Genomic DNA, 115,343 nt, shown 5'->3' with positions numbered 1-115,343 from the left:
GATCGATGGCGCGAACCTGACGCTTTCGCTCACCGTCACCAACCACTCAGCAGGTGCGCTCCCCTACGGCCTGGGCCTCCACCCCTATTTCCCGCGCACGCCGGACACACGCCTTTTTGCCCATGCCAGCCGCTACTGGACCGAGCGGGAGAACCACCTGCCGGGTGCGGAACAATCGGTACCGCGCGGTAGGGACTTCACCTCCGGCGCCCCTCTGCCGCCGGGCTGGCTGAACAATGCCTTCGACGGCTGGGATGGAAAGATGCGCATCGAGTGGCCCGAAGCCGGCCTCGCGCTTTCGCTGGATGCGGACGAGAGCTTCGGTGTCTTCGTCCTCTACTCTCCCTCCTCCGAAGCCGAATTCTTCTGCTTCGAGCCGATGAGCCACCGGCCGAACGCCCACCGGCGGCCCGCGGGCGGCGGTCTCGTCAGGCTGGCTCAGGGCGAAACTCTGGAAGGCACCGTCACGCTGCGGATCCATGCACCGGGGCCGTGAACGACGTTGATACAGCTCTCTCCGCCATTCCCAAAGAAAAAGGCGGCGCCCCATACGGAGCGCCGCCTTTTTTATCTTTGTATCCGCCGAAGCAACGTTACGCGGGCTGCTGCTCTTCGCGCGTCTTCACGAGGCTCCAGACCACGCCCATGGCAATGATCGCGAAGGTGACGCCGAGCGACAGCGCGGCCGGGAACTTCTCGAGCCCAAGGAGATCTGCGACGAAGATCTTCGAGCCGATGAAGATCAGGACCACGGCCAGTGCCGGCTTCAGGTAGCGGAAGCGATGGATCATCGCAGCGAGCGCGAAGTAGAGAGCGCGCAGGCCGAGGATAGCGAAGATGTTCGACGTGTAGACGATGAACGGATCCGTGGTGATCGCGAAGATCGCGGGAACCGAGTCGACGGCGAAGATCACGTCCGCCACCTCGACCATGACCAGCGCCATGAAGAGGGGCGTGATAAACCAGGTCATCTTGCCGGTCTTGGGGTTTACGAGCTTCACGAAGAAGCGCTCGCCATGATGCTCTTCGGTGACGTTGAAGCGGCTACGCATGAAGCGGACGAGCGCGTTGTCCGAAACATCAGGCTCGGCCTCCTTCATGACCAGCATCTTGATACCGGTGAAGACGAGGAACGCCGCGAAGATATAGAGAACCCAGGAGAATTCTGCGACCAGCGTCGCGCCGACGCCGATCATGATCGCGCGCAGCACGATGACGCCGAGGATACCCCAGAACAGCACTCGGTGCTGGTATATGCGCGGGACGGCGAAGAAGGAGAAGATCAGGGCGATGACGAAGACGTTGTCGAGCGCCAGGGTCTTTTCGACCACGAAGCCGGTCATATAGGCAAGGCCGGACTCGGCACCGAGATACCACCACACGAAGCCGCCGAAGCTCAGGCCAAGGGCGATATAGAAGGCGGAAAGCTTGACGCTTTCGGCAACGTTGATCTCCTTGTTCTCCTTATGGAGAATACCAAGGTCGAACGACAGAATAGCGATCACGAGGGCGAAAAAGCTCGCCCACAGCCACAGTGGCGTTCCCAGCCACACTACAGACATGAAGGAAAAGTCCACAGACGGGTCCCCAATCGGCACATGTTGTCGGAATAAGGTCCGACATCGCAAGAGTGCCGAAGCTCTCGCCAGAGGGGCCCGGACCAGCGGGTTGGGCGAGAGATGGGTTAGCGAGTTTAACGGTTCAAGAGCGCGACCACATTTTTTTGAAGAATTTCGAGAAGCGCAGTCGGCTCCCCGATCCGGCTCACAAACCTGGCCCTGTTTGCTCGGAACAAGACGGGGTGTAGCGGCCGCCATGCCTCGCGCTCCCGCTTCGCCGCACCGCCAGCAGGCTCACCACCACCGCCACGCCGGCCACCATGGCTGCGACCGACGGCAGGGCCTGCGGCGACAGGGACTCCAGAGTGAGCCCGCCGACGGCCGTGCCGAGCGCGACGCCTACATGCATGGCCGACAGATTGAGGCCGACCCCCGCCTCCGCGGTATCGGGGCCGGTCGTCATCAGGAAACTCTGCACCACCGGCGAGATCATCCAGCTGATGCAGCCCCACACCATCATGACGGCAGTGAAGGCCCAGGGGGTCGGTGAGGCGAGCGGGATGACGAGCAGGGCCAGCAGATAGGCAAAAGGCGTAATGACGATTGCGCGGCGTGGCGTTGCGGCATCCGCGAGCCAGCCGCCGAGATAACCGCCGCTGACGCCCGCCACGCCGAAGGCGACGAAGGCCAGCACGAGTCCCGCCTGGCCGAGACCGACACGGCCGGTGATGTAGGGAGCGAGATAAGCGAAGAGGACAAAATGACCGCCGATCATCAGTATTGAAACGAGCTGCCCGGCCAGAAGCGGCAGGGATCTGAGATGCTGCCAATAGCCAGACGCACCTTGCGGCCGCCTGCCTGAAGGCTTGAGGCTGATGTAGCAGACGATGAGGATCAGCAGGGCAAACAGGGCGAGCGCCACGAATACGCTGCGCCAACCAAAGAGACCGGAAACGACCATGCCGACCGGAACGCCCAGCACCATCGAGCCGCTGATACCCATGAAGATGACGCCGATGGCGCGGCCACGCATGTCAGGCACCGCCAGTTCCGTCGCGAGCATGGTCGCGACCAGACAGACGGTCGCGCTGGCCATCGCCATGGCAATGCGGGCGATAAACAGCACCTCGAAATTCAGGCTCAGCGCTGCCGCAATGTTGCTTGCGACGAACAGCGCAAGCGCGGACAAAAAGATCGTCCTGCGCTCCAGACGCACCGTCAGCAATTGCGCCGCCGGGGCGCTCAGCGCAAACACGACTGAAAAGACCGCCGTCAACTGACCGGCAAGGCCGACCGAGACGGAAAGTCCTTTGGAGACATCGGGGAGGATGCCGATGACGATGTTTTCGGCGGTCCCGGTTGCGAAGGTCGCCAGAGCCAGAAGAAATAGACGCGGGTTCATGCCACCATCCCCATGCATTGCCGCGTTGCGCGGAAGGACGGTCATCCTTCGCGGTCTTGCGGCCAGTTGCGTTATGGGGTTTCGGGGCGCGAGCTTCGGTTATCCCTCACCGGATTGGTATCACGTCACTCGGCGGTCGAAAAGATGGATCGGGATCGGGGATTGAGTGCGGTCTTCGGCCCCAGAAGTCGGTTGCCATCCGCCCACCTCCTGACGGGCGCCGCCGCCTTTTCTGCAAACGCCGGGAATAGGTTCCTCTCTTTGCCGTTCTTCCTGCATCTGTAATGAGGAGAAAAGCGATGGCACTCGCCCTTCTGAAGAAACAGCAGCCCCGGCTTACCTTTCTCTGCCGCAGGCAAGATGAAGGTGTGATCCCGGCGCCTGTCCGCGCCAAGACTGCACTACCCGATTGGTTCCGAAAGCTGCCGGCCATCGATGAAAACCATGTCTCGCCGACGAGCAGCGGCATCACGGTCAAGCGCTGCATGCCCTTCCTCGATGCCATGGCAACCGGCTGGGTCATCGGGCTTGCGGCAACCGTACGCATGGAGATTTCAGAGAGTGGCCGGCAGGTCGATTGCGGATGGGATTTCGACCGGACGATGGTGAGCAACCACGCGAGCCATCAGGTCGCGGGCAATCCGCGCGCGCCGTTGCCGCCCTGCAAGTTCCACAATTACTGGACCATCCGTACGCCGCGCGGCTGGAGTTGCCTCTTCGTGCCGCCGCTCAACCGGCCGAACGGCGTGTTCGAGATCGTCGCTGGGGTCGTCGATACGGACACCTACCAATCGGAAATCCACTTCCCGTTCTTCGCCACCGGTGCGGACGGATTGCATGTGCTGGAGCGCGGCACACCGATTGTCCAGATCATCCCGTTCCGCCGAGAAACATCCGATCTCGACGCGGACATTCGCGGCGAAAGTGAAACGGAAGGGACGACCCGCCAGACGATCCTCCGCAAGACGCTTGCTTCCGATGGCTGGTACAGAAAGTTCGCCCGCGCCCAGCGCTAAAGCGAGCCTGCCGAAGACGTTTCAGCGCCGCCGCATCCCGCAGCGACGGCGGGGCTTCCATGCCGAACATCCACCACCTATATCATTGAAAAAATTTCGTTTTCCTGGGGAATAAGCATGTTCGACCGACGTTCCCCCCTTGCAGTCAACGAGGCTGTCCCCACAAAGGAGAAACGTGATGAAAAAGGTCCTCGCAATTCTGAGTGCATTCCTGGTGGTTGGCGCGGCAGCACCCGCACCTGCCGTCGCCGACGACGACCCGGTTACACGCTTTCTGCAAAAGGCGACCGGCAACGGCAAGAGCCATGCGCGCTCCAGCCGGGACGATGGCGGAAGCTGGAGCTCCAATCGCAGTTCCAACAGTTCGTCGAACTCTTCGCGGAACTCAAGCTCGAATAGCAGCTCCAATTCGTCGAACAATTCCAGCTCGAACAGCTCGAGCAACTCTTCGTCGAACTCGTCCTCCAATTCGTCGTCGAACTCCTCGTCCGACGACGATTGAGACGCCGCTTCGAGAAACGGAAAAACAGGCCGCAGTGCGGTGAATACTGTCCCTCGCGTCGATTGGCGTGGGGGACAATTCGTTGCGGCGACCACCGATCCAGCAGGGCAATGTGCCCTTAGCATACGCTCCGCCTGAGCTCGGCAAGCAGCGCGTCTGCCGCCCACGTCTTGCGCCCCGTGGTGGCCGCTTCCTTGACCAGCGCGCAAAGCCGTTCATTGACCGGCGCCCGGCGGCCGAGCTTGACGGCGAGCGTGGCGACCGCGCCGTTGATCCAATCCACTTCGGGAAAGCGGCCGGCGGCAAGGTCGTCGGCCATCGAAGAGCGCGCCGTGGCGTCGATCTTCAGCATGCGGCCGGCAATCGCACGGAATGGGGCATCAGGCAGGCGCAGGATCAAGGGCAACCAGTTCGGCGGGAGCGGCGTCAATCGCGCTGGCTGGATGCGTCCCTCCGTGGCCAGCAGCCCCAATGCCTCACGCTGGGCGAGCGCCAGACACTGGCGAAAGCCCCGCGTCTGCAGCTGCTCGCGCAGGGGCAGACCGGAGAGCGCATTGATTGCGTTGTTGAGGTTCATCAGCAGCTTTGCCCACTGAACCGCCTCCATGTCGCGACGCAGGTCGAGATCCAGCCCCGCCGCCTTGAAGAGCGCCGCCGCCGCTGCCATCAGCGGGTCGTCTTCGGCGGCAATATTGCCTTCCGTCGCACGATGCAGATGTGCCGGCCCGGGCGTGGTCACATTGAAGGGAACGATGCCGCGCAGGATCTTTGCGGACGGCAACAAGGCCTGCAGCGTGGCGCTGTTGCCGACACCGTTCTGCAGGCTGAGGACCGGAACACCGGTGCGCAGCACCGGGGAGAGTTCCGCCGCCGCTTCGACCGTCTGCCCCGATTTGACCGTCAGGAGGATGAGGTCGCAACCCGCTAGGGAGGAAGCTGCATCGGAGTAGGCGATCCGCTCAGGCGCGACGAAATCGTCACGCCCATCCAGATCAGTCAGGCGCAATCCTTCCCTTTGCCAGGCGGCACCGCGCACCGTCCGGCCGACGAAAGTCACCTCTGCCCCGCCAGCAAGAAGGCACCCGCCGACAAAGCCGCCGACCGCACCGGCACCGAACACCCCGATTTTCACGACACCGCCCCCTCCACACGCCTAGGAGTATAGGCCGGCATCGCCGCTTTCCAACTCGGTGTCTACGATCGCGCAGGAGCGCGTTGGCTAAGCCAGATGCTGCCGACGACCACAAGGACGCCGACACTCTGAGGCGCACTCAGGGACTGGCCCAGGAACAACCATCCGAGCAGGACAGCCGTCAGCGGGCTGAGGAAGAGAAGCGCTGACACTGCTGCGGACTCCAGTCGCCCGATGCCGCGAAACCAGAGAACGTAGGTGAGCGCCGCGCCGATCAGGCTCAACCAGGCGAGAGCCAGCAGGTTGGGAACGGTCAGGAACGGCACCGGCGGCTCGAAGGCAAGGGCGATGGGGATGAGGAGCAAGCCACCGGCGGTCAGCTGCCACGCCGTCGATGTAAGCAGCGATTCCGTCGACTTCCACTTTCGCGCCAGGACATTGCCGAAGGCCATGGATAGCGCGCCGGCAAGGCCCGCGGCAATGCCGATCTCGTCCAGCGCAGCTTGCGGCGTCAGTACCAGCAGCGCGACGCCGACAATGCCGACAATGGCCGCAACGAGGGACACCGGACGGATCGGCGCCTTAAGAAGGAGCGCTGCAAAGAAAACGACGATCAGTGGCTGGACCGCCGCGACGGTTGCCGCGACGCCGCCCGGCAGGCGGTAGGCCGCGACGAACAGCATGCTCAGGAAAATCGAGATGTTGAGAGCACCGAGCGCGAAGGCGCGGAACCACCAGACGCCGCGCGGCAGCCGTCGGACGATCAGGAGGAGCAGCAAACCCGCCGGCAAGGCCCGCAACAGCGCGACCGTCAACGGCGAAAAGCCCTGCAGGAACTGGGTGGCAACGATATAGGTGCTGCCCCAGATGACGGGGGCAATTGCCGTGATCGCAATATCGGAAACGTCGGTTTTCATGAGAAGTGAAGAACCTCGCCAAGCGGCCTGCGGGGCTTTTGCGGCCAGTTTCCAGGAACGGCGCGGCCGACCGCGAGAAGCATTGTGGGCAATTCGCAGGGCGTCAGGTTGAACTCGCGGATGACGCCCTCGGCATTGAACCCACCCATTGGGCCGCTAGACAATCCCAACGCTTCGGCGGCAAAGATCAGGGTCGCGGCACCGAGACTGGCCGAACGCATGGCCTCATCGCGGGCGACCTTTGCGTCGGCATATTGGGCGCGAACAGCCTCCTTCCAACCGGAAGCCATTTCGGTCGGCATGTAACCGGTGTCGACGAAGGGGCGCAGTCGTGCGGGCAGCGTCTCGTGGTCGGGCAGCAGGCCGCAGATGATGAAGGTCACGGCAGCGTCCGAGACCTTGGCTTGCCCGTGCGCCACATTGCGCAGCCTGGCTTTTCCTTCCGGCGTGCGCACGGCGATGAACCGCCAGTTCTGCAGATTGTAGGCCGTTGGCGCGCGGGTTGCGAGACGGACCAGTTGCTCGATTTCCGCGTCCGCCAATGCATGGGTTGCATCGAACCGATTGGCGGAGACGCGCTGTTCGATGAGGGCGATCATGGGATGTGTCATTCTTTCAGTCCGATCGAATTCTGTCGGACTGACCGTATTGAATTCACCATTCATTGATAATATTGCCATTTAGCAAGAAATAATTCACCAATGGAAAATTATCGTGGATCGCTACACCGCCCTCCAGGTCTTCCGCCATGTGGCCGAACTCAGCAGTTTCGCGGAGGCCGGGCGCAAGCTCGGCCTGTCGCCGGCCGCGATCAGCAAGAACGTTGCCGAGCTCGAAGCCAGCGTCGGCACACGGCTCATCAACCGGACCACACGGCGCATGGCGCTGACGGACGAGGGGAAGCTCTATCTCGAACACGTCGTGCGCGGACTGGATGCGCTGAAGGATGCCGACGCCGCACTCTCGCCCGTCCGCCAGGCGCCGGGCGGGACACTGCGCGTCGCGGCTCCGATGACGGTAACGCTCATGCGCCTTTCCTCCGTCATCCCAGAGTTCATGTCCCGCTACCCGGACCTCAGGCTCGACCTGCACCTTGACGACAGGCGCGTCGACATCGTGCAGGAGGGGTTCGATCTGGCCATTCGCGGCAGCGACAAGTTGGAGGATTCGAGCCTGATCGCCCGGAAACTCGCGGTCATGCCGCATGTCGTCTGTGCGGCGCCCGCCTACTTCCAGGCCCATGGCGAACCACTGGAGCCCGCCGACCTGAAATCGCACAATTGCATCCGCTTCAGTCTCTCGGGGCATGCGGATCTATGGGAATTCCGCAAGGGCAGTCGTGCAGAAAAGGTGACCGTGAAGGCTCGCTATTCGGTGACGTCGAGCCTGGCCGTGCGCGATGCCCTGCGCGCCGGCTTCGGGCTGAGCCTGATACCCTATCCTTATGTGGAGGACGATCTGAAGAGCGGCCGACTGCAGCGCGTGCTTCCCGACTGGGAGACGGTTGAAACCACGCTCTACGCCATCTATCCCTCGCGGCAGCACGTCGCGCCGAAGATCCGGGCGTTTCTCGATTTTCTCGCCGAAACATTCAACCGCCCGTAATCGCGCACCCGGCCGATGGTGCATCGCACGGCGCGTATAGGATCCAGCCTGGTCCCAGTCGACAGAACTTGCACTGTTCCCTGGGGAACATCGGCAAGGCGATGCATCGGTAGGTTACCGGCGCACCTCAACCAGAGCCCGAAGGATCGACCGAATGCGCCTGATTGCCGCCACCCTCTTCGCCTTCAGCCTCGCCGGCTCGGCCACTGCGGCCGATCTCATGACCTTCTGGGACAAGCCCCAGCACGGCGGCAACAGCTTCAATCGCCTCCCACCGGGCGAGGCCTATTTCAAGGCACTGGCGGGTTATGGCGCCACTTGGGTGCGCCTCTCCTACGACAAATGGAAACCGGCAAAGCGCGACTACCTGATCGGCGACGCGGACCAATATGCGGGCATTCCGGCTGCCGATCTCGAAACGCTCAAGGAGACGCTCGACCGCGCAGACAAGGCCGGCCTCAAGGTGGTCATCGCGCCGCTGTCACTGCCAGGCATGCGCTGGGCCCAAAACAACGGCAACAAGTTCGACGGCCGGCTCTGGCGAGACAAGATCTGGTGGGACCAGGCGGCGAACTTCTGGCGGGACCTGGCGCGCGAACTGAAGGATCACCCGGCCGTCGCCGCCTACAATATCGTCAACGAGCCGGCGCCGGAAAAGAACAATGGCCTTGCAGAGCATGCCGATCCGCAAGCGATGCAGGCCTGGTACGACGGAAAGCAAGGCAGCGCCGCGGATCTCAAGGCCTTCTATGAGACTGTCATCGCCGCAATCCGCGAAGTCGATCCGGCAACTCCGGTGATGGCAGATGCCGGCTGGTATGCCGCAGCCGACGCATTTTCCTATTGGCCTTCCGGGCTCGCCGACCTGAAGGTGCTCTACAGCTTTCACATGTACGAACCCTACGCGGCGACGAGCGCGCCCAACATCAAGCGCGACAAGCCCTATGCCTATCCGGGCTCAGTGCCCTTTGGCGAAGGTGAAGAGACCTGGGACAAGGCGCGACTGGCCGGCTATCTGGCAAAGCCCGTGCAATGGGCCAAGGACAAGGACGTGCCGCTCAACCGTCTCGTCGCCGGCGAGTTTGGCTGCATGCGCCGCTGGGCTGGCTGCAAGACTTATCTCGAGGATGTGTTGGCCGTGCTCGACAAGGACGATCTGCACTGGGCCTTCTACAGTTTCCGCGAGGATGCCTGGGATGGCATGGACTACGAGCTCGGCTCGAAGACCGTCGGCTGGAAATACTGGCAGCAGATGGAAGCCAACGAGCGCGACACGACGCCGCGCAAGGCGACGCCGGAGTTCGCGCCGATCAGCCAGCGGCTCGCCGAGGATCGCTGATCGCGTTCCGCCGAAACGCCTTTGAACCAGGGCGTGGCGGGCGGTCGACCCTCGCCGCAATCCGGGTCGACGTCACAAAAGCGCTCTATTGCGATGCACATCACGTCGCAACCTTCGCCCTTCCGACCAGACGCCGGTCTGCTTGGAAAAAGGGCAAGAATCGTTAGAACAACTTTATCCCTGCGAGCACCACGCCAGCCGTGGTGCCGTTTGCAACTTGAGGCATGTCTGTGGACACGACCGGAGCGGCCGTCGCCGACACACGAAAGCGAACCATCTCCCTGTCGCGCACGCTGGCGATCGTGATGGCGGCGCTGGTGGCCCTGACCGCCGCCGTCATTCTCTCGGTCGTCTGGTACATGTCAGCCGGCGCGACGCGGGAGTTGCTCGCCCAATCGGCCCATCTCGGCCTCGACGCCGTCCAGACGAAGATCGGCAGCCGGTTCGCGCCGGTTGAAGACCAACTGGCCTTCCTGGCAAGGGAGGTCGCCGCCGGACGCCTCGATCCCGCCGATCCGCTGGCGCTGGAGCGGGTGATGACCGGCGCGCTTGCGGCAACCCCGCAAGTTCGCGTGCTCTCCTTCGTCAAACCGAATGGCGAAATCTTTGGCGTGACCCAGGGCTCCAAGGGCGTCTTTTCCTTCGCCGACACGATCAGGACCGATAACGAGCGTGCGGAGGTGGACGAGGCGCGCCGCAGCGGCAAGGCCCAATGGGGCCCGGTCTACTTCGTTCCGGATCCGGCGATACGCACCTCGGTCACGAACCGGCAGCAACCGGCAAGCGTCGGGGATCAGTTTGCCGGCGTCTTCCGCGCAACGATCACGGTTGATGCGATTTCGGACTTTCTGCGTCAGATCGCCGTCTCGAACCCCGGGACGACGCCCTTCGTCCTTTATGGCCGCGATCAAGTGCTCGCCCATCCGATGATGGCAGCGGGCCATCCGCTCCTGTCGGCGGAGCACCGGCTGCCGAAGCTTGGCGAACTCGGCGATCCGTTCCTTGCCACACTGTGGGCGGAGGAGCCTCAGACCTTCCATGATTCCGCGCTGGAAGCGCGCTTCGTGGAGGTCGGCGACAAGGATCGCGTCATTCTCACCCGCGAGATCAAAGGTTATGCACCGGCCCCTCTCGTCGTCGGCGTCGAGATACCGATCGAATCCCTGGAGAAGCCGATATGGGACCTCCTGCGCGCCGGCGTAGCCGGTCTCGTGGTTATGCTCGCGGCGATCATCATCGCATGGGTCGTCAGCCGCCTCATCGTTCGCCCGGTCACCAGCATGGCGCATGAAGTCCGCGCCGTCGGCATGCTCGACTTCGCAGCGCTTCATCCTCTGCCGGGAAGCCTCTTCACCGAACTGAACGAGCAGGCGCGGGCCTACAATACAATGCTGACCGGACTGCGCTGGCTGGAAACCTACGTTCCAAAGAAACTGGTGCGCCATCTGCTGGGAAGCGGAAACCTCGCCTCGACGCAGCGAACGGTGACCATCATGTTTACCGACGTGGTCGATTTCACCGCCACCGCAGAAAAGACCAGCGCTGCCGAAGTCGCCGCACTGCTGAACAGGCATTTCGACCTGCTCGGCCAGTGCATCGAGGATGAAGGCGGCACAATCGACAAGTTCATCGGCGATTGCGTGATGGCGTTCTGGGGTGCCCCCGACGATCAGCAGGATCATGCCGATCGCGCCATTCGCGCCGCGCGCGCCATTGCCCTCGCCGTCGCGGCCGATAATGCTGACCGGCTCAAGAAAGGCCTGTCGCCGCTCCGCGTGCGCATCGGCGTCCATTCCGGTCCGGTCGTCTCGGGCAATATCGGCATGAGCGGACGCTTGGCCTACACCATCGTCGGCGACGCGGTAAACGTCAGCAACCGCCTGGAGCAGCTCGGCAAGTCGGTGGCGCCGAACGAAGAGATCGTCGTGCTTCTGAGCGGACAGACATTCGAGTTCCTCACCGAAGACCGTTCGGATCTCACGCCGCTTGGCAAACACTGCCTTTCCGGGCGGACGGAACAGACCGAGATCTACCGGTTGCCGACCAAAGGGGAATAGGCGACAGGATGCGGGCCGGCCGCTTTTCCAACGATGCCTTCGTATCAAAACACCGGCCTCAAAGCCATCTCCATGCCCAGAAGGAACAGGCAGGCCAGGAAGCCGCGACGGAAGCCCTGAGCGCTCACCCGGCTGCGGAGCCGTTGGCCGGCCCACATTCCAGCAAGGGCCGGAACAACGGCGACCCCGGAAAGCGCAAGGGTTTCGGCCCGGAAGGTGCCCTGGGCGCCAAGCCCGACCGCCAGTGCGATGGTCGAAACCGTGAAGGAAAGCCCCAAAACCTGCACGAGGTCATCCTTCGCAAGGCCGAGGGCTTGCAGATAGGGCACGGCCGGAATGACGAAGACCCCGGTGCAGCCGGTCACCAGGCCGGTCAGCGTTCCGACAATCGGCGCCAGCCACCGTTCCTGCCGTCCAGAGATGCGGAACGGTGGAGCGAGCAGCGCGCAGCCGGAATAGATGACGAGTGTTGCCCCGAGCGCCGCGGTGGTCAGCCGCGTGTCGCCGCCGGCCAGCCATGCGGAGCCGAAGAGTGTGCCCGCAACGATCGCCAGCATCATCGGCCAGAACCGGCGCACGAGCGGCAGGATGGCGGATCCTGCCAGAAGCTGCCAGACATTGGTCACGAAGGACGGAACGACCAGCAGGCTTGCCGCCGCGGCCGGAGAAATCAGGGCGCCCAGAGCGCCCATCGCCACCGTCGGCAGACCCATTCCGGTTACGCCCTTGACGAGGCCGGCGACGAAAAACGTCGCGGCAACGGCCAGCAGGAAAGAAAACGACACGTCGAACATGAGACCGGCATATCCGGTTCGCCGGCATAGACAATGCGGAAGTGCCGATGCCAGACTTCGGCTGGTCCGAAGTCTGATTGTCGATTATCCTTGCCGCATGCCCTTCGACCTCAACGATCTTCGCCTGTTTCTCGCCGTCGTGGACGTCGGCAGTATCACCCATGGGGCGCAGGAGGTCGGGCTTTCCCTACCGGCGGCAAGCGAGCGGCTGCGCACCATGGAGGCAGCGGGCGACGTAACCCTGCTGACGAGAGGGCGACGCGGTGTCAGTCCGACGGAGGCGGGCGAGGCGCTCGTCCACCATGCGCGCATGATCATCCGCCAGACGGTGCAGATGCGCAGCGAACTGGGAGCCTATGCCAGGGGCGTGCGCGCCACCGTTCGTGTTCTTGCCAATACGGCCGCGATGACCGAGTACATTCCCGAAAGGCTTGCGGCCTGGATGGCAGCCAACCCGCAGATCGACATCGAGCTGAAAGAACGGCAAAGCGTCGAAATCGCCAGGAGCGTCGCTGCCGGCTTCGCCGAGATCGGCATTCTATCGGATGCGGTGGAGGCGAGCGGCCTGACGCTGGGCCCCTTCGCTACTGACCGGTTGGTCGTGGTGGCCCGGCGCGACCATCCGATCATCGAGAGAACGCAGGTCCGCTTTGCCGATCTGCTCGATGAGCGCTTCATCGGACTGGCGGGCGGCGCATTGCAGGATCACATCGACGGTCAGGCGGTCAAGCTCGGAGCCAAGCTCAAGATGCGCGTGAAGCTCCGCACCTTCGATGACATCTGCCGGATGGCGGGCGCAGGCGTAGGGGTCGGCATCGTGCCGGAAAAAGCCGCCCGCCGATGCCGTCGAGCGGCCGGGATCGCTGTCATTCGCCTGCAGGAAAAATGGGCCGTGCGCAGGCTGTCAGTCTGCATCCGCAGTGACGGGCAACTGACGCCGCCGGCATTCAGCCTGTTCGGCCATCTCACAGGCGATAGACAATCCTGAAGCGCATTTTCTGACACGGAACGCGCGCCGCGCGCAGGTTTGCGCAAAGTTTTAGATCGCCGCTGATAAAAATGCTGCTTTTCGCCGCCTGGAAAGCAAAATTTAACCATACTTCTCCATCTTTTGTCCATCAGTCGTCAAGAAGGGGACAATCCGGAAGTCGCGCAGCGGTGGTCGCTCGCCGGCCTGAGGGCCTTTTGCGTGAATTTCTGGCTTGATTTGCGTTGTTGAGTAAGATCATTCGCCCACAGTCTTTGAATCGTCTGTTGCGTCCATTGCTGATCACTTGCTGCGGCACCGCTCTTGTCGGCGCGGCTGCGTGGTCGCTTGTCAGCATGGCCACGATGGGCAACTCCTTCGCGCATGGTTCGGGCCGCCTGTTGCCCAAGCCGCAGCTCCATTTGGCCGAGAAGACCAAAGAGCGCGCATGGGACAAACATGCCAGGATCAACCAGGCGACGCGGCTCGTCGCGGCGGCCGCGGCACAGCCGGTCGTGGTCGCCAGCCTGGTCCCCAGCGAAGCGCGGTTTGCGCGTGATCCTGAATTCCCGAGAGATGCCGAAATGCTCGGAAAGAGCGCGCGCATCGCGGCGGCCGTGAAGCAGGCGGTCCTGGCATCCGAAAAGCTCGCCAGCAATTCCGCCCCTGCCGCTTCCGCACAATCGCGCCACCAGGGCCCGACGGTGAGCCTACCCGCACCGGAACGCTTCGCTCCGATGACCGCCGGTTCCGCCGACAAGCCGGCAGTGCAGCTTGCCTATGCCACCCCCTCTCAGAGCCACGTGGACGACAACGCGTTTTCCGCCGTGCTGACCGCGCCTGTCGAGGACGATGTCGCAGAGCAGCCGGAACCGGACACGTCTGATGACACGGCCGCGCTGCCGAGCCATGAGGACACGCCATCTATCGGGCCCATGCCGCAATTCCGCCCGCGCAACGAACAGGCTCAGAAGCCGGCGCCCGAACCCGAGAAGCCCGCAGGCAAACAGGCCGAAGTCGAGGCGGCGATCAAGGCCGAGGAGACCGGGAAGCCTGACGAACGCGAAATGCCGGCAAAGCCGAAGGTCGCCTATGCCCGACCGGAAGACCCGACGGAGAACACTTCCGGCACCGGCTTCGGCCAGGCGCTGCGCAACATCTTCGGCAGCAGCGCGAAGGCCGGAAACGGCGTCGCCGTCTACGACATCACCGCCGCCAAGGTTTACATGCCCGACGGCAGCGTGCTCGAGGCCCATTCCGGCATCGGCAAGATGGCCGACAATCCGCGCTACGTCGACGTCAAGATGACCGGGCCGACCCCGCCGCACACCTATAATCTCAAGATGCGCGAGACGCGCTTCCATGGGGTCGAGGCGATCCGCATGCTGCCGATCGACGGAAAGAACAAGCACGGCCGCGACGGATTCCTGACCCACAGCTACCTGCTGCGCGGCAAGCGCGCCGAATCCCATGGCTGCGTCGCCTTCGCCGACTATCAGCGTTTCCTGACGGCCTTCAAACAGGGCAAGGTCAAGCAGATCGTCGTGGTGCCGAGCGGCGGACGCGCGGCCGGCATGCGCCTGGCACAGAACGGCAGGAGTTCCTGACAGGAAGCGTCCGACAGCCGGAGAAGGGCGCCAAAGGACTTCCGCCAATGAGGAACGGACATTAAGATCCGGACCTCACCAGGAGCGAGAACGAAGAGGACCGGGAGCCTGTCATGTGCCGAAACATCAAACCCCTGTTCAATTTTGAGCCGCCGGCCACGGACGCAGAGATCCATGACGCCGCGTTGCAGTTCGTGCGCAAACTGAGCGGAACGACCAAGCCGGCCAAGCGCAACGAGGCGGCCTTCGAGCACGCGGTCAACGCAATCGCCGCCTGCGCCCAGGAATTGCTCAGTTCGCTCGAAACAGCGCAGCCGCCGCGCAACCGCGAGGAAGAAGCAGCCAAGGCACGCGCCAGAAACGCGGTCCGGTTCGCCTGAGAGAGTCGGCGTCCGCAGCTGCTGGCGCCAGTTCACCGCAACCGCTTGGAAGCGCGCCTCATGCCTTGGCGGCGAGCGCGCTCAGTTCTTCAAGGTCGAGGTCGCGCTCCAATTCATGCAATGTCTCGTCGTCGATCTCGCCGGTGCGATGGAGCCGGATGAGTTCGCGCCGCCCGGTTGCGACCGCTTCGAGCACGACATCGAAATGGGCATGCAGGATGGGCGTGTAGTGCTCCGTGCGCGCAGCATAATCGACGATCGACACCGCCCGGCGCTGGTACCGGTCGAGCAGTTGCGGGTGGATGAGATTGCCGCCGTCGTCATAGGCCCGGCTCTGAATGGTCACGAGTTGCGCCTTCGCCATGGCCGCCTCGGCCTGGCTCATACTGAGGCGCGCCTTTTCCGATGGCGGCTCGACGAGCCCCGCCCATGCGATCACCTGCCCGAGGGTCATGCCCTGGACGAGCACCGTCCCCAGGATGACGGCAAAGGACGTGACCAGGATGAAATCGCGGCCGGGAAACCCCTCGGGAATGCTGAGTGCGAGAGCCAGCGTGACGACGCCGCGGACACCGGCCCAGGAGACCACCGTTGCGGCGCGCGCGCCGAGCGGCCGATAGCGCTCAATGCCCAGGGCATTGCCGAGGCGGATGAAGAGGTCCGAGCCAAACACCCAGGCAAAGCGCGCGACGGAGAGCGCCACGAGAATGGCGAGGATCGGCCACCACATGGTGGCGGCGACGATATCGAAGCCGCCTCCCCGCTCGACGACACCGCGCAGCGACAGGCCGATCAGGATGAAGACGGCCGCCTCCATCAGGAAGACGATGACGGTCCAGAACGATGTGCCGCGCATGCGTGTTGCCGCCGAGAGCACGGTATGCTGATGCCAGCTTGCGATCAGTCCGGTGGTGACCGTGGCGATGACGCCTGAGACATGCAGGTACTCGCCGAGCAGGTAGGACGTCCAGGAAAGCAAGGCCGTGGCAGCGATGATCAGATATTCGTCGCCGAGGCGGCGCACCACCAGGACCCAGGCCGTGCCGATGGCGGTACCGATGAGGGCGCCGCCGATCGCCAGCACGAAGAAGCTGCCGACCGCCTCGCTCGCGCTGAAGGCGCCGGTGACGCCGGCGGCAATCGCGAAGCGGAAGAGCACCAGGCCGCTCGCGTCGTTGAGCAGGCTTTCCCCTTCCAGCAGGATTTGCAGCCGCCGCGGCAGCCGCACCCGCTGCAGCACGGCGCGCGCCGAGACCGCGTCGGGTGGCGACACGATCGCCCCGAGTGCTGCGCAGGCGGCCCACGGGAGCGAGGGGAAAAGCAGGTGCGTGACCATGGCGACGACGGCGCAGGTGAAAAACACCGCCCCGATCGCCAGCGAGGCGATGCCGATCAGATGCCGGCGCAGCCGGCCGACGGCGATCGTCCATGCGCCGTCGAGCAGCAGCGGCGGCAGGAAGATGACGAGCACCAGTTCGGGATCGACTTCGATCGCCGGCAGGCCCGGCACGAAGGCGAGCAGCGCGCCGCCGGCAAGCAGCGCCACGGACGGCGGCAAACCGAACCTGTGGGCGACATAGTGCAGCGCGATGATCGCCACGAACATGCCAATCACCAGTTCAAACAGATGTGTCGGTTCCACGCGCTCTGCCTCCACCCACCAGGACGAGGGCATTACAGAACGCGTCTTGCGCAAACGCAATTGCCACGGCACATCGGCGGCGCGGTTTGAGCGGAGAAAAGAGGCATGGCCAGAAAAGAAAAAAGGGCCGACGGAAAACCGCGGCCCATAAAGGTGTGAAGGTCAATAAACCTCCAGAGGGGAACAGCTGCTGCGGCGGCATTGGGAGGAGAACCGCCATGTGCATCAGCTATGTGCTTTATGCCTGATTTTTGACCACCTGGAAAACAATTATTGTGCAATGCAGCTATGCGTGCACTGCACATGAGCAGGCCCGCGCCGCGCTCCGTTCACCTGACACGATCAACGCGGTGTTGCAAAACCAGGCGCCGCGGCACCCGCGGCCAAAGAAAGATCTGGATAAAGGATCGGGACCGGCACAGTGCACCGGTCCCGATGATATATAGCTGCTACACTAACGGTCATGGGATCGACCGCACGTCCATGCTAGAGCGGTTTTCTCGATCAGAAAGCCCGGCTTCATAGCCACCCAAGTTATCCGCATTCTATCCACCGGTTGTTCACAGGCCGATCCTGTCGCAAGACCTTGGAACAGCTCTCAATTTCCTTAGGACTGTGATTTGCGCTTCTTTCCGCCGGAGCGTTCGGCGTTTTCCTCCGCAGACCTCACGTCAGCGACGCAAGACGGGTCTCCGCATCGATCAGGCAGGCGGCGATTGCGGCCACCAACAGCAACCCCGCAAAGGTGCCGATCGCAAGAGCGAAGCTCTGGGCCACCAGAATGCCGATCAAGGAGGGTGCGAGCAGACCGCCAAGCCGCGCCATGCCACCGGCCGCCCCCATTCCGGTTGCCCGCGACTCCGTTGGATAGAGTTCCGGCGTATAGGCATAAAGCGCGCCCCAGGTGCCGAGCAGCGCAAAACTCATGATCAGCAGCGACGCTGCGATGACAGCCGCGCCGTTTGCCACGACGAAAAGGAGGCAGCTTAGGGCGGAGAGGAGACAAAAGCCGACCAGCGTTGGCCGGCGTCCCCATGCCTCGACGCCATAGGCGGCAAGCGCATAGCCCGGAATCTGCGCCAAGGCGATAAGGACGAGGAACCCATAGCCACGAACGAAGCCGAAACCTTCCCCCGCAAGCCGCGGCGGCATCCAGGTGAAGACGCCGTAATACGACACCGAGACCAGGAACCACACGGCCAGGATCAGAAGACTGCGCCGGCGCAGATCTCCCGAGAAGATGCCGACACTCGGTGAGGCCGCGGGAAGCGCGATCGATACGCTCGTTTCGAGCTGCGGGTGACGATTGGCGACGAGCATTCGGTTGACGATGGCTTTCGCCTCGACAGCCTTGCCCGCACGAAGCAGGTAGAGCGGCGATTCCGGAACGAGGAAGCGAAGACCGAGGCCGAGCACCGCCGGGAGGGCGGTGACGGCGAAGATATAGCGCCATGCGTCCGTCAGCTCCGACAGCGCAACGAGCCATGCCGTCACCGCCACGATCAGCGTTCCCACAGCCCAGAACCCTTCGAGCATCACGAGCCAGCGTCCGCGACTTCGGGCCGGCAGGAACTCCGACATCATGGCGTAATCGACCGGCAGTGTACCGCCGACCGCAGCCCCCGTGAGAAAACGCAGAAGCAGCAGAACACCGAAGCTGGGTGCGAAAATCGACAGCAAGCCGAAGATCGCATCGCAGGCCACAGTGACGATCAGCACTCTCCGCCGACCGATGCGATCGGCCAGCCGGCCGAATCCGACCGCCCCGATCAGCATGCCGAGAAAGAACAGGGTACCGGTCTGCAGTGCCTGCGGAACCGTCAAGCCGAAGGTCGCGGCTATGGACGCTGCGGTGAACCCAACGGCCAGAACCTGCATGGCATCCGCCGCCCAGACCAAGCCGAAGATGCCCATCAAGCGGTACTGATAGGGGCCCGTACCGGCACGGTCGAGCGCTTCGTTCATCGTGATCGTCGTCATTTCGTCCTGCCCTGCAAATCAACGCGCGGACACTACGTCGGCGGATCGCACTTGAACAGCGTCCCGCGAAGCGATGAGCAGGCTGGCTCTTGCGCAGGAAGAACGGTTTGCAGCGCCTTGCAAAGATTCTTACGGGAAAAATCCGAAGTTGCACAAGCGCGGGCGCCATACACGCAAAGATGGCTTTCAGCGGCCGGTTTTGCGCTCTCAACATCGGATCGAGGGCAGGCGAATGCACGCATCCGGGCGCCTTGCAGAGCGTTGCAAGGATTCTTGCACCCTTCTTATTGACGGCACGGAAGATTGCAGAAACGATAGATCCTGCAAATGAACTTGCGGGGCCGTCATGACGATACTCGATCGCATTAAGACGCATTCCAGGCGACTTACCGATGCGGATCAGAAACTGATCACGACCATGCTGGAAAACCGGGCGGAGGCTGCGTTCCTGTCGGGCCCGCAGCTTTCCCAGCGCGCGTCCGTCCACGAGGCCACAGCCACGCGGCTTGCACAGAAGCTGGGCTACAAGGGCTTTCCCGACCTTCGCGCGCAGTTGCAGCGCGAGGTTCTTGACGATCAGGACGCTGCCAACCGCATGCGCCGGTCGGTCTCGAAGGTCGAGCACGGCGACTACCTGACCGATCTGATCGCGGCTGAAATCACCGCGCTCGAAACGCTCGCCCGCTCGGTCGAACAGGCGGATATCGACAGGGCCGCCGACCTGATCTTTTCCGCTCGTCGCGTCTTCATCTTCGGGCAGGGCCATGCGCAATCGGTGGCCGGCTTCCTGCAGCGCCGCCTCGACCGCTTCGGCATGACCACCATCCAACTGACAGGGCGCGGCCGGGACATAGCCGAGCGCCTCGTCAGCATGGAGGCCGGCGATCTCGCCGTGGCACTCGCCTTCCGCAAGCAGCCGCAAAGCTACGGCCCGCTGATGCGGCATGCGACCCGTGTCGGCGCGCAATCGATCCTCGTTTCCGATCTGGCCGGGCCTCTGATGGAACCCGCGGCCGATCTGATGCTCGCGGCACCGAGAGGGCGTTCGGGCAGCGAGTTCCAGACACCGACGATCCCGTTTGCGATCGTCAACGCCATCGTCCTGACGATCGCCGGCCGCCACCAGCGGCAGGTCCTCGGCAGGCTGGAGAAGCTGTCGGAGTTGTTCAACGACTTCGACTGACGGGAATTAAAAAGGGAGGAGCAAGAAATGTTGAAAAGACTGAGCAATGCCGCACTTGCCGCATGTTTCGTACTGCCGTCTATGGCGATGGCGTCCGATCTCGACGGCCTGACCCCACAGCAGCTGCTGCCGCTCGCGCAGAAGGAGGGAAGCGTTACCGTCTTCTCGCTGTCGAGCCGCATCGCCAAGATTGAGAAGGCCTTCGAAGAGGCTTATCCGGGTATCGACCTGATCGGCCTCGACATGAGCTCGACGAAGCAGATCGCTCGCGTCGAGGCGGAGCAGCAGGCCGGCGTGCACGCCGTCGACGTACTCTACATCGCCGATACACCTGTCGTGTTCACCAAGCTTCTGGAAGGAAAGCGGATCGTCAACTACGTGCCGCCGCGGGTAACGAACGAGCTGGAGGACCGCTACAAGGCGCCGCTCCTGACCCAGCGCCTCTCGACCAAGGTACTGATGTACAACGAAAAAGCTTTTCCGGACGGTTCGCCCGTCACCAATCTCTGGCAGCTGACCCAGCCCGAATGGCAGGGCCGGGTGCTGATGGTCGACCCGAGCCAACGCGGCGAACTGCTCGACCTGTTGACGGAGATCGCGTTGCATCCGGACGAGATGGCAGCCGCCTACAAGGCGCAGTTCGGCAAGGACATCGAAGTGGAAGGCGATCTTCAGGGCGCGGGCGAACAGTTCATCAAGGACCTCTTCGCCAACGACCTCATCCTTCTTCCCAACAGCGACGTCCTCAACAAGTCGATCGGTGACGTCAACGCCAAGAACCCGCCCGTCGGTTTCGGCACCTATTCCGACCGCCGCGACAACGATAAGGAAGGCTGGGCGCTGCAGATCGCCAACAATGTCGAGCCCGCCAACGGCATCCTTTTCCCGGCCGTGCTGACGGTCGCGGACAAGGCGCCCCATCCGGCGGCAGCTCGGTTGCTGATCGACTTCATGTTCGGTGACGACACGCCGACCGGCGGACCGGGCTTCGAGCCCTTCAACGTTCCCGGCGACTACGCAACCCGCAAGTCGATCGCCGATCATCCGGACTCGGTCAAGCTCGGCGAACTGAAAGCCTGGACGATCGATCCGGCAAAGACGGCCGCCGCACGCAGCCGCATCGCCGACCTGATCATCACGCTCCAGTAACGGAAACCGTCGGTCGGCACGCTTTTCACAACGCGTGTCGACAGATGCCGAGGCTCGCACATGACATCCCTATCGATATCCGCACCATCGGGCACCCGGCTGCTCCGATCGGGCTTCCTCTTGCCGGCTCTTCTCGTTGCCATCGTCGCCATTCTGGTCGTCGCTCCGCTCTTGCGCATCCTCGTCACCACGCTGACGCCCGAGGGGCTTGCGGCGTGGAAGGCGGTGCTCGTCAGTCCGCTGTCGGCCAATCTCTGGTGGCGGCCGCTGCTCAACACCATGATCCTCGGCTTCAGCGTCGGCGCCGGCTGCCTGCTCATCGGCGGCTTCCTCGCCTGGCTGGTCGTGCTGACGGACGTGCCGGGGCGCCGCTTCCTCGGCCTGATGGCGACGCTGCCCTACATGATCCCGAGCTTTGCCGCGGCACTCGCCTGGGGTACGCTGTTTCGCAACTCGCGCCTTGGCGGTTCGGCCGGCTTCTTCGAAACCAACGGCCTCCCCATTCCCGACTGGCTGGCCTGGGGCCTGATCCCGACGGCGATCGTATTGATCGCGCATTATTACTCGCTCGCCTATACCATCATCGCCGCGGCGCTGAGTTCGGTTGGTGCCGATCTCGTCGAGGCAGGCCAGATGGCCGGCGCCAAGCGCCCGCGCATCTTCTTCGGCATCATCCTGCCGGTCGTCACACCGGCGCTGATCGCGGCAACCTCGCTGACCTTTGCCGGCGCCGTCGCCAACTTCGCTGCACCGGCCCTGCTCGGTCTGCCCGTGCGCATGCAGACGCTTTCCACCCGCCTCTTCGGCATGATCGAGACGGGGCAGAACGAACGTGGCTTCGTCCTCGCGCTGCTGCTCATTGCGGTTTCGGCGGTGTTCCTCTGGCTGTCCGATCGCATCGTTTCGGGCCGCAAGGCCTTCATCACCGTGACGGGCAAAGGCGGGCGCACCAAGCGCTTCCCGCTCGGCGCCTGGCGCTGGCCGCTCTTCGCCATCGCCGTCGTCATAGGGCTTCTGACCACGGTCCTTCCGGTTCTCGTTCTGGCCGCATCGAGCCTGGCGCCGCAGAGCGGGGCACTCTTTTCCAATTGGACGCTGCATTTCTGGATCGGCGAAGGCGGCGGCGAGATGGCGCAAGGCCAGGCCGGGATCTTCCGCAATCCGGTGCTGATCGACGCGATCTGGAACACGATCCGCCTCGGCCTCGTCGTCGCCTTCACGACGATGCTGCTCGGCCTCGCGCTCGCCTATACCATCGTGCAGCGCAAGGGCAGCCTGCTCGCAACGCTCCTTAGCCAGCTCGCCTTCCTGCCGCTTTTGGTGCCGAGCATCGCCTTTGCCGCCGCCTACATCGCGCTCTTCGGTGCGCCGATCGGGCCGCTGCCCTCGCTCTACGGCACCTTCGCCCTGCTGGTCATCGCAGCATCGGCGCATAACCTGCCCTTTGCCGTGCAGTCTGGCCGCTCCGTGCTTGGCCAGATCTCCGCCGATATCGAGGAAAGCGCCCGGCTGACCGGCGCGGGCCTGATCCGTCGTCTCTTCGCGATCATCTTTCCGCTCGCGATCCGCGGCCTGTTTGCCGGCGCGATCCTCGTCTTCGTCAAGATGGTGCGGGATCTCTCCCTGGTCGTGCTTCTGTTCACCGCCACCTCGCCGGTGCTCAGCATGGTCGCCTACCGCTACGCAGCCGAAGGCTTCATGCAGTTCGCCAACGCCATCACCCTCGTCATCCTCGTCGTCTGCCTGGCAGCCTCGTTCCTGGCCCATGCCCTGCAGAACCGTGTCCAGAAATGGAAACAACCATGAACGCCATCGCAACCGGCGCCGCGGAAGCCATCAAGATCCGCAACCTCGTCAAACGCTTCGGCGCCTTCACTGCCGTCAAGGACGTCAACATCTCCGTACCCGCGGGTTCCTTCCTGGTTCTTGTCGGCCCCTCCGGCTGCGGCAAGTCGACCCTTCTACGCATGCTGGCCGGGCTTGAAAGCCCGAGCGAAGGGGAAATCGCCTTCGTCGGGCAGACCGTTTCCAGTGGTGCGGGCGGCGTCATCGCCGACGCCGGCCGGCGCAATGCGGGCCTCGTTTTCCAGAGCTACGCGCTCTGGCCGCACATGACCGTCGCCGGCAACATCGCCTGGCCGCTGAAGGTCGCCAAATGGCCGCGGGACAAACGTGAAAAGCGCGTCAGGGAAGTGCTTGCGCTACTCGGCATCGACGCGCTTGCCGAACGTTATCCGGCAGAAATCTCCGGCGGCCAGCAGCAGCGCGTGGCGATTGCCCGCACGATCGCGCCGGAGCCGAGCATCCTGCTTTTCGACGAGCCGCTGTCGAACCTCGATGCCAAGCTGCGCATCGAGATGCGCAGCGAGCTGATGCGCATCCACCGGGCGACCGGAGCGACATCGGTCTATGTCACGCATGACCAGGTCGAGGCCATGACCATGGCGACCCATGTGGCCGTGCTCAACAATGGCCGGGTCGAACAGTTCGGCAAGCCGATCGATCTCCTGCGCGACCCGCAAACCACTTTCGTTGCGACCTTCCTCGGCACGCCGCCAGCAAACCTCATACCGGTCCATCGACTGGATGACAGGCTGCACTTCGGCGAACTGGCGCTCGCGCCGGCAAGCCTTGCGGCCGGCCACGACGCGGCGCAACTCCTCTATCGCGCCGAGGATGTCAGCGTCGGCTCGATCGCCGGGGCACCATCTCTCACGGCCCGTTTTGCCGAAGCCGCGCCGATTGCCGGGCGCACCATGGTGACGGCGATGGTCGGCGACCTGCGCGTCACCGCCATGGCCGACGGGTATTTCACCGCCACACCGGGGGAAGCGCTCCCCCTTTCCTTCATTCGCACACCCGATGCGGTTTTTGCCGCGACCGGAGAAAGGATCCATCAATGAGGCTCATCCTCATGCGCCACGGCGAAACCGAGTGGAACGCCGAGCAACGCCTGCAAGGCCAGGACAACTCGCTCCTGTCGGAGCGCGGCGTCGCACAGGTCAGGCGATTTCGTCCCTATGCCAAGGCGCTGAAACCGGTTCGCATCATCGCCTCCGATCTCGGTAGAACCCTGCAGACGGTCGCGCTCATCGGCCATCCAGATGCACCGACGGACGAGCGGTTCCGCGAACTCGACATGGGTGAGTGGACCGGGCGGCGCAAGCCGGATCTGATCGCCGAACGCCCGGAGGAATATGCCGCCTGGCGCGCCGGAACCTTCACGCCGGCCAATGGCGAAACCTGGGGCGCCTTTCGCGGACGCGTGGCCGAAGGCGTGCATGACTGGATGTCGCGCACCGAGGGGGACCTTTTGATCGTCGCCCATGGCGGCGTCGTCCGCGCCGCCTGCCACGAATTCCTGGATCTTCCTCCGTCGCGCGTCGTTCCCGTGACGCCGGGGACAGCCACGATCCTGCATTTCCCGCGGCGCGGCAGCATGGCCGCACAACTCGAAGGCTACAATATCGGCTCAGTCGCCCCCGACGAATCTGTCGCCGACTAACGCTTGCGACGAGGGCAGTGAGATGAACTCCGGAACTTTGGTTATCCTCGAACTCCTTGGCGGCGTGGCGCTGCTTCTGTGGGGCGTGCGTATGGTGCGCACCGGCGTCATGCGTGGCTGGGGCGACCGGCTGCAGCGCTTCGTCGAGGAGCGCCTGTCGAACCGGGTCACTGCCTTCGGCGGCGGGGTCTTCGCGACCGCCGTGCTCGGCAGCGCCACCGCCATGGCGCTGATCGTGGCCGGGCTTGCAGGTGCAGGCGCGATCTCGGCACCGACAGGCCTTGCCGTTCTGCTCGGGGCGGATATCGGCTCGGCGCTGGTCTCGGCCCTCTTTGCCTCCGGCTCCTCGCTTGCGGCACTGCTCGCCCCGCTCTTTCTGTTCGCCGGCTATGTCGCCTTCAGCGCGTCCAGCGAATTTCGCCCGCGAAACGCCGGTCGCATCCTGATGGGACTCGGCCTGATGCTGATGGCATTGAAGGTGATCGTTTCGGCGACGGCGCCGTTGCGCCAGGCGACGCTTTTTCACGACGTGCTCGGAGCCGTCGCGGGAGAGCCGGCGCTCGGCTTCCTCGTCGGCGCGCTGCTTGCATGGCTCTGTCACTCCACACTCGCGGTCATTCTGCTCGTCGCATCGCTTCTGATGAACGGCAGTCTCGAAATTGCCGGAGCCGTGCCCCTGATCCTGGGCGTCAATTTCGGCGGCGGCCTTCCGGCCGTCAGCGCGACGCTCGACCAGCCACCGGTGGCCCGCAAGCTACCGCTTGCCAACCTCTTCTGCCGCGGCCTGCTGGCGCTTGCGCTGCTGCCCTTCGCACGTGAGGTCGTTGAGTTGGCCGGGCGCGTGCCCGCCGAACCGCTCCATATTGCGGTCGGTCTCCACGCTTCATTCAACCTGCTGGTCGCAGCCGCCTTCCTGCCGCTGTCGCCCGTCGTCATCCGCCTGGTGGAGCGGCTTGTCCCGGCACGCCCTGCCGCCGACGACCCGCTGGCATCCCCGCGCTACCTCGACAGAAGGTCGCTCGAGACACCGGCAATCGCGCTCAGCAATGCGACGACGGAAACGATCCGCATGAGCGAGTTGCTTGAACGCATGTTCCTGATGTCGCTGACGGCGCTGCAATCCGGCCGGATGGAAGGCTTGAAGGAACTGCCCTCGATCGATGCGAGGCTTGGAAACTACATGGCCTCCGTCCACGCCTATCTCGGACAATTGACCCAGGACGAGCTTTCAGCCGGCGACACCGGCAGAGCTCATGAAATCATGCTTTTTGCGAGCAATCTTGAGCATGCCGGCGACGTCATCAAGCTCAGCCTCGCCGACCGGATCCGTGCGAAGGTCAAGCAGAACATTGCCTTCAACGCGAGCCAGCGCGAGGCGCTCGATGCCCTCTCAGCCGTGATTGCCGCTTCGCTCCGGCTGCTTCCCGCAGCGCTTTTGTCGCGCGACGTTTCGGCTTCCGCCCGTCTCGCCGCGCAGAAGGATTGTTTTCGCGAACTGGAGGATGAGGTCGTCGGTCGACATCTCGGCCGCGAGCGCATCGAGGCGGCGGCCGACGCGAAAGGCAATGCGCTCTTCATCGACCTCGTGCGTGACCTGCACAGGATCAATTCCGATATTGCCGCCGCTGGCTACCCGCTGGTTCAGGCAGCTGGACTGTTGAGCAGCAGCCGGATCAGAAACGCCTTACCGGTGGCCGCTCCCGGCTGATCGGGCCTGAAGTCGGGTACGAAAACACGACCGGTGTCTGCGCTCTTCAAGCGGTGGCATTCTCTCGAAAGCCTACGGCCCGTCAGTAGGGCGAAACGCAGACCTGCCGCGGACCATAATAGGGCTGGAACGTATCGTCGTAAGCCCTGTAGGACCGGTAGCGCGCATAGCACCAGCTCGTATGCGCATTGCCGCCGCTATAATAGGTCTGACGGTAATAGCGCGGCGCGTAGTAGCGCGGCGCATAGTAGCGCGGACGGTAGTATGACGGGCCGTAGTAGCCTTGGTCATAGTAGCCCTGGTCGTAATAGCCCGAGCCGTAATAGGGCTGCGCCAGCGCTCCACCGATGATCGCACCGGCAGCCAGTCCGCCGAGCGCCCAGGCCCAAGCGTCGCCGCCGCCGTGGTGATGCCCGTGATAGTAACCGCCGCCATAGTAGCCACCGTGGTAGCCGCCATGGTAGCCGCCACCATATCGCCTGTATTGAACCAGTTGCGCCTGCGTCGCCTCGATCGTCGGGGCGTCCGCTGCTATGGGAAATGCCATGGCTGGCGAAACGCTGGTCAGCGCCGGCACCATGGACAAGGCAATGATCGTTAGCCTATTCATTGGCTTACCTCCATTTTCCCCGCTTATCCCCAAGTATACATCGGAAAAGGCACAGAAGCACTGCGTTTTGACGGTGCTGGCTACCGGCTGTAGCGCGTGGCCGGCGGCCCTTCACCCGAACTATGGCACGCAAAAATCCACGGGCGCGCGTGCCACGGAGAAAATCGTCGGGGACCGCAGCTCAGCCGGCGCATTGGCCCGGGGAAACGCACAAGGTAGCGTCCACTTCTATTATTTCATTTTATGAAATTAAATCATAAATATTATTGCCATTAATCTTCGAATTATGCCGCGCTAATCTCTCTTCATCGGCAACAACCGACGGGCCATAATGGCTCGCAGAATTCCATACCCCACCGGCCGGAGGCCGCCCACCGAGGAGAGAGAAATGTCCAGCAAGCTCGAAGTCCTGACCCCTGTAAACAGCCAGCTGATCTTCATCGACCAGCAGCCGCAAATGGCTTTCGGCGTTCAGTCGATCGACCGGCAGGTGCTGAAGAACAACGTCGTCGGCCTGGCCAAGGCCGCCAAGGTCTTCAACATTCCGACGACAATCACGACCGTCGAAACCGGCTCGTTCTCCGGTCACACCTATCCCGAACTGCTCGCCGTCTTCCCGGAAAACGACATCCTCGAGCGTACCTCGATGAACTCGTGGGATGATCAGAACGTCCGCGACGCGCTGGCGAAAAATGCCGCGAACGGCCGAAAGAAGGTGATCGTCTCCGGGCTCTGGACCGAGGTCTGCAACACCACCTTCGCGCTGTCCTGCATGCATGACACGGACTATGAAATCTACATGGTCGCGGATGCGTCCGGCGGCACCTCGGCCGATGCGCACAAATACGCCATGGACCGCATGGTCCAGGCCGGTGTCGTCCCCGTCACCTGGCAGCAGGTCCTCTTGGAATGGCAGCGCGACTGGGCCCACCGGGAAACCTACGACGCGGTCACCGCCATCGTGAAGGAACATTCCGGCGCCTACGGCATGGGCATCGATTATGCCTACACCATGGTCCACAAGGCAGCCGAGCGCGCCGCGCACGGCAAGACGATCGGCCCGAACCCGGCGAAATGATCGCCGGCCGTAGTGGGAATAGCCGACAACCAGCGGCGGCGACTGCAGGCAAGGTCACATCCCCTACCAGAGGGTCGAAGCGCTGCGCGTGAAGCCGCCGGTATTGATCACACTACGAACTGGTATACGGCTAGAGACGCCGGCAAAGTCGAAAGCTTTGCCGACCTCTCTCCGATTTCGGATGGGCCGTCTGACGACCTGCTCATCATAGCCAGCCATCGAGGCGAAGTGTCCTCACACAAACAGGATGTAGAACGCGTCCAGCGCTCCACGGTCGGAGCTCCTCTCCTCATTCTCACGCTTGACCAGGCGCGTGACGAGAGATGGTTGCCATCGGCCCAAGATCGAACCGGCGCTCGAAACCCATCCCCCGCTAACGCCCAGGCCGTACCGCTAAGCCGAACTTCCGACTAGCTGTAGAGGCTGACCGGCGGTATCCGGCCGTTCAAGGCAAAGTCGCCGACCTCGCGCGCCTTGTAGGCTACGGGGTCATGCAGTGTGTGGGTGCGAACATTGCGCCAGTAGCGGTCGAAGCGATAGTTCCCGGCGGTGGCACGTGCGCCCATCAGCTCGAAGACCTTCGTCGTCACGTCGAGCGCGACGTGGGTCGAGTGAACCTTGGCGGCATAGGCCTCGATCGCCGCTTCGCCACGCGCTTCGGCCGTCACCGACCTCCCCTGCGACAATGCCGCCTCGACGGAAGCTGCTGCCGCATCGGCCAAGGCAACCGATGCCTTCAGGCTCGCCTGGAGCTCGCCGATCCGTTCGAGGATATAGGGATCATCGCCGGCGCGGTCGACGCCCGATGTCACCCAGGGGCGCGTCGTAGTGCGCACGTAGTCAAGCGCCGATGCAAGTGCACCTTCGGCCGTGCCGAGGTAAAAGTTGACGAAGACGAGCTGGATCAGCGGCGTGTTGAACGTCGCCTGGACCGACGGTGGATCGGAAGGGTCGGCGAGCGGCAGGATGAAGTCGCGCTCGTAGACCGGGAAGTCACGGAACTCGACGCTGCCGCTGTCGGACAGGCGCTGGCCGATATTGTCCCAGTCGTCGTTGGTGATATAGCCGGGGCGGTCGGTGGGCACGACGAAGTTGGCAATCTTGCCCTCGATCGCAGCGTTGACGTTGATGCGGTCGGAAACATGCGCGCCGGTCGAAAAGGTCTTGCGGCCATTCAGCACATAATGGCCGCCACGCCGTTCCAATGTGAGGCCGGGATCGCGCGGGTTGACCGCAGCACCCCAGTAGAGCTGCCGCTCCACTGTCTCCGCGCCCAGCACCCAGGCCTGTTTCGGATCGGCCGCCGCCCAATAGACATACTGGCTGTTGACGTAGTGGTAGCCGAGCAGTTGCCCGATAGAGCTTTCCCCACGCGCAATGATGCGCACCAGCCGCAGCCCGTCGATCCAGCTTAAGCCCGCACCGCCAATCTCGGGCGAATGCAGCGCCGTCAAAAGGCCAGCCTGGCGGAGGGCCTCGATCTCTTCGCGCGGCGGCGCACCCACCCGGTCGAGTTCGGCGCCACGCCGGGCGAGATCATTTGACAGCGCCTTAGCACGGGCAAACAGGTCCCGCCGTCTTTCGTCATGCTCTGCGTTTTGCGGGGCCGGTTCCCTGAGGAAGTGTACGTTGTTCATCCGCCTCTCCTTGGTTGAGAGGCGATAATGAATTTATTCTATAGACAATAACAGCAAATGAATTGCGAGTTGGGCGAGAGGTCGAGAAAGTCCTACCGCCTCAGTTCACCGCCGCGGATTAGGCGCCCCCTCTTTCGATGACAGGTGCGGAAGCGGGACTGCCCCATGCGCCGGCTTCAGGCCGACTTCGCGAAATACGGTAGACGCTCGCAGGTGGCAGGTTGAGTGGCACCCAGCGCTGGAAGGACGCTTCGAGACCAAGGCCTGCCAGAATCTGCGGCGAGATCGGGCATCGCGGCCCATAGGTGAACTGGAACAGGCTGGCGCCCTCGGCGAGGTGATGAAAAATTGCCGAGAGGATAGCCTGCACGGTCTGGGCGGGCATGGAAAGCAACGGCAAGCCGCTGATCGCGGCGCCGACCGACTTCACCGTCGGCAGGCTCAGGTGCTGCGCGTCGCCCTCGATCAAGGTTGCGCTCGGATACCGTTTGCGCAAAAGCGTCGCGAAGGCCGGGTTGCGCTCCACCAGGATGAGATTGTTCTCGTATACGCCTTTTCGCAGAAGCGCCCGTGTGAAGGCGCCCGTGCCTGGCCCAAGCTCCAGCACGTTGCCGGAGAACGGACCGATCTCGGTGGTCATGGCCATCGCCAGCCGCCTGCTCGACGGGGCAATCGCCGCGACTTCCAGCGGCCTCGCCGCCCAGGATCTGAGGAAGAGCAGGAAATCAGATGCCGTTTTCTGTTTGATCAAGATAAGCCTCCGCTTTTGCAACGGTGGCCGGTATTGCTCTTCGTCGGAAGTCGCGCATTAACCCGGGTTAAGCTTGGTGATGCCTTCCGCACGAACGCGCGTCGCGATGCGGCTGAGGCCGACCGGCGTGATGCCGAGATAGCCGGCAAGATCCTTCTGCGGGACGCGTGCAACCACCTCCGGTTCTTCGACGATCAGCGATCGGTAGCGCTCCTCTGCACTCAGCGTCAGGAACTGGCGTTCGCGGCGTTCCTTGCGCTCCGCCAGCGTCATCAAGGCGTGGCGGATCATGCGCGACCAACCGAGATCGGTGTCTGCCAGGGACTGTAGCGTGGCGAAAGGAATTCTCTCGAGGCGGCCACCCTCGACCGCAACCGCCGAAAAGCTCGCACGCCCGCTCGGCACCAGCGCCGAGAGGCTGGCAAAGAACCGTCCCTCGAAGGCGAAGGATTTGATCCACTCCTCGCCGTCGGCACGAAGATAGGTAAGCTTCACCAGGCCGCTTTCGATGACGTAAACGTAGGGATGCGGTTCGTCCTGATGGAAGACGGTTTCGCCGGCCTTCACGCTGCGGACGTGGATCGCCTCGGCGAGCCGCTCCGCCTGCGCCAGCGAATGCCCGGCGATGCGCTCGAAAAGCGAAATAGCAGCACCCTGTCCGCGCTTAACCTCGGTTAATGCCATTCCCGTCCTCCGGTTGCAGACTCGACTGCGCAACATCGGGAAATAGATCACATGGCACGTTACGTCGTCACCGGGGCAAGTTCCGGAATCGGTCGGGAAATCGCTCTGCAATTGGCATCCAAGGGACACAGCATCATCGCGCTTGGCCGCGACCGGGAGCGGCTTGCGGATCTGGAATTGCGAGACCGGAGGATCCAAACGCGCGCACTGGATCTCCGCGATCGGGCCGCCGTCATCGCCTGCGGCACCGAAATGATGGCAAGAGATACGATAGACGGCCTCATCAACAACGCCGCGATCCAGCACAATGTCCGCTTCGATGACCCGCACTATGATGTCGAGCAGATAGCGGCCGAAGTCGAAACCAATCTGCTTGCGCCGATGCTGCTGTCGCGATTGCTCCTCCCGAACGGGCGCCCCTTCCTCATCGTCAATGTCGGCTCAGCACTCGCCTGCCACCCGAAATCGACATCGGCGGTTTACAGCGCGACGAAGGCAGGGCTGCGCATGTTTTCGGATGCGCTTTCCGTCCAGCGTCAGGCAACGTCGGTCAGAGTGGTCGATGTCGTGCTGCCGCTTGTCGACACACCGATGACCGCCGGACGGGGACGAGGCAAGGTCAGTGCGGCCTACGCAGCGAAAGAAATCCTGCGTGCACTAGAGGGCGGAAGCCGAAGTCATGTCGGCAAGGCACGATTGTTACGGCTGTTAGAGATCATGGCGCCGGTCGCTGCGGCCGCGATCATCAGAAAGCTGTGAGGCCGTGATCGCCAGGCCGCATCTCGCGATCGCAGGCACCCGGTCGAAGAGCACAACGCGGAGGTCAGCCGGCCTCCGCATCCCTCAAGGCCACGATCTCGGTGGCGTTGTCGTTGGCGGCAAACTGCTCCAGCGTCATGTTGTCGAGGATCGAGGCGATTGCGTCGCGTACGTTGCTCATCGACTTGCGCACGTGACAGTTGACCGGATCGGCGCAGTCGTCGCAGGCCTCGAACGCGGTGCGGCTGGCGCAGCGTATTGGCGCCAGGGGGCCATCGAGCGTGCGGATGACCTGGCCGATGCGGATGTCGGAGGCTGGTCGAGACAGGGAATAGCCGCCGCCCGGGCCCTTCTTCGAGCGCAGGATGCCGGCATTGCGCAGTTCGAGCAGGATCGCGTCCAGGAACTTTTTCGGAATATTGTTCCGCGTGGCGATCTCGGTGATGAAGGCGGTCTCTCCGGGCTCCAGTTGAGCCAGGTCGACAAGGGCCTTGAGCCCGTATTTTCCTTTTTTGGTCAACATGTCACTTCACTTTCCTGAACAAGGAAAGCCGCCACAAGTCCGCGTGCCACGGCATTCGCCGGGGGGCAACGGGTTGTGACGGCCGCACTCTTTCGCTTAGGATGTCCTACACCCAAACCGCACCATTCTCAAGAAATTACGTCAGTTACTGCATAGATTTAGTGATTTTAGAAGGCGCTTTTATGGCAGGGGCGGATTTCCGCTCCCTTGGGCGGGCGGCTTGCCTCAAACACCTGCAGTTGCTTCCCTCAAACGACAGAAAAGCAGGGATCGGAGCCGCCGCAGGACGCCCCGGTTCAGGATCGATGCGATCACACCGTGAGATGCCGGCGCGCCTCTGATGTGTCCAGCGTTTCGGGTGCGCCCTCGTGGACCACAGCGCCCCGGTCGAGGATGTAGACGTGGTCGGCGAGCTCGCGGCAGAAATCAAGATATTGCTCGACCAGGAGGATCGCCATGCCGGTGGAATCCCGGAGATAGCGGATCGCCCGGCCGATATCCTTGATGATCGAGGGCTGGATGCCCTCGGTCGGCTCGTCAAGCACCAGGATCTTCGGCCGTGTCACCAGCGCCCGGCCGATTGCCAGTTGCTGTTGCTGGCCGCCGGAGAGGTCGCCACCGCGACGGCCGAGCATCGAGCGCAGAACCGGGAAGAGATTGAAGACGTCCTCCGGTATCGAGCGGTCGCCGCGCTTCAGCGGCGCATAGCCGGTTTCGAGGTTCTCCATCACGGTCAGCAGCGGAAAGATCTCACGCCCCTGGGGCACATAGCCGATGCCTTGTTTGGCCCGCCGATAGGGCGCCAGGCCGGCGAGCGATGCACCGTTGAAGGCGATGGCGCCGGCGCTCACCGGATGCTGGCCGGTGATCGCGCGGAGCAGGCTCGACTTGCCGACACCATTGCGCCCGAGCACGCAGGTAATCTTGCCCATCTCTGCCGTGATCGACACGTTGCGCAGCGCCTGCGCGGCCCCGTAGTGAAGGTTGACGTTTTCGACGCTCAGCATGGCGCGCGCTCCTCGTAGATTTCCTGCATGAGATGTCAGCGGCCGAGATAGTTTTCGATCACCTTGGGATCGCTGCTGACGAAGTCTATCGAGCCTTCCGCCAGCACCGCCCCTTCGGCAAGGCAAGTGACCTTGACGCCGAGCTCGCGGATGAAGCCCATGTCGTGCTCGACCACGACGACGGACCGGGTCTTGGCGATCTCCTTGAGCAGAACCGCCGTCTCGGCAGTCTCCGCATCGGTCATGCCGGCCACCGGTTCGTCGACCAGCAGCAGTTCCGGCTCCTGCGCGAGCAGCATGCCGATCTCCAGCCATTGCTTCTGGCCGTGCGAAAGGTTGGCGGCGAGGTCGTCACGATGAGAGGACATGCGGATGGTCGACAGGATTTCCTCGATACGGCCCCTGTCTTTTGATGTCAGACGGTAGAACAGCGTCGGGAACACGCCGCGCTTGCGGTTCAGGGCGAGTTCGAGATTGTCCCACACGGTGTGGCTTTCGAAGACGGTCGGTTTCTGGAACTTGCGGCCGATGCCGAGCGAGGCGATCTCCGCCTCGTCTCTCTTCGTCAGGTCGATCTCACCCTTGAAAAAGACCTGCCCCTCGTCCGGGCGGGTCTTGCCGGTGATGATGTCCATCATCGTCGTCTTGCCGGCACCGTTCGGGCCGATGACCGCCCGGAGCTCGCCGGGTTCGATGACGAAGGAGAGCGCGTTCAACGCCTTGAAGCCATCGAAGGAGACTGAGACGCCGTCGAGATAGAGAAGGCTGGTCGGTTTGGTCTGGCCGATTGTCTGGTTCATCTTGCCTACTCCGCCGCCATGGGTTCAACGGCCAGATTGTCCTGAGTATCAGCCGCCCGCGTCCGACGCTCCGCACGCCGGCGGGCGAAGTACGCGCCGGCCGTTCCGACGACGCCCTTCGGCAGGAACAGGGTGACCAGTACGAAGAGGCCACCAAGCGCGAAGAGCCAGAACTCCGGAAACGCCGCGGTGAAGATGCTCTTGCCGCCATTGACGAGAATAGCACCGACGATCGGGCCGATCAGCGTGCCGCGCCCGCCGACCGCCGTCCAGATCACCACCTCGATCGAATTGCCCGGCTCGAACTCGCCGGGATTGATGATCCCGACCTGTGGCACATAGAGCGCGCCAGCGATACCCGCCATCATCGCCGAGACGGTAAAGGCGAAGAGCTTGATGTGTTCGACCCGATAGCCGAGGAAGCGCGTCCGGCTCTCGGCATCACGCACCGCCACGAGCACCTTGCCGTATTTGGAGCGCACGATCGCCGACGTCAGGATCAGCCAGAGCGCCAGCATCAGCGCCGAGGTTGCGAACAATGCGGCGCGCGTCCCGTCAGCCTGGATGTTGAAACCGAGGATGTCCTTGAAGTCGGTGAGGCCATTGTTGCCGCCGAAACCCATGTCGTTGCGGAAGAAGGCGAGCAGCAGCGCATAGGTCATCGCCTGGGTAATGATCGAGAGATAGACGCCGTTCACGCGCGAGCGGAAAGCGAACCAGCCGAAAACGAAGGCAAGCAGGCCCGGAACCAGCACCACCATCAGCGCCGCGAACCAGAACATGTCGAAGCCGTGCCAGAACCACGGCAGTTCCTTCCAGTTGAGGAATACCATGAAATCCGGCAGCAGCGGATTGCCGTAGGAGCCGCGCGCGCCGATCTGGCGCATGAGATACATGCCCATGGCGTAGCCACCGAGCGCGAAGAAGGCCGCATGCCCCAGCGAAAGGATGCCGCAAAAGCCCCAGACGAGATCGAGCGCCAGCGCCAGAAGCGCATAGGTGAGATACTTGCCGAAGAGCGAGACCAGATAGGTCGGCACATGCAGCGGATGATCGGGCGCGGTCAAAAGGTTGAGCGCTGGAACGAGGAGCGCCAAGCCAACGAGGATCGCCACGACAAAGAGGATGCTACGGTCGAACGACCGCATCAGAAACGACGTGATCATGCTTCCACCGCCCTTCCCTTGAGCGCGAAGAGCCCGCGCGGTTTCTTCTGGATGAAGAGGATGATCAGCACCAGGACGAGGATCTTGCCGAGCACGGCGCCGGCATAGGGCTCGAGGAACTTGTTGAGGATGCCGAGCGAGAAGGCGCCGACGAGCGTGCCCCAGAGATTGCCGACACCACCGAAGACGACGACCATGAAGCTGTCGATGATGTAGCCCTGTCCGAGATTGGGCGAGACGTTGTCGATCTGCGAGAGCGCGACGCCCGCCATGCCGGCAATGCCGGAGCCGAGCGCGAAGGTCAGGGCATCGACGCGCGGCGTGCGAATACCCATGGAGGACGCCATGCGCCGGTTCTGGGTCACGGCCCGCATCCGAAGCCCCATCGGCGTTTTCTTGAGGAGGAACAGGAGGGCTGCGAACACCGCCAGCGCAAAGACGATGATCCAGAGGCGGTTCCAGGTGATCGTCAGCCCACCGAGATCGAAGGCGCCGGCCATCCAGGAGGGATTGCCGACCTCGCGGTTGGTCGGCCCGAAGAGTGAACGCACCGACTGCTGCAGGATGAGCGAGATGCCCCAGGTGGCAAGCAGCGTCTCGAGCGGGCGGCCATAGAGAAAGCGGATGACGCCGCGCTCGATCGCGAGACCGACCGCGCCGGTCACGAGAAAGGCGAGCGGCAGCGCGATCGCCAGCGACCAGTCGAAGAGGCCGGGATAGGCGTTGCGTATGACCTCCTGCACCAGGAAGGTCGTGTAGGCGCCGAGCATGACCATCTCACCATGGGCCATGTTGATGATTCCCATGACGCCGAAAGTGATGGCCAGTCCGATGGCGGCCAAGAGGAGAACGGAGCCGAGCGACAGGCCGTACCAGATGTTCTGACCGGCGTTCCAGAAGGCCTGGGTCTGTTCGATCCGGGCAATCGCCGCCTCGATGTCGGGCTTGAGGGATGCATTGGCGCTAGCCAGGGCAGAGGTCAGCACCGCAAGACCGTTGCGCCCGTTGCCTTCGGCAAGCAGTGCGATCGCCTGGCGCTTCTGATCGTCGGGGCGATCCGAGACAAGCAGCGTCACCGCGCGAGCCTCGTCGAGAACCTTGCGCACGGTCCCGTCCTTCTCGGCTGCGATCGCCGTTTCGATCGCCTCGAGCGCATCGGCATTCGGCGTCTGCAGCATGGATTGCGCCGCCTTCAGCCGCGCCCCGGCGTCATCGCTGAACAACGTCAGGCCGCCGAGCGCGCTTCGAACCGCGCGACGCACGGCATTGTTGACCTTGACCTTCTGCATCGCCGCCTTCGGCGCCTCTCCGGCATCAGCGGCGGTCACGGGATCGGTGAGCAGCAGGTTTGCGCCCTGCGCCTTGACGAGGAAGACCTTGCCGTCGGACTTGCGCTGGTAAAGCTCGCCTTCGCCCAGTGCCTGAAGCACGGGAATGACCTTGGCGTCGCCGGTGCTGGCGAGTGCCGAGATGCGACCGTCCATGTCCGAGAGCTTTGCCGCGCCGAGTTGGTCAATCAGTGCGCCGAGATCATCGGCGGCGCGAAGCCCGAGAACATGGATCGAGATGACCAGGCACAGGGCAACAAGCAGGATTTGCAGAATTCGGTACATCACCCTCTCGCTCGGGTCTCGCCGTGCCGCGCGGGCAACAGGCTTCGGTCGAGGTTTCGTGGGAACTCCCTCCGCCCGGCCGCATCATCGGGCGGAGGGTGCTTGCCCCCGGATTTCGTCATGCAAGGATTGTCCGGGCGGCTGACCGCCCGGTTATGATTACGTGATGAAATCAGGAGCCCTTGCCGCCGCACTTGCCGGTGGCAACGTTGAAGTTGCCGCAGGACATCGGCGCGCGCCAATCGGAGATCAGGTCCTTGGAGTCCGGCAGGTAATCGGACCATTCGTCGCCGACGACGAGGCCGGGGGTTTCCCAAACCGTCTCGAACTGGCCGTCGCCCTGGATCTCGCCGATCAGCACTGGCTTGGTGATGTGGTGGTTCGGCATCATCGTCGAATAGCCGCCCGAAAGGTTCGGCACGGAAACGCCGATCATCGCGTCGAGGACCTTGTCCGTATCGGTCGTGCCCGCCTTTTCGACCGCCTTCAGCCACATGTTGAAGCCGATGTAATGTGCTTCCATCGGATCGTTGGTCACGCGCTTGTCGTTCTTGGTATAGGCCTTCCAGGTCTTGATGAACTCGGCATTGGCAGGCGTGTCGACCGACTGGAAATAGTTCCAGGCGGCGAGATGGCCGACGAGCGGCGTGGTATCGAGACCGGCGAGTTCCTCTTCGCCCACCGAGAAGGCGACGACCGGAATGTCCTCGGCCTTGACGCCCTGGTTCGCCAGCTCCTTGTAGAAGGGCACGTTGGCGTCGCCGTTGATGGTCGAGACGACGGCGGTCTTCTTGCCGGCCGAGCCGAACTTCTTGATGTCGGACACGATCGTCTGCCAGTCGGAATGACCGAAGGGCGTGTAGTTGATCATGATGTCCTCGGGCTTCACGCCCTTGGAAATCAGATAGGCCTCGAGGATCTTGTTGGTCGTACGCGGATAGACATAGTCTGTGCCGGCCAGCACCCAGCGCTCGACGCTCTCGTTCTCCATCAGGTAGTCGACGGCCGGGATCGCCTGCTGGTTCGGTGCGGCGCCGGTGTAGAAGACGTTGCGCTGGCTTTCCTCGCCCTCGTACTGGACCGGGTAGAAGAGGATCGAATTCAGCTCTTCGAACACCGGCAGAACGGACTTGCGCGACACCGAGGTCCAGCAGCCGAAGACTGCGGATACCTTGTCGACAGAGATCAGCTCACGTGCCTTTTCGGCAAAGAGCGGCCAGTCGGACGCAGGGTCGACGACGACGGCTTCGAGTTTCTTGCCGAGCAGGCCGCCCTTCTTGTTCTGCTCGTCGATCAGCATCAGCATGGCGTCCTTCAGCGTCGTCTCGGAGATCGCCATGGTGCCGGAAAGCGAATGCAGGATGCCGACCTTGATCGTGTCGTCAGCGGCGAAAGCGCCGTTGAACGCCGTCGTCGACAGGATGGCGGCCAGGAATGCGCCGGTGACGCTTGCCTTGATATTCATCTGATGGAACCCCTCTCGTTCTGGAGCAACTGGGCTTTCGGTGCTTTTCAGCCGTTGCTTGAGGGGATCATCGGCCAGCCACGCTGCACTGCACATACGTCATTCTACGTAGGCGCCGGGGGCAAAGAGGAAGCCGGTCGACGATGGACCGCCGAGGCCGGCACAATCGGACCCCTTCATGCTTGACCTTACCACCGTTGGAAGCTCTAGAACCGGGCCCGCGCTGACGGCAGCCGAGCTGGAGACAGAGATCGATGCGCGCGGCCAGGATGCATCAAGCCCCAAGGGCCCCGAAAGACATGACCTCCTCACTTCACCCGCATTGGGATTTTGCCCGCGAGAAGCGCTCGCTTATCCTGCGCTTCGTCGCCTTTGCGATCCTGCTGGCGAGCCTCCTGCTCGGTGGCAACGAGGGCGCGGAACGCATGCACGCGGTCGTCGTCGTCAGCTATCTCGCCATCAGCATCGCTTCGGTGGCGACGGCGCGCTATCTGCCCGGCCGCACCTGGCTGACGACCTTCTTCGTCGTTCTCGATGCGCTCTTGGTCGCGCTGCTGCTCTATGCTCATATTCTTGCCGGGCCGGTGACGGCGAACCACAACCTGACGACGACCAGCCTCGTCGTCGCCTTCATCCTGCTCGTCCATGTCGGCCTCAAGCTGGAGAGGCGGCTCGTTCTCATTTTCTCCGGCATCGTGCTTGCATCCTGGGCGATGATGCTGGCCCTCACGGCTGCAAGACATGATGCGGCCGGCCCGCTTTCATTGCTGGGGGCATTCTTCAATCAGGATCTCGGCCTGACGGTCAGCTTCGGTTTTACCGCCTTCGCGATCTATCTTCTTGCGCGCGACCATGACCGGACCCGCAAGGAAGCGCTCAAGGCGGATCAACGACGGCACAATCTTTCCCGCTTCTTTTCACCGCTGGTCGTCTCGGCGCTGCAGGAGCAGGGTGATGCGCTTGGCCTGGAGCGGCGCCGTGCGGCGATCATGTTCGTCGACCTGCGCGACTTCACGCGGTTCTCGGAAACAGCACCCGCTCCCGAACTCGCATTCGTTCTCGCCGAATATCGCCAGCTCGTGTCGCAGACGATCTTTGAACACGGCGGCACCGTCGACAAATTCATCGGCGACGGGGTGATGGCGGTCTTCGGTCAGCCGAGGCCAAAGGAAGACGATGCGGATCGGGCGCTTGCCTGCGCGTTGGACCTCGTCGACATCCTGACGGATTGGAAGAACCACAACGCCCTGAACGGCCATCCGGCCCTCGATGCCGGTATCGGTCTGCACTTCGGCACCGTCGTCGGCGGCGTTCTCGACAGCGGCTGCCATAGCGAGTTCACCGTGATCGGCGACGCGGTCAACGTCGCCCAGCGCCTGGAGTCGCTCACCAAGACGCTGCAGGCGCCCCTCGTCGTTTCCGCAGCGCTGATGGCGCGGCTTCAGGCGCCGGTGCCACCTGCGACATGGGTCCAGCAGGAGGCCGTCGTGCTGCTTGGCCGCCGGCTTCCGGTCGATATCTGGTACTTACACCACAAAACTGAAATCGGGGCGCGGACGAGCAATCAAAAGGGCGCCGCGCAGGACACAGCCCGGAGCGAGCACTGACGGCACAGCAGTCATCTGAGGCCGAGCGTGAACCGGGTGGTAAAATCGCCGCCCCACCACATGGGGAAGTTGGTGCCCCATTTGTTGTTGTGAATGTTGAAGCGAACGCCTGAGGAATAGTCGGGCAGGTCCTTGCAGAAGGCCATGAACGGCCAGGCTTGCGGCGCGACCAGCGGCGTGTCGAGGTTTTCGACCACGAGTTCTACACCCGCTTCCGTCTGCCCGCGAACAGCCGTGACCGCCTGCAATTGCGCACCGCCGGCATGGGCGAAATTGCCGGTCGCGTGCCAGTGCCCCATCTTGCGCACGTGCCACGCGGAACGCCCCTCCGGCGTGAACGACAGGAAGCTCGCTTCCGGCATGCGGTTGGCATTCTTGCCATAGAGGGACAGCCGGATATCGAGCCCGTCCTTGCCGGCGTAAAATTCGATGGCGATTTCGGCGGGCGCGCCCATTTGCTCCACCGCTTCTGCCGGCATGGCTGCAACGATGGATGTTGCGGTTGTGCCGCGAAGCTGTGGCGCGTAGGCCTGCGAGCGCGCCTCCGCAACCTTCGCAAGCCCCGGTTTATCATGATCGAGCACGGCCCAGTCCATCCAATGGGTCAGATACGTATCCATATGCTGGCGCACGTCGCTGGCGTCGTAGCTTTCGTAGCGATAGGCAATCAGCGATCTGTTGGCGCCGCGGATCGTTCGCCCATCGGGCGCCGTCAGCGCGGCGACGTCGCCGGTTACCGGATCAAGCTCGATGAGCCAGCCACCGACATCGAGCCGCGTAGCGGTTTCGCTTGCCTCTGGCCGCGTTGGAACCGAAATCTCGGCAAGGGCCGCCTCCGCTCGGGCGGCGTCTTCGCCGTCCAGTTCCGCGACCGCCTGGTCGAGATAGGCCCGCTGCTCCGCCCAGGATGCCTCGGTATAGTGGAAGCGCTGATCGGATTTTCGTGCCGCTTCGAAGGCCGGGCGCGCCCAGGCTTTCTCGTCGCGCAGGAACGATTTGATATCGACGCCGCAGGTGTGTTCGGCGACCAGCGCCAGTTTGCGCCCGAAAGCCTGGCGGCTTGCCGTCATCCGCTCTGCGGCAAATCGGTCGTAGAGCCGCTGCAGCGCCAGATAACGGGCGATCTTTTCCGGGTCGGTGCCGCTGCCGTGGATCCAGCTATCGCCGAGTTCCTTCTCTACCACTGGGAAACGTTCGCGCGCCTCCCACATCAGCTTGCCGTAGTCCTCCAGCGTCGCAGCACGCACGACGGCACCCGGCTCGTGCTTCAGGATCTCGCGATAGGCCTCGGCCGTCTGCGATACGCTCTGCGGGCCGATATTGTCGCTGGTGTGCGCGAAGCTCAGGCCGTCGGAGAGGCCCTCGGGGAAATAGGTCTCGCCATAGGATCGCTGGTACATGACGATGATCTCTTCGCCACCCTGCGCCCGCCAGCGGAAAACATCGGGGATTTCCGGCGGCGGCGAGGCCGAGTTGACGCCGATATGCAGGAAGCGCACGCCGGCTTGCGCCAAGAGCGGCACCATGCCGAGCGTATGTCCGGGCACGTCGGTCATCTTCGCGGCAATCGTCTTCAGACCGAAGCGATGGTCGAGCTCCTGCGCATAGGAAAGACCCGCCTTGAAAAGATCAGGTGACATCAGCTCCGTATGGGTCGTGAAAGGCAGTGCGTGCCAGCGGATCAGCCCCCGCTCGATCGCTTGCTCCAGCCGCGCGACCTCTTCTTTCGAACGTGAATTCAGGTGATCCCAGATCAGCCAGGCACCGGTCGTCCAGATGAACTGCGGCTCTTTCGGATTCTCCTTGAAGAAGTGCTCGCCGGTCTCGATCGCCTGCGGAATGAAGCGCTCGTGATACTGCTTGCGAATCTTCTCTGCGTGATCGGTGAAGCCGATATCGAGATGTGTCTTGAAGACGACGTGAATGCGTTTTCCGGTCATGTTCATTACCTTCAACCGACGGTGCCCCGCACGATCAGGCGGGTGTTGAGTGTCTCGGTAAGCGGCTCGGCATCGGGTGCCCTGAGCCGCATGAGGATGAGGCGGACGAGCGCACGCACGCGCTCTTCGAGGTCGATGCGCACGGTGGTGAGGTTGTAGCTCTTCCAGTGCGCCTGCGGGATGTCGTCGAAGCCGACGACCTTGACGTCTTCGGGCACGGAGAGCCCGAGTTCGTGGCGCAGCGCGTCGATCGCCCCGAAGGCACCGACGTCGTTGGCCGCGAAGATCGCGTCGGCGCCCTCGCCGATGCGAAAGAGATCGAGCGTCGCCTGGTAGGCGGTGTCATAGGTGTAGTCGCCGGCAAGCACGATCGGCGCATCCATGCCGCGTTCGACGAGCGTCTCCTTCAGCGTGCGCTCGCGCTCGGCATTGGCGAGCGACTGCGCCTTGCCGCCGAGATAGGCGATGCGACGGGCGCCATAGCCCTGAAGCAACGCCACCGCCTGTTCGATGCCGTTCTTCTGCCGCACCAGCAGGCGGTCGTAGAGCGTGCCGGAGGCGGCACCCGCGAACTGCTTCACATCGTCGTAGATCACATAGATCGGCACGGCGCGATCGAGAAAGCCGCAGAGCACGTCGGGCAGGATGTTCTCGGTGAAGGCAATCACCGAATCCGGGTTGAAACCGCGCATATAGGTGAGCAGGCGCGGATCCATGCTGAAATCGGCCTTGGCCTTGAAGAGCAGCGTCGCGAAACCTTCCGCCTGCAATGCAGTGGTCAGCGCGTCGATCTCCTGGCTTTCCCAGGGGCTGCAGACATCGGGCACGATCATGCCGACGAGATGCGAGCGGCCGGTGACGAGCGATCGCGCCGCCATGTCGGGCGTGTAGTTCAGTTCGCGCGCCACCTGCAGGATCCGGTCGCGTTTTTCCGGCTTCAGCGAAGCGTTCGGGTTGAAGGCCCGAGACACGGCAACACGGGAAACATTGGCCTCGCGCGCCACCTGATCTGCGGTGGCTCGGGCAGCTTTCTTGTCGGCGCGATCGTTCATTTATCCGTCACAAAATGAAAACGTGTTCATTCACAAAAGAAATCAACTCGGCGATTTCGTCAAGTGGAATAGGTATTCCTTCGATAATCACGGAAAGAACGCTTAGTCCATGTTGACAAAAATGAAAGCGTGTTCATTCTTGGTTACCGTCGGGACGCCGGACCTGGAGGAGGGACGGACTGTCGCAGCCAGACACATAGGTCCTTGAGAGGATCGACCGGGAGGAGAAAACATGCGTACCAGGTTTCATTCCCTATTGCTCGGCGCAGCCGCGGCCATTGCCTTTGCCGCGCCGGTGAGCGCCACCGAACTCAACGTTACGTGCCGCTGCATCATCGGCGGCGTAAACAGCGGCATGGCCGAATGGATCGAAAAGAAGGTCATTCCCGCCTTTACCGAGAAGATGAAGGCCGAAGGCAAGGACGTCACCGTCAAGCTCACGCAGTTCGGCGGCGAGGACGAGCAGCTGACGCAGCAGCTCGCACTCGATTTTTCCACCGGCGCCGGCCCTGACGTCTCGGGCTTCGACGGCTTCCTGATCCCGAGCTTCGTCCAGGGCAATCTCCTGAAATCGCTCGAGGAGGTGGCCGGCCCAGACGTTCCGAAATGGGAAGGCTGGCAGCATATCTCCGACGGCACCAAGGCGCTGATGAGCTACCAGGGCAAGCCCTACGGCATTGCGCTCGGCACCGACGCCCGCATGATCTTCGTGCGCAAGGACCTGTTCAAATCGGCCGGCCTCGATGCCGACAGCTGGCAGCCGAAGTCCTGGGACGAGTTGCTCGACGCCGCGCGCAAGATCAAGGCGACCGCCCCCGACAGCTTCCCGCTGCAGCTCAATGCCGGCGTCTCCATGGGCGAGGCGACGACGATGCAGGGCTATTGGATGGCGCTGCTCGGCACCGGCGAGCAGGTCACCGACGATAGCGGCAAGTACATCGTTTCGAGCCAGGGCATTCTCGACACGCTGAAGCTCTACAAGACCATCTATGTCGACGACAAGCTCGGCGACCAGCGCGCGCAGTTGCTTGCCGACGGCCGCAACCGGACCTTCGCCAATTTCCGCGACGGCAAGACTGCGATGCTGGTCGAGGGCGACTGGTTCTATCGCTCGGTGACAGCGCCCGGCGCCGAATTCGCCGTCGCCGATCGCGACAACACCATGACCTGGAAGAAGATGCCGGCCGCGGCACCGGGCAAAGGCCTGCGTGGCCAGGATTTCGTCACGATGTCCGGCGGCACTGGCTTCGTCATCAATCCGCATACGGACGCACCTGCCGAATCCTGGGCGCTGCTCTCGTTCATGAACAGCAAGGAGCAGCTCGACGCGTTTCAGGAAATCCAGCCTGCCATCCGCATCCGTGACGACGTGGCGATCCCGAACTCGCCGTTCCTGACGGAAACGGCAACGACCCTGCTGCCGATCACCACGGCGCGTCCGAACGACGCCAATTACAACAAGGTCTCGACCGAGATCCAGCGCATGACCGAAAGCGTCGTTTCCGGCGAACTCTCGCCTGAGGACGCGATGGCTCAGTACAAGGCTGCCGTCATCGCCATTGTCGGCGAAGAAAACACCGTCAGCACGCTCTAAAGCCAATGCGGGATGCGGCCGAACGAGGCCCTCATCCCGCTTCGATCCAACGACAGAGCGCCCGGCTGCCATCCGTGGCCGGGCTCCCGATCCAGGATATGGGCATGAAACGCGCATGAAGAAATTCTCCCTGCTTTCGACGCGCGCCGGCGCGCTCTTTCTGGCACCGGCCACGGCCCTCGTCGGGGTCTTCGTCATCATCCCCTTCTTCTGGGTAATCTTCGTCTCCTTCACCAACCGCACGCTGCTCGGGCGCACGGCCGTCGATCCTGACTTCGTCGGCCTGCAGAACTATTTTGCGCTCTTCAATCCGGCGACCTTCTTTACCCGCGGCCAGTTCGGCTTTTCGCTGATCCTGACGATCCAGTTCGTGTTGCTATCGGCCCTCATCGGCCAGGCGCTGCTCGGCCTGCTGCTCGCCTGGCTCAGCCAGACGGTGACGCCCACGCTCAAATCCTTCCTGCAGACCGCGGTCATCGCCGCCTGGATTCTGCCAGAGGTCGTGATCGGCTTTGCCTGGTTCGCCTTCCTCGACTACGACAACGGCACGCTCAACATGATCCTGCGCGGCCTCGGCCTGCCGCCGGGCGACTGGCTGTTGCAGCAGCCGTTCTGGGTGATCGTCTTCTTCAACACCTGGCGGGGTGCCGCCTTCTCGATGATGCTGTTCAACTCGGCCTTCCAGTCGATCCCGCCGAGTTATTTCCAGGCCGCCGATGTCGCCGGCGCCACCTCCTGGCAGAAGCTGCGCGATATCGCCCTGCCCTTGATCCGCGGCCATGTCGTCACCGATCTCATCCTTATCACCATGTGGACCTTCAACGTCTTCACGCCGTTCCTGCTCACCCACGGCGGGCCGTCCTATCGGACCGAAATCCTCTCGATCTACACCTACCGCATCGCATTCAAGGATTTCGAATTCGGCAAGGGCGCTGCCGTCGGCGTCGTCATCATGCTGATCAATCTCGCCTTCGCGCTCGTCTACCTTCGTCTTGCACACAAGAAGCAGGTGGAGGCGGAATGATGCAGAAGAAAGCCCAGAACATCTTCGTGCGGCGCACGATCTTTGCGGCCGCCGCCGCCTTCCTCGGTACGGTCTTCGCGCTGCCGCTCGTCTGGTTCATCTTTGCGCCCTTCAATGCGCGTGCCGAACTCGGGCTTGCGATCCCCTCGCCTTTCACGCTTTCGAATTTCGCCACCGTCTTCCAGAACACGTTTGCCATGCAGGCGCTGCTCAATAGCCTGATCCAGGCGGCGGGCGGCGTGGTGCTGGTCGGCGCGGCGGCGACACTTGCCGCCTATGCCCTCTCGCGCTCGCCGATCCCTGGCAAGGGCGCCGTCACCTATATCCTGCTTCTGTTTTCCTCGGTGGTTTCGGGCTCGGCGGCGATGGTGCCGATCTTCCTCATCATCTCGGCGGCAGGTCTGATCGATACCCACCTCGCCGTGATCCTCGTCTTCGCCGGCGGATTGCTGCCGACGGCGATGTTCATCCTTCGCGATTTCATCGACGCCATTCCGCGCTCCTATGAAGAGAGCGCGATGGTCGCCGGCGCCTCCCCACTTCAGGCCTTCTTCGACGTCGCACTGCCGGTCATAAGGCCCGGCATCGTCGTGGTCGTCGTCTGGGCCTTCGTCAACATCTGGGGCAGCTTCCTCATCCCCTTCATCCTGTTGCGCAGCGACAAGCTGATGCCGGCATCCGTCGCGATCTACTCCTTCTATTCGGAGGCCGGCACGCCGATCGTCACGCTGCTTGCCGCCTATTCGCTGATCTACTCGCTGCCTGTCATCGCCCTTTATCTCTTCGTGAATTGGAAATTCGGTTTCCGGTTCTTCGGTGGCATCAAGTCGTAATCGGAAATCTGTCATGGCCTCTGTCGAATTCCAGAACATCTCCAAGACCTTCGGCGCCTTCGTCGCCGTGCCCGACATCAGCTTCCAGATCGCCGATGGCGAATTCATCTGCCTGCTCGGCCCGTCGGGCTGCGGCAAGACGACCAGTCTCCGCATGATCGCGGGTCTCGAAACGCCGACCTCAGGCCGGGTGATGATCGGCGGCCGTGACGTCACCTATTTGCACCCGAAGGACCGCGGCATATCCATGGTCTTCCAGGACTATGCGCTCTACCCGCACATGAACATCGCCGACAACATCGCCTATCCCCTGAAGGTGCGCGGCGAGCAAGAGACCAAACGCCACGCCCGCGCCAAGGAAGTGGCCGATGTGCTCAAGATCGGCGACCTGATGAAGCGCCTGCCGAGCCAGATTTCCGGTGGCCAGCAGCAACGCACGTCGCTGGCGCGCGCGCTCGTCTATCCGAGCGAGGTCTATCTTTTCGATGAGCCGCTTTCGAACCTCGACGCCAAGCTGCGCCTCGAAGCGCGCGGCTTTCTCAACCACCTGCAGCGCGACATGGGCATGACCGCCGTCTACGTCACCCACGATCAGGCCGAGGCCATGGCGCTCGCAACCCGCATCGCCGTCATGGACAAGGGCCGGATCGTCCAGTTCGCGCCGCCGATCGAAATCTATCGCCGGCCGGCGACGACCTTTGTCGCCAACTTCGTCGGCAATCCGCCGATGAACCTTGTCGCCGTGGAAGCGTCTATTGGGGAGGGAGCCTTGCACCTTCGCGCCGAAGGCCTGCAACTGGCGCCCATCGCCCCCACCGACGTCATCGCCAAGGCGGCGAAGTCAGGCAGGATGACACTTGGCGTGCGCCCGGAACACCTGCGCATCGCAGCCGCAGGCGATCCGAATGTGGTTTCCGGCGAACTCTTCGCCAACGAGAACATGGGGCCGGAGAGCCTCGTCACGTTGGAGCGCGGCGACAACGGTCGCGTGACCGCGCGCATCTTTAGCGACGACGAGATCAAGGTCGGAACCTCCGTCCATCTCGCCTTCGACGCCAGGCACATCACCCTCTTCGACGACAGCGGCGCCCGCATTCCCGCCGCCGACGAGCGCTGAGGCGGCCATGCAGGAATTTTCCGTGCGGATCACCCGGCAGCATCAGGCGGCCGATCCCTACTTCTACCTGCCGCTCGAGGTACCGGAAGGTGTGACGCGCGTCGACGTGACCCTGAGCTATCCGAAATCCGAGCAGTGCATCATCGATCTCGGCGCACTCGATCCGCGCGCGACCGATTATCCGACCAGCCAAGGTTTTCGCGGCTGGAGCGGCGGGGCGCGCGACCGCTTCTTCATCGCCACCGATGACGCCACGCCCGGCTACATCCACGGCGAGATGCCGCCCGGCCAGTGGAAGGTGATGCTCGGCCTCTACAAGATCCCCGAGGAGGGCGCCGAGATTCGCGTGACGGTCGATTTCGACAGAAGCCAGCGCCCGATCGTGCCGCAACCGGAACGACGTTTCCCTGCGCGCAAGGAAGCCGGATGGTATCGCGGCGATCTGCACTGCCATACGTTCCACTCGGATGCGGCCGGCTCGCCCGAAATGCTGCATGCCGCAGCGCGACAGGCGGGGCTCGACTTCCTCGCGGTCCCCGATCACAACACCATCACCCAGCGGCGCTACTTCCATTCGCATTCCTCCGCGGACCTCGTCTTTGTCCGCGCCATGGAAATCACCACGGCCGTCGGCCATGCCAATGTCTTCGGCGTCGACGACTGGGTCGACTTTCGTATGACGAAGCCGGAGCACGCCCACACGCTCGCGCGCCTGGTGCATGAACGCGGCGGCCTGCTCTCGGTCAACCACGACAAGCCGACGATCCCCTGGGACTACGAGCTCCCCGAAATCGACTGCATGGAGGTCTGGCAGTCTCATTGGCTCGCCTGGAACTGGGTTTCGCTCGAGCGCTACCAACAGCGCCTTGCCTCGGGCCTGAAGATCTCGGCGATCGGCGGCAGCGATTTCCACCAGCCGGCGCGACTGATGCCCGAGGGGCCGCTGGTGCTCGCCCGTCCGACGACCGTGCTTTACATGGAGGAGCTTTCTGAAGACGCCGTGCTTGGGGCCATTAAATCCGGTCGCGGCTATGTGACGGAAAGCCCAACGGGACCGCATCTGGAACTCACCGCCAACGGCGAACCGATGGGATCGAGCGTCAGCGGCCACGTTGTGGCCGAGGCGTTGGTTCGCGGCGCCAAGGGCGACCGGCTGCTGTGGCTCGACGCCTCCGGCATCGTCGGTGAAGAGATCATCGAAGCTGACGACTGGACCGCCCACTATGCCGGTTCGCCCGATCGGTTCCTGCGGACCGAAATCGTCGCCGTCGCAAGCCGCGAGACGATCGTCGGGTCATTCCGGGAAGCCCTTCACGGCAAAGGTTTGCCCTGGGAGCTCTCGGAGGACGATCTTTCGAAACAGACGATCCGCCGCGCCATCAGCAACCCGATCTATTGTCGGCCCAACTGACGGCCGCTGCACTCCGCAACTGACCTCATTCTCAGAGTATGAATCATCCGATTTCGGCACGCCCAGCGCCGGAGCCGGATGGCTGACATTTCTTTGCTGCAACGCACATTTTACGATTGCAGCAATTTTAAGCAGAAAACTTCCGTGCTAAGAAAAAAGGCAGAGGCTCCCTCGAAGGCACGTTAGGAACCCCATGGCGGCACGCCAGCGCATCATTCCCGTCAGGCGTGAATACAATCGCTGGGTCGCCAACCAGACGCTTGAGGACTATGCGCTGCGCTTCACCGCCAAGAGCGCCCGGCGCTTCTCCTCCGAGCGCATTTCGCAGACTGCCATCGGCGCGATCTCCTTTCTGGCGTTGGAAGCGATCGGCGGCGCCATCACCATGTCCTACGGCACGACCAATGCGATCGTTGCGATCGTCGTCGCCAGCCTGATGATCCTCACCGTGGGGCTGCCGATCAGCCGCCATGCGATCCGCCACGGCGTCGACATCGATCTGCTCACCCGCGGCGCCAGCTTCGGCTATATCGGCTCGACGGTGACCTCGCTGATTTATGCCAGCTTCACCTTCATCCTCTTCGCGATCGAGGCCTCGATCATGTCGGGCGCGCTTGAACTGGCGCTCGGTATCCCCTTGTGGATCGGCTACATCCTGAGCGCCGTCGTCGTCATTCCGCTCGTTACCCACGGCGTGCGGCTGATCAGCAAGTTCCAGTTGATCACGCAGCCGTTCTGGATCGTGCTCAACGTCCTGCCCTTCGTTTTCATCGCCTTTGCCGATTGGGAGAAGGTCGGCGCCTGGCTTGCCTATTCCGGCATTCACCACGCCTCAGGGCCTCCCGGCACGTTCGCGCCCTTCGATCTCGTCGAATTTGGCGCGGCGTCCGCGGTCATCTTCGCGCTGATGGCGCAGATCGGCGAACAGGTGGACTTCCTGCGCTTCCTGCCGCCCGATGGTCAGCGCAAGCTACATCATCGCATCGCCGTCTTCCTCGCCGGTTCCGGCTGGGTAATCGTCGGCGCCCCGAAATTGCTCGCCGGCTCGTTCCTGGTGGTGGTGGCGCTTTCGGCCGGCGTGCCTTCGACCAAGGCCGCCGATCCGGCGCAGATGTACTACACCGCCTTCGGCTACATGATCCCCTCCGACACGGCAGCACTTCTCCTGATGGTCGCCTTCGTTGTCGTGTCGCAGCTAAAGATCAACGTCATGAACGCCTATGCCGGGTCGCTCGCCTGGTCGAACTTCTTCTCGCGGCTGACGCACAGCCACCCGGGCCGCGTCGTCTGGCTGGTCTTCAACGTCGCCATCGCGCTCCTTTTGATGGAGCTCGGCATCTACCGGCTGCTCGAGGAAACGCTCGGCGTCTTCTCGATCATCGCCATGGCCTGGCTCTGCACGATTTCGGTCGATCTTTTCGTCAACAAGCCGCTCGGGCTCTCGCCGCCGGGCATCGAGTTCAAGCGCGCCCATCTCTATGACATCAATCCGGTCGGCCTCGGCGCCATGGCGATCTCGGCGACCGTTGCGCTGACGGCGCATTTCGGTGCCTTCGGCGAGATTGCTGCCTCGCTCGCGCCCTACATCGCGCTGGTCGCCGCCTTTGTCGCCTCGCCGCTGATTGCCTGGGGTACCGACGGCAAGTTCTACCTCGCGCGCAAGCCGCGCCGAAGCTGGGCCAACCGGACGGACATCACCTGCTCGATCTGCGAGCACCCGTTCGAGCCCGAGGACATGGCCTGGTGCCCGGCCTATGCCGCACCGATCTGCTCGCTCTGCTGCTCGCTCGATAGCCGCTGCCATGACATGTGCAAGCCGAAGGCGCGCTTCAACGCCCAGGTCGCGACCGTCGCCAACACCCTGCTTCCTCGCGTTGTCACCGAAAAGCTCGCGACGCGGCTCGGGCGCTACGCCATCTCTGCGGTGCTGTCGATCGCCGGCATCGGCCTTATTCTCGCGATGATCGCCGATCAGACCGGAGGCTCATCCCCCGAAGTCGCTGCAGTAGTGGAACGTACTGTCGCCGTCGTCTTCTTCGTCTTTGCCGTGCTCGCCGGTATCGTTTCGTGGTTCTACGTGCTTGCCCATGACAGCCGCGTCGTCGCTGAGGAAGAATCGTCGCGACAGAACACGTTGCTGCTGAAAGAGATTGCCGCGCACAAGAAGACGGACGCAGCGCTGCAACAGGCGAAGGAAACGGCGGAAGCGGCCAACCGCGCCAAGAGCCGCTATGTCGTCGGCCTCAGCCACGAGCTTCGAACGCCGCTCAACGCCGTGCTCGGCTACGCCCAGGTGCTGGAGCGCGACGAAACGATACCGCCGGCGCGCCAGGGCGCGATCAAGGTCATCAAGCGCAGCGCCGACCATCTTTCCGGCCTGATCGACGGGCTGCTGGACATTTCGAAGATCGAGGCCGGCAAGCTGCAGGTCTATTCCAACGAGATCAACATTCACGATTTCCTCGACCAGATCGTCGAGATGTTTCGGCCGCAGGCGCAGGCAAAGAGCATCACCTTCGAGCATGAACGCGCCGCCAGCCTGCCGCGCCACGTGAAGACCGATGAGAAGCGCCTGCGACAGATCCTGGTCAATCTTCTCTCCAACGCGCTGAAATTCACCGAGCGGGGCGGCATCCGGCTGGATGTCGCCTATCGCAGCCAGGTGGCGACTTTCACGATAACCGACAGCGGCCGCGGCATTGCCGAGAAGGACCTGCCGCGTATCTTCGACCCGTTCCAGCGCGGCGAGGCCGAACATGTCGGCAGCATGCCGGGCCTCGGCCTGGGGCTTACGATCACGCGCCTTCTGACGCAGACGCTCGGTGGCGAAATCGCCGTCACCAGCGCGCTTGGCGAAGGCACAACGTTCCGCGTCCGCCTGATGCTTTCGGCAGTCGACCGCCCGGCGCTCGCGGCACCGGTCCGGCGCATCACCTCGTATCTCGGCTTGCGACGCACGATCGTCGTTGTCGACGACAATGTCGACCATCGCGCGCTAATGCGCGAGGTCCTGGTCCCCATGGATTTCACGGTCTTAGCCGTCCCATCCGGGGCCGATTGCCTGTCGCTGCTTGCGGACGTCAGCGCGGACCTCTTCCTGATCGACATTTCGATGCCCGGCATGAACGGCTGGGAACTTGCGGGACGGCTGCGCGAAGCCGGACAGATGGCACCAATCATCATGCTGTCGGCCAATATCGGCGACGGCTCTGCGACCGGCGCCTTTGCCGGCCATAACGACACGCTCGCCAAACCTTTCGTGGTCAGCCAACTCGTCGACAAGCTTGCGGTCCATCTCGATCTCACCTGGATCCACGAAGGCGAGGAAAGACCGCCGCACACCGCACCAATGGCCCGGTCGATCATGCGTCCAGATTTCCATCACGTGCAGGAACTGATCCGCCTCGGCGAGATCGGCTACATCAGGGGCATCGAGGCCAAGCTCACGGAGATGGCGCTGGCGCCCGAACATCAATCCTTTGTCGAGGAGGCCCGAACCTATGTGCAGGCCTTCGATCTTTCGGGCTACGACGCCTTCCTCAGGAACGGCACAGAAGAAGGAGGCAACGCCCGTGGCTGAGACCTACGACCGCCGCGACATCGTACTGCTCGTCGACGATTCACCGGAGGCCCTCGGCTTCCTCACCGAGGCTCTGGAGCGTTCGGGCTTTTCCGCGCTGATCGCAACCTCGGGCAATGCCGCGCTTTCGATCGCGGAACGCATCACTCCCGACGTCATTCTGCTCGATGCGGTCATGCCCGGCATGGACGGCTTCGAGACTTGCCGGCGGCTCAAGGCCAACGCCGCCGTCGGCCAGACACCGGTGTTGTTCATGACCGGCTTGAGCGAGACCGAACACGTTGTCCGCGCGCTTGAAGCCGGCGGCGTCGACTATCTGACCAAGCCGATCAATATCGATGAGCTTCGTGCGCGCATCCGCGTCCATCTCTCCAATGCCCGCTCCGCCCAGAGCGCACGGGTCGCACTCGACGCGGCCGGCCGCCATCTGCTGGCAGTGCGCGCCGACGGTGGCGTCTGCTGGTCGACACCACAGGCGACCCGCCTCGTCAATGCGGCAACCGGCCGTGACGATGGCTTGAGCACGGTCACCAAACGCATCGCCCGCTGGATGGAAAGCCGCGCCCGTGGGCCATCTTCGCACGATGAGAGCTTCACGCTCGATCAACCCGGCCAATCGGGCTTGCAGATATCCTATCTCGGTGGCATCGGCCCGAACGAGTATCTCTTCCGCCTGACCGCCGAGAGCCGGCTGACGGACGACGAAATGCTGCGGCAGCACTTCGCGCTGACACAGCGAGAGTCCGAGGTGCTGCTCTGGATCGCCAAGGGCAAGGCGAACCGCGACATCGGGGAGATCCTGGGCCTGAGCGCGCGAACCGTAACCAAGCATCTGGAGCAGATCTATGTGAAGCTCGGCGTCGAGAACCGGGCATCGGCCGCCGTCAAGGCGACACAGGTACTGCACGGCATCTGAGGCGAGACCGGAACATCCGCGGCGCTGGCACGTTCGGCTGGTGATCCAGGCGCCTACTGGTGTACTATCGACACCGCCGAACGGAGGGTTGCATCCATGCCCCGATGGTTGTTGCTTGTCGTCATGACCGTCTTCGCCAACGGCGTTGCGCGCGCGGACGAAGATGCATTCCTGAAAACACTCGGCGGCAACTGGTCAGGCACCGGAACGGTCCGCATCCGAACCAACATGTCGCCGGTCAATGTCACCTGCAGCTTCAATTCCGAAGCGACCGGCCTTGCCCTTTCCATGGAGGGCGTTTGTCGCGGCATGCTCGTGATCTCGCGATCCGTCGATGCGCAATTGCGCTACACCGGCTCGGCCTATAGCGGCTCCTATCTCGGTCCGCGCGGCGGTCGTGCCGGCCTCAACGGCAACCGAAGCGGCGACGCCATCAATCTCACCATTCGCTGGGCCAAGGAGGTCAATGGCGACCGTCGTGCCGACCTGACCTTGCGCAAGATCGGTACCGACGGCATGCAACTGACGACGATCGACGTCGATCCGGCCTCGGGCAAGAGGGTTGTAACGAGCGAAATCAACCTCAAGCGACGATAGCCCGGGATATCCGCCCGCTTCGAGAGCGGATATCCCCCTGTTCGCTCAAGCAGCAACAGCCGTGCGGGCGTCGTAATCCGTCGTCCACTGCAGCGACGGGCGCTGAGCGCAGCGCTCGACCCAGGCTTTCACGACCGCGCTGTCGGGCGTGGCGGCGGGATACCAGGCAAAGGGCGAGTGCAGCAGCAGATCGATCGCCGTATAGCGGTCACCCATCAGATAGGGGCTGTCCTTCAAGGCATCTTCCAGACGCTTCGCCATCTCGGAGGGGCCGCGGAAAGTAAAGTCGAAATAGTGATGGGAAAGCCCGGTTGCCTGCATGATCAGAACCGGCTCGACGACGCCGGCATACCACCCAAGCCAGCTCAGATAACGGCCGCGCTGTGGATCACCGGCGACCGGCGCCATGTTCTTCTCCGGGAAGAGATCGGTCAAATACTGAATGATCGCAATGCTCTCCCAGATCACCACGCCATCATGCACGAGCACCGGCACCTTGCCTTCCGGATGCGGGTTCCTCGGGTCCTTTCTGCCACTGCCGTCACCGCGGGTGATGTCGACGATCTCGATGTCCACCTTGTCGATAGCGTCGAGTTCGCGAAGCAGCGAGATGATGCGCGACGAGCGCGAGCGCGGGGCGTGAAAGAGCGTCAGCATGATGAGGTTCCTCGGTTGCGTTTGGCAATGTGGACCTTATACAGTCGCCCAACTGCCAGTTTTCGTCAGTAGGCTTCGTCTAACTTTCAGCCATGGCCCGTAGTGATCGTCTGTTCCGCCTGCTGCAGGCGCTTCGCACTCTCCCTCCTCCGGTGACGGCCGCCCGCCTCGCCGAAGAGACCGGAGTGTCGCTGCGCTCGCTCTACCGGGACATAGACAGCCTGCGTGCCGCCGGCGCCGTCATCGATGGCGAGCGCGGCTTCGGCTATCGGCTGACGGAGGACATCGCCTTGCCGCCACAAACTTTCACGCGCCTGGAAATCGAGGCGCTGGTGCTCGGCCTTGCCGAGGTGCAGCACATGGGTGAGCCGGAACTCGCGGCCGCGGCGGGCGCGGTGCTTTCGAAGATAACGGCGACATTGCCCGATCGGTTGCAGCGCCAGGCGCTGCATGCCGCTTCACAGGTCTATCGCTTCGAGCGCCGGGATCCACCGGTCGCCGATGTCGGCCTTCTGCGCGAAGCCTGCTGGCAGGAGCGTGCGGTCGTCATCGGTTATGTGGACGCGGGACAGCAGCGGACCGACCGAAAGGTTCTGCCGCTCGCGATCGTCTATCTGGAGCGGGTGCTGGTGCTGCTCGCCTGGTGTGGCCTGCGTCAGGACTTCCGCAAGTTCCGCGTCGACCGCATCGCCGATATCAGAATGACGGACGAGAGTTTCCGTCCGCGCCGGGTCCCAATGCTCAGGGATTTCGTCGCCTATCTGAACGCCGGCGCACCCGAAACGTCGAAGATGACCTTGAGCGGCCAATAGCCAAAACGACGACGCGGCCCGTGTTGCCACGGACCGCGTTCGGACTGCTTCTTGCAGTCATGCCTTGGGAGGCAACCTTATTCGGCCGGCTGCAGCGCGGGCTGCGGAAGGCCTGCAGGCGCGCGACCGCCGAGCGTCGCAGCCATCTGCGCCTCGTCCAGTTCGCCTTCCCACTTCGCAACGACGATCGTGGCGACCGCATTGCCGACGAAGTTGGTGAGCGCGCGGCATTCCGACATGAAGCGGTCGATGCCGAGGATCAGCGCCATGCCGGCAACCGGTACGGCCGGGACGACCGAAAGCGTCGCAGCCAGTGTGATGAAGCCTGCCCCGGTAATGCCCGCAGCGCCCTTGGAGCTCAGCATCGCAACGAGCAGCAGCAGCACCTGGTCGCCGAGCGACAGGGGGATATCCATCGCCTGGGCGATGAAGAGCGCGGCCAGCGTCATGTAGATGTTGGTGCCGTCGAGGTTGAAGGAGTAGCCCGTCGGGATGACGAGACCGACGACCGAGCGCTTGCAGCCGGCCTTTTCCATCTTGCTCATGAGGCCAGGAAGAGCGGCTTCCGACGAGGAGGTGCCGAGCACCAGCAGCAGCTCTTCCTTGATGTAGCGGATCAGCGCGATGATCGAGAAGCCGTTGTAGCGGGCGACGGCGCCGAGAACCAGGAACACGAAGAGGAACGAAGTGAGGTAGAACGTGCCGATCAGCATCGCCAGGTTGGCGATCGAGCCGACGCCGTATTTGCCGATGGTGAAAGCCATGGCGCCGAAGGCGCCGATCGGAGCGGCCTTCATCAGGATGCCGACGAGCTTGAAGACCGGCAGCGTCAGCGCATGCAGGAAGTCTACGACCGGCTCGGCCTTCTGGCCGACCATGGCGAGCGCCAGACCGAAGAGCACGGAAATGAACAGCACCTGCAGGATGTCGCCATCGGCAAAGGCGCCGACCAGCGTCGTCGGGATGATGTTCATCAGGAAGCCGGTGATCGTCTGCTCATGGGCCTTCTCGGCATAGGTCGTCACAGCCTTGACGTCGAGCGAGGCGGGATCGATGTGCATGCCGGCGCCGGGCTGCACGACATTGGCGACAATCAGGCCGATGACCAGGGCCAGGGTCGAGAAGGTCAGGAAGTAGATCATCGCCTTGCCGGCGACGCGACCGACCTTGGCAAGATCGGTCATGCCGGCAATCCCGGTCGCCACCGTCAGGAAGATGACCGGCGCGATGATCATCTTGACGAGGCGGATGAAGGCGTCGCCGAGCGGCTTAAGCTCGGTGCCGAGCGAAGGATAGAAATGGCCGAGCAGGATGCCCGCGGCGATCGCCGCCAGAACCTGGACATAGAGATGGCGATAGAAAGGTGTCTTGCCGCGCGGTTCCGCGGATTGGTCGATAATCATGAGATCCTCCACTGGACCCAGTCCGGCGTCATGCCGGGCCTCCCGGGTCAATTTCCGATGCGCGACAGCTCGGGCTGTCATGAGGATGTCATCTGCAACGGGCGTGCCAGTTCTCCGGAACAGTAGACAAGCCATTGAATCCATGAGGATGTTTGTGCGCGTGGCGCGACACGCACAAAGAGTTGAGCGGATTTCCGCACAGATGGTCTGGAAGCCTGAGCGAAAAAATGCACAATCAGGCCATGTTCAATGCCCTATCCGCGCCCCTCAACCTGGCAGATCTCGACCAGTCCATGCGCCGTACCTGGCTTGCCTTTGCCGGCCTCGCTCTGGCGCTGCTCGTCGCCGGCCTTCTGTTCGCCGGCGAATACGGGCGCAACCAGGCGCTCGATATGGTCGACGCCCAAAGCCGGATCGATGCCAATCTGAAGGCCTCGCTGTTGCGCGCCGTGCTCGAACGCCAACGCTCGACGCCGCTGGTGCTGGCCGACGACGTCGAGGTGAAGGCCGCCCTTTCGACCCGCGACGGCCAGGCGCTGCAACGGCTGAACGAGAAGCTGCAGGCGCTTGCGGCCAACACGGATGCCGCCGTCATCTACGTGATCGACCCCGACGGTGTGGCCGTCGCCGCCAGCAACTGGCGCGAGCCAACGAGCTTTGTCGGCAACGACTACGCTTTCCGCGAATATTTCCGCATGGCGATGCGCGACGGCAAGGCCGAGCATTTCGCGATGGGCACGGTCAGCAAGCGGCCGGGCCTCTACATTTCGCGTCGGGTCCAGGGTCCTGACGGCCCGATTGGCGTTGTCGTCGCCAAGCTCGAGTTCGACGATGTGGAGGCCGAATGGCTCGCCTCCGGCAAGCCCGTCTATGTCACAGACCGGCGCGGCATCGTGCTGATCACCAGCTTCCCCTCTTGGCGGTTCATGACGACGAGAACCATTCCGCGCGATCGCGTCGCCGCCATCCGCGACAGCCTGCAATTCGGCGATGCCTCGCTGCTGCCGCTGCCCTTCCGCGACATCGAGCCGACAAGCGACGGCTCCAGCGAATTGCGCGCGCTGTTGCCGGGCGACAGCGAGCAGCGGTTCCTGCGGGTTGAAACCATGGTTCCGACCACGAGTTGGCGGCTCGAACAGCTGGCACCGCTCGATGGCGCGATCTCCGCGGCAACCCGCGAGGCCCGGCTGATCGCGCTCGCCGTCCTCGTGCCGCTGCTGGCGCTCGCCGCTTTCCTTCTGCGCCGACGCCAGGCCCTGAAGCTGGTCGCAGCGCGGGAGCGCGTCGCCCGCGACGAACTGGAGCGGCGCGTGGCAGAACGAACGCAGGACCTCAGCCTCGCTCGCGATCATCTCGAAACGGAGATCGCCGACCACAGGCGCACCGGTGAGAAACTCCAGGCGGTGCAGCAGGAACTGGTTCAGGCGAACCGGCTGGCGATCCTCGGCCAGGTGGCGGCCGGCGTTGCCCACGAAATCAACCAGCCAGTTGCCACCATCCGCGCCTATGCCGACAATGCCCGTACCTTCCTCGACCGTGGCCAGCAGCAAACGGCGGTGGAGAACCTCGCCAGCATCGCCGAACTCACCGAACGGGTCGGCGCTATCACCGACGAGCTGCGCAGCTTTGCCCGCAAGGGCCGCTTCGTCGCCGAGCCGACCCCCATGCGCGAGGTGATCGAGGGTGCGCTGATGCTGCTGCGCAGCCGGTTTGCCGGCCGCATGGATGCGATCGTCATCGACCTGCCGGAAAACGGGCTCAGCGTTTACGGCAGCCGCATCCGCCTCGAACAAGTGCTGATCAATCTGCTGCAAAATGCGCTGGAAGCGCTGGGTACGCGCGGCGATGCCGAGATCCGCGTGCACTGCGCGGACGACCCCTCTGGCACCGTTTCGCTTGTTGTCGCCGACAACGGCCCCGGCATTCCCCAGCATATCCGCGAGGACCTGTTCACCCCGTTCAACACCTCCAAGGACGAAGGGCTCGGCCTCGGACTTGCCATCTCCAAGGAGATCGTTGCCGATTATGGCGGCGAGATCACCGTCGAAACCAGCGACAAGGGCACCGTCTTCACGGTTCGCCTGAAGAGGGCCTGAGCGATGCAGCCGACCGTCTATCTCGTCGACGACGACAACCACCTGCGCAAGGCGATGACGCAGACACTGGAACTCGCCGGCCTCACCGTCGCCCCGTTCGCCAGCGCCGTCGAGGCGTTGAAGACGCTCGACGCGAATTTCGACGGCATCGTCGTCAGCGATATCCGCATGCCGGGCATCGACGGCCTGGCCTTCTTCCGCCGCATCGAAGCCTTCGACGCGGACCTGCCGGTGATCCTGGTGACCGGCCATGGCGATATCCCGATGGCGGTGCAGGCTTTGCAGGACGGCGTCTACGACTTCATCCCAAAACCCTTTGCCGCCGACCGGCTGGTACAGAGCGTGCGCCGTGCGCTTGAAAAGCGGCGGCTCGTCATGGAGAACCGCGCGCTGAAACGAGCCGCGGAGACAGCCGGAGACAGCCTGCCGCTGATCGGCCAGACCCCGGTCATGGAACGGTTGCGCCAGACGATCCGGCATATTGCCGATACCGATGTGGACGTGCTCGTCGCCGGTGAAACCGGCAGCGGCAAGGAGGTGGTGGCGACGCTGCTTCACAATTGGAGCCGGCGCCGTAACGGCAATTTCGTGGCGCTCAACTGCGGTGCCTTGCCGGAAACGGTAATCGAAAGCGAACTCTTCGGCCACGAACAGGGCGCCTTTACCGGCGCGTTGAAGAAGCGCATCGGCCGGATAGAACATGCGAGCGGCGGTACGCTGTTTCTCGACGAGATCGAGGCGATGCCGCCGGCAACGCAGGTGAAGATGCTGCGTGTTTTGGAAGCGCGCGAGATCACGCCACTCGGCACCAACCAGGTGCGACCGGTCGATATCCGCGTCATCGCTGCCGCCAAGATCGATCTCGGCAATCCGGCTGAGCGCGGCGATTTCCGCGAAGATCTCTACTTCAGATTGAACGTTGTGACGCTATCGATCCCTCCTCTGCGCGAACGCCGCGACGATATCCCGCTGCTGTTCTCGCACTTCCTGACCCGGGCAGCCGAGCGCTTCAGGCGCGACGTACCCATGATCTCGCCGGTGGTGCAACAGCACCTGATGACCCATGCCTGGCCCGGCAACGTGCGCGAACTCTCGCACTTTGCCGAACGCGTGGCGCTCGGCGTCGAGGGCCCACTCGGACAGCCGGTTGCCCCCGCCCAACAGCCCGGATTTGCGCTGCCGGAGCGGCTCGAACGCTATGAGGCGGAAATCCTGAAGGAGGCACTGCGCGCCCAACGCGGCGACGTCAAGGCGACGATCGAGGCGCTCGGCATTCCGCGCAAGACCTTTTACGACAAGCTCCAGCGCCACGGCATCAACCGTTCCGACTACGCCGAGCGGGCAGCGCCGGAAAAGGCCGACCGCTAGCACCAAACTCACTTCCGCAAGCACACGTATTGGGTGCATCTTCATCGACAGGCGAATTCACGCTTGACGTCCCGGGCCGATCGATGGCTATGATCTAGGCATTCACCAGGGGGGTCCCGCAAGGGGCTGAGATTCTGCTGGATGGCCGGCTTGCCGGCTGTGGCGCAGTGACCCGTTGAACCTGATCCAGTTCATACTGGCGTAGGGACGGTGCAGATATCGAAGCCAGGATTCCGTGCGTCCAGCATCTGGCGGAGCGTCTTTCATCCTTCCGGCATCAGAACTGGGTCTCCAATTGCAAACTTGGAGCCTCGTCATGAATATTGCCACAAAACCCGCAGCCCTCTCGGTCACGCAAGGACCGCTTCCTGCCTCCCGGAAAGTCCACAAATCAGGCATCCTCCACCCGGATATCCGCGTGCCGATGCGCGAGATCGCGTTGCATCCGACGTCCGGCGAACCGCCAGTCACGGTCTATGATTCCTCCGGCGCCTATACCGCCGACGATGCCGAAATCAGCATCGAGGCAGGGCTGCCGCGGCTCCGCCGCAACTGGATCGTCGACCGCGGCGATGTGGAAACCTATGAAGGCCGCACCGTCCGGCCCGAGGACAACGGCTTTGTGAGCGGCGACCGGCTGACGCCGACCTTCCCGTTCCAGCACGCGCCGCTGAAAGCCACGGCTGGCCGAGCTGTAACGCAGCTTGCCTACGCCCGCGCCGGCATCATCACGCCCGAGATGGAATTCGTGGCGATCCGCGAAAACCTCGGTCGCGACACGGCGCGTGCGAAGGTCCGTGACGGCGAGAGCTTCGGCGCCCACGTACCCGACCATGTGACGCCCGAATTCGTGCGCCAGGAAATCGCCAGCGGCCGCGCGATCCTGCCCGCCAACATCAACCATCCGGAATCCGAACCGATGATCATCGGACGGAACTTTCTGGTGAAGATCAACGCCAATATCGGTAACTCCGCCGTCACCTCGTCGATGGCCGAAGAGGTCGAAAAGATGGTCTGGGCGACCCGCTGGGGCGCAGACACAGTGATGGACCTTTCGACCGGCCGCAACATCCACAACATCCGCGAATGGATCATCCGCAACTCGCCGGTTCCGATCGGCACCGTGCCGCTCTACCAGGCTCTGGAAAAGGTCAACGGTATCGCCGAGAATCTCACCTGGGAGGTCTATCGCGACACGCTGATCGAGCAGGCCGAACAGGGCGTCGACTATTTCACCATCCATGCCGGCGTCCGCCTGCACTACATCCCGCTTACCGTCGATCGCGTCACCGGCATCGTTTCGCGCGGCGGCTCGATCATGGCCAAGTGGTGCCTTCATCACCACCGCGAAAGCTTCCTCTACGAGCATTTCGAAGAAATCTGCGACATCTGCCGTGCCTATGACGTCTCCTTCTCGCTCGGCGACGGCCTGCGCCCGGGCTCGATTGCCGACGCCAACGACGCCGCGCAGTTCGCCGAACTGGAAACGCTGGGCGAACTCACCAAGATCGCCTGGGCCAAGGATTGTCAGGTGATGATCGAGGGCCCCGGTCACGTGCCGATGCACAAGATCAAGGAGAACATGGACAAGCAGCTCGCCGTCTGTGGCGAAGCGCCGTTCTACACGCTCGGACCGCTGACGACGGACATCGCACCGGGCTACGACCACATCACCTCGGGCATCGGCGCGGCGATGATCGGCTGGTTCGGCACCGCCATGCTCTGCTACGTCACGCCGAAGGAGCATCTCGGCCTCCCCGACCGCAACGACGTCAAGGTGGGCGTCATCACGTACAAGATCGCCGCCCATGCCGCAGATCTCGCCAAGGGCCATCCGGCCGCTCAGGTGCGCGACGACGCCCTGTCGCGCGCCCGCTTCGAGTTCCGCTGGGAGGACCAGTTCAACCTCTCGCTCGACCCGGAGACGGCCCGCAACTTCCACGACGAAACGCTGCCGAAGGAGGCGCACAAGGTCGCGCACTTCTGCTCCATGTGCGGCCCGAAATTCTGCTCCATGCGGATCTCGCACGACATCCGGGCCGAGGCGCAGAAGGGAGGGCTGGAGGCAATGGCGGCGAAGTACCGCGAAGGCGGCGACCTCTACATGCCGCTGGAAGGGGCGACTGGCGCAGCCGAGTAGACGGCAAAGACACGCTGAAGGGGCCAGTCACGGCCCCTTCAGTTCGTGCAGGACTTCCGTCCCGCGCCCCGGAAGGGGAAGCGGTGATCGCCAACGGCCTCATCCTCCGTCATGTTCGGAGGGGCGAGCGCGCGCCATCCGCTCGATCCCATCGAGGAGCGCGCTCGCATCAGCAAAAGGTCATGCGGCTCCGTATGTCCGCGCGGATTGTGGCCGACGCCATCGCGGCGGGGTAGGAAGTTCGCCGCTGTCGGGGCGATGCGGGCAATCCTGTGGGCGTCGCGGCCGCCATAGGCCCCGCACCTTGCGCACCACTTCGCCTGGCACCCGAACAACTTGCCCCCGCATCGATTGAGCGGTATGCAAAGCTCGCGCAAAAGTCGCTGTCGGCGAAATTCATTCGCGATGAGTTGCCGTCCTCTGCCGCGCAGAAGGTCTTGCAGAACGGCGCAAGAACGCCGTTCGCACAAGGAGTAAAGACTTGAGGTCACGCCTGCTGAGACTGACGGCTCTGACGATCGGAGCCCTTGCACTCGCCGGTGACCTCCCGTGCGACGGGCGTTTTGCCGACGGCCTTTCCTGGATTTCCGTAGCCCATGCGGAGGACACCGAGGCCGGCGGCGGGAATGGTGAAAATGGCACGGGCGGCGGCGACCAAGGTGGCGAAAACGTCGAGGGTGGCGGAAGCAACGGTACAGCGGGTGGCGGCGATTGGGGCTCCGGCGATGGTAGTGGCGTGGGCGAAGTGCCCGGCGGGACCGGCGCAGGTGGCGGAGGCGGCGTCATAGACGACAGCGGCCTGACTGGCGGAAATAGCGAGCGCCACTCATCCTCTACGCGCGACGGGCGGGATTACGGACCTACCGGCAGCGTATGGCACGGCGGCAGCAGTTTCCTCAACCTTTTCCGCCGGACACCGGAAGAGCCTGCCGAGGAGAGCGGGCCAGAGTCTTCCACCGGACAGAAGAGCGATGCAGGATCCCGCAAAAGCGCAGGTCACACGAAAAGAGAGCCTTGAAGGGATGCCTGCTTCGTCGCGCCGCAGGATGACGTGCGCTGCTTATCGCGGACGCACGAACGTCTGTGTCTGGATGCTCAGGCCAAGCCCGGGCATGACGGGGTAGAGGGAGGCGCGATGTTGACCCGTTCAATCAACGAACGCGCAACGTCCCTGTCACCCCTCTAGCGACCACTCACCATCCGCTCGACCACATCCAGCAGCACGTTGGCGCCGGCGACGAGCTCATCCGGCTCCGTGTGTTCACGCGGATTGTGGCTGATGCCGTCGCGGCTCGGAACGAAGATCATTGCCGTCGGCGCGATGCGAGCGATCATCTGGGCATCATGGCCGGCACCCGAGGTCATGCGCCGGCTCTTGAGGCCGCGCGCCTTCGCCGAAGATTCGATCGCCGCGACGATGCCCTGATCGAAGGCCACCGGCTGGAAGCGTGCAAGCCGCTCGACGGAGATCGTCACCCCCTCTTCCGCGCCGATACGGACAAGGAAGTCCGCAAGCGCCGTTTCGAGCGCCTGCAACCGTTCCTCGTCCGGATCGCGCAGATCGACGGTGAAGGTGGCACGCGACGGGATGACGTTGATCGCGTCGGGCTCGAAACGCATGGTGCCGATGGTCGCGACACTCGGTGCGTTCGAGCGGGTGATATGCTCACGCAGGAAGAGGCCGACCCGGGCGGCGGCGAGGCCGGCGTCGTTGCGCATCGCCATCGGTGTGGTCCCGGCGTGGTTGGCGACGCCATCGATCGTCACGCGCTGCCAGGAGATGCCCTGCAGGTTTTCGACGGCACCAATCGCCATGCCCTCGCGCTCCAGCACCGGCCCTTGCTCGATATGAAGCTCGACATAGGCATGGGGCTCGAGGAAACCCGGCTCGACATTGCCGGCATAGCCAATCCGCTCGAGTTCCTCGCCGAGCAACGAGCCATCCGTGCCGATGGTCGCGAGCGCCGTCTCCAGCGGCAGGCCGCCGACATAGGCGAGCGAGCCGAGCATGTCGGGCGCAAAACGCACGCCCTCCTCGTTGGTAAAGGCGGCAACGGCGATCGGCCGGGCGGGCGCTGCGCCGCGCTCCTTCAACGTCTCGATCACTTCGAGCGCTGCAAGCACGCCGTAGCATCCGTCATAGATGCCGGCATTGATAACCGTATCAATGTGCGAGCCGAGCATGATCGGCGCTTCCCCGGCATTGCCCCCATCGCGCCAGATGCCGAAGATGTTGCCGACACGGTCGACCGCAACGTCGAGTCCTGCCGCCTCGATCCAGGCGACGAGGCGATCTCGACCGGCCTTGTCGTTGTCGGAGCCGGCCAGCCGGGTCAGCCACCCCTCAGCATCGCGACCAATTTCGCCAAGCTCGCGGATGCGCCCGATCAGGCGCGCGGCGTCGATAGAAGGAAATGACATGTTAGTCCTGCTTTCATGCGGATTTTGGTTCATGGCCGGCTTTCGGCCGGCGCCAGTCTCTGGCGGATAATCTCGGCGTGGTAACGCGCGCCGAGGATCAGGGCGTCGTCGTTAAAGTCGTAACGCGGATTGTGCAGCGGCGCCGACGCTTCGCCGTTGCCGATGAAGACGAAGCAGCCCGGCACGTGCTCGAGAAAACGCGCGAAATCCTCCGAGCCGGTCATCGGCTCGGCGGCCGTTGCGACATTCCCGGCGCCGAACACCGCTTCGGCCGCAGCAAAGGCGTGGCCGCTCAAGGCCGGGTCATTGATCAGCGGCACGAACTCGCGCGTATAGTTGACCTCGACCTCGCAGCCATAGGCATCCGCCGTACCCTTGGCGATCACTCGCATCTCCGCTTCGATCTTGGCGCTGACCTCCGGGCGGAAACTGCGGGCATCGCCGAGGATGCGGGCGAGACCGGGCAGCGCGTTGCGCGTGCCGTCGGTCAAAAGCTCGGTGACCGAGACGACACCGATATCCGTCGGCGACAGGCGGCGCGAGACGATCGTCTGCAGATTGACGACGGTGGCGCAGGCGGCGACCAGCGTCTCATTGCCCCAGTGCGGCCGCGCCGCGTGTCCGCCGACGCCTTTCAGCACGATCTCGAAATTGTCCTCCGCCGACATGATCGCACCGACGCGGGTTTCGAAGCGGCCGACCGGCAGCCCCGGCATGTTGTGCAGGCCGTAGATCTCATCAAAAGGAAATCGCTCCATCAGTCCGTCTTCGAGCATCGCAAGCGCGCCCTTGCCCCACTCCTCGGCCGGCTGGAAGATGAAGCACGCGGTACCATCGAAGCCGCCGTCTTCGGCAAGCATCTTGGCGGCGCCGAGCAGCATGGCCGTGTGACCGTCATGGCCACAGGCGTGCATGGTGTCAGGCTTTGTCGAGCGGTAGGGGAGCTCTCCCTGTTCCGGTATCCGCAGCGCATCCATGTCGGCCCGAAGTGCAATGGCGCGGTTGCCGCTGCCACGTTTCAGCCGGCCGACGACACCGGTACCGCCGACACCTTCCACCACCTCGTCGAGCCCGAACTCCCTGAGCTTTGCGGCGACGAAGGATGAGGTGCGCTGTTCCTCGAAGCCGAATTCCGGATGCGCGTGCAGGTCGCGGCGCCAGGCGGTCATGTCCGTTACAAGCCGGTCAAAATCCATTTTCGCCATGGGTCACCTCCTCTCGTTCGATGTGTTCGCGACGGTCTCGGGCGACAAGCCGACGAGCGCGGCATAACGCTCGGGGTCCGTGGCACCCTCGGTATTGATGACGAAGACGCGCGATTGGGCCGTCAATCCCAGCGCCTCCCGCAGCGCCGGGTCACGGGCAACGACCAGCAACCCGGCCAGACCGACGCCGCCGCTTTCGCCGGACACGATCGCCGGGTCAGATCCTGCGGGCCGTGCCAACCGGTTCATCACCGAAACAGCATCCTCTTCGTCGACGGTCATGAAGGCATCGGCGACGCGGGACAGGATACGCCAGGCGACAAGCGACGGCTCGTAGCATTCGAGCATGGCCATGATCGTCGCCTCGCCATGCGCCACCTTGACGGGATGCCCGGCCCTGGCGCTTTCGTAGAGGCAGGCGGCGCGTGCCGGATCGACGACGACGAAACGCGGACGCTCCGCGCCATAACGTAGTGCCAGATGCCCCGCGGTGGCAGCGGCAATGCCGCCGACGCCCGCCTGCACGAACACATGGGTCGGCGGCTCCTCCATCTGCCGCAACGCCTCGCTCAGCAGCGCCGTGTAGCCCTGCATCACCAGGCCGGGAATGTATTCGTAGCCGGGCCATGTCGTGTCCGAGACGACGGTCCAGCCATTTTCATCACAGACCCGCGCCGCCTCGCGAACGGAATCGTCATAGGTCCCAGCGACCCGGACAATCTCGGCGCCATAGGCGGCGATCGCCTCGATGCGAGTCTCGCTGACGCCCGCATGCACGAAGATCACCGATTTGGCGCCGACCAGGCGGGCGCCCATGGCGACCGAGCGCCCGTGATTGCCATCGGTGGCGCAGCCGAAGGTCAGGGCGGCGGCGATCGCCCGAACCTCGGGCCGGTCCAGATCGTCGAGACCGATGCTGCGCTCGAGACGCCGTTCCGCCTCCTCGATCACCAGCCGGATCACTGCGTAGGAGCCACCAAGCGCCTTGAAACTGCCGAGACCCAGGCGGTGACCCTCGTCCTTGACGAAAACGCCGGCAATGTCGAGTTCGTGCGCCAAAGCGGGCAAGGCATGAAGCGGCGTCGGCCGATGGTCGGGGCGCCGGGCAAGCTGCTGCTCGACATTGGCGGCGGCCGTCAGCGACAGCATATCCGCATCCGCGGTCAGCAATGGATGGCCGAAATCGGCGTGGGTATTGGCAAGGAACATGGTGCAATCTCCGTAGGCTGGCGAAAATCTATTTCATCACAGCCGAGAAATGCGCTCTAAATGACCGGCGCAAATGCAAGTTTGTAAAGCTAGTCGATGCGCAGACGCGTGGTGTTCCGCTCGCGGCCGCTGCAAAGGCATGAACAGAAAGGCACCGGATGGCCCCCTCCAAGAGACCAAAGGTCGAACTGGATCGTTTCGACCTCGCGATCCTCGCCATCCTGCAGACGGACAACACGACGCCGCAGCGCCAGATCGGCGAAGCGGTCAATCTCTCGGCGCCCGCCGTCCAGCGGCGGATCAAGCGCATGGAGGAAACCGGCGTCATCCGCGCCAATGTCGCGCTGATCGACCCGGTCAGCGTCAACCAGGCGCTGACGATCCTGGTGGAAGTGGAGGTCGAGAGCGAGCAGATCGCCCTGCTCGATGCGGCGAAGGCGGCCTTCACCGCAGCACGCGAGGTGCAGCAATGCTACTATGTTACCGGCGACGTCGATTTCATGCTCGTCGTCATCGTCCCGACCATGGCCGAATACGAAGCCTTCACGCGGCGCATGTTCTTCGGCAATCCGAACATCAAGCGCTTCCGCACTTTCGTGACCATGGATCCGGTGAAGGTCAGTCTATCGGTACCGATTGAAGCATCACGCTGAGATGCGTGCTTACTTCGCGGCGAGCGCTCTCTTCTCTGCTTCCGCATCGAGCGGCTGCCCGGCTCCAATCGAGGTCAGAAAGGCGTCGACGGTTTCGAGCGACGAGGCGGGCGCGTATCCGTCTCCGCCTCCCGGCTTGGCGACGGTCAGCCGCGTCTGCCAGATCGACGCCTTCCGGCATGCCACGGAGACGAGGGCGGGTTGGCCGGGTTGGGTCAGTTCGTATTCGCGGCAGAGCTGCCCGCCGGCAAGTTCGAATGCCGATACCAGACGCACCGTCCCCTGCCCTTCTCCAACAGCGACTTCTTCGCCTGAAGCTGCCTGGTCGAGGATGGCAGACAGCGCCGGGTCGACAGAGCCAGCCACATGAACGGCACCGGTATCCGCCAGCCCACCACCGCGAAGCAGGTAACCGCCGGCACCACCGACGACAACGAGCAACGAAGCGGCGAGCGCCATCAGAAGCCTTGAGACATTGCGCTGCGGCGATGTTGCCTGATCGGTTGGCCGACGAAACGCCACGACGTTTTCAGCACCGGATGACGGCGTGTCAATGGCGCGCTGGGCGTTCGCCGCCGCCGCAGTGGCAGCCATGGCGCGCACCTTTTGCACCAGCTCGTCCGGCACCGGCTCGGCAAGCACCGGCTTCAACGCTTCGCTAGCGGCCGCCCGCGTCTCCATGAACAGGGCGACGCGCGCCATCAGCTCGTCGTCGCTCTCGAGCGCCGCTTCGACACGGCGCGTCGTCTCCTCGTCGAGCTCGCCATCGGCAAACGCCATCAGGATTTCATCGGTGAATTGCGCGTCGCTCATCTCGTCCCGCCTCTCATATCCTGTGAACGCGCGAGCGGCGGTTCTATTCCCGTTGCCTCGGCGAGATTCTTGCGCGCCCGGGCAAGCCTGCTCATGACGGTGCCGATCGGAATTCCGAGCACCTCGGCCGCCTCCTTGTAGGAAAGCTCCTCTACGCAGGTAAGCAACAGCACCTCCCGCTGTTCGAGCACAAGACCGTCGATCGCGGCGGCCACGCTCTTCAGCGCCATGCGTGCTTCCGCACCGGCCTCGCCGGAGGGAACAGCGAGCTCCGCCTGCGCCTCGATCTCTTCGGTCGGCCCGGCAGTCTTCTGGCGGCGGAGCTGGTCGATCCAGAGGTTGCGCAAGATACGGAACATCCAGGCGTCGAAGCGTGTGCCTTCTTCGAACCGTTCGGAGCCGGCAAGCGCCTTTTCGCAGGCCGCCTGCACCAGATCGTCGGCGACGTCGCGCGAGCGGCAAAGCGAAATGGCGAAGCGGCGCAGGTTCGGCAGGAACGCGACGAGGCGCTCGCCGAAAGCGATGGTCGGATCCGTCATGGGGCGTTCCTTTCGGCGCTGCGCGTCACCCATGGGGGAATAATTTGTTGATTCATCCGTTGAGCGATATGTGAAGCACACGCGAAAGTCACCATCGATAGTCCTTTCGTTCACGGTAAGCTGGTGTCTTCGGACGTCTTGCAGATGAGGAGAGAGCCTTGAAGAGACGCTTGTTTCGAGCGACCGCCCTGTCGTTGTGCGGCCTGGCAACGGGCGTCGGCGACCTCTCCCACCTTGGCAGCAACGGCGATGCCGGCGCGCGTTTCCCCTGGGTCAGCGCGGCCCAGGCGGACGACGACGATGGTGGCGGCGATGATGACGATGGCGGCGGTGGCGGATCATCCCGCAGCTCTAACGATCGCGGCTCGGGTGGCGCCTGGCGCGGCGGCGGCAATCTCTTCGACCTCTTCCGCCGCGCGCCGGAAAAACGCGCCGAGCGGCGTCGGCCACCCGCCCGCCGCCCGACCCACGCGCCGAACGAGATCATCGCCCTCGACCTGAACGAGGCCGCCGTCCAAAGCCTCGTCACCCGTGGTTTCACGCTGAATGCACGGGCGCCGCTGGCCCTCTCCGGCAACGAGATCGTCAAGCTCGGCATGCCCGGAGGCATGACACTTGAGGACGCGCGCCGCCAGATGACCGACGCTTCTCCCGGCGCGATCACGGATTTCAATCACTACTTCGAACCGGACGAGAGTACCGCGCCTCCCGCACCGTGCGCCGACGGTGGCTGCGCCCTCGTTCGCGGCGCGATCGGCTGGCCGGATGCCAACGCGGCCTGCGTAGCCGCGGGTCCGATCGGGCTGATCGACACGGCCATCAACCCCGCGCATCCTTCGCTCAAGGGCGTCAAGCTCGACATCTTCAGGCTGGCGGCGGAAGAGGCGCCGGAGTCCGGCCGCCAGCATGGCACCGCGGTCGCGGCACTCATCGCCGGCCGCCGCGATAGCCGCGCGCCTGGGTTGCTCGGCAATGCCCATCTGATTGCCGTCGACGCCTTCCAGCGGCGGGGCGGCGAGACGGATATCGCCGAGACCTACGATCTCGTGCGCGCCATCGACCTTCTGGCGTCACGCAATGTCACGGTCATCAACATGAGTCTTTCCGGTCCGCACAACCTGCTGCTCGAAAGGACTGTCGCGCTCGTCGCCGAAAAGAACATCATCCAGGTGGCGGCGGCCGGAAACGATGGCCCGCGGGCAAAACCCGTCTATCCCGCCGCCTATCCGGCGATGATCGCGGTCACCGCCGTCGATCGCAACTTCAGGCCCTATCGTCGTGCAGGACGGGGCGACCATATCGATGTCGCGGCGCTCGGCACCAGCGTCTGGACCGCGGCGTCGATCGAGGGGGCAGCTCCCCGAACCGGCACGTCCTTTGCGGCCCCCTTCGTCACGGCTGCCGCTGCCATCCTGCGGGCATCGCATCCAAACCTGTCGGCGGAAGAAGTCGCAAAGCTCGTCACGGAAACGACGCAGGACCTCGGCGCGCCGGGCAAGGATCCCGTGTTCGGCTGGGGCGTGCTCGATGCCCGTGAGCTCTGCCGTTCCTGACGGCAAGCAGACGTGAGGCAAGCGGTAGCGAGAGCTCCGGCTTTTGCCAGTCCATGATTGCGGCGGAGGGGCAGAGCATCCAGCATGGGCGCGTCGAGAACGAAACGCCGCGCAAAATCCCCTTCGACGCCCAGCCCGGAAATCCAGGCAGCCGCCGACCCCTCCCATCCATTTGACATTTGACGATTGGTCCTCGTGATCGGTCCTGCGCTTGCGAAGACCGAGAGGACAACCTTGGCGATTGCATGACGGTAGCCGCGGCGCGGCTCCGGCGGGAGATGGCAGCGCCGCCGTCCCGCCAGAGCTGTGGCGCTTCGTCAGGCGGCAAGTCCGCGTATGTTCAGGAGCATGCCGACGCGCACCATGCGCACGGCGTCTTCCGCGGCGCGCACCAGCAGCTTCGGTGCTGCGTTGATGGCGTCGTCTAGAGTGCACGGCGCCTTCAGGATCGAGGCGAAAGCATCGATGCCATGGTCGAAGTTGAGGGTCACGCCCTTGCCGATCGTGCCGGCAAGCGCGATGACCGGGCGCCCCGCATCCCTGGCTCTGTGGCCGACCTCGGCCGGCACCTTGCCGAACGGCGTCTGCCCGTCGAGGCTGCCTTCCGCGGTGATCACCAGATCGGCCCTGCCGATCATGCTGTCGAGGTCGAGGTAGCGCATGACGATGTCGTAGCGCGGATGCAGCGCGCCGCCGAGCAGGCCCATCACAGCCGCACCGAGCCCTCCGGATGCGCCCGCGCCCGGTGCGTCGCCGACTTCGACGCCAGTCGTCGCCTGGATGGCGGCGGCATAGGTCTCCATCGCTGCCGCGAGCAGCTCGACCTGTTCCGGCGTCGCCCCTTTCTGCGGCCCGAAGACGCGAGCGACACCGCGTTCGCCGAGCAGCACGTTGTGCCAGTTGACGGCGGCATCGATACGGACATCTGCGAGCCGCGGGTCGCGACCCGAGATATCGATGCACGCCAACGCGCCGAGCGCCGCACCACCGGGCGCGAGCAGCCTGCCGTCGCCATCAAGCAGCTTTACACCGAGTGCGGCTGCCATGCCGGCGCCGCCGTCATTGATGCCACTATCACCGCAGCCGAGCAGGATGCGACGCGCACCGGCGTCGAGCGCTGCCCGGATCAGTTCACCGACGCCGTAGCTGGTGGTGATGCAGGGGTTGCGGCGATCGCGCGGCACCAGCCGCAAACCGGCGGCGGCCGCCATTTCGATCACGGCGGTGCGTTCGGATTGGCCACCGAGGAAACCGAAATGCGAGGCGACTGGCTCGCCGAGCGGACCCGTCACGGTGCGTTCGTGCAGGCTGCCGCCGGTAATCGCGACGAGTGCCTTGGTGAAACCTTCGCCGCCGTCGACCATCGGCACCTTGATGACCTCGGCCTTCGGGCAGGCGCGCAGCACGCCTTTCTCGATGCAATCGGCGGCTTCCTCCGCCGACAGGCTTTCCTTGAAACCGGAGGGTGCAACCAGAATGGTAAGTGTCATGTGACAGTCTCCTTGCACTTTTGTGACAATGCGGATGCAAGGGAGAAACGCTGTCTCAAGGCGTTTATTCCGGGGCGAAATGAGAAATCCGACGCCTACGGAAAGAAAAACAAAGAGCCGGCGCGAAATTTGCGCCAGCTCTTAGGAATGAAATTATATCAATAGTTTATTTTCAGACGGAGAGGCCCGTCACCGGCCAGATCACCAGGGCAAAGAGCGCCAGCAACGCGATGAACGGAAGAGCCAGCATCAGCGCCAGTCGCAGCAGATCGGAGGGACTGAAAGCGGGTGGCTCCATGCCCCCGAAGAGCGCGACGGGCTTGGCCGAAACCATCAGCGTCTGACAGTAGCCGCTACCAATGGTTGTCACCATGATGAGGCAGGCAGGACTGACGCCGAAACCCGCCAGCGGCAGCGCCACCGCTGGAATGAGCACGGTCGCCCGCGCCGTTCGCGAGGCAATGACGATATGGGCAAAGGTCGCGACGGCGATCGCAAGAAGCACCACCAGCCACGCCGGCGGCTTGCCGATCTGGCTGAAGGCGCCGATCAGGCGGTCGGCAAGCTGCGTTGCCGTTCCTGTCGAGAGCAGGGCTTCGCCGATGACGAGCGTGCCGGCAAGGAACAGAAGCAGGTTCCACTCGACCCCTTTCAGCGCCTTGCGGAACGGCATGCCGGAGACCTTTTCCGATGCCAGAACCAGTGCGCCGATTAACGCTACGACCGGTAGCGCGATGCCGTGCAGGTCCGAGGTCGCGAGCGCCGCGACGATGGCCGCGGTCACGGCGAGGATCATTTTGTCCCGCACCGCAAACGGGCGCTTCTGCGTTGGTGGCGCCGAAACATCGAGACGCGCGAGGCGATCGGTCTCGTCGAGAAAGCAGCGCAGGATCAGGCCGCAGGCAATCAGGCACGTCAGCAGCGCAAAGGGTGCCGCCAGCAGCGCCCAGCCAAGAAAGCCCGGCGCCTCGCCGCCGCTGCGGCGGATGAAATCGACGGCGACGAGATGCGCACCGGCACCGGTCAGCGACGCCGCCGCCGAGAGCAAGATTACGGAAGGAAAGAGCAGGGCCAGCGCGCGGGTCACGCCGGGGCGGCCAATGGCCGAGGCAAGCCCAAGGAAGACGGGCATGAAGATGGCAGCCCGCGCCGAGGTCGAGGGAATGACGAAGGCAGTCGCAAAGATCGTGAGCGTCACCACCCAGAACAGTCTGCGCACGTCGCGAAACGGGGCGAGCAGCCGGAAGGCCAGCCGCTCGACGAGGCCCGATGCCTGCAGCACCGCCGCGATCACCGATGCCGTCAGCATCAGCCAGACGATATCGTTGCCGAGCGCGCCGTAAACCGCCTGCTCGTCGACGGCACCGGTGACGGCGAGCACTGCCGCACCGCCAAGCGCGACCGGCGTTTCCGGCAGGTCGAAGACCGTCCAGCAGACGAGCGTCGTCGCAAACACCATGAGCGCCAGCCGCATCGGAAGCGTCAGCCCATCCGCGGCGAGGAAGATCAGAACGCCGGCAAAGGCCACGAGCATTGCGCCGACGAGCAGACGTACCTCGCTCACCGGCATGTGACCTTCGATGCGGTCCCTCCCCACGCTCGTCATGGCCACGAGGTCTTGATCCGAAGCGATCACCGGGCTGGCGGTCATGGCTGCGCTCCCTTGTTGGCACCGGGCTTGGGCGCAGCAACCACGCTGCACGAAAGCCATCGGGCTGATTTCGTGGGAGGGAAAACGGAGCGCCACAGCGTTTATTCCCATGCCAAGGGATTTTTCTCGCCGCCGCACCCAAGCAACGGCATCGCCAAAATCGGCGGCATTTGAGCGAGATCAATGCCAGTATGCCTGGTCGGCGGAGACTGACTGTTGGACGATCTCTTTAAAAAAGGAGAGCCACATGTTGATCAGAGAAATGACGCGGCAGGAATGTCTCGACCTTGTCGCTGAGAACCATATCGCCCGGCTGGGGTGCACCAGGGATGGCCAGGCCTATATCGTTCCCATCCAGTACGCTTTGGCAGCCAACCGGCTCTACAGCTTCTCGATGCCCGGGCAGAAGATCGACTGGATGCGTGCCAACCCGCGCGTCTGCGTGCAAGTCGACATGGGAACGGACCGGCAGAACTGGCGAAGCGTCGTCATCCACGGCCGCTACCAGGAACTGCCTGATACGAAACAATGGCACCGCGAGCGCATGAACGCCTGGTCTCTGCTCGAACAGCGCATCAACTGGTGGGAACCGGGCGGCCTGAAGCCAGGCGAGCAACCGGTTGCCGGCACGTCCCCGCATCTCTTCTTCGAAATCGAGATCGACGAAGTGACCGGACGCGCCGCCTCTGCGGGCTGACGCCCCTCGGCGCGCAGGCAAATGCTGCGCGCCCCACGCGGCTCCGCCGGTCAATGCGCCATGAGCACGGGGACCACGGCGTTTTCGAGCATCGAACGGGTGACTCCGCCAAAGACACGCTCGCGCATTCTGGAGTGGCCATAAGCCCCCATGACGATCATATCAGCACCCACATCGGAGGCGAACCGATTGATCACGTCGTCAACCCGATGCCCGCCACTCGGCAGGCGCTCGACGGAAACGGAAACGCCGTGCCGGGCAAGATACCCGGCGATATCGGCGCCCGGTTCCTCGCCGTTCTTGCCATAGGCAGAACGCGGGTCGACCATCGTAACATGGACGATCCTGGCGCCAGTCAGCATGTCGAGCGCTTCGCGCACCGCGCGCGCCGCTTCCAGCCGGGAGTTCCACGCCAGCACCACGGTCTTCGGATCAAGACGTGCCGGCTTGCCCTTGGGCATGATGAGGACCGGCCGGGCCGAGCTGAACAACGTCCCGTCGATGGTGCGTGAGCGCAGTTCCGGGTCCAGCATCAGACCGTCGCCGACCAGCGTCAGGTCCGCGTAGCGGGCACGCTCGCCGATCTCGTCATCGGCCCAGGCGGCTTCGGTATATTTCGTTTCGACACTGAACGAGATGCCTTCCCTGGTGAGAACATCCGTTGCTTTCGCCACGCAGGAATCGAGCTTGTCGACATCGCGCTGCCGCTCGTTCAGCCAATCGATGGATATGGCGGCTGCGTAGTCGCCGATCGGCGGAGAGGCAGCGAGCTTGACGATCAACAGGGAAAGGTGAGCGTTTGCGGACGCGCAGACCTGTGCTGCCGCGCGCAGATGCTCTGCGGAATGTTCGACGCCGACGACGGCGAGAATGGTCTTGTATGTCATCGCGTTTCCTCCTCGCGACCGGGCCTAGGGACTGGATCAGCGTAGGCAGATGCGCGCCCGGCGACATTGATCCCCGTCAACAGAGATCACGGAGATAGGCGTATAATTGGGGAGGAACTCCACGCTCGCGGCGGTCCTGAGCTATTGCACCAGCATTCCCCTGATGCTGGCCGGGCGGTGAAGACCATCACAGCCTTCACCGCCAAATCACTCCACGAAATCGGCCGGCCTTCGGTGCAGGACGTTCGTCGTCAGGCCCCACGGCGCGCAACGAGCGGCACGTAATGCTCCAGCTCCGGCGCCGGGAAGTTGAGCGTCGCGTTGATTTCTGCCGAACGGTAAAGGCCCATCAGCATCTCGACCACGGCAAGGCCGTCCTCGAAGGTTTCGAGCGGCTTTTCGCCCTTGCGGAAACACTCGACCATGTGGCGGTTCTCATCCGTGTAGCCATAGACGCCGGCCTCATCCTCAAGCACCGGCATCAGGCCCTGCTCGGCGTTCTGCTTCTCGACGAGGTCCTCGCCTTCCGAGCCCTTGACCTCGCGCGACATAAAGATCTTCAGGCCGGTGGAGAGCGAATTGTATTCGAGCGCATATTCCGGCCCGAGCAATTCGAGCTGGATGCGCAGCCCGGCGCCGACATAGGCCCAGGAGGTGGTCGCCTCGATCATCAGTTCGTTGCCGTCCTGGTCTTCGAGCGTCACCGTGGCACGGGCGAAATCCTCGGACGGACGATTGCGATAATCGACCTCGCTGCCGAAGCGATTGCGCAGCTGTTCGGCGTAGTGCGGCCGTGTCCACTTGAGATTGGCGACAGTGCCGTTCACCGCCTTGATCTTGAGCGAATTGCGCGGTGCACCGGGCGCCGTCAGCAGGTAGCGTGCGACCTCGACGCTGTGGCACATCATGTCCGAAAGCACGCCGCCGCCCTGCTTGTCGCCCTGCCAGAACCAGGGCACGTGCGGGCCGGAATGTTCCTCGGCCGCCCGAGCAAGATAGGGGCGGCCAGTGGTGGAAGCCGCACGCCGCCAGATGATCTCCTTGCCGCGCAAGACCGGCGTGCAGAAGACCTGGTTTTCGAGATACCCATGATTGAGGCCGGCATCCTCGGCCAGCGACAGCATCTCGCGCGCCTCGGCGACGGTGCGGGCAAGCGGTTTCTCGCAGGCGACCGCGACGATTTTGCTGCGGCCATCCTTGATTGCCTTGTGCAGCGCACGCATGACGTCGAGGCGGGTATAGTTGGGCGAGAGGATCCAGACCGCGTCGATGTCGTCGGCGGTCAGCAGCGCTTCCAGACTCTCATGCGTGCGGCAGGTGCCGAGACCGAGGGATTCGACCTCGTTTGCAAACTTCTCCCGGTTTTCGGCCTTGCGGCTAAAGACGCCGGTGACCTCGACATTGCGCACACCGATCATCGACTTCAGGTGGAAATGGGCGATGAAGCCCGATCCGACGAAACCCACGCGCAGCGTCTGCTTCGGTAGCTGTGTCATTCTCTTCTCCCATTTATCGATTTTGGTAACGGCGGGATGCGGGCGAAAAACGCACGCGGCTTCCTCGTCGCGCCCTGGCTATTTACGCGGCGGCGCGGTGCTGCCTCGGATGTTGAGCGTGGTCGGCAGGACGATGGCTGGCTCCGCGGCGACGTAACCCTCCGAGAGGATGTTGAGAAGCTGCGACATCGCCGTGCGGCCGATTTCGGCGCGGGGCTGGCTGACGGTCGTCAGCGGCGGATAGAAGGCCTTACTGAGGTAGAGATCGTCGAAGCCGACGACCGAGACATCGCCGGGCACGTCGCGGCCAAGCCGCCGCAGCGCATGGATCGCGCCATAGGCCATCTCGTCGTTGGCGGCAAAGATCGCGGTCGGCGGCTCCGACAGAGCGAAGAGGTCCGCTGCACGCGCCTCGCCGCTTTCGAGCAGATAATCGCCCCGAACCTCGTAACCCTCGGGGATCTCAAGGCCGGCGGCTTTCATGGCGGCGCGATAGCCATCGCGGCGATTGAGCGCCATGACCTCCGGCAGCGGACCGGCGATATGGGCGATGTGGCGGTGACCGAGCGCGATCAAGTGCTCCACGGCGGCGCGCGCCGCTGCCGCATTGTCGATCTGAACATGCGGGAAACCGGATCCCTCGATCATTTCCAGCGCGATAACGACCGGCAGATGCGATAGGTCGGCGCTTTCGCCCGGCTGCGGTGGCGGCAGCTTGCCGGTCATCAGGATCATGCCGTCGGCATGGCCGTCGCGCAGCATGTTGAAATATTCGACCTCGCGGTCCGGGTCGTTCTCGGTGTTGCCCATCAGAACGGCGTAACCGGCTTCGCGTGCCGTCGCTTCCACGCCCTTCAGAATCTCCAGATAGAAGGGGTTGCCGACGTCGCGCACGACAAGCAGCACCGACATCGACCGGCGAGTGCGCAAGTTGCGGGCGCTGACATTGGGGCGGTAGTTGAGCTCGCGGGCAAGCGCGTGGATCCGTTTGCGTGTCTCGTCGGTCACCAGCGACGAGCCGCTCAGCGCCCGCGATACGGTCGCGACCGAAACGCCGGCGCGTTCTGCGATGTCCTTGATCTTCGGCCGCTCGCTCATGCCCGCATCGCCCTCCCGCGGCCGTAGAACAGCATGAGCAGCAGAAGCGTCGCGCCGAACACCATCTGGCGGCCGGACTCATCGATATTCACGGTCGTCAGGATGCCCTGGAGGATGACCAGCAGCAGCGCGCCGGCCATGGTGCCGGTGTAGCCGCCCTTGCCGCCGGCAAGCGAGGTGCCGCCGAAGACGACGGCGATGATCGAGGACAGCATGTATTGCTCGCCGACATTGGCGAAGGACGAACCGGAATAGCCGAGTAGGCAGAGCCCGGCGATCGCCGCGAACATGCCCGAGATCATGAAGAGACCGATGCGCATGAGCCGAACCGGCACGCCGGCCATGTAGGCGGCATGCTCATTGGAGCCGATCGCGTAGATGCGATGAGCGAAGACGGTGCGATTGAGCATGAAAGCCATGAACAGGCCGATCGCGATCCAGAGCCAGATGATGCCGGGAATGCCGAGCGCCAGCGGCTGGGTGACGAAGGCGGAGAGGCCGGGGGCTGCGCGGCCCGAAGGGATGCCCTGGCGGATGACGACCAGCAGGCCCTGCAGCACACCGAGCATGCCGAGCGTCATCACCAGCGGCGGGATGCGCAGAAGCGTGACGCCGAGGCCGTTCAGCAGGCCGAAAAATGCGCCCGCCGCGAGGCAAGCGAGCACGGCCGGCAGGATGCCGCCATCGGCCCCGTTCATGACATTGCCAGCAATGATCGCTGAGAGCGAGACGACGCCACCGACGGAGAGGTCGATGCCCTCACGCCCACCGAGAATGACGACATTCTGGCCGGCGGCGACGATACCGAGCAGCGAGGCGACGATCAGCAGCCGCAGGATCTGGTCGGCCGAGGCAAAGCCCGGAGACAGGCTTTGGCCGAGAACAAGCAGCGCGACGATGAGGATCAGCGCCACGACCAGCGGCTGTTTGAAGAAAGCGGCAACCGAACTCATGCCCGTGCCCTCCGACCGGCGAGTACGCCGGCCATCAGGACGATCAGAATGGCGAGGCCCTGGACCAAGTTCTGCCATTCCGACGGCGTGCCCATGAAGAAGACCAGCGAATTGACGAGGCCGATCGTCAGCGCGCCGAGGAGCGAGCCGACCACCGTCGTCCAGCCGCCGGCAAGGGCACTGCCGCCGAGCACGACCGCGGCGACGCTGTAGAGCGTCATCTTGCCGCCGACCAGCGGATCGCCGCTCGCCGTATCGCCCGTCAGGCAGAAGGCCGCGAGCGCCGAGAAAAGACCGCAGAGCAGATAACCCCTGATGCGGACCGCAACCACCGGAAGACCGGTCTGATAGGCCGCCTGCTGATCATCTCCGACGGCCAGCAGTTCGGTGACGATGCGCGTGCGCGACAGGAGGAAAAGCAGCACGGCCAGCGCCGCGAGCACGTAGAAGACGAAGGGCAGGCCCAAGAGAGGGCCGCCATAGGTGCGCCAGAACAAGGCCGGCGCCGGTGTGCCGGCGACAGGCATGACATAGAGCGCAAGGCCGGTGAAGAAGATGCTGGTCGCAAAGGTCGCGACGATCGCCTGCAGCCGAAGTGCTGCAACGACCAGTCCGTTGACCAGCCCGCAGGCAAGCCCGATGAGGACGCCGAGCGCGAGTGCGAGCAGCACCGCGCCCGCGCCGCCGCCCCAGCGCTCCATCAGCACGACGACCGCGACATTGACCAGCGACAGCGTCGCTCCGGCGGAAAGGTCGATATCGCCGGCGGAAACGACATAGGTCTGGGCGATCGCCAGCATGACGAGCGCCATGTAGGTGCTGAGCAATCCCGACAACGAGCGGAAGCTCAGGCTGTTCGGCGAAAAGATTCCGTTCAGCGCCAGGAGCGCTATGAGGATGACCAGCGCCGGCAGGAACGGGTAGCGCTCGAGCCAGGAGCGCAGGCCGCCGCTCCTTGGCGAAGAAATGTCTGTCGCGATCGATGTCATCATGCGGCCTCGTATGCAGCCTGGTAGAGATTGTAGCGGGTGCGATCGTCGCCGGTCAGCTCGCGCGTCACCGAACCACCGTTGAAAACGAGGATGCGGGTGGCATTGCCGAGCAGCTCGGCATCCTCCGACGAATAGAGCAGGATGCCGAGACCCTCGGCCGCCAGCTGCCGGATGAGCGCGAAGAGATCGGCCTTGGCCTGGAGGTCGATGCCCTTGGTCGGGTCGTCAAGCAGCAGCACGTCGGGACGATCGATCAGCCAGCGGGCGATGATCACCTTCTGCTGGTTGCCGCCCGAGAGCGAATTGATCGGATGGAAGAGGCTCGCAAACTTGGTGTGCATCGCCTCCAGCGCCGGCATCGCCTTGTTCTTGAGGCTCGAGGGCCGCGCGAGCATCAGCCGGTCGCGAAGATAATGGATCGGCGTGACGTTCTCGATGATCGGCCGGCCGCTGATGACGCCGTCGCGACCACGGTCGCCGGAGACATAAGCGCAGCCGCGGCGGATGGCGTCGCGCGGGCTTTTGGCATCGTAGCGTTGGCCTCCGATCGTCACCTCTCCGGATAAGACGGTGCCTGCGCCGAAGATCGACCGGAGCAGCGCCGACTGCCCCTGGCCGTGCAGGCCGCCGAGGCCGAGGATCTCGCCCTTCGCCACCTCGAAGCTGACATCGCGAAAGCCTTTGCCCGAGAGGTTGCGAACGGAGATCGCCGCCTGCGTCTGTGTTTCCACCGCCGCCGGTGCTGACGACCTTGCAGCCGGCATGTCACTCGCGCCGCCGACCATCAGCCGGATGACCGTTGCCGGATCGGTGTCGGCGAGCTTCAACGTCTCGATGGTCTCGCCGTCGCGGATGATCGTCACGCGATCGCCGATCGCGGTGATTTCGTCCATGCGGTGCGAGATGAAGATGATGCCGCGCCCCTGCGCTTTTAGCCCACGCAGGATTTCGAAGAAGCGATCGACCTGGGCGCGGTCGAGCGCCGAGGTCGGTTCGTCGAAGATCAGGATCGGCGCTTCGCTGGCGAGCGCCTTCATGATTTCAACCAGTTGCCGCTGGTCCGCCCGGAGATTGCCGACCAGGGCCTCCGCGTAAAAACCCTCGCCGGCGACTTCGGCAAAAAGCGCGATGTAACGCGCCGCGCGCGCCTTGAGGGCCTGGCGGTCGATGAAGAGGCCTGCTTTCACCGGCAGGGCGGAAAGGCAGATGTTCTCCTCGACCGACCGATGGCTGGCAAGGCTGAGCTCCTGATAGAAGATGCCGATGCCGGCGGCGCGCGCTGCCTGCGGTCCGGAGATCATCACGGGCTTGTCGTTGATCAGGATCTGGCCCCCGTCGGGGCGCACGCTGCCGGCGATGATCTTGCACAGCGTGCTCTTGCCGGAGCCGTTGGAGCCCATCAGCACGTGCACCTCGCCGGCCACGATCTCGAGATCGCCGCGGCGTAGCGCCAACGTTGCGCCGTAAGCCTTGCTCACGCCGTTCAGTCTCAGTTTCGACATCGGCTGTCGCCCATCATCTTGGTTGGTTGCCGCATCATCATGGAGCCACGTATCAACACCGGCTCCGCTGCAGCGATCTTTCATGCCCGATCGGCCTTAATCGGCAACGGTCGGCGGCATCAGTCGCCGGGCAACTCGGTGTGAGCCGCCCGGCGAAACCAGTGCTTACTTGAACAACGCCGTGGCGTCATCGATCGAAAGTGCGTTGGTGTAGGAGTAGTAGCCCGGCTTGCCATCGAGCTGCTTGGCGGCGTCGCCAAGGTTCTTGCTGTCGATGAACGGGATCGGCAGGTACATGGCGTTCTTGTATTGGCCTGCCGTTGCCGGCTCCTTCAGTTCCTTGCCCTGCAGCATCAGCACCGCGACGTTGAGTGCGCTTGCCATGACCCCGGGCGGGTTGACGGTCGCGCCGGAATTCAGCTTGTCCTTGACCCAGAGATCGATGAAGTCCTTGCGGATTTCGCCGGTCGCGGCGATCTGGCTGGACTTGCCCGCATCCATGATCGACTTCCAGGCGCCGGCCGCCATGCCGTCCTGAACAACGACGCCGTTGATGTCAGGATAGGTCGCAAGGATGTTCTGCATCGCCTGCTGGCCCTGGGCCTGATCCCAGTTGGCGTTGACCTCGTTGACCACCTGCAGGTCCGGATAATCCTTGAAGACGCTCTTGTAGCCGGCAACACGCATTTCGTTGGCCGGATGGCCGGCGACCCCGTTGATGGCGACCACCTTGCCCTTGCCGCCGAGCGTGTCAGCCAGCCACTTGGCGCCCGCCGCACCCCAGGCCGTCTGGTCGATGCCGACATAGGTCGCATCCGGCGAGGAAACCTCGGCGTCCGTCGCGATTACCAGGATACCGGCTTCCTTCGCCTGGGCGAAGATCGGATCGAAGGCGGTCGGGCTGTTGGGGTTGATGATGATGGCATTCACGCCTTCGGCGATGAAGTTGCGCACGTGCGCAATCTGGCCGGGCACGTCGACATTGGCGCTCTGGACGGAGACTTCGACGTCGACGCCTTTCTCCTTCCACTTCGCCGCGGCCTCCTTGGCCTCGTCGATCATCTGCGTGCGCCATTCACTGCCGACCCAGCCGTTGGACAGGCCGATCTTGAAAGTCTCGGCATTGGCGAAAGAAGCGGAAATAGCAATGGTTGCGACAGCGCCGAGCGCTGCGGCGATAAATTTCTTCATTAGATCCTCCCAAATCTTGCGAAAGCCATGAAGCCAGAAAATGTAATCGATTTCAATGGACATTTTCAGGGATTTTTCCGGGGTTTACCTTTCTGTCCGAAAATCCGACGACCGCGCCCGCGAGGAGGTCTTCGGCCCTATCATAGGCGTCACCGTCTTCGAGGAGGAAGCGGTCGCGCTCGCCAACCACATCCCAAAGGCCCCACCGGCGCTGCCTGGATCCGCTCCTCCCGCCGCGACGGGCTGATGGCCGATACCCAGACGAACAAGACCGCTGAAAGCCCCGCCGTCGTCTTCGGCTATGCGGCGGAAGCGAGGCCAGTCCCTGAAACGAGAAGGGGCCGGCAAATGCCGGCCCCTTTTTCATGTTCGCTGCGCCCTTCGATCAGGCTGCACGGCTCCAGCTGTCGCGGCCCGTCTGCGCCTCGAGCTTGAATTTCGCCAGCATCGTGCGCAACTGACGGCTTTCTTCGGCGAGCGTGCCGCTGGCGGCCGTGGTTTCTTCGACCATCGCCGCGTTCTGCTGGGTCATCTGGTCCATATGGTTGACCGAGGTGTTGATCTCCTGCAGCGCAGTCGCCTGCTCGCGGGCGGCGGTGGCGATCGTGTTGACGTGCCCGCTGACATTGTTGACCAGGGTCTCGATCTCCAGCAGCGCATCACCGGTAGAGCGCACCAGCGCCACGCCGTTCTCGACCTCCGAGGCCGAGCTGTGGATCAGCGTCTTGATCTCCTTGGCAGCATTGGCCGAACGCTGGGCGAGTTCGCGCACTTCCTGGGCGACGACCGCGAAGCCACGGCCCGCCTCGCCGGCACGCGCCGCTTCGACGCCGGCGTTGAGCGCCAGCAGGTTGGTCTGGAAGGCGATCTCATCGATGACCGAGATGATCTGGTTGATGCGGTTCGAGGAGTCCTCGATCCGCCCCATGGCGTCGACGGCGCTCCTGACGATCGCGCCCGAACGGCCGGCGCTTTCCTTGGTGGCGCGCACCATTTCATGCGCCTCGTTCGCCCGCTCGGAAGCGGTGCGTACGGTCGAGGTGATCTCGTCGAGTGCGGCTGCGGTCTCTTCGAGGGCAGCCGCCTGCTGTTCCGTGCGCTTGGAGAGATCGTTGGCGGCCGAGCTCAACTCGGCGGAGTTGTCGTTGATGGTGCTGGCAGCGCCACGCACGTTCTGCATAGTCGAGCGCAACGTCACCATCGTCTGGTTGACGTTCCGCTGCAATTCGGCGAAGGCGCCGTGGAACTCGCCGCGCATGGTCTGGGTCAGGTCGGCGTCGGCAAGGGCCGCAATGACCCGGCGTACTTCGTTGACCGTCTGGTCGACGCTCGAGACGAGTTCGTTGACGCTCGACGCAAAGCGGTTGAGGTCGTCGTTTTCATAGTCCTTGGTGATGCGGCCGGTGAAATCACCGGCAACCGCCGAGGCAACCACGACGCTGATGTTGGACTGCAGGTCGCTGCTGCGGGCATGCAGTGCGGCTTCCTGCGCCTTCATCGAGCGCATGGCGATGCCGTTCTTGCGGAAGACTTCGACGGCGCGTGCCATCTCGCCGATCTCGTCCTGGCGGGAAACATCCGTGCTATCGCCGTCAAGCTTGCCGTCGGCAAGTTCGCTCATCGTCGAGGTGAGTTCGCGGACCGGCATGACGATACCGCGGCGGGCAACGACGAGGCTCACGCCGACGCCGAAGAGGACGCAGGCCGCAGCGGCGGCGGCCAGGATGGTCATCGCGACGGAGGAGGAGTTAAGCGCTTCGGCGCGGGCGGCCGCCAGTTCGTCGCCGGAATAGGTGCTGTAGGTCTTGACCGTCGCCGTCACGGTCTTCTGGGCCTCAAGCGCCTTGTCGAGCGCCGCCTTGACGGCGGCAGCATCCGTGCCCTGGCTTGCGGCGACGGAGACCATCGCCCGGATCTCGTCGAAGTAGCTGTTCAGTGTGATGCGGATATCGTTCAGCAGCTTGTCTTCGGCGTCGTCGGCAACCGCCTCGATCTTCGTCACGCGGCCGAGCATTTCCTCGGCGCGCTTCTCGGTTTCCAGACCGAAATCGGCGGCCTTCTGCGGCGCTGCGGCAAGCTGATAGGTCATGCGGCTGATGGCGATGATGTCGACGCGCAGGTCCATCGCCTCGCGCGCCGCCTCTTCGCGGGCACCGACATCGATGATCGTGGCGCCGAGAGAGGAAAGACCGCGCGCGCCGGCGAGCGCGATCAGAATGGAGGATATGCCCATGACCACGACCACAAGGCCGACCTTGGTCAAAATCGAAAGGTTCTTGAACGTCACTGCCGTGACTCCTGTGATGTCGCGATCGCGTTGCTGGGAGGACATGGTCAGCCATACCGGCGGGAGGAGGACCGGCTGTTTGCTGCGCCTTCAAGGGGGGAGGAACCGGAGCGCGCACTGACCAATAAGTACTTAGTAATTTCGAATTTAAATTAGGGTTAAAAAAGCGATCGCAGCTTTTCGCAGGTGCAGCAAAAACCGAAGGCGGCAACAAACGAAAAACGGGCGGACGATCGCTCGCCCGCCCGCAGACCACCGCAGCAGTCTTGGGAGATTGTTATTCCCCGGCTATGGCCGGCCGTAGCCGCCGCCCGTCGGCGTCACCACCGTGAAGGCTTCGCCGGCTTCGAGAACCGTATGGGCGCAACCGGACAGTTCCTCCGTCCTGCCGTCATTGCGGCGCACAAGGTTGCGGCCAAGCTCACCCGGGCTGCCGCCCTTGATGCCGAAGGGCGCCACGCGGCGGTGACCGGAGAGAATGGCGAAATCCAGCGTCTCGCGGGCACGGATCGTGCGCTTCGTGCCGTTGCCGGCATTCCACTGGCCACGGCCACCCGAACCGACCCGAATGTGGAAGTCTTCGAGCACCACCGGGAAGCGGGTTTCGAGGATTTCCGGATCGGTGAGGCGCGAATTGGTCATGTGGGTGTGGACCGCATCGGCGCCGTTATAGCCGGGACCGGCGGGCGCGCCGGAGCAGATCGTCTCGTAGTACTGATAGTTGTCGTTGCCGAAGGTCAGATTGTTCATCGTCCCTTGCGCCCCGGCCTGGCTCTGAACCGCGCCGAACAGGCAGTTGGTCACGGCCTGGCTGACCTCGACGTTGCCGGCGACGACGGCGGCCGGATAGCGCGGCGTCAGCATCGTGCCCTCGGGGATGACGATGTGGATCGGACGCAGGCAACCGGCATTCATCGGAATGTCCGCTTCGACGAGGACGCGGAAGACATAGAGAACCGCGGCGCGGGTGACCGGCGCCGGGGCGTTGAAGTTGTCGCCGCGCTGCTCGGATGTACCGGTGAAATCGACGGTTGCCTCGCGCTTGTCGCGGTCGACGGTGATCTTGACGGCGATGCTGCAGCCCTGGTCCATCTCGTAGGAGAACTCGCCATCGGGCAGCTGGTCGAGCACGCGGCGCACGCTCTCGGCGGCATTGTCCTGGACGTGGCCCATATAGGCCTCGACCACGTCCTCGCCGAACTGGGCGATCATCTTCTTGAGTTCGGCGACGCCTTTCTCGTTGGCAGCAACCTGAGCCTTCAGGTCGTTGACGTTCTGCAGGATGTTGCGCACCGGATAGCGGGCGCCGTTCAGCAGCGCCTCGAGTTCTGCCTCGCAGAAGCGGCCGGCATCGATGAGCTTGAAGTTGTCGATATAGACGCCTTCCTCCTCGATGTTGGTGGCAAGCGGCGACATCGAGCCCGGCGAGATGCCACCGATATCGGCATGGTGGCCACGGCTGGCGACCCAGAAGCGGATCTCCTTGCCGGCATCGTCGAAGACGGGCGTGCAGACGGTGAGGTCCGGCAGGTGCGTGCCGCCGTTATAGGGCGCGTTGATCAGGAACACGTCGCCGGCCTTGATCACCGGGTTCTCGCGGATCGCGGTCGCGACCGAGGCATCCATGGAGCCGAGATGCACCGGCATGTGCGGCGCATTGGCGACGAGATTGCCGCGGTTGTCGAAGACGGCGCAGGAGAAATCGAGCCGCTCCTTGATATTCACCGAATAGGCGGTGTTCTGCAGCGTCACGCCCATCTGCTCGGCGATCGACATGAAGAGGTTGTTGAAGATCTCCAGCATGACCGGATCGGCATGGGTGCCGATCGCGCTCTGCTGCTGCAGCGCCTTCACGCGGCGAAGCACGATGTGGTCCTTGGCGGTCAGTTCCGCCTGCCAGCCGTCCTCGACGACGATGGTCTGGTTCGGTTCGATGATGATCGCCGGACCGTCGAGCCGTTGGCCGGGCGCGATTTCGGCGCGCAGCAGCACCGGCGCATCGTGGAACTGGCCCTGTGAATAGAAGCGCGTGCGCCGCGCGACATCCGGCGCGCCCTCTGTGACCGCTCCGCCTTCGCGCTCCATCTGGGCGGCACCGCCGCCGACCGTCTCGACCTCGACGGCATCGATGACCAGCGCCTTGTTGTCGGCGACGAAGCCGAAGCGACGCTTGTGCAAGGTCTCGAACTCCGCGCGAAGGCGGGCGATATCGTCATGCGCGGGGAAGGTCGCGTCGACCGCAAGCACCGTATCGGTGCCGGCATAACGGATATGGGCGCGCAGATGCGTGCGGATCTCGTCGCGGGCGATCCCTTGTGCTTCGAGCTCGCCGAGGCACTCGACTTCCAGCTCGGCGCCAAGCGTGCTGAGAGCGGCCGGCGCCTGGTCGTCGAGCGCAACGCCCAGCGCCTTCTGGCGGGTCGAGCGGATATCGGCAAGCCCCATGCCGTAGGCCGAAAGCAGGCCGGACATCGGGTGCACGAGAATGTTCTTCATGCCGAGCCGGTCGGCAACGAGGCAGGCGTGCTGACCGCCGGCGCCGCCGAAGCAGCTGAGCGCATAACGGGTCACGTCATAGCCGCGCTGCACGGAAATCTTCTTGATCGCTTCGACCATGTTGGCGACGGCGATGCGGATGAAGCCGTCGGCCACATCCTCCGGGCTGCGGCCATCGCCGATCTCGGCGGCCATTGTCGCGAAGCGGTCACGAACGGTCTCGACATCGAGACGCTCGTCCTGGTTCGGGCCGAAGAGCGCCGGGAAGAAATCCGGCAGCAGCTTGCCGAGCATGACGTTTGCGTCGGTGACCGCGAGCGGGCCGCCGTTGCGGTAGCAGGCGGGGCCAGGATTGGCGCCGGCCGAATCGGGGCCGACGCGGAAGCGCTCGCCGTCGAAGTGCAGGATCGAGCCGCCGCCGGCGGCAACCGTGTGGATCAGCATCATCGGCGCGCGCACGCGCACGCCGGCAACCTCGGTCTCGAACGCCCGCTCATATTCGCCGTCGAAATGGGCGACGTCCGTCGAGGTGCCGCCCATGTCGAAACCGATGACGCGGTCGAAGCCGGCTGCTTCGCCGGTCTTTGCAAGGCCGACGACGCCGCCGGCAGGTCCCGACAGGATCGCGTCCTTGCCCTGGAACATATCGGCCGCCGTCAGGCCGCCGGACGACATCATGAACATCACGCGTGCGCCGGTGCGGGCAACGTCGAGCTCGCCCGAGACCTGGGCAACGTAGCGGCGTAGAACCGGGGAGAGATAGGCATCGATGACCGTCGTGTCGCCGCGGCCGACATATTTGATCAGCGGCGAGACTTCGTGGCTGACCGAGACCTGCTCGAAGCCGAGTTCGCGGGCGATCCGAGCGACGACCGCCTCGTGCTCCGGATATTTGTAGGCATGCATGAAGACGATGGCGACGGCCTTGTAGCCCTTGCCCTTGAGGTCTTCGAGGGCAGCGCGCGCCTTTACTTCGTCGAGCGGCTGCTCGATCGTGCCATCGGCCAGCACGCGCTCATCGAGTTCGACGATGTCCTGGTAGAGCGCTTCCGGCTTGATGATCTCGGTCGCGAAGATCTTCTTGCGTTCCTGGTAGCCGATCTTGAGCGCGTCGCGAAAACCCTTGGTGGTCACCAGCGCGAGCGGCTCGCCCTTGCGCTCGAGCAGCGCATTGGTGGCAACGGTCGTGCCCATGCGCACTTCGCCGATGAGGCCGGTCGGGATCGCAGCACCGGTCGCAAGACCGAGATGCAGGCGAATACCCTGGACGGCGGCGTCGCGATAGGCTTCCGGATTCTCCGACAACACCTTGCGCGCATGCAATGCACCCTGCGGGTCCCGGCCGATGACATCGGTGAAGGTGCCGCCACGGTCGATCCAGAAGTCCCAACTGCCGGTTTCGCGTGCGCTCATTGTCCATCCCTCTCGTTCGCGAGCCGCATCATTGTGCAAGCCCGGAAATTCATCAAAGCAGTTCGTTGACAAAATGTCGATAAAATGATGACATAAAATCGTCAAGATGAGGAAGAGCTGAATGACGAAGAAGGCTGAGGAGAGCTTTGAAGGTCGGGAATGGGCCGGAAACGCCCTGCCCGAACATCTGAAGCCGGTCGCGGCCATCGGTCCGATCGTCTCCTCCGCGCACCTTGCCGAAGGCGGCTCGCCAGGTCTCTCCGAAGTGGAATACGGGCTGATCCTCGCATCGCACGCCTTTCATCGCTGGATGATGCGCTGCATGGCTGCTGCCGGCGTCCCCGGGCTTTCCCCCATCGAAATTCTGATCCTGCACACGATCCGCCATCGCGATCGCGGCAAGAAGCTCGCTGACATCTGCCTCGTGCTCGATATCGAAGACACCCATGTCGCGACCTATGCCATCCGCAAACTCGAAGCCGCCGGCCTGGTGACGACGGGCAAGGAAGGCAAGGAAAAGACCATCCTCATCACCGACAAGGGCTCGGACGCCTGCACGCGCTACGCTCAAATTCGCGAGCGCCTGCTGGTCTCCTCCACTGCCAAAGCACGTCCTTCCGAAGAGACGCTTTCCGAGATCGCCGCCGTCCTGCGTTTCATGTCGGGCGCCTATGAACAGTCCGCGCGCGCCGCGACCACATTGTAACAAGGAAGACCGCGTGACCGTTGATATGCCTGCGCCGCTGCTCGCCGTTGAGAAGCTTTCCGTCGCCTTCAACGGCAATTCCGTCGTCGAAGACCTGAGCTTCACGGTCACGCCGGGACGTACGCTCGCGATCGTCGGCGAATCCGGCTCCGGCAAATCGGTGACCTCACTTTCGATCATGCGGCTCGCCGACATGATGGGCGGCCAGTTCCCGACCGGCCGCATCCTGTTTCGCGGCAAGGACGGCGAAGTCGACCTGACGCAGGCCCCGCAGAAGACCATGCGCGCCATCCGCGGCAAGGAGATCGCCATGATCTTCCAAGAGCCGATGACGTCGCTGAACCCCGTCTTCACCATCGGCGACCAGGTCGCCGAGGTGCTGATGCTGCACGAAAAGATGACGAAGGCCAAAGCCCTTGTCGAGACGCGCCGCCTGCTCGACATGGTGCGGCTGCCGGACAGTGCAGAACTCATCGGCCGCTATCCGCACCAGCTTTCGGGCGGCATGCGCCAGCGCGTGATGATCGCCATGGCGCTCGCCTGCCGGCCGAAACTGCTGATCGCCGACGAGCCGACGACGGCGCTCGACGTCACCATTCAGGCGCAGATCCTGACCATCATCCGCGACCTGCAGAAGGAACTCGGCATGGCGGTGATCTTCATCACCCACGACATGGGCGTCGTCGCCGAGATGGCCGACGACGTCGTTGTCATGTGGAAGGGCCGCAAGGTCGAGGAAGGCCCGGTCGACGAGATCTTCGCAAGCCCCAAGCACCCCTACACCCAGACGCTGCTTTCGGCCGTGCCGAAACTCGGCAGCATGACCGGCGAGGAATTCCCGAAGCGCCTGCCGCTGACCATGATGGTCGACGGCGAACCGAAGCGCGTCGGCGATACCCATATCCAGCGCACCGCCCGCTACGACGCAGCACCGATCCTGTCGGTGCGCGATCTCGTCACCCGCTTCGACGTGCGCAAGAACCTCTTCGGCAAGGCGACGCACCGTGTGCACGCCATCGAGAACGTCAGCTTCGACATCTTCCCGGGCGAGACCCTGGCGCTCGTCGGCGAGAGCGGCTCGGGCAAATCTACGATCGGTCGCACGATCCAGCAGCTCCAGGCACCGACATCGGGCGAGATCCTTTTCGGCGGCCGGCCCGTCTCGGCCATGAGCTACGCCGAGCGACAGAAGCTGAAGCAGGAAATCCAGTACATCTTCCAGGATCCCTTTGCCTCGCTCGACCCACGCAAGACCGTGGGATTCTCGATCGCCGAGCCGATCCGCACCCATGGCCTGATCCTTGGCGAGAGGGAAATCGAGAAGCGCGTACACGAACTCCTGGAGCGCGTCGGCCTGACGGCCGCGCACGCCAAGCGCTATCCGCACGAGTTCTCCGGCGGCCAGCGCCAGCGCGTCTGCATTGCCCGGGCGCTCGCCTCGCGCCCCAAGCTGATCATCGCCGACGAGGCGCTTTCGGCGCTCGACGTCTCCATCCAGGCGCAGATCATCAATCTGTTCATGGAGCTGCAGGAGCAGGAAGGCCTCGCCTATCTCTTCATCAGCCATGACATGGCGGTGGTCGAGCGCATGAGCCACCGTGTGGCCGTGCTCTATCTCGGCCAGGTCATGGAATTCGGCAGCCGCGCGCAAGTGTTCGAGACGCCGGCTCATCCCTATACCCGCCGGCTGCTTTCCGCCGTCCCGGTCGCCGAGCCCGGCAAGGGCCGCGAGCGTGCCATGCTGGAAGGCGAGATCCCGAGCCCGATCCGCCGTGTCGGCAACGAACCTGCGGTGCTGCCGCGCAAAGAGATCGCCCCTGGCCATTTCGTGGCCAAGGACGCGTAAGCCGCTTTCTTTTCTTTTGAAGAAAGCTGTCGAAACAGGAGTGAGTAAATGATCAACAAAAAGGGGATCCACGCCGCCTTCATCGCCCTCGCGATGGCCGGCAGTATCATGACCGCCGCCCCGGCTTTTGCCGCCGGCACGCTGACGGTGTCGTCGCCGCAGGATCCGGGAAGCTGGGACCCGGTCGACACCTTCCTCGTCAACTGGGCATCCGTCGCCACCAATATCTACGACGGCCTCACCTATCGCGGCCCGGACCTCAAGCTCGTGCCCGGCCTTGCAACCTCGTGGGAAGAGCTCGACGGCGGCAAGCGCCTACGCTTCACGCTGCGCGAAGGTGTCAAGTTCCACAATGGTGAGCCCTTCAACGCCGAAGCGGTGAAATTCACTTTCGACCGCCTGCTCGGCGAAGAAGGCTCCAAGGGCCCGCAGAAATCCAACTATGCCGTGATCGAGAAGGTCGAGATCGTCGACGAAAAGACCGTCGACCTGGTTCTCAAGACCCCGGATCCGGTGCTGCTCACCAAGCTTGCCGGCTATGGCGCGATGATCGTGCCGCCGAAGTACATCCAGGAAAAGGGCGAGGACTATTTCAACGCCCATCCGGTTGGAACAGGCCCGTTCAAGTTCGTCTCCTATGAGCCGAAGGTCGGGATCAAGCTCGAAGCCTTTGCCGACCATTGGGGTGGCGCGCCGAAGCTTTCCAACCTCAACTACCGTTTCATCTCGGAGCCGGCGACCGCCGTTGCCGAACTGCAGGCCGGCCGCGTCGATCTCGTCATCCCGCCGACCATTCCGATCGGCATGATCCCGACGATCCAGGACGACAGCAATCTGGAGATCGTCACCAGCGCCGGCCCGACGGTCTATGCTCTGCGCTTCAACACGCGCGACGGCATCACCAAGGATCCGAAGGTCCGCAAGGCGCTGATCCTCGGCGTCGACCGCGACACCATCATCCAGTCGATCCTCGGCGGCCAGGCAGACCCGATCGCCAGCTTCCAGGGCAAGCTCTCCTTCGGCTTCGATCCGACGATGAAGCCGCTGCCCTATGATCCGGAACAGGCAAAGGCGCTGCTGAAGGAAGCCGGCGTCGCGCCGGGTGCCTCGGTGCAGATCGACGTTCGCGGCAACGAAGCGACCTTCAACGAGGTCGTGCAGGCGATCGCGAGCTATCTGCAGCTCATCGGCATCAACGCGACGATCAAGCCCTATGAAACCAACGTTCTCCTGAACGACATCATCCCCGCCGGCAAAACCGGCGCGATGTTCCAGCAGTCTTGGGGCGGCTGGACGCTCGACTACGACAACACGGCGTACTCGATGTACCACTCCGGCGAAAAGTGGAACCCCTACGACCAGGATCCGGAGCTCGACAAGCTGCTCGAATCCCAGCGTTCGATCACCGACCAGGCCAAGCGCGAGGAGATCCTCAAGCAGATCGCCAACTACGCCGCCGACCGTGCGCTCGAAATGCCGCTCTACAACCTCAACGCCATCTTCGGCGTGAGCAAGCGCGTCAAGAACTTCGTGCCGGTACCGGACAGCCGCCTGCGGCTGACGGATGTGACGGTCGAGTAAGCAAATCGGTCCGCCGCTCCACCTTTTGAGGCGGCGGACCATTCTCTTTAAAGGGCGGGTCACTTGGCCGGATTTCTGATCAAACGTTTTCTGCAGGCGGTCTTCGTCGTGTTCGTCGTGACACTGACCGTCTCCTATGCCATCCGGTTTACCGGTGACCCCGCGCTGATGCTCGCGCAGGGTGCGGGCAGCGTGACCGAGGCAGACCTCGTGCGCATCCGCGAGGGGCTCGGCCTCAATCAGCCGTTCCTCGCGCAATATGCCGATTTCATCAAAGGCATGTTTACCCTCGATTTCGGCCGTTCGTTCCTCGGCGGCACCCCGGTTTCGCAGCTGATTGCCACGGCACTGCCGGCAACCATGCTGCTCGCCTTCACCTCGCTGATCGTTTCGATCCTCATTTCCGTTCCGCTCGGCATCCGTGCCGCCGTCGCACGCGGCAAATGGGCCGACCAGGCGATCCGCATCCTGTCGCTGATCGGGCTTTCCTTCCCGAACTTCTGGCTGGCGATCATGCTGGTGCTGTTGTTCTCGATCGTGCTCAAATGGCTGCCGCCGAGCGGAATGGACGGTTTCGCGAGCTTTATCATGCCCGCGCTGACCATGGGCATCATCCTGACGGCGACGAACGTGCGGCTGGTGCGCACCGCCATGCTCGAAACCCTGCAATCGCAATACATCATGGTTGCCCGCGCCAAGGGCCTCAGCGAAAGCAAGGTGCTCTACAAGCATGCGCTTCGTAACTGCGCGATCCCGCTGATCACCTATTTCGGCCTGCAGTTCGGCGGCCTGCTCGGCGGCATCGTCGTCGTCGAGCTCGTGTTCAACTGGCCGGGCATGGGCACGCTCGCCTTCGATGCGGTCGCGTCCCGCGACTATCCCGTGCTCCAGGCGGTCATCACCGTGCTCTCGCTGATGATCGTGTTCGTCAATCTTCTGGTCGATATCGCCTATGGCCTCGTCGACCCGCGCATCCGGACGGAGTGAGCCGATGACGACCAAGGCTGCAAACTCCCGTTTCGCCCGTTTCCGCAATCTCGAATTCATCCTCGGCGCGCTTCTGACGGGTGGCATCTGCCTCGCAGTGCTCCTCTCCGGCGTGCTGTTTCCCGGTGGCGTCGACAAGATCGACCTGATGGCGCGGCTGACCCCACCCTTCGTCAACTGGGCGCATCCGCTCGGCACCGACCCGCTCGGCCGCGACGTGCTTGCCCGGGTGGTTGCCGGCGGCAAGATCTCGCTGCTGGTCGGCCTGACGTCGGTCGCCGGCGCTGTCGTCGTCGGCGTCGTCATGGGGCTCGTCTCGGGTTACTATCGCGGCTTCTGGGACATGCTCGTCATGCGCTTTGCCGACGTGCAGCTGGCGCTCCCCTTCATCCTGCTCGCGATCACCTTCATCGCCATCGTCGGTGGCGGGCTTGGCAATACCATCATCCTGCTGATCGTGTCGCAATGGGTGCAGTATGCCCGTCTCGTGCGCGGATCTGTGCTGTCGCTGCGCGAACGCGAGTTCATCCAATCGGCCCGCGCAATCGGCGTGCGCGACTACAAAATCCTGTTCCAGCACCTGCTTCCGAATCTCATCGGTCCGGTCATCGTGCTGATGACGCTGAACGTCGCCAACAACATCCTGCTCGAAAGCAGCCTTACCTTCCTCGGCCTCGGCGTCGATCCGCTGATCCCGAGCTGGGGCGGCATGCTGGCCGACGGCCGCACCTACCTGCAGAACGCCTGGTGGGTCAGCGTCTTCCCGGGCCTTGCAATCCTGCTCACCGTTCTCGGCCTCAATCTTCTCGGCGACTGGCTGCGCGACAGCCTCGACCCAACCGGTAGAACCTCACGATGACGACGATTTTCGAAGGCGCCTTCGAGCGCACGCTCGCTACCCTTCTCACCACCTACGGCAAGGAAGCCGCGCGTGGCACCAAGCTCGAAGCCTGGCTGTTCGACGATGCCGCCAGCCGCAAGGCCGCCGAACAGAAGCTCGCAAGCTTCGGCGTCAAGGCGGCGCTCAGGAGCGCCTACAAGCCGCTGCTGCATTTCTTCCTCGAAGAGGTCGACCGCGCGGCGCTCGCCAGCGTCGTCGTCCGCTATCCCCAACATGAAGGCGCCCCGCAGAACCGCTTCCTGCTCGAAGCCTATCCGCTCGCCGCCATCGTCGGCGATGCCGAGATAAGCTTCGAGGCTGGCAGCGCCAGGCCTTTCACCTACGATGTGGCCCTGACTTTCCGCAGCGGACGTCAGGAAAATCACGCGGTATTCGCACCGAACCGCATCCACACCGACTTCATCGGCGAAACGCTGCTGTCGCCGACCGGCTGGATCCGTCTCGACGAGGGCTGCGACAAACATCGCGAATGCCATCTGGAGACCGATTACGAGCGGCTCTTTTCCGGCACGATGCGGGCGATCGCCGATCATGCCTGGGGCGACAGCGAGCCCTATTTCGAAGAGCTCAACATCCGCGTGACCCTGCCGATCACCGACTTCCGTCTGCCCGTCGGCGAAGAGGTCATCAGCCTCCGCGAGGCTCTGCACGAGGATTTCTATTTTTCGCTGCTCGAAGTCTTCCAGAAGAAATCGGGTCGCCCACTCGGCGACCGCGGCCTGAAGCCCGGCCAGATCGTGCCGGAGATCGTCTTCGGCGTCGGCAAGCCGACCGTCATCGTTGAGACCCGGCCGCTGCAGGCGACGGATGTCGACGGCGAGGCCCAGCCGATCGAGACGGCCGAAGCGCCGCTGACGGTCGCTCAGATCCATGCCGAACTCGCCGCAATCGAAGGCCAGCCCTTCGAGGCGCAGTCGCGCGCCGGCCGCGCGGTGAAGGCCCGCTATCGCAGGGGCACCGATGCACCAGTCATGATCAGCGGCGGCCAGCATCCGAACGAGACGACGGGCATTGTCGGCGTGCTGCGCGCCGCCCAGACGCTCGCCGCCCGCGCCGACAGCCACTTCACCATCTCGCCGCTTGAAAACCCTGACGGCTATGCCGTGCACCAGCGGCTGCGGGTGGACAACCCGCTGCACATGCACCACGCCGCACGCTACACAGCACTCGGCGACGATCTCGAATACCGCACCGGTGCAGCACTCAACGAGCGCGAGATCCGCAAGGAGGCCGAGCGGCTGACCGGCGCGCAGCTGCACGTCAACCTGCACGGTTATCCCTCGCATGAATGGACGCGGCCGCTGTCGGGCTACGTGCCGCGCGGCTTTGCCATGTGGACCCTGCCCAAGGGCTTCTTCCTGATCATGCGCCATCACGCCGATTGGGCCGATCGCGCCGAGCAACTGATCGAAGCGGTTACCTTGCGGCTTGCCGCCGTCCCGGGGCTGCTTGCGTATAACGATGCCCAGATCGCGCTCTATGAGACCCATGCCGGCGAAACCGGCTTCCGTATCATCAACGGCTTCCCCTGCATGATCTCGATCGACGACCGCCACACGGCACCGCTGACGCTGATCACCGAATATCCGGACGAGACGATCTATGGCGATGCGTTCATCGCCGGTCATGAGGCCCAGAAGGAAACGGTTCTTGCTGCCTACGACGCGTTCCAGCGGATGATGGCCATCGCATAAGGCCTTGCGGGGCGATGGCACCCAATGCCGCCGCCCCGACATCGGCGCCTGGCAGCCACGTTCCCGTAATCCGACACCCTCGCCACCGAATACGGTAAAGCCCGACTGCGCCGCATTGCCGGGTCCCAGCCCGTGCCGCTAGAACCGGTGCACGCTGCGCACGCATGCGCCGCAACGTTGCTGCAATCCTGGTCGCCCAGACGTTACGCAACATCTATCGTATTCGGAGAATTCAATGCGCCTGCTCCTTGTCGAGGACGAGCTGGAAATGGCGACGGCGCTCAGCGCCGCGCTCGCACGCTACGACATGATCCTGGATCATGCGCCAACGCTCGACCATGCATTGGCGGCGCTCGCCAATCACGTCCATGACGGCATCATCCTCGATCGGCAATTGCCCGATGGCGACGGGCTCTCGTTGATCCCACGTGTCCGGGCGCTGAAGTCCGGAATTCCCGTGATCGTTCTGACCGCGCGTGGCGCGGTCGACGAGCGTGTCCGCGGGCTCGACATGGGTGCCGACGACTATCTCGCCAAGCCCTTCGCGGTGGAGGAACTGTTGGCGCGCATCCGCGCTCTGATGCGGCGCTCGCCGGATATCGCCCCCATGACCGCACGCATCGGCAAGCTCGTCTTCGATTTCGACGGCAGGCAGGCCCAGGTGAGCGGACAGGTGCTCGACCTGCCTCGCCGGGAACTGCTGGTCCTGGAAACGCTGGCGCGGCGCCAGGGCCGCACAGTCCAGCGCTCGACGCTGGAGGAATCCGTCTACGGCTACGATGACGAGATCCAATCCAACTCGCTAGACGCTCATGTCTCGCGGCTGCGCCGGAAGCTTGCCGAGTCCGGCGCCGGCGTTGAGATCCACAGCATCCGTGGCGTCGGCTATCTGCTGAGGCCCACCCCATGAGCACGTCTTCGGTCAACTCGTTGAAGAAGCGCCTGATCTGGCAGATCCTCACCTTTCAGGTGCTGCTGCTGATGGCGGTCATTGCCGGCTTCATGGCCTTGCTGACCCGCGCCGATCTCGGCGGAAAGTTCCTCGATGCCGACGCAGCGTCGGTCGCGGCCGGCGCGATCCGCTCGCAACCCGCGGGCGGGCTGACGCTGGTCGAAACACCACAGTTGCTCGCCATGCGAGCCGATTCTCCTGATTTCTGGTTCGTCGCGAGAGACGCACGGGGCGCCATGATCCGCAGCGGTCCCGTGCCGGACGCCTATAACAGCATTGGCGAACATCTGGATCGGATCGCCTTTGGCGACATGCGGGATAGCGTCGAGCCCTACACCCTCTCGTCGATCGTGCGCTCGGTGACTACGGAAGACGGAACCTTTACGGTGCTCGCGGGCGGCGGCCGGCTCTGGAGCGCATCCTTCGCGGTCTTCCTGCTGGCCAACCTTCTGCTGCTTCCGATCGTGCTGATCGTCGTGCTGATCCCCGCCCTTGCCATCCCGATCATCGTCCGGCGCGCCTTTGCCGGCCTCGCCGACATGGTCGATCAGGCCAAGAAGATCGACGTCGATCGCCGTGGCGCCCGGCTGCCCGATCACCGGGTTCCCGGCGAAGTGCGTCCGCTCGTCGAGGCATTCAACGGCGCGCTGCAGCGACTGGACGAGGGATACGAACGGCGGCAGCGCTTCATTCTGGATGCGGCACATGAACTCCGTACGCCGGTCGCCATCCTGCAGACGCGGCTTGAAAGCATGGACGCCGGGCCGCTCAGAAACCGCCTGCTGATCGATTCCAATCGGATCGCCGGACTTGCGGAACAGTTGCTGGACCTGGAGCGGATCGATCGCGACGGCGCGGACTTCGTCTCGCTCGACCTGGTATCGCTCTGCCGCGACGTGGCCGCCGATCTGGCGCCACTCGCGCTTTCGGCCGGTTGTGAGATTTCCTTCGCACCGGGCGTCGACCAGGCGCTCGTGCGCGGCGACGCCGGCGCCATCGAGCGCGCCGTCACCAACCTCGTGCGCAATGCCATCGAACATGCCGGCGGCCTCATCACCATCCGCGTCGAACGCGGCGGCGTGATCGAAGTCACTGATGAAGGTCCCGGTATTCCGGAACGCGAGCGCGAGCGGATCTTCGAGCCGTTTCACCGCCTGCAGCCGCGCGACCATGGTGCGGGCCTCGGCCTGCATCTGGTGAGCGAGATCATCGGTCGCCACAAGGGACATATCTCCGTCGTCGATGAGCCCTCGGGCGGCGCCTGCTTCCGCATCAACCTGCCTGCGGCGTAGGCGGGTCCGGTGTGGAAGAACGTGGTTAACATATAATTAATAGTAAAATCAGCAACTTAGTTAATTTGTGCAATGTTGACGCAATCCGTGGAGCCGACAAAGGACGGGCATCTTCCAAGGTTCGCGACCGCGCTACCCGGCACGAGACGCGAAACGGGAGAACGAAAGCGCCGAGAAGGGCGCCCTATCCAATCCACGGAGCAACATCATGCGGCATTTCAGCAAGTTTTCGATCTGGTCCAGTCTCACCCTGCTCACCGTCCTTGGCGCACAGCAGTCCCATGCGGCCGACTTCTCTGCGCCCGATTATCAGGATCCGCCAGCCTTTAGCTGGAGCGGCGCCTATGTCGGCGCGCATGGCGGTCTCGGCTTCACCGGCAGCCCCAATCCCTTCGCCGATCGCAACGGCGTCGCGCTCGGCGTCCAGGCCGGCTACAACATGCAGGCCGGTCCCGGCATCGTCGGTGCGGAAATCGAGGGTTCCTATCTCGGTGACACCGAGCAAAAGGTCAACGGCGGCAAGCTCAAGGAAAAGTGGCGCGGCGCAATCAAGGCGAAGGCCGGCCTGACCTTCGACCAGACGCTGGTCTACGGCACAGCAGGCTATGCCATGACCAGCTACAAGAAGGGCGGCGGCGTTCAGAACGACGTCGGCTTCAAGGGCGGCTACCTGCTCGGCGCCGGCGTTGAACAGGCCTTTGCGGGCGGCCTCTCGGCCAAGCTCGAATACAACTACGTCACGACGCCGGATGTCCGCACCAGCACCGTTTCAGGCTCCAGTGAGAAGGACATCAACAGCCACGTCATCAAGGCCGGCATCAACATGCGCTTCTGACGGCGGCTTCGGCTTGCCGAGGCGTTGCCCTCCCAGCGACACTCCCGATAAGCCAACAGTCTGGCCGAAAGCGGACTTGCAATTGCAGGCCCGCTTTCGGCAAACCATCACTCCGCCGCTTCCCGCGCCAGGGGTTCAGGCGTTGCCAGCCGCCGCCAGATCGGCGCCATGGCGGCGGCGATCTCGCCATAAAGCGTAAAGCGCCTGTCGTAGTGCGCGGCAAGCGCCGGGTTCGGCCGGTAGTGGCGCTCGGTCCTGACCATCGCCACAGCGCCCGCAGAGATGTCGGCAAAGAGGCCGATGCCCGCACCCGCCGTGATCGCTGCGCCGAGCGCGCCCGTCTCCCGCGAGCGCGCGACAGTCACCGGTACATCAAGCACATCGGCAAAGATTTGTGGCCAGATCTGGCTGCGCGACCCGCCGCCCGAAAGCACCGCCTCATCGAAGCGTGCCCCGGCTGCGCGTAGCGTCGCGATATGCTGGCGATGGCCGAAGGCGACGCCTTCGAGGACGGCGCGGACCAGATGCCCCTTGGTGTGCCAGCCGGCAACGCCGTAGAAGCCCGCCCGGGCATTGCCGTCCTGCTGCGCGCCGTAGAGAAACGGGTGGTAAACCGGATCGTTCGCAGCCGGCTCGATCTCAGCCGCCAGCTGGCAGCAAAGGTCGAAGGGCGAGCGGCCATCGCTGCCGTCATGCGGAAAAAGCTCTCGCACCAGCCATTCGAGATTGGCGGCCGACGTCGCACTTGCCTCGATCGCCATGTAGCGGTCTCGATCGAAGGTCGAGAACATGAAGATCGGATTGCTCAGATCCGGCTGATCGATGATGACTTGGTTGATGCTCCATGTGCCGGCGATGATCGACGCCGCACCCGTGCGGGTGACGCCCGAGCCGATTGCCGAGGCCACCACATCGAAGAGACCGCCGACGACGGGCGTGCCCGCGGCCAACCCGGTCTCAATTGCCGCCTCTTGGCTAACCCGGCCGACGACATCGGCGCTCTCGGCAAGATCCGGCAGCAGGCCCATGCAATCGCCGAGACCGTAAGCTTTCATCAGCGCCGCATCATAGCGACGGCCGGCAACGTCGAGCAGGCCTGCGCCGCTCATATCCGAAACGTCGCTGACGCGTGCGCCTGTTAGGCGATTGACAACGAAGTCCTTGCAGAGAAAGACCGCGCCGATCTTCGAAAACTGTTCCGGGCGATGGCGCTTCAACCAGGCAAGCAGCGTCGGGGTCTGCGACGGCCAGGGCCGCTGCCCAGCGATCGGGTAGGTCCGATCGGCGACGCCTTCCGCCTGCCACTCTTCGACGAGGCCGGCCGCGCGGGTATCGAGCGACTGGATGCCGAGGAGCGGTTCGCCGTCGCGGTCCAGCGCATAAAGGCCATTGCCATGGCCGGCGCACCCGATCGCCACGATCTCGCTCGCATTGATTCCAGCACGTTCGATGCAGGCACGGATCACCACCTTCGCGTGGCTCCAGAGCTCGCCGAGCCCGCGTTCGACATGGCCCGGCGTCGGCACATGGCTGTGCCCCTCCTCTGCTGCCATCGCGATCTCGTTGCCGGTGCGATCGAAAATCACCGCCTTGATCACGGTGTTTCCGACGTCGATGCCGAGCAGATACTCTCTCATAGGTGAACCCCTCCCAAGGTCCTCATCCATTCGCTGAAACGCCGCCGACGTTCTCGCAGCGGCAGCGTTTCCTTTCGTACCAGGCCATCGCTGCTTCTAAAGCGCGATGCCGACCGGCGATATCAACCGCGCTGATAAAGCGCGTAAGCTTCCTCGCCACCGGCATCCTCATGGATGATCGCCATCAGCCCGCGCACGACAGCGCTCGGATTGGCGTGCTGGTAGATGTTGCGTCCATAGACCATGCCCATTGCGCCCTGGCGCATCAAGGCCGCAGACTTGTCGAAGACGTTACGCAAGTCCTCCTTGCCGCCGCCGCGCACCAGAACCGGGCAACGCGCCGCCTCGACGACCCGGTGGAAATCCTCGGCATTAGTGGTCGGGTCCGCCTTGACGATGTCAGCGCCCATCTCGCGCGCAAGCCGGGTCAGCGTCACGATCTTCTCGGCATCGCCATCGACCATATAGCCGCCATGCTCGGTCACCGGCTGCATCACCAGCGGCTCGATCATCAACGGCATGCCGTACTTGTCGCAATCGGCCCGCACGCGCGAGATGTTGGCGACGCATTGGCGGAAGAGATCGGGCTCGTCCGGCAGCATGAAGAGGTTGACGACGACGCAGGCCGTGTCCATCGCCAGCGCGCCGATCAACGGTTCGGCCTCGTTCTGCAACACGGCCCACATGTGCCGGTGGCGGATGCGGTTATAGGGGTTGCCCATGTCGAGACGCATGACCAACGCCGGCTTGTCCTTGCCCGGCACCTCCTGCAACAGATCCGCCTGGCCAAAATTCATCTGGATCGCATCCGGTGCGGCCGCGACCAGCGCCTTGACCACGGCTGACATGTCTTCAAGACCATTGAGGAAGGATGGTTCGTTGCAGACGCCATGATCGATCGCGACGTCGAGGCAACGTCCACCGCCGAACAGACGGTTCATCCGGACCTTGCTGTTGTTTCGCATAATGCACTCCTTTGTTCGTTCCGTACGGATAGGGTTTCCTCGTCGACGCCATGGCGCTCGACGAGAAGGGCAAGAAATCGCTTACGTTCGACCGCGACACGCGGCGGCGACCATTGCTTTTCGATGGCAAGCAAGGCGAGCACCGCATCCACCATGTCGAGCGAGAGCTCGCCGGTGATTGCCAGCGTCGTGCGGCGCAGCAGCAGGTCCTCGAGATGTTCGACGGCTTCGCTGCGGATCAGGTATTGCAGCTCGCGCGCGGAGTAATCCGGATGCGGCAAGGCATGGTCAGCGCCGGCGGCGATGAGATCGGCAACGTCTCGGGCGCCCGTTCCATAGCGGACGAAAAGCACTTGCATGCGCTCCCGCGAAAGCCCGGTGGCTGCCGCAACATCATCGACCCATCGGTCGCGAACGGAGGGATAGTCTTGCCCGCCACCGATGGCACGTTCTCCAGTGCTGACATGGCGCTGTTTTCCGAGCCGTTCCAGGGTGAGGTCGGCCGCCATTTCGCCGAAGGAGCGGAACGTCGTCCATTTGCCGCCGATCATGCAGAGCACCGGCGGACCGCCCTCAACACTCTCCACGAAGGTGCAGAAATGGTCGCGCGGGATGCGACCGGTGAAGCTGTCCTGGCTCGCCGGCAGCGGCCGTACGCCCGAGAACTGGAACACCACCTCTTCCGGCCGGACGCGGATGTCTGGCAGAACGAAGGCGAGCGACTGCAGGATGTAGTCGCGCTCGTCGGCTTCGCAGCGCACGGTTTCGGGATCATCGACACGAATGTCCGTTGAGCCCACCAGCACCTTGCCGAGATAGGGAAAGAGGATGCAGATGCGGCCATCCTCGTTCTCGTAATAAATCATGTGGCCGTCGAGCGCGTCCATCAGCTCGGCATTGTCGATGATCAGATGCGAGCCCTTGGTGCCGCCCATCAACGGGGCCGGCTTCGACGTTGCGGGAAACAGTGCGCCGTTGGCGATATCGATCCAGCCGCCGGTGGCGTTGATGATGAGGCCGGGCTCGATCGCAGCGACCGCGCCGGTGACATCGTCCTTCAGTTCGTAGCGTCCGGGTGCGGCCAGCGTCAGTTCGGCGTAGTTTAGCGCCTGGGCGTGAGAACCGGCGGCAAGCCCGTCCTTCAACAGCTCGATGCCGAGACGTTCCGGCTGGCTGACCCAGGCGTCGTAATAGGTGGCGGAACTCTTGATGTCGGGATTGAGCGCCGGCCAGCGGGAAAGCGTGGCGCGTCGCCCGCGAAAGGCATGCTTCGGCATCAACGCGCGTTTGCGCGTCAGGAAATCGTAGATGCTGAGCCCCAGCTTGACTGCGACAGCGCCGCGGCGGCTCGGGCGGCGCGTCAGACCCAGGAAGCGGACGGCGCCATTGGCAAGCCCCGAGAAGATATCGAAGATCGGCACCGTGGTCGGCAGCGGTGCCACGTAGTGCGGCGCGTTCTTCAGCAGCCGGTCACGCTCGACCAGCGATTCCCTGACCAGGCTGAACTCGCCGTTTTCGAGATAGCGAAGGCCGCCATGCACCATGCGCGACAGCGCCGCACTAGCACCCGAACAGTAGTCGTGCTTCTCGACGAGCAACACATTGACGCCTTGCAGCGCCAGCTCGCGAAAGACGCTGAGGCCGTTGATGCCGCCGCCGAGGACGCACACGTCCACCTTCGGGCTCTCGGCGAGCCCGTTGAAAATCTCTTCACGGTTCATGATGCCAGCCCGTTACCTGTCCATGTTCGCCAGCTTCGCGGCGATCGACGCGTCGATTGTCGAACGGTCGTCCTCATCGAGCCGGATCGTTCCGGCCCGGGCATTGTCGAGCGCCTGTGCTGGATTGCGCGCGCCACAAAGGGCAAAGGTCACCCCCTCCTGGGCAAGCGTCCAGGCAATCACGATCTGAGCGATCGTCGCGCCATGCTTATCGGCGATCGGCCGGATCGTTTCGGCAAAGGCCGCAACCTTCTCACGGTTGCCGACCGAGAAGCGCGGGTTGTCACGCCGCTGGTCATCGCCGGAAAACACCCGCTCCGGTCCGATACCGCCGGAGAGAAGACCTAGCGCCAGCGAGGAATAGCTGAGCGTGGCGACACCGTTGCGCCGTGTCAGCGGCAGCAGATCCGTCTCGATCTCGCGATCGATCATGCTGAAGCGCTCCTGGATCGCGTCGAGTCCGCCGATCGCGATGTATTGCTCCAACTCGCCGCGCCCGACATTGCTGGCGCCGATCGCCTTGATCTTTCCCGCCTGGCGTAGCTCTTCGAGTGCGGCCATCGTTTCCTCGATCGGCGTCGTCGGATCCTGCCAATGGGTGATGTAGAGGTCGATATAGTCGGTGCCGAGCCGCTTCAGACTCTGCTCGACTTCATGATGGATGGCATCGCGGCCGAGGTAGCGATGCACAGGCTTGCCGTCTTGATCGAAGAAGTGCCGCCCCTTGTCCGTATGCCAGACGAGCCCGCATTTGGTGGCGATGATTGCCTTGTCGCGGCGACCGGCCAGGGCCTTGCCGACGATCTCTTCCGAACGCCCGAGGCCATAGGCCGGCGCCGTATCGATCAGCGTCACGCCGGCGTCGAGCGAGGCCTGGATCGCCGCGATCGATTCCCGCTCGTCCGTGCCGCCCCACATCCAGCCGCCGATCGCCCAGGTGCCGAGCCCGACGGCCGAAGCCTTCACGCCCGATCGGCCGATCTCCCGCATCAATTGATCCCCGTTCATGCCAGAAGTCCCTTTTCGCTTGCCATGGCGAGCACGCGCTCGCCGGTCGCCTCGTCCGTCACCAGCGTATCGAGGTGGTGTCCCCGCATGACGCTGAGGATCGGGCCCGCCTTGTTCGGTCCGCTCGCCACGCCGATCTTCGTCGGGATCGAGGCGAACTCCTCGAGCGTCAGCGACACCAGCGAACGGTTGAGGCTGTAGTCACAGACACGTCCCTCATCATCGAGCAGATGGGCGAGCAGTTCGCAGCTTGCGCCGGAGCGCTCGATCGCCGCCCGGTCGGTGCTCGAGGACGGATGCAGGTCGTAGTAGCTCGAGTCGTCCGAAAGGATAGAACCGATGCCGACCACCGCCACCTTCGCCTCGCGCGCCCTCCCGAAGACATCCGCCACGGAGCGCATGTTGATCAGCATCGCCCGCTCGGCAGCGCTGTCGGCAAAGAGCGGCGCGTGGATCTGAAAGGAACGTCCGCCGAGCCGATCGGCCATCAGCGTCGAGACATGGTTCACATCCGTATAATGCTTGCCCTGGACGCAGCCGGTCGCCGGGATTACCTCGACATCGAAGCGGCGCGGCGCCTGCAGCCCGGCAACAACAGCGCTGACGCCCTTGCCGCCGGTGATGCAGATGGTGTCGCCGTCACCGATCTCTTCGAGCAACAGCCGGGCCGCCGCCTCGCCGACCGCCTGGAGGGCGGTCTGCTGGTTGTCGGAAACCGTCGGCACGACGATCGCCCGGCGGATGCCGCCGATCGCGAGCAACTGCTCTTCCATATCGACCAAGGGCTCGATCGGCGACTTGATCTTGATCTCAACGAGGCCGAGCTGGCGGCCGCGCTTGATCAACCGGTTGACGGTCGGCTGCGAGATGCCGAGCCGGTCGGCGATCTGCGACTGGGTCAGCCCCTCGAGGAAATGCAGGACCAGCGCCTGGTGCATTTGCCTTGCGACGACGAGCTCTTCGCGTGCGCCTGAAACCGGGGACAAAGTGGATTTGGCAATCGGCATGGTCAGGCGGCCTTCCGCTTGTGCAGCAAGTGGTCGATGGAAACGGCAGCGAGCAGAATGCACCCCTTGATCATGTCCTGCCAATAGACGGAGACGTCGAGCAGGATCAGCGAGCTGGTTACGACCGAGAGCAGGGCCATGCCGAGGATGGCGCCGAGAATCGTACCCGAGCCGCCGTTGAGCGAGGCGCCACCGATAACGGCCGCGGCGATGATGTTGAGCTCCATGCCGACGCCGAAGGTGGGCGTCGCGGCGCCGAAGCGCGACATGTAGATGACGCCGGCGACACCTGCGAGCGTTGAGCAGAGCACCGTCACCCAGAACTTCACCTGCTTGGTTCTGATGCCCGAATAGAGCGCCGCCTTCTCGTTGCTGCCGGTATAGAAGACCTTGCGGAAGGCGGTCGCCCGGCGCAGCAGGAAATCGAACAGGATGACGACGGCGACGAAGATCAGGATGACATAGGGAACGCCGTGGAAGGTGCCCTGCCCCACCGCCTTGAAGGAGGCCGGCAGCGTGAACAGCGACAGCGGTGTGCCCTTGGTAATCACGAGGCAGAGACCGCGCACGATGACCATCGCGGCCAGCGACGTGATGAAGTGGTTGAGCCCGACGACGGTGACGAAGAAGCCCATGATCATGCCGATCACGCTGCTGGCGAGGATGCCGACCAGCGAGGCCGTCCAGGGATCGACCCCGGCCAGGAACAGCGAACCGGCGAGCACCATGGCGAAGCAGACCACCGAGCCGACGGCAAGGTCAATGCCGCCGACGATCAGCAGGATCGTCATGCCGACGACGACAATGCCTTCGACCGAGAAGCTCATCAGCATGGCGCGCATGTTGCCAAAGGTCAGGAAGTGCGGCGAGGCGAAGCTCATGATGATACCAAGCGCCAGGATGATCGCGATCAGCCCGGCCTCCCGCATCGTGCCGATGCGTTTCCAGGCAGGCGCCTGCCTCTCGGTTGCAACCATCGTATCCACTGCCATTTCCGCCTCCCCGGCTCTTTCCGTTCTTTCAGGCGACATGGGCTGTCCTGCCTGTTGCACTCTGATCCGTCTGCGTCACGCCGGACGCCAGGCGGATCACCGCCTCCTCACTCATTTCTCTGTCGCCAAGCTCGCCGGCGATCGCGCCTTCGCGCACCACCAGTACCCGGTCGCAGAGCCCGAGCAGTTCCGGCAGCTCCGACGAGATCACGACGATGCCGATGCCGCTTTCCGCAAGCTCGCGCAGCAACCGGTGGATCTCGGATTTGGCGCCGACATCGATACCGCGCGTCGGCTCGTCCATCAGAATGACTTCAGGTCGAACGGCCAGCTGCTTGGCGATCGCCACCTTCTGCTGGTTGCCGCCCGAGAGCGACGACACCGGCATGTCGATACCGCCCATGCGCACGCCGAGACGGCGGACGAAATCGCGGGCGAGATCCGCTTCAGCCCTGGCGTTCAACAGCCCGAGCGGGCCTGTCAGCGTCTTCAGGTCGAGCACGGAAATGTTCTGGGCGATCGACAGCTCGGTGAAGACGCCGGACCCCTTGCGATCCTCCGACAGATAGACGATGCCGGCATTGACGGCGTCCCGGTAGTTGCCGATACGCTGGACCTTGCCGCGCAGGCTCACCTCGCCCGTCGACTTTGTCCTGAGACCGCAGATCGCTTCGGCGATCTCCGTGCGGCCGGACCCGATCAGCCCGCCGATGCCGAGGATTTCGCCGCGTTTCAGCTCGAAGGAAACATCATCGATCCGGGTTCCGTCGCCCAACTTGCGGACCGAAAGGATGGTCTCGCCTGAGCGCGCTTCCACCGCCTGCTTCGGCGGATAGAGCTGGCTGATCTCGCGGCCGACCATGCGGCGCACGACATCGTCGGGCGTCACATCGGCAATATTCTCGGTGACCACATGCCGCCCGTCGCGAAACACCGTGACGCGGTCGCAGAGCGAAAAGATCTCGGCCATGCGGTGGCTGATATAGATGATCGAAATGCCCGCGGCCTTGAGGTCGCGGATGATGCCGAACAGCGCCTGGGCTTCGGCTTCCGTCAGCGCCGCGGTCGGCTCGTCGAGGATCAGCACGCGGCAATCGAGCGTCAGCGCCTTGGCGATCTCGACCAACTGCTGGCTGGAAATGGCAAGGTCGGCGACCTTGCGGCGCACGTCGATCGGCGCCAGCCGGTTCATCACGCCTTGTGCTTCGCGCTCCAGCGCACCGTAGTTCATCAGCGGCGAGCGGCGGCGGTTGGTGGCGGCCATGAACATGTTTTCGGCAACCGTCGCATCCGGGCAGAGCGCGATTTCCTGGTGGACGAGACCGATGCCAAGCGTCTGGGCGATCGCCGGCGAACCGATCCTGACGACCGATCCATCAACGAGAACCTCGCCGTCGTTTGGCTGCAACACGCCGGCAATGATGTTCATCAGCGTGGATTTGCCCGCGCCGTTTTCGCCGCAAAGCGCATGGATTTCTCCGCGCTCAAGCCGAAAATCCACCTCCGTCAACGCCTTCACCGCACCGAAATGCTTGGTGACGCGCCGGACCTCCAGAACCGGTTGTGCTGTCATGCTGTCCTCCACCCGCAGTCCTGGCTGCCCGGCAACGACCGGGCAGCCAATTCATGGATCCTACTCGTCGATGCCCTTGGTGCCACGACGCTTCAGGTACTTGTCCCAGTAGAAATCGTCGGCATTTTCAGCGGTGACGATGGAAAGACCATTGTCGACGAAGGGAATGCTCATCGGGTTGAAGCCGGAACGCTTGGCGTCGTTCATCGGGTCGATCAGCTCCGGGTGCTTGGCCATCCACAGAAGCATGAAGCCCATATAGCCCTGCATGCCCTGGTTCGGGTTGATCGAGCCGAAGACTTCGCCGGCCTTGATCATGTCGAGGATGTTGGCGTTGACGTCGGCGCACATGACGAGCACCTTGCCGCCGCTTTCCTTGCTGGCCTGGGCAGCACCGATCGCCGAGTTGGCTTCCGGCATGAACACGGCGCCGAGATTCGGATTGGCCTGGATGAGGCTCATCAGGCCCTGATAGGCCTTGTTCGGATCCTGGTTCGAGGCGGCGCGGCCGACGAGTTTCATCTCCGGCCACTTCTCGGCCATGCGGTTGACGAAGGCGGTGATGCGCTTGTCGTGGTTGTCCTGGCCCGGGTTTTCGAGCACGGCATATTCACCCTTGCCGCCCATCTTCTCGGCGATTGCGTCGGCGGCGTAGGTGCCTTCGCGGGTATTGTCCGAGGTGATGAAGGAGACGCGTTTCGACAGCGGCGAGTCTGCGGCAAACGTGACGACCGCCGTGCCCTGGTCGATCGCCCGGTTGATCGGCTCGATGAACGGGTCCGAGTTCATCGGGTGAACCAGAATGCCGGCCGGGTTCTGGGCAAGCGCCTGGTCGAAGGTGGCGATCTGCTTGTTGACGTCATATTCCGGCGTGCCGGTATATTCCGTCTCGCAGCCGAACTGCTGGCCGGCCTGCTTGAACATTTCATAGACCGGGAACCAGTATTCCACGCCCGACACCATGACGTTCATGACGTATTTTTCACCGGGCTGGCAGCGAAACGGGTTCGCCGTTTCGGCGTTTGCCGAACCTGCCCAGAATGAAGCTGCAATGACCGCCAGAGCGGTCGTGCTGAGAAATTTGCGCACGCGTCCTCCTCGAGGCCGAAGCCCCTCCAAAAAACCGATAGGGCCGTTTGCTTGCGGCCGCTGAATGTATGAGTTCGCCGGAACTCCTCCTCGACTTCCGACGATTGCGATTAAAACCGTGGACGCACGACCTGTCAATATAATTCATAGCATGAATAATAATTCATGCCTGATGTGGAAAACAGAGAAGACGCTCTTCAATCTGCTGTCATGGGGATCGGCTAGAGGGCGCCGATGGCAACCCTGCAACAGATCGCTTTTCATGCCGGCTGTTCACTCGCAACCGTTTCGCGCGTGCTGAACGGCGAGGGCCCCGTCAGCGACGAGATGGTGCGGCGCGTGCGGCGGGCCGCCGCCGAATTGGGCTATCGGCCCACAGCCGCAACGGGGCGCACCGCAGGCCGCAGCCAGCCTGTGGTCGGCGTGCTGGTGCCGAGCGTCACCAATCCGGTTTTCGCAGCTTCGCTCGGCGGGATTCAGCACCGCATGCAGGCCGCGAACCACGGCGTTCTCATCGCCCAGTCCAACTACGATCCCGCACTCGAGGCACGCGCCGTGCGATCGCTGCTGGAACAGCGCCCGACCGGCCTGATCCTGACCCTTTGCGATGCCCGCACCAGCGAGGCGCTATCGGCGGCACTGCCGCCGACGGTGCTCCTCAACAATCGGCCGGTTGCCCGCTTTGCCGCCGCCGTCACAGTCGACAATCATCGCGCCGGCTACGAGCTGACCCGGCATATCCTTGCGCATGGACATCAGCGCATTGTCGTGGTCACCGGCCATTTCCATTCTTCCGACCGGGCGCGTCTGCGCTACGACGGCTACACTGCCGCCATGCAGGAAGCGGGTGTTCAACCGATCGAGGCGATCGAGATCCCCTTCGTCGACGGCTACGAGAACCTCGACCTTTGTGCCGTTGTCGCCCATCATCAACCGACTGCGATCATCGCCTCCAACGACCTGCTTGCGCTCGGCGTCATCGCGGCGCTCCGCCGCCAGGGCCTGTCCGTGCCCGACGACGTCTCGGTCGCCGGCTTCGACGGCATCGCGCTTGGGCGGTTGATGAGCCCGACGCTCACCACGATTTCGATGCCTGACGGCGACATGGGGCTCGCCGCTGCTGCCCTTCTGCTCGACATGGCCGAGAATGCGTCGGGCTGCCGCCATCTGACCCTTGAGAGCCGGCTCTATCCGGGCGGGACGGTCCGCCGCCTCGGCTGACCGAAAGCAGACGCCGCCCGCGGAATTTCTTCCGGGGCGGCGGCAATCCTCACAAGAGACCGGATCAGCTGCGCGGCAACAGGCTTTCGACTTCGGCTGCTGCCTCGTCCAGCGCTTCCTTTGACGTCGCCGTCTGCTCGACGATGCGCGACAGGTTCTCGACGATCGTCTGCGTGACCTTCACGCCGTTGCTGCCCGGGAAGGCATACCAGGGGCGCATGCGCGGCATCTGCTCGAGGCCGGCGCGAAACAGCGGGTTTTCCTTGTAGAAGTTGGCGAGATACTCCGGCGACGTGGCGGCAAGCGCGTTGTTCGGCACGTAGCCGGTGCCGGGAACGACGACCGAGGCGCCATAGGGACCGGCGGCGAACTTCGCGAACTTCCAGGCGGCCTCCTGCTTTTCGGCATCGCGCGTCAGGATAACGACAGCATTGCCACCCGTCGGCAGCTTGCCGTTGACCGGGTCGATCAGCGGGATTTGGGCCGTGCGCAGGTCGAACTTGTCGCCGACATTCTTGATCGTGTTGCGCAGCGCGCCCGTCGTCTGGAAGGCAAAGCCGATCTTGCCGGCAACGAAGGCCTGTTCGCCAGCCTGCTTGGTCAGCACCGGCAAGCCGCCTTCCTTGACCATGCGGTCAAGCACTTCAACGGCCTTCTGGCCCTCGGGACCATTGAAGGCAACCTTGCTTTCGTCAGCACTCAGCATGTCGCCGCCGGCGCCGAAGAGCAGAGCCGAGAACATCCAGTCGTCGCCCTGCCAGCGGAAGTCGATGCCTTCATTGCCGTCGCCGAGCGCCTTGATCTTGCCCCCGAGCGCGATGACCTCGTCCCAGGTCTTCGGCGGGTTTTCCGGATCGCCGCCGGCTTTGCGCACCAGATCGGCGTTGTAATACATGATCGGGTTGGAGGTCGCGAAGGCAAGGCCCACCTGCTTGCCGCCCACCTGGGCGAGTTTCAGTATGTTTTCCGAAAAGCCCTGTTCGGCCATGTTGCCGTCCTTGGCGATGAACGGGCCGAGGTCGACGGGGATGTCGCGCTCGTTGACCATGCGCAGGCGGTTGAGGCCGATGAAGGTCAGATCAGGCATCTCGACCGTACCGGCCTGACGCATGATCGTCTGGATGCCTTCCTCATAGGTCGCGGACGGATTGGCGAAGGTGATCTTGATATCGGGGTTTTCTTCCATGAATTTCTTCGAGATCGTGTCCATCACGTCCTTGAAGAAGCCGGGCATCGGATAATGCACCGTCAGCTGGGTCTCGGCGTAGGCGGGTGCGGCGATGATCAGCGATGCGGCAGCCGCGGTGAAAAGCTGTCTCAGATGTGTCATGGGATGCGCTCCAGGTTGGACCGTTCAGCCTTTGAGACCGGTCATGGTGATGCCCTCGACGAAGCGTTTCTGCGCCAACAGAAAAGCCGTCACGAGGGGAAGGGTGATGATGAGAGTGGCGGCCATCAGCGCGCCGTAGTCGTCGCCAGCTTCAGCCGCGCGGAAGTAGAGAAGGCCGAGCGGCGGGGTCGCATAATCCTGGTTGGTGACGACGATCAGCGGCCAGAAGAGATCGTTCCAGTGGGCGACGACCGAGAAGATCGCGAATGCCGTGATCGCCGGCCAGGCGTTGGGCACGATGACGCGCGCGACGATGCCGGCCTCCGACATGCCGTCGAGCCTTGCGGCGTGGATCAGGTCGTCGGGCATGGCGCGGAAGAACTGCAGAAACAGGAAGATCGCAAAGACCGAGATCGAGAACGGAGCCACCAGGGCCGTGTAGCTGTTCAGCACGGAGAGCCTGTCGAAGGCCACGTAAATCGGCAGCGCCGTCGCGTGGATCGGCACGAGCAGGCCGAGCATGACCAGCACCATCATGGTGCGGGCGGCGCGGAACTTCAGCTTCGTCATGGCATAGGCACAGGGGATGGCGACCACGATCTGGATGACGAAGATCAGTGCGCAGACAACGACGCCGTTGAAGAGCAGCGTCGACATCGAGACGCGCGACAGCGCCTTGGAGAAGTTCTCGACATAGGACCACTGCTCCGGGATCAGCGACAGCGACGAGGAGAAGATCTCGCTCTGTGCCTTGCCGGCGGTCGAAACCATGAAGATGTAGGGCGCAAGGAAGATGAGAGCGCCAAGTGACAGCACCGTCAAACGGGCGATACGGCCAAGCGAAAGAGCGTTCGTGGTCATGCGTAATGCACCTTCCGGTCAAGCACGCGGTACTGCAGGAACATCAGGACGACGAGGATGGCGAGGAAGACGACGGTCATGGCCGAGGCATAGCCGACGCGCAGATAGACGAAGCCCTCCTGGTAGATGGTGAAGAGCAGCACTTCCGATGCCTTGTTCGGACCGCCTTCGGTCAGCGTCTTCACCGTCTCAAAAACCTTCACCGAATTGATGATGCTGATGGTGGTAACGAACAGCGTCGTCGGCCCGAGCATCGGCCAGGTCACCAGCCGGAAACGATCGAACCAGGACTTGGCGCCATCGACTTCAGCCGCGGCGTAAAGCTCGCGTGGGATGGCGGTGAGGCCGGCCAAAAACAGCACCATGTTGAAGCCGACGGACTGCCAGATGCCGATGATCGAAAGGCCGTAGAGCACGGTGCTGGAGGCGCCGAGCCAGTTCGGGCCGGCAATACCGAAGAGCGCGAGGAAGGTGTTGATCGGGCCTATGGTCGGGTGGAAGAGGAACTGCCAGACGGTCGCCATGGCGACGAGCAGCGAGGCGACCGGCAGGAAATAGACGGTGCGGAAGAATGCCCTGCCCTTGGTTTCCGCCTCGATCAACATGGCGATCGAAAGCGAAAGCACGATCGAAACCGGCGTGACGATCGCCGTATAGACGACTGTGTTCCAGAGCGACCGACGGAAGGTGCGATCACCGAAGAGTTCGGCATAGTTCTCGAAGCCGACAAAACGAAAGCTGCCATAACCGAGTTCGAAGTCGGTGAAACCGAGCACGATCACGGCAAGTGTGGGCAACAGGATGAAGAGGAAGAGCAGGAGGACCGCCGGCAGCGCCAGGAGCCAGGCAATGCGCGCCTCGCGCACTGCGGGCTCGGCGATCGCCGTTTCGAAGGTCGCGACACTAGCCATGGATCTTCTCCAGGGACGTTGCTACCGTGATCGGCTCGGCCTGAAGACGCGCGCCTTCCTGGTCGAAGAGCATCGCCCGCTCGGGCAGGAACTCGACATCGACGGGCTGGCCGATCGCGAGCGCCGCGGCCTCGGCAGGTGCCAACTTGGCGGTGACCGCCTCGCCGATCGCATCGAGACGGGCGTAGACGATGACTTCGGACCCTAGGAACTCCATGCGCTCGACCCGCGCAGTCAAGCGGCCGGCGCTTGCCACATGGAAGCGGACAAATTCCGGGCGGATTGCGAGCTTCACCGGCGCATCCGGCGTTTGCCCCCGGTTCGCGAGCAGGGCGAGATCGCCGAAACGGACGATGCCTGCGGCGTCACTGCGGGTCGCAAGAACGTTGATCTTCGGCTGGCCGAGGAAGCGCGCGACCTCGATATGAGAGGGGTTGTCGTAGATCTCCTTTGGGCTTGCCAATTGCAGGAGATTGCCGCCGATCATCACCGCCACCCGGTCGGCCATCGAGAGCGCCTCCGACTGGTCGTGGGTGACGTAGAGCGTCGGCGCGCCGGCGCGACGGTGCAGGTCGACGATCTCGCCGCGGGCGTGGACGCGCAGGTTGGCGTCGAGATTGGAGAGCGGCTCGTCCATCAGGAACACGGCGGGGCGGCGCACCATGGCGCGGGCGAGCGCCACGCGCTGGCGCTGACCTCCGGACATCTGGCCAGGCTTACGGTCGAGCAGATGGTCAATCTTCAGCGCGCCGGCCATCTCCTTCACCTGACGCTGGATATCGCTGCGGATCTGCTTTTGCCCCGGCAGGAAATTGCCGATGACCGGCAGGCGCTGCACCGCCGTCAGGCGCCGCATGGCGAGCGGCACGGCGATGTTCTCTCCCGCCGTCAGATGCGGATAGAGCGCATAGGACTGGAAAACCATCGCGACATTGCGATCTGCCGCGGCCATGCGGGCAACGCTCCGGCCGCCGATGACGATCTCGCCGCTGTCACCGTGGTCG

At 63.7% G+C, this 115,343-nt stretch carries 95 protein-coding genes and 1 riboswitch (2 of these 96 running past the window's edge); of the genes, 44 read left to right on the top strand and 51 right to left on the bottom strand.

Translation table 11 applies throughout. The features are described 5' to 3' along the window. A protein-coding gene (locus LAC81_RS27905; RefSeq protein WP_223727934.1) for an aldose 1-epimerase crosses the window boundary here: on the top strand, positions 1–496 show its 3' portion. 389 nt of this gene lie to the left of the window's left edge; 496 of the gene's 885 nt are visible here — the last part of the coding sequence; its start codon lies beyond the left edge, outside the window; the stop codon is at positions 494–496. Positions 497–593: 97 nt separating this feature from the next. Here LAC81_RS27905 and LAC81_RS27900 read toward each other — a convergent pair whose 3' ends face one another. Together LAC81_RS27900 and LAC81_RS27895 are read right to left on the bottom strand one after the other, a co-directional pair. Then, positions 594–1,562 carry a TerC family protein gene (locus tag LAC81_RS27900; protein WP_419195870.1) on the bottom strand — a complete coding sequence of 323 codons (969 nt, stop codon included), beginning with the start codon at positions 1,560–1,562 and terminating at the stop codon, positions 594–596. 202 nt (positions 1,563–1,764) lie between these two features. Continuing rightward, positions 1,765–2,961, bottom strand: coding sequence for an MFS transporter (locus LAC81_RS27895; protein WP_223727932.1), 1,197 nt, complete (start codon positions 2,959–2,961; stop codon positions 1,765–1,767). A 299-nt stretch (positions 2,962–3,260) separates the two neighbouring features. Between LAC81_RS27895 and LAC81_RS27890 the strand changes: the two genes are divergently transcribed. Further along, positions 3,261–3,977, top strand: coding sequence for a DUF6065 family protein (locus LAC81_RS27890; protein ID WP_223727931.1), 717 nt, complete (start codon positions 3,261–3,263; stop codon positions 3,975–3,977). A gap of 21 nt (positions 3,978–3,998) precedes the next feature. Here the strand turns inward: LAC81_RS27890 and LAC81_RS27885 are convergent, their stop codons facing one another. From LAC81_RS27885 to LAC81_RS27870, 4 genes are all read right to left on the bottom strand, one after another. Continuing rightward, positions 3,999–4,445, bottom strand: a complete 447-nt coding sequence (locus tag LAC81_RS27885; RefSeq protein WP_223727930.1) for a hypothetical protein — start codon at positions 4,443–4,445, stop codon at positions 3,999–4,001. A 152-nt stretch (positions 4,446–4,597) separates the two neighbouring features. Beyond that, the gene (locus LAC81_RS27880) at positions 4,598–5,611 is read right to left on the bottom strand and encodes a 2-dehydropantoate 2-reductase (protein WP_223727929.1); all 1,014 of its coding nucleotides are present in this window, start codon (positions 5,609–5,611) and stop codon (positions 4,598–4,600) included. Positions 5,612–5,673: 62 nt separating this feature from the next. Further along, the gene (locus tag LAC81_RS27875; protein WP_223727928.1) at positions 5,674–6,528 is read right to left on the bottom strand and encodes an EamA family transporter; all 855 of its coding nucleotides are present in this window, start codon (positions 6,526–6,528) and stop codon (positions 5,674–5,676) included. Further along, positions 6,525–7,139: a nitroreductase family protein gene (locus LAC81_RS27870; protein ID WP_223727927.1), complete on the bottom strand. Its 615-nt coding sequence runs from the start codon at positions 7,137–7,139 to the stop codon at positions 6,525–6,527. Before LAC81_RS27870 ends, LAC81_RS27875 begins: the two co-directional genes overlap by 4 nt. Positions 7,140–7,242: 103 nt before the next feature. Here LAC81_RS27870 and LAC81_RS27865 point away from each other — a divergent pair, with 103 nt between their 5' ends. The 3 genes from LAC81_RS27865 to LAC81_RS27855 all read left to right on the top strand — a co-directional run bounded on the left by LAC81_RS27865 (position 7,243) and on the right by LAC81_RS27855 (position 11,529). After that, positions 7,243–8,133 (top strand): LysR family transcriptional regulator, encoded by an 891-nt coding sequence (locus tag LAC81_RS27865; RefSeq protein WP_223727926.1) that lies wholly within the window; start codon positions 7,243–7,245, stop codon positions 8,131–8,133. Positions 8,134–8,287: 154 nt separating this feature from the next. Next, positions 8,288–9,472, top strand: coding sequence for a glycoside hydrolase family 5 protein (locus tag LAC81_RS27860; RefSeq protein ID WP_223727925.1), 1,185 nt, complete (start codon positions 8,288–8,290; stop codon positions 9,470–9,472). Positions 9,473–9,696: 224 nt separating this feature from the next. Then, on the top strand, positions 9,697–11,529 hold the full coding sequence (locus LAC81_RS27855; RefSeq protein ID WP_223727924.1) for an adenylate/guanylate cyclase domain-containing protein: 1,833 nt from the start codon (positions 9,697–9,699) through the stop codon (positions 11,527–11,529). A 44-nt stretch (positions 11,530–11,573) separates the two neighbouring features. Here LAC81_RS27855 and LAC81_RS27850 read toward each other — a convergent pair whose 3' ends face one another. Next, positions 11,574–12,323: a sulfite exporter TauE/SafE family protein gene (locus LAC81_RS27850; protein WP_223727923.1), complete on the bottom strand. Its 750-nt coding sequence runs from the start codon at positions 12,321–12,323 to the stop codon at positions 11,574–11,576. A 97-nt stretch (positions 12,324–12,420) separates the two neighbouring features. Here LAC81_RS27850 and LAC81_RS27845 point away from each other — a divergent pair, with 97 nt between their 5' ends. The 3 genes from LAC81_RS27845 (at position 12,421) to LAC81_RS27835 (ending at position 15,277) form a co-directional block, all read left to right on the top strand. After that, positions 12,421–13,311 carry a LysR family transcriptional regulator gene (locus LAC81_RS27845; protein WP_223727922.1) on the top strand — a complete coding sequence of 297 codons (891 nt, stop codon included), beginning with the start codon at positions 12,421–12,423 and terminating at the stop codon, positions 13,309–13,311. A gap of 344 nt (positions 13,312–13,655) precedes the next feature. Further along, positions 13,656–14,897: a DUF2778 domain-containing protein gene (locus tag LAC81_RS27840; RefSeq protein WP_223727921.1), complete on the top strand. Its 1,242-nt coding sequence runs from the start codon at positions 13,656–13,658 to the stop codon at positions 14,895–14,897. Between the two features lie 113 nt (positions 14,898–15,010). Next, positions 15,011–15,277, top strand: coding sequence for a DUF2277 domain-containing protein (locus LAC81_RS27835; protein ID WP_223727920.1), 267 nt, complete (start codon positions 15,011–15,013; stop codon positions 15,275–15,277). Positions 15,278–15,335: 58 nt separating this feature from the next. On the opposite strand, the gene LAC81_RS27830 is transcribed toward LAC81_RS27835, so the two are convergent. Beyond that, positions 15,336–16,919 (bottom strand): Na+/H+ antiporter, encoded by a 1,584-nt coding sequence (locus LAC81_RS27830; protein ID WP_223727919.1) that lies wholly within the window; start codon positions 16,917–16,919, stop codon positions 15,336–15,338. 666 nt (positions 16,920–17,585) lie between these two features. Continuing rightward, the gene (locus LAC81_RS27825) at positions 17,586–18,899 is read right to left on the bottom strand and encodes an MFS transporter (RefSeq protein ID WP_223727918.1); all 1,314 of its coding nucleotides are present in this window, start codon (positions 18,897–18,899) and stop codon (positions 17,586–17,588) included. A gap of 346 nt (positions 18,900–19,245) precedes the next feature. On the opposite strand from LAC81_RS27825, the gene LAC81_RS27820 reads away from it, so the two are divergent. Genes LAC81_RS27820 through LAC81_RS27795 form a run of 6 tightly spaced genes read left to right on the top strand, consistent with a single transcriptional unit; the run spans position 19,246 to position 26,444 of the window. Next, positions 19,246–20,082 (top strand): MurR/RpiR family transcriptional regulator, encoded by an 837-nt coding sequence (locus LAC81_RS27820; protein ID WP_223727917.1) that lies wholly within the window; start codon positions 19,246–19,248, stop codon positions 20,080–20,082. A 30-nt stretch (positions 20,083–20,112) separates the two neighbouring features. After that, a complete protein-coding gene (locus LAC81_RS27815) occupies positions 20,113–21,231 on the top strand; it encodes an ABC transporter substrate-binding protein (RefSeq protein ID WP_419195914.1) in 1,119 nt (372 codons plus the stop codon). A 60-nt stretch (positions 21,232–21,291) separates the two neighbouring features. Further along, on the top strand, positions 21,292–23,037 hold the full coding sequence (locus tag LAC81_RS27810) for an ABC transporter permease (RefSeq protein ID WP_223727915.1): 1,746 nt from the start codon (positions 21,292–21,294) through the stop codon (positions 23,035–23,037). After that, a complete protein-coding gene (locus tag LAC81_RS27805) occupies positions 23,034–24,134 on the top strand; it encodes an ABC transporter ATP-binding protein (RefSeq protein ID WP_223727914.1) in 1,101 nt (366 codons plus the stop codon). Before LAC81_RS27810 ends, LAC81_RS27805 begins: the two co-directional genes overlap by 4 nt. Then, on the top strand, positions 24,131–24,736 hold the full coding sequence (locus tag LAC81_RS27800; protein WP_223727913.1) for a histidine phosphatase family protein: 606 nt from the start codon (positions 24,131–24,133) through the stop codon (positions 24,734–24,736). The genes LAC81_RS27805 and LAC81_RS27800 overlap by 4 nt, the downstream gene beginning before the upstream one ends. 22 nt (positions 24,737–24,758) lie before the next feature. Further along, positions 24,759–26,444 carry a Na/Pi cotransporter family protein gene (locus LAC81_RS27795; protein WP_223727912.1) on the top strand — a complete coding sequence of 562 codons (1,686 nt, stop codon included), beginning with the start codon at positions 24,759–24,761 and terminating at the stop codon, positions 26,442–26,444. An 82-nt stretch (positions 26,445–26,526) separates the two neighbouring features. Here LAC81_RS27795 and LAC81_RS27790 read toward each other — a convergent pair whose 3' ends face one another. Continuing rightward, positions 26,527–27,054, bottom strand: a complete 528-nt coding sequence (locus LAC81_RS27790) for a BA14K family protein (protein WP_223727911.1) — start codon at positions 27,052–27,054, stop codon at positions 26,527–26,529. Positions 27,055–27,442: 388 nt separating this feature from the next. Here LAC81_RS27790 and LAC81_RS27785 point away from each other — a divergent pair, with 388 nt between their 5' ends. Continuing rightward, positions 27,443–28,132: a hydrolase gene (locus LAC81_RS27785; RefSeq protein ID WP_223727910.1), complete on the top strand. Its 690-nt coding sequence runs from the start codon at positions 27,443–27,445 to the stop codon at positions 28,130–28,132. Between the two features lie 410 nt (positions 28,133–28,542). Here LAC81_RS27785 and LAC81_RS27780 read toward each other — a convergent pair whose 3' ends face one another. From LAC81_RS27780 to LAC81_RS27770, 3 genes are all read right to left on the bottom strand, one after another. After that, a complete protein-coding gene (locus tag LAC81_RS27780) occupies positions 28,543–29,769 on the bottom strand; it encodes an acyl-CoA dehydrogenase family protein (protein ID WP_223727909.1) in 1,227 nt (408 codons plus the stop codon). Positions 29,770–29,887: 118 nt separating this feature from the next. Then, positions 29,888–30,520, bottom strand: a complete 633-nt coding sequence (locus LAC81_RS27775; RefSeq protein WP_223727908.1) for a class I SAM-dependent methyltransferase — start codon at positions 30,518–30,520, stop codon at positions 29,888–29,890. 57 nt (positions 30,521–30,577) lie between these two features. Then, positions 30,578–31,204 (bottom strand): Crp/Fnr family transcriptional regulator, encoded by a 627-nt coding sequence (locus tag LAC81_RS27770; protein ID WP_223727907.1) that lies wholly within the window; start codon positions 31,202–31,204, stop codon positions 30,578–30,580. Between the two features lie 51 nt (positions 31,205–31,255). Between LAC81_RS27770 and LAC81_RS27765 the strand changes: the two genes are divergently transcribed. Then, positions 31,256–31,963 carry an SDR family NAD(P)-dependent oxidoreductase gene (locus LAC81_RS27765; RefSeq protein ID WP_223727906.1) on the top strand — a complete coding sequence of 236 codons (708 nt, stop codon included), beginning with the start codon at positions 31,256–31,258 and terminating at the stop codon, positions 31,961–31,963. Positions 31,964–32,027: 64 nt separating this feature from the next. Here the strand turns inward: LAC81_RS27765 and LAC81_RS27760 are convergent, their stop codons facing one another. The 6 genes from LAC81_RS27760 to urtA form a co-directional block, all read right to left on the bottom strand. Further along, positions 32,028–32,486 carry an RrF2 family transcriptional regulator gene (locus LAC81_RS27760; protein ID WP_060522010.1) on the bottom strand — a complete coding sequence of 153 codons (459 nt, stop codon included), beginning with the start codon at positions 32,484–32,486 and terminating at the stop codon, positions 32,028–32,030. A gap of 311 nt (positions 32,487–32,797) precedes the next feature. Beyond that, a complete protein-coding gene (gene urtE / locus LAC81_RS27755) occupies positions 32,798–33,493 on the bottom strand; it encodes an urea ABC transporter ATP-binding subunit UrtE (RefSeq protein WP_223727905.1) in 696 nt (231 codons plus the stop codon). Between the two features lie 35 nt (positions 33,494–33,528). Beyond that, positions 33,529–34,293: an urea ABC transporter ATP-binding protein UrtD gene (gene urtD, locus LAC81_RS27750; RefSeq protein WP_223727904.1), complete on the bottom strand. Its 765-nt coding sequence runs from the start codon at positions 34,291–34,293 to the stop codon at positions 33,529–33,531. A 5-nt stretch (positions 34,294–34,298) separates the two neighbouring features. After that, complete coding sequence (urtC, locus tag LAC81_RS27745) at positions 34,299–35,459, bottom strand: urea ABC transporter permease subunit UrtC (protein WP_223727903.1); 1,161 nt, start codon at positions 35,457–35,459, stop codon at positions 34,299–34,301. Continuing rightward, complete coding sequence (urtB, locus tag LAC81_RS27740) at positions 35,456–37,072, bottom strand: urea ABC transporter permease subunit UrtB (RefSeq protein ID WP_223727902.1); 1,617 nt, start codon at positions 37,070–37,072, stop codon at positions 35,456–35,458. The genes urtC and urtB overlap by 4 nt, the downstream gene beginning before the upstream one ends. A 172-nt stretch (positions 37,073–37,244) precedes the next feature. Next, positions 37,245–38,537: an urea ABC transporter substrate-binding protein gene (gene urtA, locus LAC81_RS27735; RefSeq protein WP_113538420.1), complete on the bottom strand. Its 1,293-nt coding sequence runs from the start codon at positions 38,535–38,537 to the stop codon at positions 37,245–37,247. A gap of 299 nt (positions 38,538–38,836) precedes the next feature. Between urtA and LAC81_RS27730 the strand changes: the two genes are divergently transcribed. Next, positions 38,837–40,144: an adenylate/guanylate cyclase domain-containing protein gene (locus LAC81_RS27730; protein ID WP_223727901.1), complete on the top strand. Its 1,308-nt coding sequence runs from the start codon at positions 38,837–38,839 to the stop codon at positions 40,142–40,144. A gap of 11 nt (positions 40,145–40,155) precedes the next feature. Here the strand turns inward: LAC81_RS27730 and LAC81_RS27725 are convergent, their stop codons facing one another. Together LAC81_RS27725 and LAC81_RS27720 are read right to left on the bottom strand one after the other, a co-directional pair. After that, positions 40,156–42,084 carry a DUF5054 domain-containing protein gene (locus tag LAC81_RS27725; RefSeq protein ID WP_223727900.1) on the bottom strand — a complete coding sequence of 643 codons (1,929 nt, stop codon included), beginning with the start codon at positions 42,082–42,084 and terminating at the stop codon, positions 40,156–40,158. A gap of 11 nt (positions 42,085–42,095) precedes the next feature. Continuing rightward, entirely contained in the window at positions 42,096–43,136 is a 1,041-nt protein-coding gene (locus LAC81_RS27720; protein ID WP_223727899.1) for a LacI family DNA-binding transcriptional regulator, read from the bottom strand. 232 nt (positions 43,137–43,368) lie between these two features. Between LAC81_RS27720 and LAC81_RS27715 the strand changes: the two genes are divergently transcribed. The 8 genes from LAC81_RS27715 (at position 43,369) to LAC81_RS27680 (ending at position 54,208) form a co-directional block, all read left to right on the top strand. Continuing rightward, positions 43,369–44,730 (top strand): extracellular solute-binding protein, encoded by a 1,362-nt coding sequence (locus tag LAC81_RS27715; protein WP_223727898.1) that lies wholly within the window; start codon positions 43,369–43,371, stop codon positions 44,728–44,730. A gap of 115 nt (positions 44,731–44,845) precedes the next feature. Further along, on the top strand, positions 44,846–45,754 hold the full coding sequence (locus LAC81_RS27710) for a carbohydrate ABC transporter permease (protein ID WP_223727897.1): 909 nt from the start codon (positions 44,846–44,848) through the stop codon (positions 45,752–45,754). After that, a complete protein-coding gene (locus LAC81_RS27705; RefSeq protein WP_223727896.1) occupies positions 45,754–46,587 on the top strand; it encodes a carbohydrate ABC transporter permease in 834 nt (277 codons plus the stop codon). Before LAC81_RS27710 ends, LAC81_RS27705 begins: the two co-directional genes overlap by 1 nt. Before the next feature lie 13 nt (positions 46,588–46,600). After that, the gene (locus LAC81_RS27700; RefSeq protein WP_223727895.1) at positions 46,601–47,704 is read left to right on the top strand and encodes an ABC transporter ATP-binding protein; all 1,104 of its coding nucleotides are present in this window, start codon (positions 46,601–46,603) and stop codon (positions 47,702–47,704) included. A 7-nt stretch (positions 47,705–47,711) separates the two neighbouring features. Beyond that, positions 47,712–49,115, top strand: a complete 1,404-nt coding sequence (locus tag LAC81_RS27695) for a CehA/McbA family metallohydrolase (protein ID WP_223727894.1) — start codon at positions 47,712–47,714, stop codon at positions 49,113–49,115. A 193-nt stretch (positions 49,116–49,308) separates the two neighbouring features. Continuing rightward, positions 49,309–52,695 carry an ATP-binding protein gene (locus tag LAC81_RS27690; protein ID WP_223727893.1) on the top strand — a complete coding sequence of 1,129 codons (3,387 nt, stop codon included), beginning with the start codon at positions 49,309–49,311 and terminating at the stop codon, positions 52,693–52,695. Beyond that, positions 52,688–53,611: a response regulator transcription factor gene (locus LAC81_RS27685; RefSeq protein WP_223727892.1), complete on the top strand. Its 924-nt coding sequence runs from the start codon at positions 52,688–52,690 to the stop codon at positions 53,609–53,611. The genes LAC81_RS27690 and LAC81_RS27685 overlap by 8 nt, the downstream gene beginning before the upstream one ends. Positions 53,612–53,707: 96 nt before the next feature. After that, positions 53,708–54,208 (top strand): hypothetical protein, encoded by a 501-nt coding sequence (locus LAC81_RS27680; protein WP_223727891.1) that lies wholly within the window; start codon positions 53,708–53,710, stop codon positions 54,206–54,208. Between the two features lie 45 nt (positions 54,209–54,253). Here the strand turns inward: LAC81_RS27680 and LAC81_RS27675 are convergent, their stop codons facing one another. Beyond that, positions 54,254–54,865, bottom strand: a complete 612-nt coding sequence (locus LAC81_RS27675) for a glutathione S-transferase family protein (RefSeq protein WP_223727890.1) — start codon at positions 54,863–54,865, stop codon at positions 54,254–54,256. A gap of 92 nt (positions 54,866–54,957) precedes the next feature. Between LAC81_RS27675 and LAC81_RS27670 the strand changes: the two genes are divergently transcribed. Continuing rightward, positions 54,958–55,677: a helix-turn-helix transcriptional regulator gene (locus LAC81_RS27670; RefSeq protein WP_223727889.1), complete on the top strand. Its 720-nt coding sequence runs from the start codon at positions 54,958–54,960 to the stop codon at positions 55,675–55,677. A 77-nt stretch (positions 55,678–55,754) separates the two neighbouring features. Here the strand turns inward: LAC81_RS27670 and LAC81_RS27665 are convergent, their stop codons facing one another. Then, entirely contained in the window at positions 55,755–57,080 is a 1,326-nt protein-coding gene (locus tag LAC81_RS27665; RefSeq protein ID WP_113538410.1) for a dicarboxylate/amino acid:cation symporter, read from the bottom strand. A gap of 227 nt (positions 57,081–57,307) precedes the next feature. On the opposite strand from LAC81_RS27665, the gene LAC81_RS27660 reads away from it, so the two are divergent. The 4 genes from LAC81_RS27660 to LAC81_RS27645 all read left to right on the top strand — a co-directional run bounded on the left by LAC81_RS27660 (position 57,308) and on the right by LAC81_RS27645 (position 63,702). After that, entirely contained in the window at positions 57,308–59,176 is a 1,869-nt protein-coding gene (locus LAC81_RS27660; protein ID WP_419195871.1) for a sensor histidine kinase, read from the top strand. Positions 59,177–59,179: 3 nt separating this feature from the next. Continuing rightward, complete coding sequence (locus LAC81_RS27655; RefSeq protein ID WP_223727888.1) at positions 59,180–60,544, top strand: sigma-54-dependent transcriptional regulator; 1,365 nt, start codon at positions 59,180–59,182, stop codon at positions 60,542–60,544. Between the two features lie 97 nt (positions 60,545–60,641). Further along, positions 60,642–60,770, top strand: a riboswitch (TPP riboswitch). A gap of 90 nt (positions 60,771–60,860) precedes the next feature. Further along, on the top strand, positions 60,861–62,684 hold the full coding sequence (gene thiC / locus LAC81_RS27650) for a phosphomethylpyrimidine synthase ThiC (RefSeq protein WP_223727887.1): 1,824 nt from the start codon (positions 60,861–60,863) through the stop codon (positions 62,682–62,684). Positions 62,685–63,165: 481 nt separating this feature from the next. Then, positions 63,166–63,702, top strand: a complete 537-nt coding sequence (locus LAC81_RS27645) for a hypothetical protein (RefSeq protein ID WP_223730441.1) — start codon at positions 63,166–63,168, stop codon at positions 63,700–63,702. Positions 63,703–63,866: 164 nt separating this feature from the next. Here LAC81_RS27645 and LAC81_RS27640 read toward each other — a convergent pair whose 3' ends face one another. The 3 genes from LAC81_RS27640 to LAC81_RS27630 are packed head-to-tail and all read right to left on the bottom strand — an operon-like array spanning position 63,867 to position 67,519. Beyond that, on the bottom strand, positions 63,867–65,105 hold the full coding sequence (locus tag LAC81_RS27640) for a Zn-dependent hydrolase (RefSeq protein WP_223727886.1): 1,239 nt from the start codon (positions 65,103–65,105) through the stop codon (positions 63,867–63,869). Between the two features lie 29 nt (positions 65,106–65,134). After that, complete coding sequence (locus LAC81_RS27635; RefSeq protein ID WP_223727885.1) at positions 65,135–66,310, bottom strand: M20 aminoacylase family protein; 1,176 nt, start codon at positions 66,308–66,310, stop codon at positions 65,135–65,137. A gap of 3 nt (positions 66,311–66,313) precedes the next feature. Then, the gene (locus LAC81_RS27630; RefSeq protein WP_223727884.1) at positions 66,314–67,519 is read right to left on the bottom strand and encodes a diaminopropionate ammonia-lyase; all 1,206 of its coding nucleotides are present in this window, start codon (positions 67,517–67,519) and stop codon (positions 66,314–66,316) included. Between the two features lie 158 nt (positions 67,520–67,677). On the opposite strand from LAC81_RS27630, the gene LAC81_RS27625 reads away from it, so the two are divergent. Next, a complete protein-coding gene (locus tag LAC81_RS27625) occupies positions 67,678–68,172 on the top strand; it encodes an Lrp/AsnC family transcriptional regulator (protein ID WP_223730307.1) in 495 nt (164 codons plus the stop codon). Positions 68,173–68,181: 9 nt separating this feature from the next. Here the strand turns inward: LAC81_RS27625 and LAC81_RS27620 are convergent, their stop codons facing one another. Then, the gene (locus LAC81_RS27620) at positions 68,182–68,985 is read right to left on the bottom strand and encodes an anti-sigma factor family protein (RefSeq protein WP_223730306.1); all 804 of its coding nucleotides are present in this window, start codon (positions 68,983–68,985) and stop codon (positions 68,182–68,184) included. Next, on the bottom strand, positions 68,982–69,524 hold the full coding sequence (locus tag LAC81_RS27615) for an RNA polymerase sigma factor (RefSeq protein WP_223730305.1): 543 nt from the start codon (positions 69,522–69,524) through the stop codon (positions 68,982–68,984). The genes LAC81_RS27620 and LAC81_RS27615 overlap by 4 nt, the downstream gene beginning before the upstream one ends. A 158-nt stretch (positions 69,525–69,682) precedes the next feature. Between LAC81_RS27615 and LAC81_RS27610 the strand changes: the two genes are divergently transcribed. Beyond that, positions 69,683–71,077 (top strand): S8 family serine peptidase, encoded by a 1,395-nt coding sequence (locus tag LAC81_RS27610; RefSeq protein WP_223730304.1) that lies wholly within the window; start codon positions 69,683–69,685, stop codon positions 71,075–71,077. 317 nt (positions 71,078–71,394) lie between these two features. Here LAC81_RS27610 and LAC81_RS27605 read toward each other — a convergent pair whose 3' ends face one another. Then, complete coding sequence (locus LAC81_RS27605) at positions 71,395–72,567, bottom strand: glycerate kinase (RefSeq protein ID WP_223730303.1); 1,173 nt, start codon at positions 72,565–72,567, stop codon at positions 71,395–71,397. 172 nt (positions 72,568–72,739) lie between these two features. Then, positions 72,740–74,218 carry an SLC13 family permease gene (locus LAC81_RS27600; protein WP_223730302.1) on the bottom strand — a complete coding sequence of 493 codons (1,479 nt, stop codon included), beginning with the start codon at positions 74,216–74,218 and terminating at the stop codon, positions 72,740–72,742. Positions 74,219–74,245: 27 nt separating this feature from the next. On the opposite strand from LAC81_RS27600, the gene LAC81_RS27595 reads away from it, so the two are divergent. Further along, entirely contained in the window at positions 74,246–74,392 is a 147-nt protein-coding gene (locus LAC81_RS27595; protein WP_223730301.1) for a hypothetical protein, read from the top strand. Between the two features lie 73 nt (positions 74,393–74,465). After that, positions 74,466–74,915, top strand: coding sequence for a pyridoxamine 5'-phosphate oxidase family protein (locus LAC81_RS27590; RefSeq protein ID WP_223730300.1), 450 nt, complete (start codon positions 74,466–74,468; stop codon positions 74,913–74,915). Positions 74,916–74,965: 50 nt separating this feature from the next. Here LAC81_RS27590 and LAC81_RS27585 read toward each other — a convergent pair whose 3' ends face one another. The 9 genes from LAC81_RS27585 to LAC81_RS27545 form a co-directional block, all read right to left on the bottom strand. After that, positions 74,966–75,802: a universal stress protein gene (locus tag LAC81_RS27585; RefSeq protein WP_113538397.1), complete on the bottom strand. Its 837-nt coding sequence runs from the start codon at positions 75,800–75,802 to the stop codon at positions 74,966–74,968. 251 nt (positions 75,803–76,053) lie between these two features. After that, complete coding sequence (locus tag LAC81_RS27580; RefSeq protein WP_223730299.1) at positions 76,054–77,298, bottom strand: Gfo/Idh/MocA family protein; 1,245 nt, start codon at positions 77,296–77,298, stop codon at positions 76,054–76,056. A gap of 78 nt (positions 77,299–77,376) precedes the next feature. Then, positions 77,377–78,396 carry a LacI family DNA-binding transcriptional regulator gene (locus LAC81_RS27575; protein WP_223730298.1) on the bottom strand — a complete coding sequence of 340 codons (1,020 nt, stop codon included), beginning with the start codon at positions 78,394–78,396 and terminating at the stop codon, positions 77,377–77,379. Then, complete coding sequence (locus tag LAC81_RS27570) at positions 78,393–79,349, bottom strand: ABC transporter permease (RefSeq protein ID WP_223730297.1); 957 nt, start codon at positions 79,347–79,349, stop codon at positions 78,393–78,395. The genes LAC81_RS27575 and LAC81_RS27570 overlap by 4 nt, the downstream gene beginning before the upstream one ends. Beyond that, positions 79,346–80,338 (bottom strand): ABC transporter permease, encoded by a 993-nt coding sequence (locus tag LAC81_RS27565; RefSeq protein ID WP_223730296.1) that lies wholly within the window; start codon positions 80,336–80,338, stop codon positions 79,346–79,348. Before LAC81_RS27565 ends, LAC81_RS27570 begins: the two co-directional genes overlap by 4 nt. Continuing rightward, positions 80,338–81,843, bottom strand: coding sequence for a sugar ABC transporter ATP-binding protein (locus LAC81_RS27560; protein WP_223730295.1), 1,506 nt, complete (start codon positions 81,841–81,843; stop codon positions 80,338–80,340). The genes LAC81_RS27565 and LAC81_RS27560 overlap by 1 nt, the downstream gene beginning before the upstream one ends. 165 nt (positions 81,844–82,008) lie before the next feature. After that, positions 82,009–83,034 (bottom strand): ABC transporter substrate-binding protein, encoded by a 1,026-nt coding sequence (locus tag LAC81_RS27555; RefSeq protein WP_223730294.1) that lies wholly within the window; start codon positions 83,032–83,034, stop codon positions 82,009–82,011. Positions 83,035–83,419: 385 nt separating this feature from the next. Next, complete coding sequence (locus LAC81_RS27550) at positions 83,420–85,321, bottom strand: methyl-accepting chemotaxis protein (RefSeq protein ID WP_223730293.1); 1,902 nt, start codon at positions 85,319–85,321, stop codon at positions 83,420–83,422. Between the two features lie 288 nt (positions 85,322–85,609). Beyond that, complete coding sequence (locus LAC81_RS27545) at positions 85,610–89,230, bottom strand: hydantoinase B/oxoprolinase family protein (RefSeq protein WP_223730292.1); 3,621 nt, start codon at positions 89,228–89,230, stop codon at positions 85,610–85,612. 121 nt (positions 89,231–89,351) lie between these two features. Between LAC81_RS27545 and LAC81_RS27540 the strand changes: the two genes are divergently transcribed. From LAC81_RS27540 to LAC81_RS27500, 9 genes are all read left to right on the top strand, one after another. Continuing rightward, positions 89,352–89,936 carry a winged helix DNA-binding protein gene (locus LAC81_RS27540; RefSeq protein ID WP_113538391.1) on the top strand — a complete coding sequence of 195 codons (585 nt, stop codon included), beginning with the start codon at positions 89,352–89,354 and terminating at the stop codon, positions 89,934–89,936. Between the two features lie 25 nt (positions 89,937–89,961). Beyond that, positions 89,962–91,782 carry an ABC transporter ATP-binding protein gene (locus tag LAC81_RS27535; protein WP_223730339.1) on the top strand — a complete coding sequence of 607 codons (1,821 nt, stop codon included), beginning with the start codon at positions 89,962–89,964 and terminating at the stop codon, positions 91,780–91,782. 93 nt (positions 91,783–91,875) lie between these two features. Next, a complete protein-coding gene (locus LAC81_RS27530) occupies positions 91,876–93,363 on the top strand; it encodes an ABC transporter substrate-binding protein (protein ID WP_419195885.1) in 1,488 nt (495 codons plus the stop codon). A gap of 63 nt (positions 93,364–93,426) precedes the next feature. Continuing rightward, on the top strand, positions 93,427–94,350 hold the full coding sequence (locus LAC81_RS27525; RefSeq protein ID WP_113538388.1) for an ABC transporter permease: 924 nt from the start codon (positions 93,427–93,429) through the stop codon (positions 94,348–94,350). A 4-nt stretch (positions 94,351–94,354) separates the two neighbouring features. Beyond that, positions 94,355–95,209: an ABC transporter permease gene (locus LAC81_RS27520; RefSeq protein WP_113538387.1), complete on the top strand. Its 855-nt coding sequence runs from the start codon at positions 94,355–94,357 to the stop codon at positions 95,207–95,209. After that, a complete protein-coding gene (locus LAC81_RS27515) occupies positions 95,206–96,945 on the top strand; it encodes a M14 family metallopeptidase (protein WP_223730290.1) in 1,740 nt (579 codons plus the stop codon). Before LAC81_RS27520 ends, LAC81_RS27515 begins: the two co-directional genes overlap by 4 nt. A gap of 235 nt (positions 96,946–97,180) precedes the next feature. Then, positions 97,181–97,855: a response regulator transcription factor gene (locus tag LAC81_RS27510; RefSeq protein ID WP_223730289.1), complete on the top strand. Its 675-nt coding sequence runs from the start codon at positions 97,181–97,183 to the stop codon at positions 97,853–97,855. Continuing rightward, positions 97,852–99,189, top strand: coding sequence for a sensor histidine kinase (locus tag LAC81_RS27505; RefSeq protein ID WP_223730288.1), 1,338 nt, complete (start codon positions 97,852–97,854; stop codon positions 99,187–99,189). The genes LAC81_RS27510 and LAC81_RS27505 overlap by 4 nt, the downstream gene beginning before the upstream one ends. A gap of 208 nt (positions 99,190–99,397) precedes the next feature. Continuing rightward, complete coding sequence (locus LAC81_RS27500; protein WP_223730287.1) at positions 99,398–100,024, top strand: outer membrane protein; 627 nt, start codon at positions 99,398–99,400, stop codon at positions 100,022–100,024. 107 nt (positions 100,025–100,131) lie between these two features. On the opposite strand, the gene LAC81_RS27495 is transcribed toward LAC81_RS27500, so the two are convergent. The 8 genes from LAC81_RS27495 to LAC81_RS27460 form a co-directional block, all read right to left on the bottom strand. Then, positions 100,132–101,661: an FGGY-family carbohydrate kinase gene (locus LAC81_RS27495; RefSeq protein ID WP_223730286.1), complete on the bottom strand. Its 1,530-nt coding sequence runs from the start codon at positions 101,659–101,661 to the stop codon at positions 100,132–100,134. A gap of 122 nt (positions 101,662–101,783) precedes the next feature. Continuing rightward, positions 101,784–102,626, bottom strand: coding sequence for a class I fructose-bisphosphate aldolase (locus LAC81_RS27490; protein ID WP_223730285.1), 843 nt, complete (start codon positions 102,624–102,626; stop codon positions 101,784–101,786). Next, complete coding sequence (locus LAC81_RS27485) at positions 102,599–104,347, bottom strand: glycerol-3-phosphate dehydrogenase/oxidase (RefSeq protein ID WP_223730284.1); 1,749 nt, start codon at positions 104,345–104,347, stop codon at positions 102,599–102,601. Before LAC81_RS27485 ends, LAC81_RS27490 begins: the two co-directional genes overlap by 28 nt. Before the next feature lie 12 nt (positions 104,348–104,359). Continuing rightward, complete coding sequence (locus LAC81_RS27480) at positions 104,360–105,355, bottom strand: aldo/keto reductase (RefSeq protein ID WP_223730283.1); 996 nt, start codon at positions 105,353–105,355, stop codon at positions 104,360–104,362. Then, on the bottom strand, positions 105,352–106,362 hold the full coding sequence (locus tag LAC81_RS27475; protein WP_223730282.1) for a sugar-binding transcriptional regulator: 1,011 nt from the start codon (positions 106,360–106,362) through the stop codon (positions 105,352–105,354). The genes LAC81_RS27480 and LAC81_RS27475 overlap by 4 nt, the downstream gene beginning before the upstream one ends. Positions 106,363–106,364: 2 nt before the next feature. Then, the gene (locus LAC81_RS27470) at positions 106,365–107,354 is read right to left on the bottom strand and encodes an ABC transporter permease (RefSeq protein WP_223730281.1); all 990 of its coding nucleotides are present in this window, start codon (positions 107,352–107,354) and stop codon (positions 106,365–106,367) included. Between the two features lie 28 nt (positions 107,355–107,382). Beyond that, complete coding sequence (locus tag LAC81_RS27465) at positions 107,383–108,927, bottom strand: sugar ABC transporter ATP-binding protein (protein ID WP_223730280.1); 1,545 nt, start codon at positions 108,925–108,927, stop codon at positions 107,383–107,385. Positions 108,928–108,987: 60 nt separating this feature from the next. Then, positions 108,988–110,016: a substrate-binding domain-containing protein gene (locus tag LAC81_RS27460; protein ID WP_223730279.1), complete on the bottom strand. Its 1,029-nt coding sequence runs from the start codon at positions 110,014–110,016 to the stop codon at positions 108,988–108,990. A gap of 234 nt (positions 110,017–110,250) precedes the next feature. Here LAC81_RS27460 and LAC81_RS27455 point away from each other — a divergent pair, with 234 nt between their 5' ends. Further along, a complete protein-coding gene (locus tag LAC81_RS27455; RefSeq protein WP_223730278.1) occupies positions 110,251–111,237 on the top strand; it encodes a LacI family DNA-binding transcriptional regulator in 987 nt (328 codons plus the stop codon). Positions 111,238–111,301: 64 nt separating this feature from the next. On the opposite strand, the gene LAC81_RS27450 is transcribed toward LAC81_RS27455, so the two are convergent. The 4 genes in view from LAC81_RS27450 to LAC81_RS27435 are tightly spaced (at most 24 nt apart) and all read right to left on the bottom strand, a layout consistent with a single transcriptional unit that may run on beyond the window. Further along, positions 111,302–112,567: an ABC transporter substrate-binding protein gene (locus tag LAC81_RS27450; RefSeq protein WP_223730277.1), complete on the bottom strand. Its 1,266-nt coding sequence runs from the start codon at positions 112,565–112,567 to the stop codon at positions 111,302–111,304. A 24-nt stretch (positions 112,568–112,591) separates the two neighbouring features. Next, the gene (locus LAC81_RS27445; RefSeq protein ID WP_223730276.1) at positions 112,592–113,428 is read right to left on the bottom strand and encodes a carbohydrate ABC transporter permease; all 837 of its coding nucleotides are present in this window, start codon (positions 113,426–113,428) and stop codon (positions 112,592–112,594) included. Beyond that, positions 113,425–114,339: a carbohydrate ABC transporter permease gene (locus LAC81_RS27440; RefSeq protein WP_223730275.1), complete on the bottom strand. Its 915-nt coding sequence runs from the start codon at positions 114,337–114,339 to the stop codon at positions 113,425–113,427. Before LAC81_RS27440 ends, LAC81_RS27445 begins: the two co-directional genes overlap by 4 nt. Beyond that, on the bottom strand, positions 114,332–115,343 hold the 3' portion of the coding sequence (locus tag LAC81_RS27435) for an ABC transporter ATP-binding protein (RefSeq protein WP_223730274.1). It continues 155 nt past the right edge of the window; only the last 1,012 of its 1,167 coding nucleotides appear in the window; its start codon lies off the right edge, out of view; it ends in the stop codon at positions 114,332–114,334. Before LAC81_RS27435 ends, LAC81_RS27440 begins: the two co-directional genes overlap by 8 nt.

Source organism: Ensifer adhaerens (assembly GCF_020035535.1).
Lineage (GTDB): Bacteria > Pseudomonadota > Alphaproteobacteria > Rhizobiales > Rhizobiaceae > Ensifer.
Note: the sequence above shows the minus strand (reverse complement) of the source record. Positions and strands in the feature narration are given on the sequence as shown.

Bases quoted from the DNA above. Each gene is read 5' to 3' on its own strand.
- LAC81_RS27900 (WP_419195870.1), bottom strand. From the start codon at position 1,562: ATGTCTGTAGTGTGGCTGGGAACGCCACTGTGGCTGTGGGCGAGCTTT.
- LAC81_RS27895 (WP_223727932.1), bottom strand. From the start codon at position 2,961: ATGAACCCGCGTCTATTTCTTCTGGCTCTGGCGACCTTCGCAACCGGG.
- LAC81_RS27890 (WP_223727931.1), top strand. From the start codon at position 3,261: ATGGCACTCGCCCTTCTGAAGAAACAGCAGCCCCGGCTTACCTTTCTC.
- LAC81_RS27875 (WP_223727928.1), bottom strand. From the start codon at position 6,528: ATGAAAACCGACGTTTCCGATATTGCGATCACGGCAATTGCCCCCGTC.
- LAC81_RS27870 (WP_223727927.1), bottom strand. From the start codon at position 7,139: ATGACACATCCCATGATCGCCCTCATCGAACAGCGCGTCTCCGCCAAT.
- LAC81_RS27860 (WP_223727925.1), top strand. From the start codon at position 8,288: ATGCGCCTGATTGCCGCCACCCTCTTCGCCTTCAGCCTCGCCGGCTCG.
- LAC81_RS27855 (WP_223727924.1), top strand. From the start codon at position 9,697: ATGTCTGTGGACACGACCGGAGCGGCCGTCGCCGACACACGAAAGCGA.
- LAC81_RS27850 (WP_223727923.1), bottom strand. From the start codon at position 12,323: ATGTTCGACGTGTCGTTTTCTTTCCTGCTGGCCGTTGCCGCGACGTTT.
- LAC81_RS27845 (WP_223727922.1), top strand. From the start codon at position 12,421: ATGCCCTTCGACCTCAACGATCTTCGCCTGTTTCTCGCCGTCGTGGAC.
- LAC81_RS27840 (WP_223727921.1), top strand. From the start codon at position 13,656: ATGGGCAACTCCTTCGCGCATGGTTCGGGCCGCCTGTTGCCCAAGCCG.
- LAC81_RS27835 (WP_223727920.1), top strand. From the start codon at position 15,011: ATGTGCCGAAACATCAAACCCCTGTTCAATTTTGAGCCGCCGGCCACG.
- LAC81_RS27825 (WP_223727918.1), bottom strand. From the start codon at position 18,899: ATGACGACGATCACGATGAACGAAGCGCTCGACCGTGCCGGTACGGGC.
- LAC81_RS27820 (WP_223727917.1), top strand. From the start codon at position 19,246: ATGACGATACTCGATCGCATTAAGACGCATTCCAGGCGACTTACCGAT.
- LAC81_RS27810 (WP_223727915.1), top strand. From the start codon at position 21,292: ATGACATCCCTATCGATATCCGCACCATCGGGCACCCGGCTGCTCCGA.
- LAC81_RS27805 (WP_223727914.1), top strand. From the start codon at position 23,034: ATGAACGCCATCGCAACCGGCGCCGCGGAAGCCATCAAGATCCGCAAC.
- LAC81_RS27800 (WP_223727913.1), top strand. From the start codon at position 24,131: ATGAGGCTCATCCTCATGCGCCACGGCGAAACCGAGTGGAACGCCGAG.
- LAC81_RS27795 (WP_223727912.1), top strand. From the start codon at position 24,759: ATGAACTCCGGAACTTTGGTTATCCTCGAACTCCTTGGCGGCGTGGCG.
- LAC81_RS27790 (WP_223727911.1), bottom strand. From the start codon at position 27,054: ATGAATAGGCTAACGATCATTGCCTTGTCCATGGTGCCGGCGCTGACC.
- LAC81_RS27785 (WP_223727910.1), top strand. From the start codon at position 27,443: ATGTCCAGCAAGCTCGAAGTCCTGACCCCTGTAAACAGCCAGCTGATC.
- LAC81_RS27780 (WP_223727909.1), bottom strand. From the start codon at position 29,769: ATGAACAACGTACACTTCCTCAGGGAACCGGCCCCGCAAAACGCAGAG.
- LAC81_RS27770 (WP_223727907.1), bottom strand. From the start codon at position 31,204: ATGGCATTAACCGAGGTTAAGCGCGGACAGGGTGCTGCTATTTCGCTT.
- LAC81_RS27765 (WP_223727906.1), top strand. From the start codon at position 31,256: ATGGCACGTTACGTCGTCACCGGGGCAAGTTCCGGAATCGGTCGGGAA.
- LAC81_RS27760 (WP_060522010.1), bottom strand. From the start codon at position 32,486: ATGTTGACCAAAAAAGGAAAATACGGGCTCAAGGCCCTTGTCGACCTG.
- urtE (WP_223727905.1), bottom strand. From the start codon at position 33,493: ATGCTGAGCGTCGAAAACGTCAACCTTCACTACGGGGCCGCGCAGGCG.
- urtD (WP_223727904.1), bottom strand. From the start codon at position 34,293: ATGAACCAGACAATCGGCCAGACCAAACCGACCAGCCTTCTCTATCTC.
- urtC (WP_223727903.1), bottom strand. From the start codon at position 35,459: ATGATCACGTCGTTTCTGATGCGGTCGTTCGACCGTAGCATCCTCTTT.
- urtB (WP_223727902.1), bottom strand. From the start codon at position 37,072: ATGTACCGAATTCTGCAAATCCTGCTTGTTGCCCTGTGCCTGGTCATC.
- urtA (WP_113538420.1), bottom strand. From the start codon at position 38,537: ATGAATATCAAGGCAAGCGTCACCGGCGCATTCCTGGCCGCCATCCTG.
- LAC81_RS27730 (WP_223727901.1), top strand. From the start codon at position 38,837: ATGACCTCCTCACTTCACCCGCATTGGGATTTTGCCCGCGAGAAGCGC.
- LAC81_RS27725 (WP_223727900.1), bottom strand. From the start codon at position 42,084: ATGACCGGAAAACGCATTCACGTCGTCTTCAAGACACATCTCGATATC.
- LAC81_RS27720 (WP_223727899.1), bottom strand. From the start codon at position 43,136: ATGAACGATCGCGCCGACAAGAAAGCTGCCCGAGCCACCGCAGATCAG.
- LAC81_RS27715 (WP_223727898.1), top strand. From the start codon at position 43,369: ATGCGTACCAGGTTTCATTCCCTATTGCTCGGCGCAGCCGCGGCCATT.
- LAC81_RS27710 (WP_223727897.1), top strand. From the start codon at position 44,846: ATGAAGAAATTCTCCCTGCTTTCGACGCGCGCCGGCGCGCTCTTTCTG.
- LAC81_RS27705 (WP_223727896.1), top strand. From the start codon at position 45,754: ATGCAGAAGAAAGCCCAGAACATCTTCGTGCGGCGCACGATCTTTGCG.
- LAC81_RS27700 (WP_223727895.1), top strand. From the start codon at position 46,601: ATGGCCTCTGTCGAATTCCAGAACATCTCCAAGACCTTCGGCGCCTTC.
- LAC81_RS27695 (WP_223727894.1), top strand. From the start codon at position 47,712: ATGCAGGAATTTTCCGTGCGGATCACCCGGCAGCATCAGGCGGCCGAT.
- LAC81_RS27690 (WP_223727893.1), top strand. From the start codon at position 49,309: ATGGCGGCACGCCAGCGCATCATTCCCGTCAGGCGTGAATACAATCGC.
- LAC81_RS27680 (WP_223727891.1), top strand. From the start codon at position 53,708: ATGCCCCGATGGTTGTTGCTTGTCGTCATGACCGTCTTCGCCAACGGC.
- LAC81_RS27675 (WP_223727890.1), bottom strand. From the start codon at position 54,865: ATGCTGACGCTCTTTCACGCCCCGCGCTCGCGCTCGTCGCGCATCATC.
- LAC81_RS27670 (WP_223727889.1), top strand. From the start codon at position 54,958: ATGGCCCGTAGTGATCGTCTGTTCCGCCTGCTGCAGGCGCTTCGCACT.
- LAC81_RS27665 (WP_113538410.1), bottom strand. From the start codon at position 57,080: ATGATTATCGACCAATCCGCGGAACCGCGCGGCAAGACACCTTTCTAT.
- LAC81_RS27660 (WP_419195871.1), top strand. From the start codon at position 57,308: ATGCACAATCAGGCCATGTTCAATGCCCTATCCGCGCCCCTCAACCTG.
- LAC81_RS27655 (WP_223727888.1), top strand. From the start codon at position 59,180: ATGCAGCCGACCGTCTATCTCGTCGACGACGACAACCACCTGCGCAAG.
- thiC (WP_223727887.1), top strand. From the start codon at position 60,861: ATGAATATTGCCACAAAACCCGCAGCCCTCTCGGTCACGCAAGGACCG.
- LAC81_RS27640 (WP_223727886.1), bottom strand. From the start codon at position 65,105: ATGTCATTTCCTTCTATCGACGCCGCGCGCCTGATCGGGCGCATCCGC.
- LAC81_RS27635 (WP_223727885.1), bottom strand. From the start codon at position 66,310: ATGGCGAAAATGGATTTTGACCGGCTTGTAACGGACATGACCGCCTGG.
- LAC81_RS27630 (WP_223727884.1), bottom strand. From the start codon at position 67,519: ATGTTCCTTGCCAATACCCACGCCGATTTCGGCCATCCATTGCTGACC.
- LAC81_RS27625 (WP_223730307.1), top strand. From the start codon at position 67,678: ATGGCCCCCTCCAAGAGACCAAAGGTCGAACTGGATCGTTTCGACCTC.
- LAC81_RS27620 (WP_223730306.1), bottom strand. From the start codon at position 68,985: ATGAGCGACGCGCAATTCACCGATGAAATCCTGATGGCGTTTGCCGAT.
- LAC81_RS27615 (WP_223730305.1), bottom strand. From the start codon at position 69,524: ATGACGGATCCGACCATCGCTTTCGGCGAGCGCCTCGTCGCGTTCCTG.
- LAC81_RS27605 (WP_223730303.1), bottom strand. From the start codon at position 72,567: ATGACACTTACCATTCTGGTTGCACCCTCCGGTTTCAAGGAAAGCCTG.
- LAC81_RS27600 (WP_223730302.1), bottom strand. From the start codon at position 74,218: ATGACCGCCAGCCCGGTGATCGCTTCGGATCAAGACCTCGTGGCCATG.
- LAC81_RS27590 (WP_223730300.1), top strand. From the start codon at position 74,466: ATGTTGATCAGAGAAATGACGCGGCAGGAATGTCTCGACCTTGTCGCT.
- LAC81_RS27585 (WP_113538397.1), bottom strand. From the start codon at position 75,802: ATGACATACAAGACCATTCTCGCCGTCGTCGGCGTCGAACATTCCGCA.
- LAC81_RS27580 (WP_223730299.1), bottom strand. From the start codon at position 77,298: ATGACACAGCTACCGAAGCAGACGCTGCGCGTGGGTTTCGTCGGATCG.
- LAC81_RS27575 (WP_223730298.1), bottom strand. From the start codon at position 78,396: ATGAGCGAGCGGCCGAAGATCAAGGACATCGCAGAACGCGCCGGCGTT.
- LAC81_RS27570 (WP_223730297.1), bottom strand. From the start codon at position 79,349: ATGAGTTCGGTTGCCGCTTTCTTCAAACAGCCGCTGGTCGTGGCGCTG.
- LAC81_RS27565 (WP_223730296.1), bottom strand. From the start codon at position 80,338: ATGACATCGATCGCGACAGACATTTCTTCGCCAAGGAGCGGCGGCCTG.
- LAC81_RS27560 (WP_223730295.1), bottom strand. From the start codon at position 81,843: ATGTCGAAACTGAGACTGAACGGCGTGAGCAAGGCTTACGGCGCAACG.
- LAC81_RS27555 (WP_223730294.1), bottom strand. From the start codon at position 83,034: ATGAAGAAATTTATCGCCGCAGCGCTCGGCGCTGTCGCAACCATTGCT.
- LAC81_RS27545 (WP_223730292.1), bottom strand. From the start codon at position 89,230: ATGAGCGCACGCGAAACCGGCAGTTGGGACTTCTGGATCGACCGTGGC.
- LAC81_RS27540 (WP_113538391.1), top strand. From the start codon at position 89,352: ATGACGAAGAAGGCTGAGGAGAGCTTTGAAGGTCGGGAATGGGCCGGA.
- LAC81_RS27535 (WP_223730339.1), top strand. From the start codon at position 89,962: ATGCCTGCGCCGCTGCTCGCCGTTGAGAAGCTTTCCGTCGCCTTCAAC.
- LAC81_RS27530 (WP_419195885.1), top strand. From the start codon at position 91,876: ATGGCCGGCAGTATCATGACCGCCGCCCCGGCTTTTGCCGCCGGCACG.
- LAC81_RS27520 (WP_113538387.1), top strand. From the start codon at position 94,355: ATGACGACCAAGGCTGCAAACTCCCGTTTCGCCCGTTTCCGCAATCTC.
- LAC81_RS27515 (WP_223730290.1), top strand. From the start codon at position 95,206: ATGACGACGATTTTCGAAGGCGCCTTCGAGCGCACGCTCGCTACCCTT.
- LAC81_RS27510 (WP_223730289.1), top strand. From the start codon at position 97,181: ATGCGCCTGCTCCTTGTCGAGGACGAGCTGGAAATGGCGACGGCGCTC.
- LAC81_RS27505 (WP_223730288.1), top strand. From the start codon at position 97,852: ATGAGCACGTCTTCGGTCAACTCGTTGAAGAAGCGCCTGATCTGGCAG.
- LAC81_RS27500 (WP_223730287.1), top strand. From the start codon at position 99,398: ATGCGGCATTTCAGCAAGTTTTCGATCTGGTCCAGTCTCACCCTGCTC.
- LAC81_RS27495 (WP_223730286.1), bottom strand. From the start codon at position 101,661: ATGAGAGAGTATCTGCTCGGCATCGACGTCGGAAACACCGTGATCAAG.
- LAC81_RS27490 (WP_223730285.1), bottom strand. From the start codon at position 102,626: ATGCGAAACAACAGCAAGGTCCGGATGAACCGTCTGTTCGGCGGTGGA.
- LAC81_RS27485 (WP_223730284.1), bottom strand. From the start codon at position 104,347: ATGAACCGTGAAGAGATTTTCAACGGGCTCGCCGAGAGCCCGAAGGTG.
- LAC81_RS27480 (WP_223730283.1), bottom strand. From the start codon at position 105,355: ATGAACGGGGATCAATTGATGCGGGAGATCGGCCGATCGGGCGTGAAG.
- LAC81_RS27475 (WP_223730282.1), bottom strand. From the start codon at position 106,362: ATGCCGATTGCCAAATCCACTTTGTCCCCGGTTTCAGGCGCACGCGAA.
- LAC81_RS27470 (WP_223730281.1), bottom strand. From the start codon at position 107,354: ATGGCAGTGGATACGATGGTTGCAACCGAGAGGCAGGCGCCTGCCTGG.
- LAC81_RS27465 (WP_223730280.1), bottom strand. From the start codon at position 108,927: ATGACAGCACAACCGGTTCTGGAGGTCCGGCGCGTCACCAAGCATTTC.
- LAC81_RS27455 (WP_223730278.1), top strand. From the start codon at position 110,251: ATGGCAACCCTGCAACAGATCGCTTTTCATGCCGGCTGTTCACTCGCA.
- LAC81_RS27450 (WP_223730277.1), bottom strand. From the start codon at position 112,567: ATGACACATCTGAGACAGCTTTTCACCGCGGCTGCCGCATCGCTGATC.
- LAC81_RS27445 (WP_223730276.1), bottom strand. From the start codon at position 113,428: ATGACCACGAACGCTCTTTCGCTTGGCCGTATCGCCCGTTTGACGGTG.
- LAC81_RS27440 (WP_223730275.1), bottom strand. From the start codon at position 114,339: ATGGCTAGTGTCGCGACCTTCGAAACGGCGATCGCCGAGCCCGCAGTG.